The following is a 115,343-nucleotide window of genomic DNA, read 5'->3' as shown; positions in this document are numbered from 1 at the left end:
GAACTTGCGGATATTAGAGAAAATTGCGCGTCCTTCTTCAACAGCCCCTACAATGGTCGCGAAATTATCATCTGCGAGCACAACATCGGAGGCTTCTTTGGAAACATCCGTTCCTGTAATGCCCATTGCTATCCCTATATCGGCAGTTTTCAAGGCGGGTGCATCGTTGACCCCGTCGCCCGTCATTGCCACAATCGACCCTGCACGTTTTAACGCTTCCACGATCCGAAGTTTATGCTCGGGATTAACGCGCGCATAAACCGACACCGTTTGAACCGTCTGGTCAAGTTTTTCCTCAGTCATCTTCTCAAGTTCGGTGCCCGTGACAGCCTGCCCGTGAACTGGAATGCCAAGTCCCTCAGCAATGACTGTAGCGGTTTTGGGATGGTCGCCTGTAATCATAATAGGACGGACCCCCGCAGCCATAGCGCGTGCAACTGCATCCTTAGCTTCCATGCGCGGGGGATCAATCATCCCAATCAGCCCCAGGAAGACGAGTTCTTTCTCGACGTCCTCATCAAGGCCCTCTTGCTCAAACGTGTCTTTTGACATCGCGCGAAAAGCAACCGCAAGTGTTCGCAGGGCTTCACCTGCCAGTTCTTCATTGCTTTTCAAAATTTCTGCACGGCGTTCCGCAGTCAGAGGTTTGATTTTGTCTCCAACAAGCTCCTGGGTACAGCGGGCAAGCAATACATCAGGTGCACCTTTGGTAAAGCTAAGGAGCCGTCCCTTCTGTTCGGTATCAGTATGGACCGTGCTCATCAGTTTGCGCTCGGAAGAGAAAGGCACTTCTCCGATACGTTCCAGCCGTGCATTGAGCGCCTCAGCTTCCAGCCCCGCTTTGCGCGCCGCTACAATCAGTGCCCCTTCGGTCGGGTCTCCATGTACAGCCCAGCGCCCGTCGCGCTCATGCAGTACGGCATTGCTGGCCCGGTCGGCGGCTGCAAGTGTACGGACGAACTCGAACTCCAGTGCGCCATCGATTTTTCCCCCTCCTTCCCTGCGCACCTCCCCTTCAGGGGAGTAACCCGTACCTTCTAAATCGACTCTCCCGCTTGCGGTGACGACTCCAAGTACTGTCATTTCATTCTTCGTCAGCGTACCCGTTTTATCGGAAGCGATGACGTTAGCCGAGCCCAGAGTTTCGACAGCTGCAAGGTGGCGTACGATGGCATTTTTCCGCGCCATGCGCTGCACACCAAGAGAGAGCACAACTGTTACCACCGCGGGCAGGCTTTCCGGTACCGCCGCGACCGCAAGCGCCACACCTAATATGAGCACGTCAAAAAGGGCTGAGAAACCTCTAACATCTTCGATCAGGATGATTGTTGTGATTATTACTACTGCAATGGCGATAACGACGATCCCGAGCAGTTTGCCGACGCGGTGGAGTTCCTCCTGTAGAGGGGTAGTTTCTATCGGCGTTTCTTTGAGCATTCCGGCAATTCGCCCCATTTCGGTCTGCATTCCAGTTGCTGTTACCACCGCACGCCCGTGCCCGTAAACAGCCACAGTGCCGCTAAAGATCATATTGTCCCGGTCGCCGACTCCAACCTCTTCCGTAATCGTGAGATTGTCTTTCAAAACAGGCAGGCTTTCACCTGTCAGTGCTGCTTCGGCTGTTTGCAGTGCAGTTGACTGGATCACTCGAGCGTCTGCCGGGACAGTATTGCCTTCTTCGATAACTATAATGTCACCGGGTACGACATCAGTCGCTTGAATGCTCTGCCGTGTCCCGTCCCGAATGACGTTTGCGTGTGCCGCCGTCATCTGACGCAATGCAGCCATCGCTTCTTCAGCCCGTGACTGCTGAACATAACCCATAACCGCATTGAGCAGTACGACAGCGAAGATAGCAATCGCTTCGTAAGGCAGTGCCGAATCACGCTCATAAAGCCACAGTCCTGCCGAAATCAGTGTTGCGATAAGCAGCAGGATAACAAGCACATCCTGAAACTGTGCCAGGAACTTTCTCCACGCAGGCACGGGCTTTTCTGCCGTCAGTTCATTCCTGCCGTACCTGTCTAGCCGCGCCTGTGCCTCATTTTCGCTCAAACCAGTGTGCGCATCCGTGCCTAGTGCAGTTAATACTTCATTAGTTGACTGTTGATAAGGAATAATCTGATCCTGCTCAATGGTCATGGTGCTTCCCCTGATTATTTTTCATTTGTCCTGAATATTACAGGAATGCCGGATAGAATCCCATCGAAAGAAGAGGCTGGGTAAGACTAACAACTTCAATGCGTTTTTTGCCTTCGAAGCGTAAGTTGAAAGAAAACTGGAGAATTAGTATCTCCGAATGTACTGTTCACTGAAGTAAGCTTCCTGCACAGAAGTTTCATTTTTTCTCTGCGGTACTGATTCCTAGAATTGCATAAGGAGTGCAGTGCCTGAGGATTGAGCTGTAGAGCCCTGTAAAAGCTATAGCTGCAACAATCCACTTCCAGGGAGACCTTTTCACAACTCCTGTTGCCAGTGCGAGAGTTGCAAGTATTCCATATATGGTTCGGAACAGGAGATCAAAGCCCCCTACATTTTCCTCCAGAAATAATTTTCTAATATTCATCGGACAAAACCCCCTTATAAGCCCTCTTACATACTTATAGAGCCTTCAATATATAGCATTATTCTGTTTATACTCTGTTTATATTATGTTCGCAGTATGTTTGTATTATGTTCGCAGTATGTTTGTATTATATTTGCAGTATGTGTGTATTGTGTTTGTATTAGTCTATAATTGTCAAAAAGTCTTCAGAGAAATTATGTAAGAACCCTGAAAAGTTTCGATACCCGAAAAATCGCATTATATATAACAAGAGATAGAAGGTTTCTAACTATGCCTGAAATAAAAATTGACAGATCGATCTCATATCTCGAAGGCACGCAGCGAGTATATGACGAAGCCACAACCCTGGAAAACACTAAAGATGAGATAAAAAAAATAGGCGTTACCCGAATTGCTGATATTACGAACCTGGACAGGCTTGGAATCCCTATTTTCTCGGCAATCCGCCCCAGTGCAGCAAAGGGAGCTATCAGTATTTACTCAGGCAAAGGTTCAACCGAGCAGAGAGCCCGAATCTCGGCAATAATGGAAAGTTTTGAGCGCTGTCTGGCAGAAAGGCCTGGCCTGAACGCAAATATAAAAAGCGAGATTTCAGCCCCTGCGCTTGTGGAATCCTATAACACCTCCAGAGAAAGCTGTACAGTTCTCGACCCGGCAACTCTACTTCTGCCCCAGCCCCATCTTCCCCAGTCCCTGTGTGAGTGGGTTGGTGCATATGATATAATTAACAGCGAAGAGGTGTTCGTAAGCGCCAATGCGGTTTACCATCCGTATAACTCGCCAGGGCAGTGCCAGAAACTTTTCCTTAGCAATACCAATGGGCTTGCTTCCGGAAACATTATTGAGGAAGCTATTCTCCACGGGTTGCTTGAGGTTATAGAAAGGGATGTAATTAGCATAGGGCAGTTTTCCCGCAACCTGGGAAAAGAAATCGTGCTGACTGAAGAAGACGGATACCTGTACGAACTTGCCAGCAAGTTCAAAGATGCAGGAATAGAACTCAAGGTCTGGCTGGTTCCGACCGATACCGGCATTCCGACAGTAATTGCGGTAACTGACGACTTAAAACTCAAAGATCCGGCTCTTCTTGTTATGGGGGCAGGCTCTCACCTGAAACCCGAAATTGCAGTTGCCAGGGCGATAACCGAAGCTGCCCAATCACGGGTAGTCCAGATTCAGGGTGCAAGGGAAGATACGGATAGGGAAGATTTCATACGAAGTGTAGGGTATGACCGCATGAAACGTTTGAACGGGTTCTGGTTCGAAGAAGGAGAAAAAATTTCACTTTCTCAAGTGCAGGATCTGTCAAGGAAAAGCCCTGCAGAAAATATTGATGTTATACTCGAAAAACTTAAGGGACTTGCTGAGAGGGTGCTTGTAGTAGACCTCTCAAGAGAAGAGGTTAAAGTGCCGGTTGTCAGGGTGATAATCCCTGGGTTTGAACTTTTCACTATTGACCGGGACCGAAAGGGAAAAAGAATTGGCTCCCAGAGGAAGAGAGAATTTTCCAGAGATAAAAATGAAAAGCCGTGGAAGAGACGATGAAAGCAAGGGCGGTAATCTTCACAGGCAACAGCATCAGCCATGAGGACGCAAGAAAAATCCTGAGGGCAAATTACCAGCCCCCCGTACGCAGGTTCCAGCTTGAAAAATTTGTCCAGCAAGGGTACAGGGTAATAGGAATAATTGACGGAATCTTTTTTGATAGGGCTGCTGTAGGGCACAGGGAGATTCTCTCTGCGCTTGATGCAGGCGTAAAAGTCGTAGGCGGCGCCAGTATGGGAGCTCTACGGGCTTCGGAACTGGATACCCACGGGATGATAGGCGCAGGAAGAGTTTACGAATGGTATAGGGACGGTGTAATCGAGTCCGATGATGAGGTCGCAGTAAGCACAAACCCTGACACTTTCGAACCCATTTCCGTGCCTCTTGTCAATATAAGGGAAACCTTGAAAGCCGCATTCATTTCGGGATTTGTGAGCGAGGAGGAATATAAAGGACTCCTGAAGCTTGCAATTGATACCTACTACCCTGACCGGAGCTATCTCGGGCTTGTGAAAGAAGGGGCGAAAAAAGGGCTGATTCCGGAAGAAAAGAAAAAAGCCATTCTGGATTTTTGCACAGGCAGTCAAGTTGACATAAAAAGAGAAGATGCAATCCTTGTGCTCAAAACCGTAAAAAAGCTGATTGAAGAGGCCTGAAACTTCAAGCCCCTCAGATCAGCACTTTCCCATTTTCAGATTTTTTCAAAGTTTTACAATGTAAAGTTTGATTCCCGGTTTTCTCAAAATCTGCCCTCCAAAAAATAAATTATATTTCAAAGTGTATGTTTTTTACCTTCAGGAACACCTTTTACTTTCCCCGGGAAACAATTGGATGAAAATTATTAATATGAACACATCAATATTCAGATAAGGAGTAAAATGATGTGGTCAGAGCATAGAGCGCAATCCTGAAGAAATCTAACTGCGACCTTTGGCTCTGAAGTTACTGGAAAAGCACAAGCCTGTAAAAAGATGAAAATCCGGAATACGGGAACACGATACAGGGATAGCAAACAAAAATATGAGGGGTAATTATGGAAGGAAATATTGATGTCATATCTAGACCGCGAAGACAGATACTGATCGCTACAGACGGCTCAGAGACCGCAAACGAAGCCGCAGATTTCGCAATGGAAATGATTGGGTGCAGTGGGGCAAAAGTATATGCCGTGTATGTAATTGATACAACTCCCTATCGCTCAGTTTCGCTGGATAAGATATGGTCAAAAGAGACACTTGACGAATTTGAGAGAGCGGGGCATGAAGCGACCTCTTATATAGAGAAAATCGCAAAAGATGCAGGGGTAGAGGCTGAATCCAGGATCCTGAGGGGGCACCCGGCAGAAAAAATTGTGACTTTTGCAGAAGACAATAATATTGATATGATTATAGTGGGGTCGCTTGGAAAAGGCGGATACGAGAAAGTCGTACTTGGGAGCGTATCCGAAAAAGTCGTAAGGCATGCAAAGGTTCCGGTGCTGGTTGTCCGGGAAAGGCACAAAAGCGATAAAAAACTGATACAGGCATAATTCTGTTATAGGCATAAACGGCTCCCTGAAAGAATAAATAAGACAAGCTGGTTCTGTATAGAAAAATCTACTCAGAATCAGCCATTAAATTAAGAATGAGCTTAAAATGGGGAAGTGGGGAGGAGAGAGGTTCTTACAAAAAGATCCTTATCGCTACTGACGGCTCGGAAAGCAGTACACACGCAATAAATGCCGGGATGGAGATTGCAAGGCTAAGCGAGGGAAATCGATGCCGATAGTTTCCTTCCTGAAAGCGTATCTGAAAAAGTAGTCAGGAATGCAAAGGTTCCGATGCTTGTTGCGCATGGGAAGTAACACTGAAAAGCACGGAAATATGGAATATGTACATTAGTTGACAATTAAGACTTTTATTGGCTTAAAATTTAATTACGAATATTGGGGGGTAGGTATGGAGGAGAGTAGTGAACTTAAATCTAAACCGCAAAGACGAATTCTTATCGCTACTGACGGCTCAAAAGCCTGTGAAAACGTAGCAGATCTCGGGGTAGAGATTGCGAAGTGGAATGGGGCAAAAATATATGCTTTATACGTCATCGATATAACTTTTTTTGATTCAATTCTGATGGATGAATCGTGGGTAAAAAATGCCTACGAGCAGTTTGAGAAAGTTGGTCGTGCAGCGATATGCTGCATAGAAGAAAGTGCAGGAGCTGCAGGAATAGAAGCTGCACCCGTATTGCTTAAAGGAAATCCGGCTGAAAAAATCCTGGATTTTGCGGAAAATCAGAAAGTTGACATGATCGTTGTGGGCTCTACTGGAAAAAGCGGAATTGGACGCTTTATGCTTGGGAGCGTATCCGAGAAAGTCGTGAGGAACTCAAAAATCCCTGTACTTGTCGTACGTGAAAAGATTAAACCTGAGAGGTTTGTCACTTGTGGTCAAGAGAGCGAAAGAGCCTCAGCCACTGTCATGCATGAAGAGATGCAGTGAAAAGCACAGTTTAGCATCAAGAAGGCTGGACCGGGAGGGCACTCTATGAAACGAAAACCTTACAGAAAAATTCTGCTCGCAGTTGACCAAAAAGATAGATTCTGCATCAAACATATTCTGAAAGGGGAATCGTAGAATATATCTGCCAGCATGCGAATTTAAGAATGGGGGAAACTAATGCTGAAGGAAAAGATGCAAGAAGCACTGAATGAACAGATCAATAAAGAAATGTATTCGTCCTATCTGTACCTTGCTATGTCGGCATACAGTTCGTCGGCAGGGCTTCCGGGTTTTGCTCACTGGTTTAGAGTACAGGCAGAGGAAGAAAATATGCACGCAATGAGGCTTTTTGATTACATAAACGATCAGGATGGAAGGGTGAAACTGAAGGAAATTAAAGAGCCGCCTATGGATTTCGGGACAGCTGTGGAAATGTTTCAGCAGACCCTGGAGCATGAACAGTTCATCACCCGCTCGATTAATGAACTGGTAGAGCTTGCTAACGCTGAGAAGGATGACACTACAGCTTCTTTTCTGCAGTGGTACGTTGAAGAGCAGGAGGAAGAGGAAGAAAATGATAAAGAAATTATTGCCAAACTGAGAGGCGTCGATAAAAACGAATATGTAATTCCTTCAGTTGATCAGGAACTGGCAAAAAGACCTTCTCTGAGATAATCTATAGTAGAAAGGGTGAAACAAAACAAATCCCGAGTTTTGGAAAAACAGTTACAGAAGAGGATAACACTTTCAGTAAGGTGTTCGGTCAGGTTTTAATATATGGAATCTGAAAAGCACAGTGAAATGTTAAACGACCTGGAACTTGATATTGTGAAAAAAAGTTTTGAATGGCTCTCTGCACAGCAAATTAGGTCAGTAAAGGAACTTTCAAGTACTTTATCCGCACATGCCCTCTGGGCGCTCCCGAACCCTTATATAACCCGCCTGATCGTTGAACAGGAAAATGATGGTTCCTGGAACTTTTCAATAAGGGATACCGCAAGGGCCTGTTCAGCCCTTTCAACGGAAGGAATTGTATTCATGTCCGCAGCAAAATGGCTGCTTGCCGAAAAAAGCAAAAATTCCTGGAACAGGGATGTTTACGATACAGCCTATGCCCTTGGGGCTCTTGCAGATACTGGAACTCAGGACAAAAGCGGATGTAACTGGCTATATGAACATTACTGCCCTGCCTGGGAACAGGTAGGCACTACATCCCTCATCATTACTGCTCTCAAAAAACAGGATAACCTGGCAAAAACCAGAACCTTTGAACCCTTTATCCGGGAAAAAGCTGAATGGATCCTTTCAAAGAGAGATACTGATGGAGGCTGGGAACACATTTCCACAAGCAACCTGGCGATTCAAGCCCTGCTTCTTGCAGGCTTTAAAGAAAAACTTGAAGCCTCAATCCACTGGCTCCTGAACAATGTCCACGAAAGCGGTGCCTGGGGAAATAAAAACGATGACATAAACGCCACCGCATTGACTCTAAGCACTCTTGGTCTCTACAAGAAGATTTGAGAAGAGAAGAACTTATCTTCTTTATCTTTTTCCCTTCTTTTATTTTCAGCATATCCACTCAATATTCTTTAATCTGATACTGCTTTTTTTGCAGATATCGCTTTTGGCACTTATATAGGACTTACTTGCTATTTTCATACTGCCTTCCATTTCAGCAATACTCATATTAAAAGTTCGAGCGTAATTTAAGACGTTTCTATCGAATTCACTTTCTATAGAAATTTTATTACCGATTTTGACAACCTTTCGGTAATGCTTTTTCAAGAAGTTTTCATTGAAGTTAGAAGTGCCGTTAGATTCCTTTCTCATTTGTTTCCAGCTGGAGGCCCACATAGGAGTCAGGTATATCATACCCGTACCATTCCCACTCTGCATAACTTCAGCATAATTATCGTTGCCCCCAAGAGCTACACTGATACAATCATCTACAATCTCTCCTTTTTCATCTTTGAGAAAATAAAGAGAGCAGGGGAGATCTTTAAAGTCTTCTTTCGTGTTCCTCAGAGAGTGCCCACAATTTCCATAGAAAATAAGAATGCCATCTGAAAAAGCTGCCATTTTCTTAATATGCTGGTAGATCTCAGACCTTAAGAGTTCACGATCTGCATGTAGACCAAGCTTCAGAGTGTCTACAACGACAATAGGCTTTTCTTTGTTCTTTTCTTTACTCTTTCCTCTGATATTATGAGGTATTTTCTTAAAAAACGGAAATTTTAATAAAAGTTTCGAAATATTCAAAGGTATAGAGTTATTTGCCTCTTTTAAAAAAATAGGTACCTTGTCCAAAGGAAAAAATCTGAGATGGCAATTTTTGGATTTAAGCTTTCGAACAAACCTGAAACTCTGCCTGTTTTCAACTACAATCAGTTGATTTAAGTCACGGTCTTCTGAGAGGACATATGCCAGTTCGTCTTCAAGCATTTCACAGGCAATTATGCTAAGTACAGGCATCCGCTCACCACTCATTTACAAATACAAAATTTTGTCAACACTTTGATTTTTCCTAAAGCTCCATTTTGAGTTCGTGATAACAATCTTTAAAGATTTCTTGATTACCATCATCGAATTCCAAAATTTCGAAACCAAACAAATCTGCAAATTCTCGAATAGAAGCGTCGAAATTTTCAGTGTATTTAAGGCCAGTATTAATCTTAGCAACTCTTTTATAACCAATCATTTCGTGAGTCTTCTTCATTAATTTCAATGCTTTGGCGGGGTCTTTATTTAGCCTATTCATGTCAAATAGTTCCTTCCAGCCCTTGCTATACATGGGAGTAAAGAGGTATGTTCCGGCATCACTAACACTTTTAAGTATCCTTAGATAGTTCTTGACTCCTCCCACAGTAGCCCCTATGCAGTCATCGACAATCCTGTGATCTTTGTCTTTAAGAATCCGAACCGGACATGAGATTGAACTACGTTGAAAATCTTTTTCAACATCTCCAAGTACATTCCCACATAAACCGTAGAAGAGTAAAATTCCCGACGAAAAAGGAGTCAGAGTCTTTATGGTCTCATATACCTTAATTTTCAACTCTTTAGGACTTCTATGAAGGCCCAATTCCATCAAATGGACCAAAACCGTATATTTCTTGCATTCGATTTTAATTTCTGGAAGTGAAGAAATATCTTCCAGAGAGAGCACTTTATACTGGAGATTTACTTTGTCCAGTTTTTCTACGAATTCCCGGATATTTTCATTATCAACTACAATGATCTCATCAATGGAAGAGTCACTTTCAAGAATCCAGATGATTTCGTCCTGCATTATCTTGCATGAAATAATACTCATGATGGGCATTGAGATATTCTCCTCAGGAATTATGCCAGAAAACCTAATTTTTTTCGAGCAATATATTTTGACTATATTAAGACAAGATACTTACTTACATACAAGTAGGTAATGGTTAGGAAAAAATTAATCCTTCCACCCAAGATCGGATTTAATGAGAGAAATGGATCTAACGAGTCTTTTCCGTCCCTTGATACTGGATAATTGTCTGGCACCCATTAAGGCTTCAACTACTAATTCTGCACGTGCTTCTACAGAACCAGAGAAATTAAACTCCCCTTGTTCCAGACCTATTTTAAGAACTCTGGAAATCCAGGTTAGAATGTCATCCAGCAACAAAAGGTTTTGTTTTTTAACCTTTTCAGGAAGTTCTTCAAAATCGAGAATTACCGAACCTGGAGGACAGATACATTTGCCTTCATCGAACTCTTTCAATGCGTAATCGAAGTAGGACTGAAGCTGATCACGAGCTGATCCCCCGGATTCCACTATTTGAGCAGTATTTGCAGCTAAACTCTTTCTGCTGTCCTCGAGCAATGCTGCAACCAGATCTTCTTTTTTGGGATAGTAGTTATGAATTGCTGCATTCTTTATTCCCAGTTTTTGAGAAATATCTTTGTAGCTAAATCCATTATAGCCCCTACATTGCAAAAAATTCCTTGCATAGTGAAGTATTTTTTGATTAGTCTGGTTTATATCTTTCATAACAACACTTGTATTCTTTAATGAGTTAATTGATATTGCTCACTCATATAAACTTAGTTTTTTGATTTATTAAATGAGAAACATCTTACATTTCATATTATATATTCACAGTATTACACCCATCCGGTTATATCTCCTGGTTTAGCTGTCATAATCATCGCTCTTGCAAGGTATCCCTCTAAAAAAGCCAAACATTCAAACTCCAGAAAGCGTGAAGCATTTTTATCAAACAGAATCTGAACTTCATAAGGAAATTCATCGCTCCATCATAATAAACGATTTAGAGGAGGATCTTAGGCAATGCTTTCAGAAGCCATGAATAACCGCCCAGTTGAAGTGACAGACCAAGCCGTTGTGATGAAACCATTGACCCGAAACCGTTGACCCGAAACCGTTGACCCGAAACCGTTGCGCCGGTTTATCACGCCGTTGCCTGGGGATTTTCGCTCAAGCCTTTTTTGAAAAGGCTTGCGTTGAAACCGTTGCGCCGGTTTATCACGCTCCGGTTAAGCCGGTTTAGATAAAGCATGCGTTTTTGATCAAACTTTTTTTGAAAAAGTTTGCGCTCAAGCCTTTTTTGAAGAGGCTTGCGGTCAAGGATTTTTTGAAAAGGCTTGCAGTTAAACGCTTTACTCAAAAAGTTTACGAGGCTCGGGTTTTATAGCACAGAGTACAGCATTGATGCCGTTCCTATTCCCAGGGGTTCCATTATGAGTTCCACATTGTACTTCTCTTGAAGCTCCTCGGAGATTGCGCAGGGAATTCCGGGGGTGGAAAGTACGCAATTTTTCGAGATTACGGCTTCAGGAACTGTATTTGCACAGGGGGTCGCCTCGAAAATAATGGAAAACTTTTTTGGGTTTTCAAGGTTGAAAGGGGCAATTCCGAGACTTGAGACCGCCTTCTTGAGGAGTACGCTATCAGCATCATACCCGTAAACCTTGAAACCTTTATTCATAAGGTGCGCTGCTCCCGGAAAACCTACCTTCCCCAGCCCCACAACAAGTACCTCCTTTGAATCGGCTTTCAGGTGCCTGGAGGCGATTTCAGCATAGATGACGCCTGTGCATGGCTGGTTGTTGGCTATTTTTCCATTTTTAAGGTTATGCGCAAGAAAGGTGTGGTCGTCTGCCATAAGGATGATTTCAGCTCCATTCCTTACAGCCTCGTAATAGCCGCTGACATCCGGCATATCCGTGACAAAACTATCAAATCCGAAATATTTTGTAATCGCATGCAGAGAAGCCGAGAAGTTTCCTATTATCCCGTTTCCCGAGGTTATAGGCACAATACCGACTTTCTCGGAGTTCCGGGGGACGCCGTAGAGGGCTTTGCAAACACCTTTTATGTCAAGTCCTGTTACTTTCCGTACATTAGAATCAGCTTTCTGAAGTTGCATATTAATATTTATCAAATCATCCTGGGTTAAAAGTGCCATTTTTGTCTCCATTTCCTGCTTCTGGAAAATCCTGATTTCCCTAACTCTTTACTTAACCTTCCTCTTCTCTATTCCTTCACACCGCAGCTCCGAAACGGTCTTTGAGAATCGAGAGCCCTTTGCATTTTTTTGCCTCAGCTTCTTCCCTATCCTTACCCCAGAAAATCAGGGTGAATACCGGGTTTTCTGCTTTGCAAAGTAAAATCTCAATTCCGGGTTCTTCATGGAATTTCCCATATTCGCTGCCCATGGAAAGTACCTGTTCTCCTGCAGGAACGAGGATTCCGTTTTCTCCGAGAATGCGATGCTCATAAATGCAATATTTATCTTCAGGAAGAGCTTCGTTTTCTTCGATGCCACCAGTGAAGGCCCTGAAAAGAAGTTCTATCAGGTTGATTCCGGAAGAATAGTAAACGGCTGTTGGGGTCTGGCTCGGAAAACGGGCATCGATTTCGATCACCCTGAGCCCTTTTGGACCGGAGATTGCTTCTACGTCCATAATTCCCCTCAAGGGAAGATTTGCTGCGAGAGCATGGGAGATCTGCCTGAAGGAAGGATCAGCAGGAAGTGGAGTTACCATATGGCAGTCGTAAGTTTCGTCTATATGGATTAGAGTTTCTTTTACCACTGCAAAATTACTTCCATCCCCGATTACCTCGAGAGAAACGACTTCGCCCTCAACGTATTCTTCAACCAGCATGCCAGGTTCAAGGGCTTCAAGTTCATCTTTATTATAAACTATCCTGGCTCCTACACTGCTGCTTTCGCAGGGAGGTTTTACAAAATAAGGCGGTTCTGAGGGGTTATCCCGGGGAGTCGGAATTCCTATGGACTTAAAGTAGTCTTTTGAACTTTTCTTATCCCTGCTGATCTGATAAGCTTCAAAATCAAAAAGTACCGGGCAGGAGAATTTCTCCTTAATTGAATTCAGAAATTCGATACAGGCGAGGTTTTCATTTACAGGAAGTAAAGCGTCAATACTCTTTGAGAGTTCCAGAAGTTTGTCAGGCTCCTTTATTACGTCAAAACAGTGGAATTCATCCACATAATTTCGGATCAGAGCCTGCGGGTTCTTATCTATCAGAACTACCTTCATTCCGGCTTTTTTAGACAGGTACGCAGCTTCGAAGCCCTGGAGTTTCCCGCCCACAAGGCAGATCGTTTTCATGCTAGCACCCCAGGACTGCTTCAAATTCAGCCTGCCTTGCAGGTTCCATACCCATAGTTTCGAGCCTGCGAACTACGCTATTTATATCCCGATCCCGTTCTTCAAGATCGCGGTCGTAGTTTGCAACACCTTCCAGTCTGGAATCCGGAGGAAGAATTGAAGTAACAATGTTTGCCCCTGCATTTAAGCGGTGAACCATGCCGTCAATGCCTTCCAGGTCAAGGGAGGCAGGGATAAGGCGTTTCGGAAACAGTAACCTGAGAACCGATATAATTTTCAGCTCCGAGAGATTTGATTTGTCCCTGAAACCCTCAAGCGGAGTTCCTTCCTGGGGCAGGAAGGTCATAACCCGGACCATATCAGGATCGTTCGTGCTCATTCCTCTTAAGGAAAGGATGGTAGATTCGATATCGTTTCCAACGCCTGTGAGTATGCCGTCTTCTACACAGTATCCCTGTTCCTTCGCAAAAAGGCGTGCATTGACACGTCCATTGAATGACTGCCCAACCCGGAGTTTCTGATAGAGTTCAGTATCATAGGTTTCCTGGTAAAGAGCCAGGAAGTTTGCTCCTTTCTCCCTGGCTTTGAGAAGAGTGGTATTATCCATTAAGCCTGGAGAAATCATTATAGGAAGCCCCAGCTCCTCTTTTACTATATGGACAAGCTCAACGAACCGGTCAGGGTCTTCATGGTAATAGGGATCTTCTCCCATGGTCAGGTCAATCATATGGAAACCTGCGCCTTTCAGGGATTTGCAGGTTTCTTTTATTTCATCTATGGTCAAACGATACCTATTGATCTCGTTTCTACAGTTATAGTAGCAAAAAGAGCATTGATTTTTACAGTAAGTGGAGAAATAGATGAAACAATTAAGGAATACTCTGTTGCCAAAATAATGATCTCTTACTCTTCGCGCTGCGGAATAGAGTCTTTCCAGGTCTTCTTCGGATTCAAGGGAAAGAAGAGCCCTCAGGTCCTCATCCGACAACTGATAACCTTCAATGATTCTTTCTCCTAGCCTGCCAAATTCGTCAAGTGCCATTTTTTGGATCAAAATTTCACCCTCTCATAAATTTCCTGATATTTATTCCGGCTTTATTGAGACCGAATTGCCATTTCAATCTCGTTACTTAGCCTTTTTTGACATTTCGAGTTTTTACCATCCAGATTTGCCATTTAATATTGCCATTGAAATTGCTATTCTAGATTTCATTCTACTTTTTGCCATTCAATACTGCTATTCTATTTTGCGGTTCAATATTGCCATTCTTTTTGCCATTCAAATGTTGCCGTTCTAATATCTCAATCTGTTTTTAGCCGCTCAAGGTTACCTTAGCGAATTTTCCAGCTTACAGGCTGGTCGAAATCCCGTTATAATAAGATTCGGATCTTGCTGCTCTTTTAATATTTTTAAAGCCATGCATGACCTTGAGCAGGCGCTCAAGCCCGAAACCTGCGCCTATCCAGGGCTTATCAATGCCCCATTCGCGGTCCAGAGGGATTGGGCCGACAACCGCCGATGAGAGCTCCAGATTCCCATGCATTACGTCCAGGGTATCCCCATAAACCATACAGGAATCTCCTACGATTTCGAAATCGATTTCCAGGTATTCCAGAAACTCCCTTATCAGGGCTTCAAGATTTTCCCGAGTACAGCCCGAGCCCATCTGACAGAAATTCAGCATGGTGAATTCCTCCAGGTGCTCTTTGCCGTCAGATTCTTTTCGATAACAGGGCCCGATCTCAAAAATCTTTACAGGATCAGGCAAAACCTTATCAAGCTTCCTCAGATAGTTGTAAAGGTTTGGGGCAAGCATTGGCCTCAAGCAGAGGTTCTTGTCTACCCGAAACACCTGCTTTGAAAGCTCACTATCGCTGTCAATGCCCATTCTCTCGACATATTCTGCCGGGATAAGGATAGGCGACTTGACTTCCAGAAATCCCCTGTCCACGAAAAATTTCGTAATATCGCGTTCGAGTTTTCCCAGATAATTTTCCCTCTCATCGGAATAGATCCGCTGCAAGTCACTTTTTCTTCTTACCAGTAGTTCGGATTCAAGTTCCCTGAAAGACTTTGCCGCATTCAGAGAAATTTGATCTTCCGGACTTGAGAGAGTCTCAACCCTATCAAGCTGGCTTCGCGTAAGTGCAGAAGCAGACGAATTTGAAACTGGTTTCACAGGCGCGGATGCACTCGTCGATGCCTGTACCGAAGCAGGATTCTCCAGAGGTTTGGGAGCCCTTGAGACTGATTTCGGCAGGGCTTTTCTGGTTTTCGTAGCAGGAACCACCTTAACTTTCACACTGGTTTTACTCTCAGTTGATTTTGTGAGGAAATTGGTAATATCCTCGTCCGAAACCTTACAATGCTTGCAGGTTTTCCTGTACTTGTGATGCCTGAAGGCTCTGGCTGTTCGACAACTCTTCGAATTATTAACAACAAGTCGGTCTCCACACGCCATTTCAATGTATATTTTTCTCTTTGAGACCTCATGATGTCTGATTTTATGGAGCGTGCCAGTTCTGGACATCCAGAGCCCGGTAGCAGATATTAGAACATCTAATGGTTTTTTATCCATAGTGTCACCCCTGGTGAATTAAAAGCCCGGATGATCTCCAAGAAACAGTATTTCAGAATCCCGGCTTATTGAATATAAGCAAGGAGTCAGGAATTTGCTGACAGCTACCCGGAAAATAAAAGCGATCCCAAGTAATAGAAACAATTTATAAGTGCTGGAAGAAATCTCCAGATTTTATAAAACATTTCAATGGAATGTTATGAATGCCATTCCGGGATTCAGAAATATGGCGGAAACCCCGGGAATCTAACCCGGCTGAACGGATTTAGAGTCCATTCGATCTACATGATCAGGTTTCCTCCTAGACAAAATAGGTTTAACAAAGCGTTTTGCTTCCTGTATATTTATGTTTATTAGTTATATAAAATAATGTTGTTTGATATATATGTTTATTGGTCAAAACTTTAAGAAAAAACATACTCTTATTTATAATTGTTGAACCTGAGTTCCGTCCCAGGAGGATGGGCCCTTTCCACTTCGCTCAAGAGAGCTTATTTATGAGAAAGACTCAGCGGCATGGTCACAAGCCTTTTCAAAAAATCCTTGACCGCAAACCTTTTCAAAAAAGGCTTGAGCGAAAACCCTCTCTTGTGGGTGATAAACCGGCGCAAACTTTTTTAAAAAGGTTTAATCAAAAACTAATGCTTTATCTAAACCGACAAAGCGGCGTGATTAGCGTAAAATTGTGCTTTGCTTTCATGCACGCAGGGTGGAGAAAACAAAAATTGGTGGGAATTAATTTCCACCAGGGGTTATTTTGCTGTAATTTTCAGTTTCGTTATGTCAATAGCATTTTCGGGACAGATAGCAATACATCGGCGGCAGCTTGTACCGAGGCATTTCTGGCTGTCGTATTTTGCGATCCTTTGGCCATCTATTTCTACGATTTCCAAGGCTTTTTCAGGGCATTCTTTTACGCATTTTTTACAATAAATGCATTTTTCCACAAGGACTTCAAGGATTATGCCTATTTCTTTGAGGATGGAAAGCCCACCTGGTCCTACCTGTTCGATATCTTTGCGAACCCGCTTTTCGATGCTAGCATGCTCAAGAGTCTTAGGGAGGGAAGGCAGGCCGTAGAGCTCAAGCATCTGGTTGTACATCTCAAGGGGCATTCCCATGGTCCAGTAGGAAAGCTCACAGAGGTAAAAATTGTTGAAGGTATCGCTGGTCGCCATCATGAGATGATCGGCAGTAATTTTCCTTGCGATCCTCACTACATCATCCAGCCTTGATTTATCCATCACAAGTTCACGGGCAAGCGCAAGCGACGTATTCCCGAACTGGACGATTCTTTTTGCAAATCCCGGCACAGCGCCGAGCCTGCGGGCGTCTTCAGCATCTACATAAGCTCCAGAGGCTCCTGACATATATGCATACTCCAGATCCTCATACTTAATCCCGGATTCGATGATAAGGGTCATATGGGCAGCCCGGATTGCACCGATAGCTTTTCCGGCTTCTTCTACATCCTTCTCAGTGATCTCAATTCCTGGGCCGAGAATCAACTTTCCGTTAGGGAGGTTTGGAGGTTTTTCGATGAGCCCGCTTTTAAGTGCAAGGGCAAAGGCCGAGATAACGCCTGTGCCGGTGATTCCTGCTGCCTCGTAACCATAGGACTCTTTTATCTCCCCTGTGACCGGGTGAATGAGGTAAGCGTTTTGTTTTTCCATTTCCCTATCAAGTACCATAATTCGCCAGTGCTGCCCTTCAGCAGGCTTTACATCGCAAATCGCGCCCGGGCTTGCAAGCATGCCTGAACTTATGCCCTGACCCTCAATTGCAGGTCCTGCTGCCGCACTTGCCGTGATAATCCTGTCCCCGATCTTCAGAGCCATTTCGGCATTTGTACCATAGTCCGTTACAAGTGAAGGTTCGGGCTGGGTAAGGAAGTCGGTTTCAAGCATCATAGCCAGGGCGTCAGCTCCGATCTCATGTTTGATTGCAGGGGGCACAATAACTTCACAGTTGGGCAGATCTTTTTCCCCGAAGATCTCGGAGGCAGGAAAGACACGGGCATCCCTTTTTACATTCTGGACCCCAAGCATTCTCTGCTTGTTTTCTCCTGCATAAGCCAGATCCCTTATTTCGATATTCTGGAAAAGGGATAATTGAATAGGGTTTCCACAGACTGCCAGCCGTTTCACCCCGGAAAGATCAATATCGAACCGCAGGAACATCCTCCTGATGGTTTCAAGAATTACTGCATGAGCTACGTCCTCGCCTGTTGTAATTGCAAAATCCAGATGGTCCATAACATTTCCCCCAGGGAGGGGGTGTCCCATAGTTATGACCGTCTTTAAGGTTTCTTTCGTTTCAAGATTGATAAGCTGGGCTCTAAAACCACTGGTGCCCAGATCAAGTGCTATTCCATACATTTTTCAGTTCCTCCGGGAAAGTATGACGTTTTGAGGCGTCCGGCAGCCTGGACTGCCCCATAAAAGGCTGGGATATGACAATTTTAATTTTGCTGTAATCTAATTCAACAGCAATAGGGAAAAGAATGTAATAATTTTAGAACTTATGAATTATATAAACTATTACTAATCGTTGCTAGAAGATACTGATAACTGGTTATCAAACAACTGACAAATATCAGACTACTGTTATTTGCCAAAACTGCTATTTGCCGAACATATCATTTTCTGCAAAGATAACCTGCCATAAACCCATCATAATTAACAGATTCAATGTAAAACCCAGCACTTTTAAGAAGGCCCTCCATAATCCAATCCAGCGTTGAAAATTCTTCTCTTATGTGGGTTTCTGTTTCTTCGGCGAGCTCATTCCCTGCAGTTTCCCTGAGGTTAGTTATAATTTTATTAAAATAACTGTCATAATCCCGGATCTGTGAAGGAAACACAACATCAAGCAAATAGAATTTCCCACCTTCTCTCAACATTCCATAGACTCTTCTTAATGCTATCAGCTTCCAGTAGTCTGGGAGATGGTGTAAAGCTAGCTGAGTAATAATCACGTCAAAAGGTTCGGTGCAGTGTTCATATGTTAAAAAGCCGGCCGTATAAAACTGTATACTTTTTTTGTTCTGGCTTTCAGCTTTCATCTTTGCAAACTCTACCATAGTTTTTGAAACATCAATAGCTACAATCTTTTTACAGTGTTCTGAAAGCTTGAGTGCCAGCTCTCCTGTTCCTGTCCCAATTTCAAGAATTCGATCCGTATTCTTGATTCCGAGAAGCTCTCGAAGATTGTTAGCTTCATTTTCAGTATCTCTTAATGCCTGCATACGTAGATCATAAGCCTGTGCTTCTTCGAGATCTGTATAATCCACCCCTATCTGTTTGAATTCATCATAATACCATTGCGGATACTGGCTCATATAGGTCCCTTTCTTTAGTCTGTCAGCCGATAATACTGGCTTTCCTGCCATCAGGCATTCCACTGCCTGCTTTATCAAAGACAAAAAGTAATAAAACTGATTCTCTTTTGCGTTCCTTAGTTTCCAGGCAACAATCGGTTTCAGCTCTAGACAATTGATAAAAACATCGTAAAATAGGAAATCACAAGCTATTTTAAGTTTATTGTCCGGCAGGTGAAAATAAAACAAATTTACTTGTCTTGAGAAAATTTTCAGCTTATCCCGGCTATTTAATTAACAGCTTTTTATAATGTATTCTTTAATTAAAAAATAAAAATACATATTTATTTATAGTATGGATTTTTGAATTTAGTTCTGTCTATATAACTTAGAGAGGGATTATAGATGACACAATATACCCCAAAAGAAAGATTATACCGTGCATTAAGGAAACAACAGGTGGACCGGATGCCAGCTGTCTGTTTCACTCAGACTGCAACTGTTGAACAGATGGAAGCTTGCGGAGCCTACTGGCCAGAAGCCCATGCCGACGCAGAGAAAATGGCAACTCTTGCGGAAGCAGCGCACACTGTAGTAGGTTTTGAAGCTGTCAGAGTTCCCTTTGACATAACGGCTGAAGCCGAACTTTTTGGCTGCGGAATCAAGGCTGGCGACCTGAAACAGCAGCCGTCAGTGATCAAGCACAGCGTTAAAAACATGGAAGATCTGGAGAAGATAAGGAATTACAACCTGAAAGAAGGTAGAATCGGTTTAATCCTGGAAGCGATTAAGATTCTTTCCGACAAATATGGAAAAGAGCTCCCTGTGATAGGGTCCATGATAGGGCCTTTCTCGCTAGCCCAGCACATTAACGGAGATGCCTGGTTCGGAAATATATTCACAGGAGAGGAAATTGTCCCCGCGCTTCTGGATTTCTGCGCAGACTTCAATGTGGCATATGCAAAAGCAATGGTTGAGAACGGGGCAGATACCATAGCCATTATTGACCCAACCGCAAGCTATGAGCTGATCGGCGGGGAATTCTATGAGAAATATGCCCTTCCTTACCAGAAGAAAATTGTTGACGCAATGAAAGAACTCGATGTAGCTACTGTCCTTCATATCTGCGGAAACACAACCAACGGCCTCGGAATCATGGATAAAACCGGAGTTAACGCCATCAGTGTCGACCAGAGAGTAGACATCAAGACCGCAACAGGGAATGTGGAAAATGCCATCATTGTCGGAAACCTTGACCCTGTAGCCGTGCTCTGGAACGGGACTCCTGAGGATGTCGCAGAAGCTTCAAAGAAGGTACTCGACGCAGGTGTCGGGATACTCACAGTTGGTTGCGGAATTGTCAGTATGACTCCTACAGCCAACCTTCAGAAAATGGTTGAGTGCGCAAAAAGCCACACGTACTGAAAATACTATTGAACATATCCAGATACTGAGAGTATTCGTATACTGGCAGTGTACTGGATTAAAAGAGACATATCGCCGGCCTCAAAGCCGGTCTAATTTTTTTAGCAATTTTTCAGAAAGTTGCTTCGTGTCCGGCTTGTTCTCACTCGTCCAATCCTGCATTTTCCGGAGAAATCCGATATCCTGCCCACATCAAGTCTGCTACTTAAAGATTTACTCTTAGAAAGATTTGCAGCACCTGAATTTCAAAGCCGGAGTCTACATATATTGAAGTAAATCGCAGTAATTAAAAATTCTAGTATTTATACTTTTTGCTTTCATGCCCTGATCTGAGACTTCGAGGAAAGGAATAGGGAAAAAACCTCAGTTCTTGAAGTATAAATTTCCGAAATATCTTATTCAGAGCTTTTTACAGTTATATATTGTCAATAAATATAGTATCTGTTTATATACTAGAATTTCAATCTTTACTTAGGAATTGAGTCTGGACATTCAGGGCAATTCCAGCAGTCCCATCAGGTATACTGTTGGGAAATTTGGGATATGAGTCTAATTCGACTGGGAAACAGATTTGCAGTTCAGCAAATAAATTCCCCCGTAACAATGTCAGGAGAGTAGAAGTTATTCACAAAAAATCCGAGCCTTATCGGATAAAATGGCAAATGGCAGTGGATAATTTCAGCTAAAGACAATTCTAAAATTCGTGAAGGTGTTTCCCCGCGCCTAATGGCTGAAAAATATAAGGCAGCAGGGATCTGACCATAAATTGAGAACCCCATGCAAATGCTCTTTTTAGTTAGCGGAGCTTGGGTCTGTACTCAAGTATAAAGCCTTTACGAGAAGAGTTGTCTGAAGACATTGTACAACCCAAAGCTACTGCGCAAAACAGCGAATCTCAGTGGAGGTTTACAAAAATGGCAGACCAAGAGATGTTTGATAAGTTACGCGACGCAATCGTAAATCAGAACGTCGCAGGCGTTGCACAATTAACCCAGGAAGCCCTTGATGCAGGAATTCCAGCTATTGATATTATTACAAAGGGTCTTTCTGTTGGAATGAAGATTATCGGTGACAAGTTCGAAGCAGCCGAGGTTTTTCTGCCCCAGATTATGATGTCTGGAAAAGCTATGAGCAATGCGATGGAAATCCTTACCCCTGAACTTGAAAAGAACAAGCAGGAAGGAGATGAAGTAGGACTTGCAATCACTTTCGTTGCAGAAGGAGATATCCACGACATCGGACACAGACTTGTTAGCACCATGCTCGGAGCAAACGGCTTTAAAATCCTCGACCTTGGAGTTGACGTCCTTAATGAAGCCGTTGTAGAAGAGGCTGCAAAGCACAAAGGGCAGAAAATTATTCTTGTTGGCTCAGCCCTTATGACCACCTCCATGCTCGGCCAGAAAGACCTGATGGACATGCTCAGGGAAGAAAACCTCAGGGACAGCGTAAAGTGCATGTTCGGAGGAGCGCCTGTATCCAAGAAATGGATTGACGAGATTGGTGCAGACGCTACTGCAGAGAACGCTGCCGAGGCGGCAAAAGTAGCACTTGAAGTAATGAAATAATCCTGGGAGGCAAAAGAATATGACATTTAGAAAATCATTTGACTGCTTTGACTTTTATGACAGGGCGAAAGTAGGCGAGAAGTGTACCCAGGATGATTGGGATCTTATGAGGATTCCGATGAAGGCAATGGAACTCAAGCAGAAGTATGGGCTTGACTTCAAGGGAGAGTTTGTCCCAACAGACAAGGACATGATGGAAAAACTCTTCCACGCAGGCTTTGACATGCTGCTTGAATGCGGTATCTACTGTACCGACACAAAAAGAGTCGTAAAATACACCGAAGACGAAATCTGGGATGCAATTAACAATGTGCAGAAGGAATTCGTGCTAGGTACAGGCAGGGATTCCGTAAATGTAAAAAAGAGAAATGTTGCGGACAAGAGAAAACCCATAATCCAGGGAGGTCCTACAGGTTCTCCGATTTCAGAAGACGTATTTATGCCTGTTCATATGAGCTATGCCCTGGAAAGGGAAGTCGACACAATTGTAGATGGTGTCATGACTTCTGTCCGCGGCAAATCTCCTATCCCTGGCAGCCCCTATGAAGTCCTTGCCGCAAAGACAGAGACCCGACTGATTAAGCAGGCATGCGCAATCGCAGGCCGCCCAGGTATGGGCATATAGGGCCCAGAGACTTCCCTGTCCGCTCAGGGAAATATCGCATCTGACTGCTATGGCGGCCAGGTTTCCTCAGACAGCCACGAAGTCTCGCAACTCAACGAACTCAAGATCGACCTGGATGCAATCGCCGTTATTGCCCACTACAAAGGAAACAGCGACATCATCATGGACGAACAGATGCCAATCTTCGGTGGATATGCAGGCGGCATTGAAGAAACCACAATAGTCGACATTGCAACCCACATCAACGCCGTTCTCATGAGCAGCGCAAGCTGGCACCTTGATGGTCCTGTTCACATACGCTGGGGCTCAACCAACACAAGGGAAACCCTGACGATTGCAGGCTGGGCATGTGCAACAATTTCTGAGTTTACGGATATCCTTTCAGGCAACCAGTACTACCCCTGTGCAGGTCCGTGCACAGAAATGTGCCTGCTTGAGGCCTCAGCCCAGTCCATAACTGACACGGCATCAGGCAGGGAAATCCTCTCAGGTGTAGCCGCCGCAAAGGGTGTCGTGACCGACAAGACCACAGGTATGGAAGCCAGAATGATGGGTGAAGTGGCAAGGGCAACTTCAGGCATGGAAATCTCAGAGGTTAACAAGATTCTTGACGCTCTTGTGCCGCTTTATGAGAAGAACTACGCAACTGCACCCGCAGGAAAGACCTTCCAGGAATGCTACGACGTAAAGACTGTAACCCCAACTGAAGAATACGTGCAGGTTTACGACGGAGCAAGAAAGAAGCTCGAAGAGCTCGGACTTGTATTCTGAGCCGAAAATTCAAATCTGAAGTCTTACTGACTATACTGAAGGTCAGCGAGTATCTCGCTGACTAATTTTTTTTAAAAACTCGGGCGAAACTATTATAAGGACCAATTACGATTCATATAGAATTTTTTTCCATGTATAGTGGAACGAATATAATTATTTATAATATATAAAAGGGGATATCAAAATGGATTTGTGGACTATTATAAACGGACTTATATATCTCCTGGCTTTCGCATTGATGGGCTGGGTCTTACTGGATGCCAGTAAGGTTTCAAAAGGAAGGGGCTGAGCGGGATGTCTGAACATGAATCTACCAGCTTAGTAAAGACTCTGCGACCTTTCCATATATGGGCTCTCGGAGTCGGTATTGTGCTGGTCGGAGAATACATGGGCTGGAACTTTACGGTTGCAAAGGGAGGTATTCTGGGTTCCATGCTTGCCATGCTGGTTGCAGGAACCATGTATGTTGCGATTTCCCTATGCGCAAGTGAACTCGGATCATCAACAAAACTTGCAGGAGGACCTTACGACTGGGCAAGATTATTTATCGGACCCGGAGCGGCTGCCAGTGTGGGACTTGCAGTGTATATGGAATATATAGCCCTTGAAGCGGCAGATGCTATTGTCGTCGCATTTATTGCACAGAGCATCTTTCCGGAGCTACAGGTTTTTCCTGTGACGCTGCTTGTCATAGCACTTCTGACCTTCATTAACTACCGGGGTGTAGTTGCAGCCCTGACACTGAATTTTTTCCTGACCATGATTGCTTTTATTGCAATAGTGGCTTTCTTCTTTGCAACTGCCTTTGGAACCGTTAATATCCATCCTGAATATCTATTCCAGGGTGCTCTTCCAAATGGAATGATAGGTCTCTTTGCAGCCTTGCAGTTTGGACCCTGGTTCTACCTCGGGATAGAAGGAGCGGCAATGTGCGCTGAAGAGTGCAAGCATCCCTCAAGAGCGGTGCCTCTTGGACAGCAGGCAGGTATGATCACCCTGCTGATTGGAGCAGCAATGACTCTCTACCTCTGTGCAGTGCTGATTCCTACAGACCTTCTGGGAGTTTCCGTGTATCCGCTTTTTGAAGCGGCTCAGAACAGCGAAGTGTTTATATTTATTGCTCTGCTTGGACTTGGGACATTTCTAACCTGCGTTGCCAGTGCAAACGGTTGCGTGTGTGACTCCTCACGCTCGTGGTTCGCTCTGTCAAGGGATAAGTATGTGTCCTCGTGGTTTTCGGCAGTACATCCAAGATATAACACCCCATACCGGGCTGTAATCTTCACGATGCCTGTAGCGATCGGATTTGCCTTTAGCGGTTTTCTGGATCAGGTTATTACCTTCTCCATTATCTCGGGACTGCTCTGTTACGTATTGATTCCTTTCTCATTAATCCGCTTCAGGAACCTCTTCCCTGAGACCACAAGCAAGGTCAGACCTTTCGTGGGCCCTCTCCAGCCGTATATTGCATACTTTGCAATCGCAATCGCAATAACAATTCTCTCAACGCTGTTCTGGGGCTACAAGTATAACCTGATCTTTGCCTTTGTGTTCTATGGTATCGCGTATTTCTACTTCAGCCACAGGCACAGGAGTTCAAATGCAGAAAATAACTGGGCTGAAATGGGATGGCCCCTGCCCAGAGGTTCGGAGAATGCAAGGATAGGAAAGGAGGCGATGAGTGTTGGAGACGAGTAACCAGGCAATGGAAAGTAAGTATTATAGCAAGCTCAACGGGGATACAGGCTTAATTATAGGTATGCTTCTCCTGCTTGTAGGCGTAGAAGGGTTTGTCCTTTACAAGGTACTTTCAGAAACCTGGGAAATTTCCGGGAACTTCTTCTATCTCTACATAATCTTCGTAGGTCTTGTGATAGGAATTGAAACAGTTGGCTGCCTGAGTGTACGCCAATCGATAAAGAACCATATGTTTGAGTTCAAGTACTATGACTGAGAGGAGGCTGAAGAAATGGCAGAAAAAGGCATTATTACAGAGATCTTTGATATTGTGTTTATTTTCGTGCTTGCCTTCGCCTGTGTGGTTATTCCCACAGTGCTCCAGGGAGCCGTGCTGGTTTCCTGGGAAGAAGGAGGGGCAGGAATAGGCTTTCTCTGGGACCCGGTTGGTTTCTTCAGTTTCTTGCTGGTAATAGTTGCTTTCTTTGTTGTGATTCTCTATCACTCGGTAAAGCACTACAAGTACTGAGAAATAAATTGAAAAACACATTAAAACAAATGCCTGCCTGAAGAGGAAGTTCAGGCAGACAATCTTTTTTAAATTAAAGCAGAATGTTCCCCTTTTCGAGCGCATATCAGGATTCTATTCTGCCTATAAATGTGGCTTCCCTGAAAGAGGGAGCTATTCAGGGAGCAATGGAGGGATTTGTGGATTTGTCTGACAGACCCGATTCGGCTTCTGCTCGAGGGAATCCGGGCTCGATACCATCTCAGAAAGTACGGTATACCACTCGGGATATCTGAAACTGGATCCGTACATTCCTTAAGAAGTATAGTGGAGCCCCTTAACTCCTGAGAAACCTGAGTTTCTGGCCTATCTACAATAAAAGATAAAAGCTAATAGTATATATATTTTACTACGCCGATTTTAATTAAAGAAGTTTGATATATATAATTTTCGGTTTGTAAAGAACTCTAGACGGAAGCATATATATAGGAGATTTTGAAAACGAGTGTTGAAGAGTGGGTAGAAGGGAAATGGCCTGAGCCTGTAAAAATTGAGAGAAATTAGAGTTGTAAAAATTAAGAGAAATTAGAAATGAGTTTTTCTAGCTGGATTCTATCATTGGCTGCGTCTTTAAGGCGAGCGTCGGTTTCGGAGATTTTCACAATAAGGCGAGCAACATCTTCATCCGTTTCTCCCGAATCTGCGAGAGCTTCGGAAAGCCCTTCGAGAATTTCAATTCCTGACAACCCCTTTTCGACTATCATCTCGTCGATAAGCTGCCGCCCTCTGGAGAAATCTCCTCCAAGAGCCGCAGAAAGCAGATTATCGAGATTTTCGTCTCTGCTTTTAGTAGCTTCAAATACTATCTCATCAGTAACGACTGAGCCGGGCGCAAGCATGGAGACAAGCTGCAGGGTCTGCACAGCTTTTGCAACGTTTCCCTGCGCAGAATAAAGAATTGCATCTAATGCGCCTTCCGAAAGCTGTAACTTTTCAGCACACCCGATGTTCTCAAGATGGGCTTTCAACACGGAATCAGGAACATATGTGAAAAAAATTTGGAGACCTCTTGAGCGGAGCGGAGCAATAAGTTTGGAAGGCTTGGTAGTGGAAAGGATAAACCTGCATGTTGCACTGTACTTCTCCATAATTCGCCTGAGGGCATGCTGTGCATCCGAATTAAGAGACTCGGCATTATCGATATAGATTAACTTATAATCAGCATCAATTGAAGCCATTCCTGCATACTCATTGATAACTTGCTTAAAAATATCAATTACGCTTTTATAGATTTTTTTGGGGTCATCAGTGCCCAGCATACGCACGAAACGCTTATCCCGGACAAGATAACGCTTCCCCTGGTCAAAGAAGTCCGAAGCATTAAAATATGCAAAATTATTTTTCCAGGTACTTCCATAGAGCTGCCTGGCTAGAGCAAGAGAAGCTGTCGTTTTTCCGGAGTTTTCAGGACCGTATAAAATGAGGTGGGGCAGAGTTCCTGACTGTGTCAGTTCGGAAAGCGTGGCAACGGCATGTTCGTTTCCAAGCATTTCCTTCAGGGTGCCTGCCCTGTATTTCAAAGTCCAGAGATCCTGCATACCTTCCACCTTGTTTTTCAGTTTTTGAATATTACTTTGAGGGTCTTTATTTTTCCTCAATACTTACTCGGTTATATTTCCGTTTCCTCTCTCATCTACATGGAGAAGCTCCTTGATTATTACACCGTAGACCGGCCTTGCAATAATCACACCAATCAAGACACCAATGATGGTTGTGATGGCAAAACCTTTCAAAGAGCCGAAGCCCATTATGACCAGAGGGGACATGGCGATAATAACTGTAGCGGCTGCTCCTAAAATGATTGAGAAAGCCTTTCCTAACCTGGAAGCGAAAACCTTCGTTGGAGGAAGCTTGCCTTCGTAGAGTACCTCGTCCGTAATAATTACAAGGTGGTCAATCCCTGTACCTATGGCAGCGATAATACCTGCAATTGATGCCAGGTCAAGCTGCCAGCCTATAAGTGATGCAACTCCAAGGATCATAATGACTTCACTGACAGAGGTCCCTACCATGGGCACCAGGATTTCAGGTCTCTTGTACCTGAAATAGACCACGGCTGCTACTGCAATCAAGGACATGATACCTGTAATTACGGCTGCGGTTTTGAACTGGGACCCGAGCCCTGCGTCTACATGCCCTGAACCTACAAGCACCACATTTACCGGAAGAGCCCCTGCTCTGAGGTGAATCTGAAGGGCTTCAGCCTCGGTTTTGGCAGCCTCATCCGTGCCTGTGGAAGCTTCCCAGGAATATATTGGACCCTCTCTCAATTTCTCGGCTGCTTCCGGACTCAGAGGAGCCCCATAAATCTGAACCTCATCCAGATACATGTTCAGGTAATGTTCCTCCGGATTGTCGATTGCCCCCGTTTCGAGTGCGACTTTCTGGAGTGTCCGGGCTCCGTCTTCTTTAAGGGTAAAGGGAGTGTGCCACTGCCCGTCATGGAAACTCGGAATTCCCACACTTGCGATAGAATCGCCATAAAGCACGTGTTGAGTTTCATTTCCTGTTGTCTGGATCCGGATCTCAAACTTTCCTGGTTTTTCGGCGATTTCCTTGGCAGTTGCCAGATCAATGCCTGCAAAATCGATGAGAATATAGTCTTCTCCTACAGTCCTGACAGGGATATCTTTCAGGCCAAGCGAGTTGAGTTTGTCATTAAGAATGTCTCTTGTCAGATCCCTTGTCTCGCTGGTAACTCCTTCTTTATAAGTTGTAGCTCCATTTTCGTCATTGACAATCGAGCCCCCGACTTCCTGCATAAGAGCCTCAAGCTGTTGTTGGGAAACTGCAGTCCTGATCTCATAAACTATTCCACTCTCAGTATCGAATGGGACTACCTCGGCATCAAGGGATTTTGAGAGATAGGCCTTAATCAATGATTCCTTACTGGTGTCAGAGATAGTTACCTGAGTCTGGGTATCGCTCAGTTTGTCCACGCTTACAGTACCCAGTTCCAGAGACTCAAGTTGGGGTGAGCTAACCGGAGCAGATGTAGTAAAAGTTATAGATTTACCTGTAGCATCTGAGCCGCCCATATTAAGGTTATTACTTGTGACCTCAATAGGTGCTCCAATTATAGGCCCGACCATCTCACTCACAAGCTCTCCGGCGTCTGCATCTACCTGGGCAACCGCTCCTTCCAGTTTAATCTGAAGCCAGGATCCGCCTTCCAGATCAAGCCCGAAGTTAAGGTTAGTAGTTATCCCTTCTCCGGGAGTATAGCTTGGATGGATAGCCACTATAGAACCAAGCAGGAGAAGGGTGAAGATGATAACTCTTGTATTTTTAAAAAGGGCTTTTTTATCACTCATCTATTATACCTCCCTCTGAATTCGGGCTTCGTTACGTACCAGCGTAAAATTCCCGTGTTCAGGAGCCAGGTATTCATCATATCTGCAATAAGCCCTGCAATCAGCACTATTGAGATCTGCGAAAGCAGAGTAATCTGTGTGAATGAGGGAATTACAAGGTAGGAGAAAGTCGAGACTAAGTACATGACCGCAAGTGCTGCAAGGGTTGTAGTGGTCATGGTAATACCTGTGTGCATAGCTCGGGAAATTTTCTCATCTATTGTGCCCCGGCGTTTAATTACTCTGTTTGTGAGCAGAATGTCACTATCTACAGAATAACCTATAAGCATGAGCAGGGCGGCAAGTGTTCCCAGGGAGAGGTCTATCCCTGCAATGTTCATGAAAGCAGCAGCAATCATGATATCGGAAAATGCCGATAGTATCACTGCAAAGGAAGGTATCAGGGTTCGAAAGATCAGGAATACTACAATAGACATCCCTATAAAGGAAATAATCATAGCCTGAACAGCCTGAACCTGCAGGTCACGGCCGTAGATTGGTCCAACCTGCCGGATCTCGACATGCTGATAACTGCCCATAATATCATTTTCGAGTTCTTGCTGCTGTTCATTGTCCATAACCCCGAACTGCATGATAACCCTGCTTCCGGCCTGTCGGGCGTCTGTCAAGGGATAAGAAGAATATGTTTCTTCAAGCATTGCAGGAGAGTCAGCTGTTTCTACCGAAATCTGGGTACCGCCCTGGAATTCCATTCCCAGGTTTACCGGCGTCCCACTGCTTACAAAGGAAACCAGCAGTATTAATAAGGAAACTGCAAGTACTGCCAGGGGTAATGCCAGCAACTGGCGATTATCGTGACTCTTCACGAAATTATCTAAAAATTCGGTCAACCCTGTTGCCATAATTTAATACTCCGGATGCATGCATCTATTATTTCATTAGATCTGTCCGAATAGCTCATCACACCCGGATATATAGTCCGGATGTATAATCCAGAACACGAAATTTGTATATAGATTTATAATCAGGTTTACAATCAGAGTTATAATCAGATTGTTTGATGATCTTGAACTTATCCTGGCTATTCGGATTCAGGTAAGGGGGACAACGTTCTGGATGTTTCAATAATATAAATACGTTAATATTATTAATAAGTTAATTTGTTTTAATCCTGTATTCTCACAGATTATATTAATTCTTCCCCGTAAACCAATTTTTTTCTATACACCGTTAATTCATTCCACTTAAAATTAACTGTTAAAAATGGCACATGTTCTAACGTCACAGCTATATATACCAGTTACTGTTCATTAAAAATAATGATAGAAAGACCTTCCCTTGACGAATACTTCCTTGAAATAGCCTTTGTCGTAGGCAAACGGGCTACCTGCCTCCGAAATAATGTGGGAGCTGTGATCGTCCGGGATAAACGGATTCTCTCAACCGGATATAATGGTGCACCAAGCGGCATGGAACACTGCCTTGAAGTCGGATGTATCCGGGATCTGGAAAATATCCCTTCAGGCACGAGGCACGAAAAGTGCAGGGCAGTACATGCGGAACAGAATGCAATTATCCAGGCTGCAATCCATGGGGTAAGTATAGCAGGAGCAACTATCTACTGTACACACCAGCCATGTATTCTTTGCACGAAAATGATTATCAACTCAAACATCAAAAGAGTTGTATATGCAACTCTCTATCCTGACACCGATTCACTAAAGTTTTTCAGGGATGCGGGTGTGGAAGTGGAATATATATCTTTTGAGTTGAAACATGAGATTTCAGGCGGAAAATAACTTACAGGATTCAGCAGCCTCATGTACTCATTATCCAGAACAATGAAAGAAACAGTATGGAACCGGGAATTATTGCACTTCACTCCCTGAGAACATCGTCAGGTGACTGGATAGGCTATATGAACTAAGGAGTAAGGATAAGAGGTGAACCGATGTCTCAAGAATTAAAGGCCAGGCCGATAAGGGTAGAAGATTTAATTGAGTATCAGAACGGAGCCGTTGTAAGCAAAGAGATTATCCGTAAGGGCACCGGGACAGTGACCATATTTGCTTTCGATAAAGGAGAAGGACTGAGTGAGCATACTGCCCCCTTCGACGCTATGGTTCAGGTAATAGATGGGAAGGCAGAAATTACCATATCCGGGAATAAGAATGTTCTGGAGAAAGGAGATATGATTATAATGCCTGCCAGTGAACCCCATTCACTCCAAGCCCCGGAAAGGTTCAAAATGATTCTAACCATGATCCGGTCTTAATATTATTGAATTATTACTATTGAGCCTCATAGCCTGCAGCAAATTGTTTCAGAAAAGAGTCGAATCATATAATACTGCTGAACTCTTTAAAGCAGAAGTTCTCATATCTTTGAAACCGGTACCTGAGTTCTGAAGCTTTTCCCTTCTCAATTCAACTCTTTTTTTTGCAGACAGCGAAGCCCTTTTTTAATTACGTCATATTCTTCAGGGCGATATATTTCTTTTATAGAAGTCTCCTCCTCACAATAATGATCAAGCCCGCGAATAACAACCACAGGAATCCCACCCGCCCCTTCGCCCATCAGAAGGTTTGCAGCGCCTGCAAGTTCATCGGCAATCGCTTCTTCTGTGATTTCGAGAAGTTTTCCAAAAAGGTCTTTTTCCCCTATCCAGCGCTTTACAGGTTTTACTTTATAAATTCCTATGGCAGCGCCGGTCTGTCCTATCTTGAAAGCCCTCCCGTTTGTGTCCGTGACAATGACACTTAACTTTCTTCCGCTAAGCTTTTCGAGCTCCTGACCTAGCACTGAAGCACTGACATCCGGATTTTTCGGTGGATAGAGCAAAAATCCGCCCTCAATATTCGAATCATCAATTCCTGCGTTTACACAGGTATGCCCTGCGAGAGTCGTCACAAGCATAAAGGGCTTTTCCACAAGAACTTCCCTGCTTCGGGAAAGTACAGCCTGAATGAACCTCGCATCTTTTCCGGTCCGGGCTGCGACCTCAAATGCCGTCTTCCCTGGGGTAATATCCTCAAGCTTGAAGATCTCCCCTTCAGCTTTAGCAACAACGGTCGAGGCAGCGATAACAATGTCCCTGTCTTGAAGTTCGATATTCTCGCAAATAATCGAGGGCAGGTTGTCCCCGGCATGTATTAGGGGAATATTCTCAACGGCTATGGCTTCGAATTTCAAGTGTCTTCCTCAAGATCTTTAAATAAATAAAAGCAATTGAATGTTGTTCCGTCAGATACAGGAAATAATCCATTAAATCAATAATTTGCAGCAGTAAAGGCAGTAACCATAAATAAGACCACCGATATACTGGTTCTTGCGGCGATGATGAGAGTTACCCCAGCTGAGCAAAAGATGATGAGAACAATTTCCTGATGCCGCGCTTTTCACTTATTCTGAATTCTTATTTTTTCAGTTTACAGTGAATTCTAGTTTACACAACTTTCTAATTTTTACATAAATTTTTACTTACCTTACTTACCAATAATATCTTTTTCCGGACGCTTTAAGAGCCTTTATCTGTTTTCAAATCAAATTCTATAGGAGTGTTAAACATGAGCCAGTATGACCTGAACGAGATTATAAAAAAGATAAAGGATAAAAGTCCTTTTGACCTGAAAGATAACGAACTAAGTCGACTTCGGAGTTTAAGAGTCATTATAAGCAAACTGTACTACTCCCTGGACTATGAAAACGAACCTCAAGCTACCAGGCAAAAAGTAACTCAGCTTCTTCTTTACCATGGGCAGTTCAGCAGGGACGAGATAGATAAAACATTTCAATCGGCAGCAAAGGGACTTACTGAATATTCAACTGAATTTCTGAAACAGCACCCTGAGATTGCGCAGGCTGAAGCCCTGAAAAGTAAAGAATTTCCTGACGAAGTTGGAGAAAAAGAAGGAGAAGAGAGAGTCAAGGAAATAAAGTACAGATTCCCACACTATAGCTGAAAATCCAGATGGGCTGTTCGCCTGGATGCGGAAATAAAAAAGTGACTGGAAAGGGATAATCAGATAAATAAATTTATGTAACACTGTAAATTTCGGCCTCCAACTGGCAAAGAGACTAGCTTAAGAGATATACAGGTATAATTTTTTTTAACATAGTAACATTTATGGAGGTCTGTAAGAAGTTACCAATTCATAAAGTAAGCATTATTTTTTACAAGATTTCTTTAATATTGGAGTCATATTTGTCTGTAAAAAGCAATAGGAAGCCTTGTAAACTTCTTAATCGTTGAAAGATAAACTTATATCTAATGATCGCTAATTTTTATGCTCTCGTCAAATAGTATAGAATACATATTGAAATATAATATCTCAAATCTGTTCAAATAATCAAGATGATATGAGAAATTATGGAAGACACTGGCAATATAAGTAAAGACAGTTTTTTTGATTATGAGGAGAATGAGAATACCAGATATTCCAGGGCAGCTTACGTAACAAAAGCTACTATTGCAGTCAATTTTTTATTGACAGGTTTTAAATTTGTGGCAGGAATTGCGGGAAACAGCTCGGCAATGATTGCTGATGCAGTTCATTCTCTATCCGACTTCGTGACTGACATTGCGGTAATAGTGGGTTTAAGGGTTGCTACAAAACCCGGGGACAGTACGCATAACTACGGGCACGGAAAAATTGAGACTCTGGCTGCTGTATTCATCGGGCTCGTCCTTGCTGTGGTGGCATTTGGAATTTTTTGGGGCGGGCTTGATAAGATTCTTGCATTTTTCCGGGGAGAAACGTTGCCCGCTCCAAGTTTGATTGCGCTTCTTGCGGCAATTCTCTCAATTGTGTTAAAAGAATGGCTCTACCGTTATACTATGGTATCTGCCAGGGAACTCAAGAGCGACGCCCTTATAGCAAACGCCTGGCACCACCGTTCGGATGCCTTCTCTTCTATAGGAACTATGATCGGAATAGGTGGTGCTATTCTTCTGGGAGGGAAGTGGGTTGTGCTCGATCCGATAGCCGCAGTAGTATTGAGTTTCTTTATCTTAAAAGTGGCATTTGATATATCCTATAAAAACCTGAACGAACTGTTAGAAGCTTCGCTCGACTCGGAAACTTATAAAAACATTGAAGAGATTCTGATTTCTACTGAAGGCGTTCTAGGTTTCCATGAGCTAAAAACCCGAAAAATAGGGAATGCCATGGCCGCAGATGTCCATATTGAGGTTGACCGGGATTTGAGTATCGTGGATGCACATGAAATCTCAACGCGGATAGAAGATCGATTAAAGGAGACCTGTGGAAAAAACGGTCACTTCTCAATTCATGTGGAGCCGTGCTCTGATTTCGAAAATTATAGTAAGGATATGTCCAGAAAAAATAATAGAATGAGATCATGAGATGAAAATTGAGAATCAGATTGAGAACCTCTTGCATTGAGCTATTAAGAAAAAACAGGCGGATACTCAGTGAATTATCCTGCATAAGAATCAAAAATTGAATTCTGGGCTGGGATAAACCTGACAATTTAATATGATAGTTGAAAAAAGTAAGAATTGTAGGTAAAACCTGCAATTTCACCCTGTATTCAGGATTGTTTTCATTCTGAAAGATTACTCGATAGCTATTTTCTTTGCCGGCTCTTCCAGTTGCAGTTTTGGCAGCGTTATTGTCAGGACGCCATTTTCCATTTTCGCGGTGCTTCCCTCTTCCTTAACGCTTGCAGGCAGACGGATTGCCCTGTAAAATTGCGTGTATGCCCTTTCCCGGCGCAGATATCCTTCTTCTTCAGTCTCTTTTTCCTTCCCGGTCTTTGCACTGATCTCAAGCATATCTTCTCTGAGATTAATTTGGACATCCTCTTTATCAATACCAGGCAGGTCGGTGGTGACTACAAGTTTGTCTTCTTCTTCCTGAATGTCGACAGCAGGCGTGTAGACTCTTCCGCCTCCCCATTCTTCCATTGGCATAAAATCTTCAAACAACTGGTTGAGGCGTTCCTGCGTCCTTCTTATCTCTTCAAATGGATCCCAGCGTGCAGGTCCTGAAAATGTTCTTCTCATAGGCCATCTCATATTAAAATACCCCCTAAATTAAAATGATAACACAGACTTTTATGTGCTATTCTGAATATATTGAGAAAGGATATATACATTTTCCTGAACAATTTAACAAAAGCGTAGTACAAAAAGAACCTGAATGATAAAAGAAAAAATCCGAAAACCCGAAGCAGGGATTTCCGGTAAATTTATAGAAAGCTGGACAAATAGGAACACTAAATAAAGAATAATGGAATGTCAGTTATTTTGCCGTTACAAGCATTTTTACCAGGTCCGATGCTTTCACAAGTCCCAAAGAACCTTTTTTAGCCGAGTCCTCATCAAAGGTCTGTATCCCATCAATCCCATCAGAATCCGTGTTGTCAGTTCTGTAGACTGCAAAGGGAATGGGGTCTCGAGTGTGGGTCTTTACGGAAATCGGAGTTGGATGATCGGGCAGTATGAGAATTGTAAAAGGTTCGTCTGAAGCCTGAGCATGCTTAAGGATTGGAGCCACTATTCGGTTATCGAAATCCTCGACAGCTTTTAATTTTTTGTCAATACTTCCTTCATGACCGGCTTCATCCGGAGCCTCTACATGGACGAAAACAAGGTCCCTGGCTTTCAGGATTTCGATCGCAGCGCTGGTTTTTCCTTCATAATTAGTGTCCAGATAACCTGTTGCTCCCTCAACCTCAATTACATCCAGACCTGCATAAACTCCAATGCCTTTCAGGAGATCGACTGCCGAAATAATCGCCCCGGTTTTCCCATACAGTTCCTGAAACGGAGTAAACTTTGGAGCATACCCCTGACCCCAGACCCATATAGAGTTTGCAGGATTTTTACCTTCTTCAATCCTTTTCAGATTAACCGGATGCATCTCAAGAACAATCATAGATTTTTTTATAATGTCGGAAAAGAAATCACCATCCTTTCCTTCGGGCAGATATTCTTCAATCTTCTTTCCCGTAATATCATGCGGTGGAGTACATTCCGTGTCAGCTCCCAAATTCTTTCTGGCAACCATCAAGTGCCTGTAGCTGATTCCCGGATAAAAGCTCAGTTCTTCGGTACTGAGTTCCGCATCAAGGGTTTCAATGAGAATCCTGGCTTCCTCACTGCTAATATGCCCTGCGCTGTAATCTTTTATTCTTCCGTGCTCAATAGTTATAAGATTGCATCTGAAAGCCACATCATCAGGTGCAAGAGCAACCCCCATGCTGCCAGCTTCCAGAGGGGCCCGACCGGAATAATACACTGCCGGATCGTACCCGAGAATGGACATATTTGCAACATCGCTTCCGGGAGAGAATTCTTCAGGTATGGTTTTTGCAAGCCCGACTTTTCCGTGGGCTGCTATATAATCCATAGCAGGGGTTCGGGCTGCCTGCAGAATGGTCTTTCCACCAAGTTCCTCTATCGGGTAATCAGCCATTCCGTCTCCTATAAGTACAGCGTATTTCATTGCTTCACCTGTCTCCAACTGTTTTAGTCATTGATCTCGGGAATAAAATATATTATTTTCTACCCTATACCTTTACCTTGATTTATCGGTATTTGCCAGCAGGTCTTTCTGCTTATCCGGAAATTTTAATTGCTACACCAATTTTACACAAACATTATAATATAGTATCCATATCCTATACAGAACAGGTTCTCAGCATAATATATAAATGATAAAAGAGCTGGCATATAGCTGTCTCTACAAAGAATTATTTTGTAAAGAAATACTCTGTAAACCTGCAGAATTCCCGGAACATTCATTCCATTCCGGAACATTTAATGGAAATAACTAAAATTAGATCAACAGTTTAAGTAAATGGTGTAAGAATAACCAGTTAATGCCAAAACGTGATCCGATCATGAAAATTGTAATGAAATTTGGAGGAACTTCCGTTGGGGACGGGAAAAAAATCCGTCATGTTGCCCAGCTTCTGAAAAGATATCGTGAAGAAGGCAACCAGATCGTGGTAGTAACCTCGGCACTCGGTGGAGTAACCGATGGGCTTCTGGAAAATGCACTGTTTGCCTCAACAAAAGGCAAAGTCGCCCTTGTGAAGGAGTTTAAAACCGAAATCACAAACAAACACCATGAAGCCGTAAAGGATGCCATTGATGATCCCACAGTCGCAAAAGAAGTTATCCAGACTCTTGACCTCCGCATTGACGAGCTTGAAAAAGCCCTGATCGGGATTTGCTATCTCGGTGAGCTTACACCAAGATCAATTGACTATATTTGCTCTTATGGAGAACGCCTGGCTGCTCCGATCGTATCAGGAGCTATCCGTTCCCTTGGAATTTCGTCAATAGAATTCACAGGTGGAGAAGCAGGAATTATAACCTCATCGGATTACGGAAATGCCAGGCCCCTTGAAAAAACTTATGATCTTGTAAAAAAGAGGCTTGAATGCAGACTCGGATCCCAGGTTATAGTGGTTACGGGATTCATAGGAGAAAATGAAGACGGGATTATTACCACCCTAGGAAGGAGTGGGTCTGATTTCTCAGCCTCTATCCTGGGTGCAGCCCTGAAAGCCGATGAGATCTGGCTCTGGAAAGAAGTAAGCGGAATTATGACAACTGACCCGAGAATTGTGCCAGAAGCAAAAACAATCCCCCAAATTTCTTACGCCGAAGCCATGGAACTTTCTTATTTCGGAGCAAACGTACTGCATCCGCGTACTATAGAGCCCGCCATGCGCGAACATATTCCTGTGCGGGTTAAGAATACTTTTGAGCCGGAATTACCCGGCACACTCGTGGTTGCGGAAAAATTCCAGTGCAGGCACGTTGTAAAAGCCGTAAGTCTGATTAAAAATGTGGCTCTCATCAATATCTCAGGCGCAGAGATGGCAGGAACAGTCGGGACTGTAGCGAGGCTCTTTACAGCACTTGCGAAGGCAGGCGTTAACGTTGTTATGATCAGCCAGGGTTCCTCCGAGTCCAATATTTCTTTCGTGGTCAGTGAGACGCACGTTGAGTCTGCTTTAAAAGCTCTCCATGAGGAATTCAACCGGGAAATCGTAAAAGAAATCACTTCGGACAGAAACGTTTGCGTAGTCGCAGTCGTGGGTGCGGGTATGGCAGGGACGCCAGGTGTGGCAAAAAGGGTCTTCGGAGCACTCGGAAACTCCATGACTAATATTATCATGATCAGTCAGGGCTCTTCTCAGTACAATATTTCGTTCGTAGTGAGAGAAGACGATGCATTTGCCGCAGTCAAGACCCTGCATGATGAATTTGAATTATATAATGGAAATGGAACTGGAAAACAGCTGTAAAGCAGGCAGAGTGAGGGGCAGAAATGAGCGAAAAGCACCTAACGTACGCAGATTCAGGCGTGGATATCGCAAAGGAAGAGAAAACCGTCAAAACCCTTATCGAAAAGCTCAGTTACGTTCGAAAGGGCATCGGAGCTCCCCTGACAGGAATAGGGCATTATGCAGGGCTCCTGGACTTCGGAGAGTATGCCCTTGCCCTGACAACGGATGGGGTAGGCTCAAAAGTTCTTATTGCAAACGAGATGCAGCGGTGGAACACAGTAGGTATAGACTGTATCGCCATGAACGTTAACGACCTTCTGGCTATAGGAGCCGAACCTGTAGCATTTGTAGATTACCTTGCCGTGGAAAAGCATGAGGAAGGCTTTGCCGCCCAGATCGGAGAAGGGCTGGTAAAAGGTGCGGAAATCTCCAGGATGTCAATTGTCGGCGGAGAGACTGCAACCCTTCCCGGAATAATTAGAGGTTTTGACCTTGCAGGGACATGCCTTGGAATTGTCAAAAAGGATCAGGTTGTCGAGGGAGAAAAAGTCAGAGTAGGTGACGTGATAGTAGGTATCCCGAGCTCAGGCATTCACAGCAACGGGTACACACTTGTAAGGAAGATCGTAGAGGAATCCGGATATTCTTATCACGACTCCTGCCCCTACGACAGTTCAAAGACTATAGGAGACGAGCTCCTTGTTCCAACAAGGATTTACATTGAGATTCTTGATGTCCTGAAGGCATGCGAAGTCCATGGGCTTGCCCATATAACGGGCAGCGGGCTTTTGAAACTGAGAAGAGTAACAAAACTCGGCTTCGATTTTTATGATCCACTTGAGCCCCAGGAGGTATTTAAATTCCTTCAGGAAGAGGGCGGAGTGGAAGAGCTCGAAATGTACAGAACCTTCAATATGGGTATGGGCTTCCTCGTCATCCTGCCGGAAAAAGATGCTGCAAAAGCTGCAGAAATTACCGGTGGGAAAATTGTAGGGAAAATCGTAGAAAGCGGAATCAGGGTCAAAGACCTGGTAATAGAGTAACAACAAGCACAAAATATAATATAAAGCGGAGGGAAATGAGAGAAAATTTTTCCCTGAAGTTTTCCCTCCATAATTAGATCTTCCAGTCTTTTCCTGATATTGGGATTCTACTCTCCCCCTTATTTTAGAAAATCTTTTCTCTTACCCTGTTATCCTGATTACAGCCAGTTTCTAAGATTTCATTCTTTCCACATATCCTGATAACTGGTTGCGGAGACCCTGGGGCTTTCATAAGGTTTACTTTTTTTCGATGAGTCCGTTTCCTTCTCCTTTCCCGTCTCCCTGAGCCGGGTTATCTCCTTTATGCTGTCCTCGTTTTCTATGCTCAGGACAAAGCTTCCATGACAGGGTTTCGTATAGGGGAAAATCAGAGCATTGCCCTTCGCGCCCACTGCAATGGGCGGTACTCCTATTATATAGTAATCTTTAAAGATTTTGTAGCCAGGAGATACATAATAAACCTCATCAGAGTTTTTCTCAATATACTCTCTAGCTTCCTTGAAGCTTATCCTTTGCAGAAGGATTTCATACTTCATCTGCTCAATACAGCTCATTTAACTATCTCCTCAATTACCTTATCCAGCCTATTCTTCAGCCGGGTAGGATTATGAACATCGCTTGCGACTATTTTAACACAGTCGAACTCAATGGCTTCTTCGAGAGCCTCCGCGTTCTTGCCAAAGATTATAGAGTACATTTTGGCCTGAGAAATGGCGCTCATTGTTGCTGCAAAGGTCAATCCGGAATCGTTGTGCATAAAGGCAAAGCAGATATCGAAATCCAATCTTTTCTCAATTATATCCTCCAGGGTTTTGTCGAGATTAACCATTTTTTTTACATAATAACCATCGAAATCTGAAACTTTTACAAGCTTGATTACGGCATCATTCCCAGCAACAGTTACATCAAATCCTGACTTATTGAGCTTGTGGGAAAGATACAGGGCAATACTGGTTTGAATCGGGACCTCAGGACATCCCATCATAAGAAGCACTTTTGAGTCGGTCATAATTTTATCTCTAACGTATTTTATCTGTAAGAATGTAAGGTTAATCCTGATTTCAACCTTTGCAATTAACACATCGGATGAAATTCTTGAAACCTGGACAGCATCTTTTAATTTTACTTTATTCTGTATTTCCCTGTCTTAATATCTCCAGGTCTAATTCTAAATTTTTTATTTTCTGAAGCGCTTTGGTAGATTATTCCCTATTTTTCAAAGTTTCCTGTAAAACCTTCTGATCCTTTTTTTCAGAATGAAATATCTCATATACTATTTCCTCATATTTTAATTTATAAATTTAATTGGCAGTCGGCTGCGATACTAACAGTTGTTAGAATACTCTGAAATTGATATAAAGAAAAACATTACAGGTACGGAAATGGTGTGCTTAAGAGAATACAGGTATGAGATTCTCCTGAAAAACACAACTCCCAGAGAATGTGAAAATTACATTAAAGAGCATTCTGAGAGCGTATACCTTGTACCTGGAGGGTATAAGGTAAAAGGCATCACCTTGCTCGGCATGACTTCTCCTGTTGGCTTTTCAGGAAATGAGATTATATTCCAGTTCATAAAGCCCTGCTTCGGATTCTTCGTAATTAAACTCGAGAACGAAGTTGAAGAAATACAGAGACTCCGAAATCAGTATAAAAAGGACAAAAATGTAAAAAAAATAAAGTGAGATTAATAAACCGGTTATCGGCTGTAACTGCTTATTGCATGTAATGTATATCTTCCTGAAGTTTGCTTTATGCTCATTCTGGTCTTATCTTTTTTCAGGCTTTCACTTTTTTCGTACAAGCGACCCTGCACTCAAAGAATCCGGCTGCAGGGAGTTCATGTATCGTAGTCGCAACAATCAGACCTTCTCCGAGCTCTTTTACAACCATTATTGGCCTTCCCCTGTCATCCTTGAGCACGACATCGGCATCGGTTTCAGAAAAGTAACCGTCGCATCCTGCAGGGAGGACAAGGTTTTCCACAAGCTTCTGGGCATCGTGCTTACCCACAGGCTGAGGTGTACATGGGTTCTCTTCCATTATATATTTCAGAGAGAAAGGAAGCCATTCATATTCGTATTCCGGAACCAGAGGGCTGAAAACAAGAAGAGTTCCTCCTTTTTTCACAAACTTCTCAAGGCAGTGCCTGCCGCGTGCGAGTCCTGCACCTGTTTTTGTATATTGTTTATTTGCAAAACCTGTCGGTAGGATCAAAACCTTGCAGGCGGGAAGGTAAGGAGTACCAAGAGATGTTGAGAGCGCACGGCTGCATTCAAGCCCATATTCCACAAACAGTTTTTCAAAAAGGAGAGGGCAGTCCCATAGCAAAATTACGTCACTCATGAAGGAGGATAGGAAACTCCCACATATGAATTTATCTATCTTACTGAATATTAGAGAATTGACAAAGTCAAGATTCCAGACCCGTTATTTCGGGGAAACATGCAGAACCAGGTCTTTTCCCGAATTCGAACAATATCATGTGAGGGCTAACAGTGGCTGTAAAAGGGTAGCCAATCGACTTGAAAATAGTAGAATAATATTTTGTAATAGTTTCGCACATTTTTCGGTCAGAATAGTCGTGGATAAGTTTTACGTACTCTCTGCCTATTTCAGTGCAAATCTCAATGTCACTCCCGATGCTGTCTGTCAGGTAAATTTCTTTGAAAATCATGATATGCTCGGAAAGCGTGAAAGCTGAGGGGGGCTTGCCTGTAGCTAACTCAAAGTTTCTTGTAACTTCAGCCATGGATGGAAGATTTCCTGAAACAAAAGCTTCAAAAGTCTTTCTATTCATACTGAGCCGCTGGTAATTTTGCTGCCTGTAGGTTTTGATAAGATTTTTCCAGAATTCCGGCTTTTTCTGAATTTCCCGGAACGCCCTTTCCATCGGCCCGAAATATTTCTCAAGCCCCTTAGGAACCTTTTGATAGTCAAGAAACTCGAATCTTTTAAAATAAACTTTTGTTATGTTTGATCTGCAGAAAATACCCTGAACATCCAGTTTCATCTGTTTTGCCAGATAAATAGCCAGGCTATGAGCCATAATTCCCCTGAAGTAGGAATTCCCGTTTGAGAGGATAAGACTTGCAGCTTCCGGCTCCGGATCCTGACTATATTCCGCCTCAACCTTAACTTTCCAGCCCATTTTCTCATTGAGTGAATTTATGTAACTGATAACATCAGGGATCCGTTTAACTTTATAGGGATTGATTACCTCATATACAATTGACTCGTCAATCATTAATCCTGAAGTCTTTTTTACAAGCCATTCGAATAGTGTATGATGAACAAGCAGGAATTCTTCTTCCTCAATTAATTTATTACGGAATTCTGCGTTCTGTGAGACCTTACCTGGATCATTTTCTTCACTTTCACCGGTGTTTCCAGCCAGAGCGAGAGAGGCAGTTTCGATAGCATCCCTTATTGCCGCACTTAAGTTTCCGTTATTTTTTTCCAGAAAGGGCTTTAATTTATCCACATAACACTGGTCAATAGAGATATTTTTTCGAACTATCAAGGGAATTCCCTCTTCTGCCTTTTTGAGACCACAAGCAGCTTAAATTTCCTGGCATATGCACATTCTCATTTTCGTAAACCAGTTAATAAATTAGTGCTCATACTTCTTAATATTTTTGCTATAATCAAGAGCAAAAAAACGTATGTTAAAAGAAAGTAAACAAAATGAATTGAAAGAAAAACAACATTGTCAGAGTAGGGGATAAACATCGAGAGCAAAATTCAATATCCTGAGTGAAAGGATAAGTTGCTAAAAATATATTTTATGTTGGCGATAGGAGGGAGAGTTTTGCAGGAAAATCTTTGGGCAGCCTGAAGTGTGTATTAACACGCCCCTGCAAACTCGAAGATGATCAGATTCGATATGGTTCTGACCTCGAATATGTGACCTGCTGCCCGGAATACTTTTGAGAAAAGTTCGACCAACTTTAGAACAGCCCTTTCGTCAGAAAAACTGTGCCTGATCTTTAAATGCATTTTCCCGCCTTCACTGGTCCTTTCAATCTCACTTACAAGCTGGGTAACTGAGATTACTTTTTTGCAGATGATAAATAGCTCGGAGAGAGGAATCTCACGAATGGGTTTGCCTGCAAATGTTTCAAGAAAGCTTGTTATATCCGGAATTTCTCCCGAGAGGAAGACTTCGAATACGTCTCTATTAAAGTTTACTCTTTCATATCTATGCAGCATATACCTTTCTACAAGCGTTGTCCAGAAATCGGGCTTGTTTTTTATTTCTTTAAATGTATAATCCAGAGTTCCAAAGTTTTTCCTGATACCAGGTGGAATCTCAGTATCAGACTTGTATTCTTTAAGGAAAATCAGGATAGAGTTGGACTTGCGATGAACAAATGAAACATCAAAATTCAAATAACGGCCAAGGAAAATAGAGAACGCCTCAGCAAGGAAAGCCCTTAAACTGGGGTCTCCGTGTTCGATTACTATTACCTCGGTCTTGTCTTCTTCCCAGTTGATAATGGAGGCTTCGATTCCCCAACCGTGGTTCTTGCTGCGTTTGTTCAGGTATTCCAGAAGGTCGGAGGTGCTTTTTATCTGATAGGGATTAAAAAGCTCACTTACGAGTTCATCAGCAACAAGAATTCCGTCAGTGTTTTCAATAAACCATCTGAAGGAAAGCTGGCTTATAAGTATACATTCCCCACTTTCAATCAAGTTATTTCTTATCCCAGGGTATTTCGCAGAACCTTCTGTAAAATACCCCAATGCATCCTCTACGGACTCGTATCCCTCAAGAGCTGCATCTGCAAGCTCTATAGCATCTCGAATTGCAGCACTTAGATTTCCGTTGTTTTTATCCAGGAAGGGCTGCAACTTCCGAAGGTGTATATCTTCCATGGAAACGTTTTTACGAACCACAAATTGTTCCCGCCTTTTCAATATAGTTCATTTTTGAAAACAGCCTCACAGTAAAGGAGGTGCGGCTGAACTTAAAACTTATACGTTTTAGTAGATCGGTACTTATATATAAATTGTTATTTTTAATTAAAAGCCCTGATCCAGATAAATTTAGTCGGTTTTTTCGTTTGAAATATCAGAAGAAGAAAAATTAAAGATTATAAGTTCCGATACCGAACTAAGGTTGAATTTATGCCAGCCAGCTTCGAATACACTGGAAAATAGCTGTATCATTTTTTCAATAACTCTTTCATCGGAATAATCATGCCTGATTTTTATATATTCCTTTCCTTTTTCTGTACAGATCTCCACATCATTAACTAGCTGAGATGTCGTCACAAGATACTTGAAAAGTGGAAGGAGTTCCGAAAGCGGGATTTCACGGAGGGAGCGGTCCGCTTTGATCTCAAAATATTTTGTAATATCCGGAACTTCACCTGCTATAAGAGCTTTAAAAAGGTCCTTATCAAGATTTACTCTCCTATAATTGAACTTCGCATAAAGCTCAGCAAGTGTAATCCAGAACTGAGGTCTTTTCTCAAGCTCTCTGTAAAAGAAGTCTCTGGAACCGAAGTGTTTCCTGACCCCAGTGGCTGCTTCTTCCGGTTCCTGCCTGAGAAAAGGTTGCAGGTAGACAGTAACTGAGTTAGACTTTCTATGCAGGGCCTCTACATCCAGGTTCATCCAGCGTGAAAGGAAGATGCAAACTGCCTCTAGAAGAAACTCACGAAAATCCCGATCTCCGCCAGTAAAATCCATGATAGCTGGCCCATTTTCAGCATCTTCTCTACGCGGGCCGGAAACCTCAATCTTCCAGTCCATTTTTTTACTACTGCGGTTAAGATGTTCTTCCAGTTCGGGAAGTGTGGTGATAATGTAAGGATTTATAAACCCATGAATAACATCTTCATCCATAAGTTTGCCAGCACAATTTCTGACAAGCCATTTCATCATTTGCTGGTTCATAGTTACGGATTCTTCGCTCCTGAAAAGTTCTTCCTTTGCCGCTTGAGATTTTCTCTCTTTTATCAGTTTCTTATCCGTTTCCTCAGGAGTTCCGTAATTTTCAAGGTCAGGGCTAACCAGGTCAATAGCTTCCCTTATTGCTGCGCTCAAATTCCCTTTATGTTTTTCCAGAAGAGGCTGAAGCTTCTGAAGGTGAGTTTCATCAAGGGAAACGTTTTTTCGAATCAACACGACCCTCATTGTGTTTTTCTAAAAATGCGATTAATTCTCTGGAGAGATTAAGGTCTGCTTGGTTCAGCACCTGAAGTTTCTCCGGAAATTAACGAAAATTATTGAGATTCAATACGACTATTTATTTTTAGAGTTCTATTAAACAGGTTCAACACCATATGTTTTTTTATACTAATGCCTTTTCTGGCACTTATCTTACAGATATTGTTTAAAATATATCAAATATAAATATTTTAGTATTTCCTTCGAAAAATTAAATTTTAGAGGTTTTCTTGCGATACGGCTCTGGAAGTTCGGTGCAACCGGAATGGCTTTAAGGTCTGCATATATTACCTAGTCTCATGAGTAGTGATACCGAAAGGCTTACCAGAGTCCGCATGATTGCGGATTACCAGTTTGGGAAGGGCATCGGCAAAGAGCTATTTCCTGAAGGCTCAACGTTCCAGTTATCCCGGACAAAAAGAGTACGCCAGGTCCTTCATTCAGGAAAGCGTATAGCTACGGCAAGAGCAAAGGATGGTTTTTTTACCCTGAGTATTGAAGGGGCTTCCGTTGTACACAGGCTTTTGCCAGAAAAAAAGTTCAGGGTCGTTATCTCAGAGGAAGCTGCCCCTTTTGTGGAGAAGGGTAAAACAGCTTTTATAAAGCATGTAGTTGAGATTGATCCTGAACTGAGGGCAGGAGAAGAGGTACTCGTAACAGACGAAGCGGATAAACTGCTCGCAACAGGGCAACTGCTTCTCTCTCCTGCAGAAATTCTGGCTCTTAACAGTGGCGCAGCCGTAGATGTAAGAGTCGGAGTTGCTTCGAAAAAAGAAAAATGAATCAAGGCTTTCGGAGATCCTTGAAAAGATAAAAGATACGCAAGAAAGGGAAAATTGGTGTTAAATTTTATGCTAAGAAATTAGCTTTCTAAGTTATACACAAATTTACATATAGTTAAATAGAGTATATAAGACGCTACTTATATTGCTGAAATATTCTTATAATGAAAGGATAAAATGAATAAGAATATATGATAGATAGTAACTTTTGAATGAATACCATTAAGGAAAAAGCTCTTTAAAAGAGCAGCCTCAACCCTGAAATCCAGAGATTAAAGAGATAACAGTTTCCCGGAGAGTGAGCATATTCCAGAGCCAGAACAGATTCTAAAATATTTCCTGGTTCCAGATAACACCAGAATCGAAGCAAACAGGATTACAGTCGAGGGAGACGTTATTGTCGGCAATCACTCTAATATTGAATACGGTATACTCGGCGATACAGTTATTATGGGAGAAGGAGTGAGCGTTTCCGGGGATATCGCGGCAAGTTCCGATATCAGGATTGATATGTGGTCAAAAATGGGGAGCAGGGTAGAGGTCGGAAGGAATGCCTATCTGGGAGAATTTGTAACCATTGACGGAAAGCTACTCGTAGAAGGAGATCTTGACGTAGGAAAAGAGGTTAAAATCCGGGGAGGTTTCGAAGCCAAAGGATGGATAGTGGTAAGGAATCCAGTCCCTGTAATTATATTTCTATTTCTTTACATACGGGAAATGATGCGTCTAGGCAAAGGCGAGGAAATTGAAAAGGCTGTAGAAGAACTTTTTGATGATTCCGAGGAAATCCAGGGTTTCGAAGGAAAAGAACCGGGAGAAAATATATTGATCATACCTGCCGGGGCAAAGCTTTCTCCCGAAACTATTGAGGTTACCGGGGGAGCCGTTATAGGGAACAACTGCCTGTTAATAGGAAATATCCGGGCACAGGCTGTCGAGACAGGGAAAAAACTGACCCTCAAAGGAAGCATCTACTCTGAGAGTAAGATCGATATCGGAGAAAATGGCACTGTCTATGGAAATCTTTATTCAAAAGGGCAGGTGCAGATTGGCCGGAACAGCCGGGTCTTTGGGGGAATAAAAGCCGATTCAGTATTACTGCATGAAAATGCAAGGGTAGACGGTACAATAAAAGCGCCTTCGGGAGTGTCCTTTTTACGGGACGCCGCAGAAAAGCCTGTTCTTGCAGAGGTTAATGCTTTAGGGAAAGTAATCATGCGTGAAACGCATGAATTGCCCGAATATGCATCTCAGGATGAACCCGTTAAAGCCCTGAATTCCGTGGAAATAGATTCGCCCGTCAAGCAGGGTGCAAAAGCCGGAAATACTTTTGTGCCTGGTAGAAAACGAAAAACTGCCAGAACCCGGGCTCTGGAAAGATCCAGGCGCTTCACAGGAGCCAGGGCTTACAGAAAAGAGCAGAAATCCGGAGAGTAACCGGGAGTAACTACTTCGATTCGAGCCCGTCCGCAAACTTTTGACGTCCCAAAGAATCCGGAATTTCCCCTGACCTGAATCCTTCTCTGGATTTTATCCTAACACAGTAAATTTCATCCCTGCAGAGTATGAGTTCATGCCCAGGGCTGAAGAATTGAGGTAAAATTACTTTTTTGAGAAGGACCAGTAACATTCTTAGGCAATCAGGGAATTATCTGGATTCCGGAGAAAAAAGAGAATAATTAAGTTGGGAAATTCAATTGTTAAATAATTGACTGTGAGGCTCAACTGTAAACTCCTTAAATCCCCAGAGTGAATATTTTCAAAATTTAATCAATGCTCATTTCGAGCTGTGAGGCTTCTGGAATGAGATATAAATTCAGAATAATCCAGGCTAAATTCGTTAAACTTTCCGATCGATTTAAAGGAACAAATTTCAGGAAGGAATCCAATTGACAGAGAATATTACAGAAACTGATAATGTTATAGAGCCTGAGAGTCTACAGGCAAAATATGATTCAATTATAGAAAAAGATTCAAAATACGTAATGCAGACCTACGGGCGCCAGCCCCTTGTACTCTCCGAAGGCAGGGGGGCAGTTGTCAGGGATATTTACGGCAAAGAGTATATTGATTGTGTGGCAGGGATTGCAGTAAACAATATCGGGCACTGCCATCCAGCTGTTGTCAGGGCAATCCAGGCTCAGGCTGAGAAGCTGATGCATGTCTCCAATCTTTATTATACCGAAATCCAGGCCGAACTAGCAGAAGCCCTTGCCCTGGTTACGGGTATGGAGCGTGTATTTTTCTGTAATTCCGGAGCTGAAGCAGTTGAGGCTGCAATGAAACTAGCCCGCGTGGCTTCGGGAAAAACCGCTTTTGTAGCAGCTGAGCACTCATTTCACGGCAGGACTATAGGAGCACTCAGCGTAACCCATAAGAGCATTTACAGGGACCCTTTTATGCCTCCTGTGAGTTCTGAGACTACTTTCGTCCCGTACTCCGATACTGAGGCACTCAGGAAGGCTATTTCGGAAAACACGGCAGCCGTTGTTCTTGAGCCCATTCAGGGTGAAGGCGGAGTAAATATACCAGATCCCGAATACCTCAAAGAAGTCAGGGAAATCTGTGATGAGACGGGAACTTTCCTTATCTTTGACGAAGTACAGACAGGCTTTGGAAGGACAGGTACCTGGTTCTGTAAAGAGCAGTTCGGCGCGGAACCCGATATCATAAGTATGGCAAAGGCAATAGGCGGAGGCTTTCCAATGGGCGCTATCGCAGCCAGGGAGGGGCTCAGCTTTGCTCGCGGACAGCATGCTTCTACTTTCGGTGGCGGGCCGCTTGCCTGTGCAGCTGCACTTGCTTCAATCGAAACAATCAGGAAAGAAGGGCTCCTCAAACGCTCAAAAGAGAACGGAGCTTATTTCATGGGGAAGCTGAGGAACATGGACAGGGAAGATGTTGTAGAAGTCCGTGGGAAAGGTCTCATGATAGGAGTCGAGATAAAATATCCCTGCAGCAAATTTGTGGATTTTGCAAGGGAGTACGGCGTGCTCGTAAATTGTACCTCGGATTCTGTGCTTCGTCTGGTTCCTCCACTCGTGATTACTAAAGAACAGATTGATACGGTAGTTGATGTTCTTGAGCAGGCCTGAACTGATAAAGAAGGAAATCTCTGATATCGCAGAATACGTTCCGGGAACATCAATTGAAGAAATAGCTTCTGCCTACGGGCTTGACCCGGCTTCAATTATCAAACTCGGTTCAAATGAAAATCCGCTCGGCCCCTCGTCGAAAGCTGTTCAGGCTCTGGTGGACACAGCTCCCTGCGCAAATATTTATCCCTCAGCCGATGCGATAGAGCTCAGGGAAGCTCTCTCGAAATACACAGGCTTTCCGGTCTCAAACCTTATAGCCTCGGGACCGGGAATGGACGGACTTCTTGACGGGCTTTGCAGGCTTATTATTGAAAAAGGGGACGAGGTTATAGTTCCTACTCCGACATTTGCCTATTATGAGCTGCCAGCACGGGCATGCGGGGGAAAGCCGGTTTTTGTCAGGAGAAATAAGGATTTCTCAATTGATCCGGAGAAGCTTCTGGAAGCCGAGTCCGTAAGAGCAAAAATAATCTTTCTCTGCTCTCCCAATAATCCTTCGGGGAATCTCCTTCCAGAAAACGATTTGAGGAAAGTCCTTGAAAATACCAGGGCTCTCGTGTTCGTTGATGAAGCGTATGTCGAGTTTGCGGACAACACCCTTGCGGGGCTTGTACGGGAATACGATAATCTTGTTGTCGGCAGGACTTTTTCCAAGGTATTCGGGCTTGCAGGCCTGCGCCTGGGTTATGGGATCATGCCCGAATGGCTGGCAAAAGAGTACATAAGAGCAGCAACTCCGTTTTCAGTAAGCCTCCCGGCTTTAAAAGCAGGAATAGCTGCCCTTTCGGATTCCGAACATCTGAGAAAAAGCATAGAAATCGCAAGAGAAGGCAGAGAATATCTGAAAGAGAAGATTCCTTTTACGGTTTATCCTTCCCAGGCAAATTTCGTACTTGTAGATGTTGCCCCTTTTAAAGCAAACGCCGTTACACAGAATCTCATGAGAAGGGGAATTATTGTACGTTCCTGTGACTCCTTCAGGGAGGCGGGAGATACTTTTATAAGGGTAACCGTCGGGACTCCGGAACAGAACGAAAAAGTTGTCAGGGCTTTTGAGATCGTAAAAAATGAGGCTTAAAAGCCTCTATTTCCTTACTTTAAGCTGTATTGGTTATTTTATCTATTTTAAGGTTTTTTTGCAGGGTCGCCTGTATCAAACGTTTATCTCTTCAATTTCTAAAATTTTCATCAGCGGATAATTCAGTTCAGGGTCATATCCCATTCCGACTTTTATCTTTGAGGAGCCGTATTTTACGGTTATTTTTACTTTAAGCATGGGTCCCTGAAGTTCAGAGTAACCGAATTCGTTGTTCAGTTTGCTTTTTAACATATCCCTATCGATTTTTACGGAGATTTCTTCTACATAGGGCTGGACTGAAATGCTTTCCTGAATGGCCCTCTCAAGGCTTGAAGCCGTATTCAGATTCACAGGAGAGCCTGTGAATTGATGGTAAAGGGCTCCGAGTTTTATTCCTGCTTCAAAGAGTGCGTTATCTCTGTCAATTACTTTTTCTTGGACCAAATAAATCTCTCCCTATGGAAATTCATTGTTAAGTGTCTCAAAATAAATAGATTTACTGTTTTTCTTTCCTGGTGCTCAGCCCTTTATTCCGATATTCCTTGCTCCCCAGATTATTTAATAGGGGGACTTTGAAGAAAGGAGAAAAGATGTATGTTAGCATGAGGATAAAAGGCAAAATCGAGAAGGCCCTCATATACTCGACATTATACAGGTAGAGCAGCATAGTTATCCCGAAAATGGAAGCTACGAAGACCAGAATTCTGACATTCCTGATCTTCGGATAATTTACCGAGCTTACCATAAGAATAGAGAGACCAAGGGTAAGCGCTAAAAGGAAGTCTATCTTGACAAGACTTTCACCGAGCAACATGTATGTAACAAGCATTACGCAGCCTGCAGTTATGGGAAGGCCTTCAAATCCTGTTTTACGGGAAGCCATGGAATTGAAACGTGCAAGCCTGAGTACGCCGCAAACAGCGTAAAACGCAGGAAATACCGCCACAAGAGGGTCCGGTTCCCCGACAATCGGGTTTATTCGTCCGAACTGCAGGTATATGAGAAGAGCAGGAGCTACCCCGAAAGAGACTGCATCTGCCAGGGAGTCAAGTTGTTCCCCAAGTTCCCCTCCTTTAAATCGCCTTGCAATATATCCATCCGCTCCATCTGCAATTGCTGCAACAAGAAGTAAGATCAAAGCCAGAGCAAAACTGTCCTGGGCCGCCGCAGTTTGAAGTGTGGCAACCTGGACTGCAGCCTGGGCAGCTACCGCAATTGAGCTAATTCCGCAGATAAGGTTCAAAAGAGAGACCAGGTCCGGGAGTCTTAACATTTGAAATACGTTCATGCTCAAAAATCCCTGTCATTTTTTATTGTTGCTATAATGGTCTTGCCTGCAAGTACCCGCTCTCCTTTCCGTACTATGATTTCAAAGTCATGAGGAATCGTCACATCAACTCTTGATCCGAAACGAATCATTCCGATACGCTGTCCCTGTTCGATGATATCATTTACCCGAGAATAGGGGACAATTCGCCTGGCAATCGTGCCTGCAATCTGCGTGACACTGACATCCCCATACTTGCTGTGAATAATAAACTCATTTCTTTCGTTTCTTTCAGAGTCTTTACAGAAAGCAGGAAGATATCCTCCTTTCCTGTAAGTTATTTCCCTGATCTTTCCCGAAATCGGAGCCCTATTTACGTGTACATTCTGCAGAAACATGAAAATACAGACTTTCCGGCCTCGAATGTCTATGATAGTGCCATCGGCCGGGGAAATCATATAAGTGTCCGAAACTTCCACCTTTCTTTCAGGATCTCTGAAAAAAAGAACCATAAAGAAAGTCAGTGCCATTGCTATGTAAGCAGCGTGGGTTAGATGGGAGCTGTTCATTGCCCTGGAGAGCACTGCAAACATTGTGGTTACAAGCGCAGCAGTAAAAAGCCAGGGTTCCGAGCCCTTTGCAAGCATTAGCCTTAATCCCCCCCGGATCTGTGCAGAAGGGACCTCAATTGCTGAGAAAATATTACCCAGAGCCCATCAATCATTCCGAATAGTTCGGGCAGAATCCTGAGCACTACATATGAAATTATAAAAAGGGCAATGCCTGAGCCAGCCTTTGCAATATAATTATGTGCAATTATAAAACTGTCAGCTCCAAACCATTGCTCCCCGTAGGCAACTACCACGAAAATATCCCTGATAAGATTAAGTATATAAATAACTGGCACGGACGCGATAAAAGCCATAGCCAGGCGGTTGAGGGGAGCTCTTACCGCACCTATAAGCCCCATAAAAAGGGCAATGCTTTCAATTGCCGTACAGGCCAGGATAATCTCAACTGTATAGCCGTTAAGTGTTATCATATTCCAGGCTTTCATGTACGCAGGAATCTCGAAATACTGGAGAACCCAGAGAACCTGGGAAGTAACCCCTCCTATAATCCAGGTATTTAGAGCAGGGAGATTCGCAAATGGGAAATAGACAAGAGCTCCTAGTGCACTGGCACTGGTAAGCATCGAGGTTATATCAAGGGAACCGGCTTCACCCTGACTTGAAAATTTAGAATGCAGCACTTCTCTATTATTTCTTATATGGAGAGGGCCTTCCCTGTACTCCTGAAACATTATATACGCTACAAGTAGACAAAACAGGGTTACTACTATTGTGAGGAGCACATTAGCATAGTCCTGAATCTCGAGATAATGGAGAGGCTGATAACTCCAGTGGATGGAAAATACACCCCACCCAATCCCTCCGACCAGTTTACGACCCCTGAGGGTTCTGGGGATGGCGGATGACGCAACCATTAACCCGACTGCGAGCCAGAGTATACTTTCTATCATTTTTCACGCACCTTTTTTGCCAGAGGTAAAGTTTAGTCCTAGATTTTATTCTCTGCTCCTGAGAGTTCAGGAAGGCTCGGGCAAGTTATGAAGTTTCCGGAAAGTGACATATGAAATCATTTAAAATAATTAATAGATTACCATAGAAGTTTCTAATAAGTTCAGTAGTTTATATCATTAGTACTAAGGAATTCAAAGGTTATGGATTTTGCTTTATTTACCAGTGATGTGTAGAATTATTACCTCCGTCTAGATAGAGATGCCGAGTAATTGAGCCTGCAAATAAGATAATAGATTCCTATTATAGAAGAATAACGTTACAAACATGTCCTCATTTATATAAAAATGTGAGAATCAAAAGTTTGAGGAATAAAAGGAGACGTCTGGTTTCGACAAAAGAGAAACATTTAAGAGAAGCTACTGCATAAGGGATTTTTCTGCTTGACAGAAACTTGACTTATAATGTCAAAATTGAAATACCATGACGAGTTTCTACGTTATGCACAATAATAATATTATTTTATTCTGGCGTTCCTGCCGGAAAAGCTAATTCAGAAAGAGATTGGTGGCGGAAAATAGATCTCCCGGAAAATAAACGTGAAGGCGTTTTATGAAACCTCAGACTCCCAGTTTAACCGTCGATACCCTAATCCTCTTTAAAAACAAGCTTGTGCTTGTAAAGAGAAAAAATCCCCCATATCAGGGAAAATTCGCCCTTCCTGGCGGCTTTGTGGAAATCGGGGAAACTACAGAAAAAGCAGCAGCCAGGGAAGCTTTTGAAGAAACAGGCCTTTCGGTAGAGATCATCAAACTTGTAGGGGTCTATTCCGATCCTCACCGCGACCCCAGAGGGCATACGGTTTCGATATGCTATCTTGCAAAGGGATCCGGGGAGCTAAAGTCAGGTTCTGATGCTGATTCCGTCGAGCTTTTTGAGCTTGATTGGGTTCCTGATCTGGCTTTTGACCACAACAAAATTATAAATGACGCAAAAAGTGATATTAATGCAATTCTGTACCAAATGCAAAAGTATGATGTTTCCTAAAAACGGCAATTTCGAATGTAGAAAATGCGGAAACATAATACCTATAAAAGGTAACGCAAAAAATTTTGTCTCCAAAGCCAAGATTGATGACCATGAAGTAGTGGTTCTGGAAGGTGAACAGACTTCAGGTCTGCCGACAACAAGCGCAAAATGCCCAGAGTGTGGAAATAATACTGCAGCCTGGTGGCTCAGACAGCTCAGGTCTGCCGACGAATCCGAAACACGCTTCTTTAAGTGTACCAAGTGCGGATTTACCTGGAGAGAATACGACTGAGATTTAATTGCTCTTCTATCCACCCTTGAAAAGCAAATTTCCCGGAGAAAAAGATTTATCAGGCTACAGCTTCCTTTCTGCTTTTGCAGAGCCTGAAGCCGCCCTGTTTTCTGACCAAGGTTTATATAGTTGCCGGGAGTTTGAATCTAATAATTTTTCCGATTCCAGAAACCCATTAGACCTTATTCGGAGAGTTCGTTCCTCAAATAGAGTGAAGACTTCCGAATCTGTAAAGAAATTTATATATCTCAAGGGTAATAGAGAGTTTAAGATTTAAATATATTTATTGGAGAAAAATTATGTTCAAGGCAGCAATTAATGCAGAGCTTCTGAGAGACGCAATTGCCGCACTGGCTGTAATTGTAGATGAGGTCAGATTTAAGATAAAGCCGGAAGGTATTTCGGTAAAAGCAGTTGATCCTGCGAATGTTGCAATGGGAATTTTTGAGCTAGGATCATCTGCTTTTGAGGAATATAGCGCGGATGAATCTGAAATAGGAGTCGACCTTAACAAGATTATGGACCTGCTGGGAATTGCGGATAAAAGCGACACAGTCCGGATGGAACTTGAAGAAAGTAATCACAAACTCCTGATTGATGTCGGAGGGCTGTCTTACACACTTTCTCTTCTCGATCCTTCTACAATTCGGGCAGAGCCAAGAGTTCCCCAGTTAGAATTACCTGCAAAAGTTGTCCTGAACGGTGCGGATCTAAGGCGCGCTGTCAAGGCTGCAGAGAAAATAAGCGACCATCTGCTCATGGGAGTTTCCGAAGATACTTTCTATATGGAAGCAAAAGGTGATACCGACCAGGTTCGTCTGGAAATGGGCAGGGACCAGTTAATTGATCTGAAAGCAGGTGAAGCCTGTTCGCTTTTCTCTCTGGACTATCTGACCGACATAGTCAAGCCCACTAATAAAGTCAATGAGGTTACTCTTTCCCTTGGAAAAGATTTCCCGATCTTCATAGATTTTGAAATTGCAAACGGTGCAGGAAGAATTTCTTATCTCCTGGCTCCGAGAATTGAGTCGGACTAATCCTATGCAGGCTGACGAACTTGCGTACTACCCGTTTATTTCAGAAGCATCTACCCATGTTGAAAATCTGGGTATTTCCCTGGATAGTCTGCTTAATTCCCGGGCCTACCGGGCGGCAAGAGTCAGGGGGATAGAAAGGGTAAAGGAAGCTCTGGAAGGGGAAATTAGAAAACCCCCTGTCTCTGGAGAGGCCCAGATCCTATCTGAACTTCTTTCCTATCCTTTTGCGAGAATGCTAGTTGCCTGTGTGGACGACCAGCTCTTTACCAGGCGTTATGCTCTGGCAGAGGCAAAAGCCGCCTACACTCTTCTTAGAAACGAAAATCCGGCTTTTTTACTTAAAATAGGGGAAGATTTCGGGATCTCAGCCGACTTTAAAACTTCTTATTTCAATATGCATTTTACGGACTATATCCGCTTTTCGAATTCCCTGAAAGACCCTGCCTGGAAACTGACAAACCGCCAGTTCAGGGCTGGAGAAGTAAAAATTACCAGGGAAGAATTTGCAAGGCTGCTCGAAGAAGCGGTTAGAGAGCATATTGAACAGTCCTTTCCAATTCCTGAAATCCCGGCAGAGGTGACAAGTTTCTGCGCTCCTTATGTTGCCGAAATAAAAGACCAGTTTGAAATCCAGAAGAAAAAATTCGGAGCAACGGACTTTGGGACAGTGGAACCTGAACTCTTTCCTCCCTGCATATCCCATGCCCTTGCAAACGCACAGGGTGGGGTGAATCTAGCTCATTCTATGCGGTTTGCCATGACTTCCTTCCTGCTCAGTGTAGGTATGTCGGTGGATGAAATACTTAATCTCTTCAATATCTCCCCAGATTTTGACGCGGAAAAGACCCTTTACCAGATAGAACATATTGCAGGTGCCACCGGAAACGTATACAAGCCTCCTGCGTGCGATACCATGAGAACCTATGGCAACTGCGTAGGAAAAGACAGGTTATGTGAAAAGATAAATCATCCTCTGGCTTATTACGAGAAGAAAATCTATCTGAAAAACAGAGAAAGGGAAAAGGAAGAAGAGAAGGAGACAGAAAAGAAAAAAGAGGCCGGAAAGGAAGAAAAGAAGAAAAGTGGAAAAGAAAAGGAAAAGGAGAGTTAAAATTCAAAAAAATTAAAAGAGAAGTAGTTTTTCAATCTAAAGCTTATACACCTGTAGATAGAATGTCAAGTTTTGTCTATAAAAATTCTCCGATTTTGTTTACGAAAACTGTCTGACAAACTCTTCTGGCATTAAGGTGCGGTTTACGGTTTCTTCAATAGATAAGCCTTTACCCAGGAACCTTTTTACAACGCTTTCCATGGGTTCACCAACCTCAATGATATGCATATCAGGATCGTAAAACCTTATTACCCGCTGCCCCCAGGGCTGTTCCCTCATTTCATGCACATATTCAATGGAATCCATACCTTTCAGCTTTTGAAGGAAACTATCTAAATCTTCTTCTTCAAAATATAGTTCGGAATTATTCGATTTTTGAATGATATTATCTTTGTTTATAGCTATTAAATCCGAAAAATGTGATTTCAAATGTATGGCAAAGCCGCCCTCAAATGATACGTTCTCACCGAAATCGCACTGTACTTTTTGATTAAGGACTTTTTCATAAAAGTTTCTGGAAGCTTCTATGTTGTTAACGACAATAAGCGGACATATAAATCTCATTTTATTCCCTCCTGTGAGTAAACATAAAGTTGAACACAAACTATTACTCAAGCTGTTTATGAAAAATTATCGAATATATTCAACAATTCTTCAGGATCCTTTTTGCAGTATATTCCGTTTAGCTTATTTTTCCAGTGTTTCGCCACTGTCCCGAAAAAACTGCTCTGGAAGATTTCTCTGATCTCTATAAATTTACTTCGGTTTTTATTAATCAAAACCTAGCAGACTGAAACTATTTTCAGAAAATTCAGGTAAAGATACAAACCTGAGCCGGAATTCCAAACTACACAGTATTGAAGCTGAAAATCTACAGGGAATTACAATAGTCCAGGAATAAGTTCAGACAGGTTTCTGCAAAATGGAAAAGGATAAAAAAAGTAAAATCAGAAGTAATTTTCACTGATAGCGGGTACGAGAAGAAACCAGTAAAAATCCTGCTACCTCCAGCGTATATTTCAGGAAATATAAAATTTAAAAGCTACTTGCAAAGCAAGCAACTTTATGATCCGGAATCTCTACATAACCTGGATTCCTACTTCGTAGCTAATCTTTATTCTATAATGATTTACCTTCTTTTATATTCCCTGCATTTTTCCACGAAACTCTTCACCGGGAAAGTAACGGGGTGAGAATGCATATAGCCTGCCAGGGTGTTGTGCTCAATAAGGCCGTCATATCCATCCTGTATACCTTTTCCACGGAGCATTTCATATGCGAATTTTGCATCGCGGTCGCATTCTGTAAGCGAGTAGTGGAATTCATGACCCCGAACATTATTAGAAGAAAAATTTTTGTCCAGAGGGCGAGCTTCAGTATATCCGAGGGCTTTAAGCCGGTTTGTCATGCGTGTATTTGCAGGCACGACATCTGCAAGTTTATAGATCCTGTCCTCTACCTCATATCTCCCGCAGAGGTAAAGCAGACCGCCGCATTCCGCGTAAATGGGCAAACCGTCAGCTGCAAGACCCTTAAGTCTTCGGGTCGTTTCGGATTTCTCAAGGATTTCTGCGTAGAGTTCGGGATAACCCCCTCCGAGGTAAATTCCATCGACGTCCGGAACATCTCCTGCCATCGGGCTGAAAAATTCGACTTCAGCCCCGTGGTCCCTGAAAGCGTCAAACATATCCTGATAATAGAAACAGAAAGCCGGGTCCCTGGCAATTCCTATTCTGAGATCTGCTTCGGGTCTCTGGATCTCCCTGATCTCCGGTACTGAAAAGGGTTCGGCAAGTTCAAGCACGGCATCGAGGTCAACATTTTCCTCGATGAAAGCCGCCATTTCTTCAGTATTGTAGTCCTTTTCATGTGCCATATACAGCCCGAGATGTCTGGAGGGAACCTCGATATCTTTTCTTCTCGGGATCGTCCCTACAATAGGAATGTTCCCGGAAAGCGAATTCCTAACGAGCTCGGCATGCCTTGGGCTGCCTACCTGATTCAGGATGATACCTGCAACCCTGACTCCGGGGTCGAACTCAGAGTACCCCTTCAGGAGGGCTGCCGTGCTTCTGGACATGCCGTGCACATTAATTACCAGGATTACCGGCAGGTCAAGGGTTTTTGCAACATGTGCGGAGCTTGCAATTTCCGTAGAGTCGATTCCGTCAAAGAGTCCCATAACTCCTTCCACTACCACAATATCCGCATCTTCAGCCGTCCGGGCTACCGTCTGTCCAACTCCATCGGTGCCCATCATGTATGTGTCCAGATTCCGTGAGGGACGCCCGCAAATTGCAGTATGGTGAGAAGGGTCGATATAGTCAGGCCCTACCTTGTAAGGCTGGACTTTTAGCTGCCTGTGTTTGAGGGCAGCCATGATACCCATAGAGACTGTCGTTTTTCCGACCCCGCTGTGGGTTCCTGCAATAACTATTCCTTTTGTCATCTGCTGGATATTGTTGCCGTTAAAATATATTAAAGCTATTAACGCTGCTGCCTTAAACAGTGTGTAATTGTATTAAAGAGAAAAGGACCAAGGGATCAAAAGGAAAAAATTCTGAGGCTTCGAGGTAAATAATATGGAAGTGCTAAACTCTTAAGGACAGGTGTGGGTATAACGGAGTTAGATGATTTAAACATTTAGCAAAGGGCTTAAATTAAATCAATTAAATTTATTTTAATACATTCGAAATAATTATAAAATTAAATAAAGCATTATAAAGCTTTAAATCTATTTTTACCGTATTATTCCGGCTTATAAAGTTTTAGATGCATTTCTGAAATTTTCATTTCACGCTGTGAATGTAAGTATTGTTATATATATAATTGAATGGATAGTTTTTAGTTCCAGGTCTTCTCGAGTTATATGAGCAAGATCACATGAAATCAGAGGAACAATCGGAGGAATAAAGATGAATTCAAGTAAAAAATCAATTATAAAAATCCTGGGATCTATTTTTGCTATGTTAATGATCTCAAGTTTAATCACTGCAGGAGCAGTTGCCTGTGATAATCTTACAAAGCCTGCAGAAGATTCTGCAACTTCCTGTGACGCCTTTGCTGATTGTGATAGTGAATGTACCTCATGTGATTGCGAATCTGTTACAGACTGTGAGCAAGCAAACTGTGACTGCGAACTATGCGATTGCAATTCCATTATAGACAGTGAAAAGGATAACTGTGAGCAGGAAAGTTCTGAAGACCTTGCAGACTGCAACGAAGGAAATTGCGATTTTTGTAACTGCGAATCTGTTGCAGAGTGCGATCAGGCAAAATGTGACTGCAAATCCTGTAGCTGTAAATCCATCGTAAACTGTGAAGGAGACGCCTCCGAGCTTGTTGTAGAAGCTCCAGAAGACTGTAATGATACTGTAGAGGCCCCAGAAGAATGTGAAGAAGAGATTGAAGAAGTCCCGGTAGTATGTAATATTGAAGAAACTCCAGTTGAATGTGAAAATACTGAAAAAGCTCCGGAAAAAGTTTGTGGAGAAACGCCGGTGTGCGAGACTCCCGAGGAAGTAAAAGAAGCTCCAGTATGTGTAACTCCAGAAGAAGTAGAGGAAGCTCCAGTATGTGTAACTCCAGAAGAAGTAGAGGAAGCTCCAGTATGCGAAACTCCAGAAGAAGTAGATGTTCCAAAAGAATGTAATAATGTTGCAGAAGCTTCAGAAGAATGTGACGATATTGGAGAAGTTCCAGAAGAGTGTAAAGAAGAAATTATTGAAGAAGCACCGGTAGAAGATATCTGTGAAGAGGTTGAAGAAGCACCGGTGTGCGAGACTCCCGAGGAAGTAAAGGAAGCTCCAGTATGTGTAACTCCAGAAGAAGTAGAGGAAGCTCCAGTATGTGAAACTCCAGAAGAAGTAGAGGAAGCTCCAGTATGCGAAACTCCAGAAGAAGTAGAGGAAGCTCCAGTATGTGAAGCTCCAGAGGAAGTAGAAAACGTTCCCGAAGACTGCGAAGAGGAAGTTGTTGAAGAAGAACCAGTATGTGACGGCGCTGAAGAAGTAGAAGATGTCTGTGAGGAAGCTCCAGAAGAAATAGTAGACTTTCCAGAAGAATGCAATGATGTTGTCGAAGCTCCAGAAGAGGAGTTTGAAGAGGAAACTGTTGACATTCCAGAAGACACTGTAGATGAAGTAGTAGACGTTCCGGAAGAATGTGATGATGTTGTAACAGCCCCAGAGGAATTTGAAGAAGACGTTGTTGATACTCCAGTAGAAGAGGAAGAATGTGTTGACACTCCTGAAGAAGTAATTGAAGAAGACGTTGTTGATACTCCAGTAGAAGAGGAAGAATGTGTTGACACTCCTGAAGAAGTAATTGAAGAAGAATGTGTTGATACTCCAGTAGAAGAGGAAGAGTGTGTCGACATTCCAGTAGAATGCAAATAAATTAGGATGGGAAAATAACACATGTGCTGGAGAGTATACCCAACTCTCCACACAATGTTAAGATTTAACATTAGATTCAACTAGTTTTCGATCATTTTTTCAGGATTGTAGATCTTTAAATTTTATTTTTGCCCAGATGCTTATAAAAATACATTGCACATTAACTCTTAATTTGTGAGAACAATGTATAAAAAGAGAATAACTGGATCTTGATAGGATTGCTAATTTTACTACCCTTTAAGAGTTTTACTTAAGAGTCTTATATTTTTAAGCCGATTTTTCTACGGTATTGACTGCGACAGGAGCATTCTGGAAATAAAACTTTTATAAATTTACTATAAGAAAGATTCTTGCACAATTTAATTTAGCAGTTGCAGCCTCCTGTGGATTAAAAATCTTTAAAAACGCGTTGAATTTTCAGCTTTTGTAGAGTTATTAATCAAAAGCTCATGGTACTTCTGCTACTACAAATGCAACTTTTTGTAAGGATTTAAATTAAATTATTTGCGAATAATTATAGAAATAATATGAATAAATCATATTTTCAAAGATAAATTTTGACTGGCACAGGATTAATAAATGCTAACATTTATTATACATTAATTAATTTTTATTCAATATTTTTTTGGTTCCTGATCTTCTCGAACTAGTTGGGTAAGATCAAAAAAACACGGAGGAACGGAATGAACTTAAGTGGAAAGTCTATTATAAAAATTCTGGCATTTGTTTCTATTGTACTTATGCTATCAACTTTAATTACGGCAGGAGCAATTGCCTGTGATGCTCTTGTCAATTCTGTTGAAACAAATTCCGAACAGGTATGTCCAGATAATCTTACAAACCCTGAGCAAACGGATGAGCAGGCAAGTTGCGATTCGTTTGAAAATTCTGATTTTACAGAATGTGATTTATCTTCAGGTTATGGTCAATCAAGCTGTAACTCTTTTGCAGGCTCCGAGTCGTTTGCAGGTTATGGACAGGAAGATTTCGAGCAGTCGGATGAAAGTATTGAAGGCTGCGAGCTGACAAACTATGATATAAACTACGGACAGACGAACTATACAGATGCATGCAATCAAACAAATTTTGTTACAGATTGTGGACAGGCAAATTATACAGATGCATGCAATCAAACAAATTTTGTTACGGATTGTGGACAGACCAACTGTACCGAAAATTATAATCAGACTGGGTGCCCTGGAGATTACATAGAGTCAAATTGTACTGTGGGCGGCAGCCAGACAGACTGTGCAGGATACTGTGAGCCTGCAGGATGTACAGCAAGCTCGGATCAGGAAACTTGCACTACAGACTTCGAACAGTCATGTTCTGAAGATGTAAGTTGTGACCTGTCTTCAGGCTGTGCGCAGGAGAATTCAGAACAGACAACTTCAGGGAACTTCGTAGGTTGTACACAGGAAAGCTCTGTTGAAAATTTTGAAGATAACGGACTCATAGGAGAATCTTCAGGCTGTACACAGGACAATTTGGGGCAGGCAGATTCCGGGAGTACTGAAGGTTATACCCAGGAAAGTTCTGCTGGAAACTATGATGAAGAAACCGGCTGTGCCGGAGACTGCGGCTTAACGGACTGTAACGGTGACTGTAAACCGACAGGTTGCAACAGCAACTGCGACTTAACGGACTGTGACGATAACTGCACTGAAGAATATGACCAGCCAGACTCTAAACAGGTAGCTCCTGAGCAGGTGAACCCCGTACAGGCAACTTCTGAGCAGGCAGAACCAGAACAGGTAAACGTCAAACAGACAATACCTCAGCAGGTAGTCCCTCAGCAGACGAATCCTGAGCAGGCAATACCTCAGCAGGCGAATCCCGAGCAGGTAATCCCTCAGCAGGCGAATCCCGAGCAGGTAATCCCTCAGCAGGCAAATCCTGAGCAGGCAAATCCTGAGCAGCAAAACTCAGAAAATCCAGAACCTGTAAACCTTACAAACCTTGAAAAGGTAAATCCAGAAAAGGTAACATCAGAACAGATAAAACCTGAACAGAGAAACTTTGAAAAGGCAAACCCTCAACAGAAAAATTCTGGACAAATAAACCCAGAACAGGTAAGCGTTGATCAAATAAAAGCTGAACAGGTAAACAATGAACAGGTAAACAATGAACAGATTAAAACTGAGCAAATTAAAACTGAACAGGCAGAATTCCAGCAAACCGTCTCTGAACAGGCAAAAGCAGATCAGGTGAGCCTTGAACCGACAGAATCTCAAGAGGCAGAGCTTGAACAGACAAACTCTGAGGGGGCAAACCCTGAACAGGCAAACCCTGAACAGGCAAACCCTGAACAGGCAAACCCTGAACAGACAGAATCTGAGAAAGCGAGCCCTGAGCAGATGAGTTCTGAAGATCTTACAAGCTCGGAATAAATATATCGGACCATTTCAGAAGTAGAGTTAACAGCAAAAAATATAATCACGATGCCGGAGAGGATACACTGCTCTCCGACAAAATATTAGCATTGATAGTTTTGCAGATAACTCTTCTGATTGGTTATAAAAGAGGAATTCGCCGGAGTTCCGGGAGTACTGAATTCAGATATCTGAATTTCTACGACACGGTTCTGTTTATTAAAAATATACCTCTATGCTGAACTTCCGGCTTTAATGGCATGTAATCTGTAAATGAAACTATATGTGATATACCTGTATGCTTAATGATTACTTTTTTGAAAAATCTAACCGTCTTAAAGTCTTAATATCTGCATCTGTGCACATTAACCTTAAGTAAAAGGTTATACCTACTTTGAGGTAAGAACAGCCAGATTTTCAGGAAATCGCGGGAGAAGAGACCCTGCTGAATAAGTGGATAAACTCTCCAGTTTGTTACATTACTTATATAATAATTTCTGATATAATTGGTTCCCGGCTCCTGTAATCATACGTTCATATCATCACGTTAAATTAACATCCTCATACAGCACTAGTTCGCTTCATATTAAAAGTTCAATTAACCTCACCATAAACAATAAATTAATATTACTATAAACATTCACTCCATACTGTATACTCATTCAATTCAAACCATTGCCCCAGTCCGGGCTTTTCTAAGAAGTGTCAGTTAATTTGAAGTAAGGGTTATTGTGGACGAGACCGTTCCAGGTACGAAACATTGTCTCGCAAAGTGATACAAAAGGGCTATCGTGGGATAAGTTAGCCTGGAGTGGCGATTGAGAACTGCATGCCAAATACTCAACAGGGGATTTTAACCAGCCATGAAGCAGAGAAATCCAAAAAGGACTCCTGAAGTTATGAAAGAAAGCCCAGGTAAAATTCTGGAGGATCCTTATGGGCGAAGGGTAACCGGGCTTCGGATATCCATAACTGATAGGTGTAACCTTTCATGTATATACTGCCATAATGAAGGTGCCGACTGCTGCACCTGCGGTCCGGTAGGAAATGAAATGAAACCGGAATTAATCTGCGGGATTGTCAGGGAAGCTGCAAAATTCGGGATTAGCAAAGTAAAATTCTCCGGAGGCGAACCATTATTCAGGAAAGATTTCGAGGAAATTCTTTCCTGCCTTCCTCCATTAAAAGAAGTTTCTGCGACGACAAACGGCATCCTGCTTGAAAAACGCGCAAAAGCTCTGAAAGCTGCAGGGCTTGACAGAGTAAACATAAGCCTGGATTCCTTTGTACCTGAAAAATACGAAGCGATTACCGGAGCGCCCGCGGGCTCGCTTGAGAAGGTTATCAGGGGTATTGACAGTGCAGTTGAAGCTGGACTGACTCCTGTAAAGCTTAATATGGTACTCCTGAAAGGTATAAACGATAACGAAATCAGTTCTATGATGGATTTTGTCCGGCTGTACAAAGGGAAAGTAATTCTGCAACTCATTGAGCTTATGGACATAGATCCAGGGCTTTCAAAGTACATGATTGATTCGAAGACCCTCGAAAGCAGTCTGGCTGAAAGGGCGAGCGAAGTCCGGGTACGGCACCTGCACCACCGGAAAAAATATATTATCGACGGGGTGGAAGTTGAATTTGTTCGTCCTATGGACAACTCGGAGTTCTGTGCCCACTGCAGCAGGCTCAGGGTTACAGCCGACGGGAGATTCAAGCCATGCCTGCTGGTAAACGACAACCTTGTGGATGTCAGTGAGGCAAAAACCCCCGAAGAGATCGAAAAATTGCTCAGGCTTGCTGTAAGCCGAAGGAAACCGTACTGCCTTCCTGTCAGTGTACCAGAGCAAAGGAAAAAGGTTTAAAAAGGAAAACCAGGTCCAGGAATTAATACCATAATAAGGAGGGTAAAAGGTGAAGATTGAACTTTTAGTTGATGGAAGAAAGATCCCTATGAATGACTTTGTCCAGAACATCGTGGTAAACGTCATTAAAGCAATGGTAGAAACGTTGCATACTATCGGCAGCGGATGGAAGGAAATTTCCATTCATATTGAAAAAGATGAAATAAAAGAATAAAAATAAAAGAGTCTTACTGGATAAAGAAGATCGGCTTTTTCAGGTACCGAAATCTTTTCTTTTGAATAGTTCAGTTTCTTCGTCGTTCTGGAATCTCCAGCAGTTTTACAATTCTCGGAAATTTTGCATTACGATGTCTGAGATTCTTAGAGGTACTTTTCTATTTCCGAAAACTCGATCCTGGCAGTTGAATCCAGGGAAATCGGGGTTATTGAGACATATCCTTTCTGCATGATAGCATGTACATCGGTCCCTTCCTCTTCTTCCCGAATCAGGTCCCCTGCAATCCAGTAATATGGCCTGCCCCTGGGATCGCGCCTTTCCTCGACATCCGTTTTAAAGATTTTTCTTGCAAGGCGAGTTATCTCTACAGGGGTGTCCTCTTCAGCATGATAAGGAATATTTATGTTAAGGAGATCCACGTTTTCCGGCATACCGTGCCTGAGGACATTTCGGGCGACCCTGTTCACTACTTTTATCCCGACTTCGAACCGTTCTCTATGGTAATCCCTGGGATCGTCGAATTTCTGGCCTTCGTCAAGCACCTGCATGGAAGCGGCAATTGCAGGCACGCCATAACTTGCAGCTTCAAGGGCTCCTCCGATGGTTCCTGAGGTAGTGATAGTATCCGTGCTTATATTCTCCCCAATATTGAAACCTGAAAGTACCAGGTCAGGCATTTCTTTGAGGATTGTGAAGATGCCCAGAATTACGGCATCGGTAGGAGTACCTCCCACAGAGTAAGCAGGTATGCCCCCTGCATTCGTTTTCGTGATTCGGAGAGGCTCAAAGATAGAGATAGAGCGCCCGACACCGCTCTGCTGGACAGCAGGAGCTGAAATTGTAACTTCCCCAAGATCCGAAACGCTGTCAAAAGCAGCTTTCAACCCTGTGGAGTAAACACCGTCATCATTGGTAACAAGAATTTTTGGGACCATCTGCTTTCCCATAAGTTGTCGGATAATTTAAAATTAATGGAATGGCCGCATGAAGTGAAAATTCAGATAAGTCAATTTATTTCAAATATTAATATACAAACAAGAATAATATATAAGAAGCAATATAATTATTAATAAAGGTAGATCTTCGGGGTGGAAATAAACAGGGATCAAAAACTGGAATGAGAATAGGCTTTATAAAAAATAATTTAGATTCTAGAAATATGGGGAGTGGTATTAATGGCGGAAACAAGGGAAATAGTAACAGATGTGCATGTAATGGACAGGACCGCAAACCCGACACCTCTGGGATTTACTGGTCTTGGCCTGTCAGCAGTTCTCCTGAGTCTTAGCTATATAGGCTTATACCCTGTGGACTCGATGATCGTTTCCATGGCAATATTCCTTGGGGGCTTTGCCCAGGTATTCGCAGGCCTTATGGCCTGGAAAAAAGGGAGCGTTTTTGGAGGCACGGCATTTTGTGCTTTCGGGCTTTTCTGGTTCTCTCTCGCAGGCCTTATTCTTCTGCCGACGGCGGGCCTGATTGAAGCCCCGAATCCGATATCTACCGCAGCCTATCTCTTCCTCTGGGGAGTGTACACTTTCATAATGCTTATAGCAACGCTGAAGCTGGGCACTAAATCAATAATGTTTATCTTCTTGACGCTATTCCTGCTATTCATACTTCTGGCTGTTGTAAACGCTACAGGAAATACCGGCCTGCTCGTGGTCGCAGGCTATGTTGGTCTCATCATGGGTCTTTCAGCCCTGTATACCGCCCTTGCAATAGTACTGAATGATGCATTCGGAAGAACGGTCGCTCCAATATGAGAAAAAGAGCAGAAATAAAGTACAAAAAGCTAAACGCAAGCAGGAATCATACATAAACAGCAAGCAAATACAAAAATAAATGTAATACAGGCAACAGGCGGATAAAGGTAGTAAACCGTAAAAATAAAGTGGCAAAAATAAATAAAAAATGCCACAAAAAGAAAAGTCAATTAAGGGCTGCTTTCTAGCAGTTCCGAGCCCTATTTTGAACTTGAAAAGGATTCCCTATAACGTGTTTTGTCTGCAGACGATATTATTAAAGGGTTCCTTTATGATTTGAGAGTAATTTTTTAACCCGATGGCATTTGAAACTGGTGAAGCATTAAATAAGGGCACTTAGTCAGTCATCAGGTATTTGCTGGGACATGAAGGATCTATGAAACCAATCCTTCTTCTTTTATGATATGATTATGCAGCTAAGAACCAAACCGGGTAATCCAGATTTCCCGAACTTCGGGAAAGCTCTATGCCTTCACAATATGGAGCTCAGGTTTGCAGTTCCCGGTTCGGCTGTATAAAAGCTGCATAAATCCCGATAGTACTACGCGCTGGCAATCTTCTCCTGGTTTTAAACTGATCCCTGCCACCTTCCCCATTGAACTCCCCTGGTTTGACCCGGATTTCTGGTGGCAAAAAGATTCTTCGTGCAGGAAAGGAAACAGATCTGCTTGCGCTGCAGGCTGAGTTCAGATTCCAGACTCAGAACACGGTTTTTACGGTGTACACATAGAGGTGGTGAACACCTATGGCAAACATCATCAATCTTACAACCAAAAACTCCAGGTTATGGAGCCAGTGAGTCGTTTCTATAAGCTTGTCTGAATGTAAAATTTTTTTTCCTTTTACGGTTCTTAAGATTTCTTTTAAACTCTTTAACATCATTCTATCAAAACCCCACTCATAATGTATTCTATCTGGTATTTTCTCAAAGCATCTCTTGTTAGAAAACGCTCTGAATACGTACCCTATAAAATCCAACGATATCTCAAACAGGCACTCTATGTTCGAAAATGTCCTGCATAGTATACACTATCCGACGTTATCTCAAAGAAGCATCTTCATAGCGAAAATGCATTATTTACCCCACCGACTCTAGCTTTACAAGCTCGTCATATTAAAAGCTGTTGACCCTGTATAAGAGAATTTTATATGAACGCGTAGATAATAATCGAATGCTTCGATAAATGTCATAGTTGTTAGGATAGAGAGGGAATCTGAGTATTGATAATAAAAGGCAGTAAATCATCAGCTCACAGTAGAGTATATAAGCCACAGGTCGAAAACAAAAGGCAATAAAAAGAGTTCTTCAGTTAATTTCCTGTGCCCTGCAAGACGAATAAAAGTACAGATACCCCGAAGAAGAGAAAAAGAATGGACCGTCGTTTCCATGATCAATATCGAATTTCAATCAGATTATATAGCTTATTGTTTATCCTTTCAAGATATTTCGGAAGATTGATCTTCGTAACCTTTCTCTTTATTAAGAGCCTGCCTGATTTCTGCTTCCAATAGGTCAAGTCTGTTTTGTATTATATCCCATACAATTTCAATGTCAATTCCAGAGTAATCATGAATCAGGATGTTTCTCAAGCCCACAATCTTTTTCCATTCGATTTCCGAATATTTAACACAAATCTCAGGGGAAATATGTGCGGCAGCTTCACCTATTATCTCAAGATTTCTGATTACTGCATCTATTAACATTTCATTTTCAAGAAATTCATCAAAAGAAGCTTTGCCCAGATATCTTCGAATTTTCTCAATCGATTCGAGGATGTCCTCAAAATAAAAAGTAGAAATTTTCTCAGGCATAAACGACATCCTTCATAATGATGTCTTTTAATTGTGGCTTGAGTGCCTTTTCGGTAACAAGGTCAACTTCCCGTCCAAACAAATCTTCGAGGTAAAATTTGAGGTCCATGTAATTATCAAAAGTTTTCTGCCCCTCTTCGAACACCACAAGCACATCAAGATCGCTACTTTCTTTTTCCTCTCCCCTCGCAAAAGAACCAAATATTCCAATTCTTTTGACCCCGAATTTGTGACGGATAAATTTTTCATGCTCCTTCAAAGTCAAGATGGTATCCATAATAAATACTCGGCTTCAATCTTTAAATATCTGTCTTGAAACCGGAATAGGGTATAAAAGATTAAGAAATCAAAAACAGGGCAGCACTAGTAGTCGTCTCAAACCTGTTTTGTCCCGCGCCTGGCGTGGCTGGAACGCAAAGACCCTGATAAAGCGAAGAAAACTCCAACGGCATCTTTTAAAGCTAAGTGAATTTCAGTCGATTTTGCAACTTCGTTTTTATTTTTCTACCGGACTCCCCAGAAGACCAAATTCAACCCTTTCAACAATCCGCCTGCAAATTTCGTCCATTAGTTTACAGGAATCTGCAACTTACACGGAGCAGTGCAAATTTAATATAATGATACCGTTATCCATCTAGTATTTCCTATAGATCAAAAATTTACAATTATCTGATATCCCCCAATCAATTTCACGAGGATTATATAAAATGGACAAATACGAGAAAGTATTCGAGCTGGCTAAACGCCGGGGGTTTTTGTGGAACTCCTTTGAGCTGTATGGCGGAAGCCGGGGATTTTATGATTATGGGCCTCTTGGAAGCACGCTGAAGAGGCGGATAGAGCAGACCTGGAGAGAGTTTTACGTTATCCAGGAAGGGTTTATGGAGATTGAGTGCCCGACAATCGGGATCGAGGAAGTATTTGTTGCGTCCGGGCACGTAGGAGGCTTTTCCGATCCTCTATGTGAGTGCATGAACTGTAAAGAAGCGTTCCGGGCTGACCACCTTGTAGAAGATGTAACGGATGCGGCAGGAACTCTGAGTGCAGAGGATCTTACTAAGGTTATAAGGGAGAAAGGAATCTGCTGCCCGGAGTGCGGCGGCGAGTTCGGGGAAGCTTACGAATTTAACCTGATGTTTAAAACGACAATCGGGCCCGGTACAGGACGGCAGGGGTATCTCAGGCCGGAAACGGCGCAGGGGATGTTTGTCGATTTCCAGAGGCTGTCCCGCTTTTACAGGGATAAGCTGCCTTTCGGGGCGGTGCAGATCGGGAAGTCCTACAGGAACGAGATTGCACCGAGGCAGGGCGTAATAAGGCTCAGGGAATTCACGCAGGCAGAATGTGAAATTTTCGTTGACCCGCGGAACAAGAAACATCCCAACTTCGAGCGCTTTGCAGATAAAGAACTTGTACTCTATTCCCAGAAGGGACAGATAAAGGGAGAATCCTTCAGGATGACGGTTCGGGAAGCTGTGGAGACTGGAGTTATTGCACACGAGACCCTGGGCTACAATATCGCACTTACCAACGAGTTCCTGACAAAGGTAGGGATTGATCCTGCAAAACTCAGGTTCAGGCAGCATCTGACCGACGAAATGGCACACTATGCAATCGACTGCTGGGATGCCGAGATCGAGACCGACCGGTTCGGCTGGGTTGAGATTGTAGGAATAGCCGACAGGACGGATTACGACCTTAAAGCCCATGCAAGAGTGAGCAAGACCGAACTTTATGTGTATGTAGAATATGAGGAGCCGAAAATGGTGACTCGCTTTGCTGTAAAGCCGAACATGGGCAAGCTCGGGCCTGTTTTTAAGGGCAAGGCAAAAGCCGTTGCAGACGCCTTAAAACAGCTCTCCGAAGAGGAACTCTCAAAAGAGGAGATAAAAGTTACCGTGGACGGGGAAGAATTGACAGTCAGCTCGGACGCTGTGGAGTTTGCAGAAGAAATCGTAAAGGTCAGCGGAGAAAATGTCATTCCTCACGTAATCGAACCTTCTTATGGGATCGACAGGATTTTCTACGGCGTCATGGAACACGCTTATGATGAGGAGAACGTAGCTCAGAAGGCTGCCGAGTCAGGGCTTAAAGGCACGGAAGAGGCCGGGAAGGAGGAGGGTGAAACCGAAGGAGAAGAGGAAGCCCGCCTTGTTATGCACTTCGCAAGCGCCGTTGCCCCGGTACAGGTTGCGGTTCTTCCGCTCCTTACCCGTAAAGAGCTTGCAGATCCTGCAAAGGATATCATTGCAAAACTCAGGGAAAAAACCTTGCTTGCAAATTATGATGATTCGGGGACTATCGGGCGCCGTTACAGGAGAAACGACGAAATCGGAACGCCTTACTGCGTTACTGTAGACTATGATACCCTTGAAGACGGAACCGTAACTATCAGGGGCAGGGATTCCATGCGCCAGATCCGGGCTCCGATAAATGGGCTTGAAAACGTGCTCTACGAACTTATTTACCGGAACAGGGCTTTTGAATCCGCAGGCAAGCCCTTTAACTTCTAAAACCGAAAAACTGACAGATTCTTAGCTGTGGGCTAAAACCTGCAGCAAAATTTTAATTCTTTATATTTTTATAGTAGAATTAAGACTTTGAAACCAGATAATCTTGATATAATTAATCCGAAATAAATGATCCTGAAACAGAATGAACGACAGTTTTTTTCCTGAGAAGCCAGCTTTTATGAAGCACCCGCTGATAAAATCCGATACTGTTGAGCAGAGGCTCTATCAGTTGAATCTTGCAGGAAAGGCTCTCGAAGGCTCCAGTCTTGTAGTGCTTCCTACGGGACTCGGGAAAACTATTATAGCTCTTTTTGTAATTGCCTCAAGGCTTCAGCGTTTCGGGGGAAAAGCCCTGATTCTCTCCCCAACAAAACCGCTTGTAGAACAACATGCACTTTTTTTTAAAAGGGTTATGGCGCTTCCCGAGGAAGAAGTCCTGGCTTTTACGGGCAGTATTGCCCCTGCGGAACGGGAAAAACTCTGGGCGCAGGGTAAACTTATAGTATCCACTCCTCAGGTGATTGAGAATGACCTTCTTACAAAAAGGATCAGTCTTGAGAATGTATGCCACATAACCTTTGACGAAGCCCACAGGGCAGTCGGGAATTACGCTTATACTTTTATTGCGGAAAAGTACTTCGAGAGCGCAAAAAATCCTCATGTACTCGGAATTACTGCAAGCCCTGGCAGTTCGGACGAGAAAATCTCCGAGGTCTGTCAGGCTTTACATGTTGAAAAAGTCTCGGTAAAGACTGAAAAAGATAGGGATGTCCGCCCTTATGTGCAGGAAAAAGAGATAGAATGGCTTCAGGTCCAGCTCCCTGCCGAGATGGCTGAAATCCGGGGCTATCTGGAAAAAATCTTTGACGATCGGCTCGGAATCATAAGGGGTCTGGGTTTCTCGGTAGGCAACGGTAAATATGTTTCAAGAAAAGATCTTTTGCTTCTCCAGAAAAAGCTCCAGGGCGAGATTCGGATGGGAGGCGATCCTGCAGTTTTTACTGCCCTGTCCGTGCTTGCTGAAATGATGAAGGTAAACCATGCTGTGGAAATGGTTGAAACCCAGGGGCTTGAAACCCTCAGGAAATACCTGGAAAAACTGGACGCAGAAGCCTCTTCAAATAATGCAAGCAAGGCTGCAAAAAGATTAATGGACGATCTCTTTATGAGAAAAGCCCTTCACCGGGTAAAGGAGTGTGAAGTCGAGCATCCTAAACTCGAGTTCGCGCGGAAAATCGTATCCGAGCAGCTGACAGGAAGCCCTGATTCCAGAGTAATTGTTTTTACGAATTACAGGGATACGGCAGAGATAGTAGTAAATGCGCTATCCGGAGTTCCGGAAATTGTCCCTACCCGGTTTGTGGGACAGGCTTCGCGCCATAAGGACAAAGGGCTTACACAAAAACAGCAGGTTGGAATCCTAGATAAGTTCAGGGCAGGAGAATACAACGTACTTGTAGCAACCTCAGTCGCTGAAGAAGGGCTTGATATTCCTTCAACGGACCTGGTGCTCTTTTACGAACCCATTCCCTCGGAAATTCGGAGCATCCAGCGTAAGGGAAGGACAGGCAGGCAGCATAAAGGCAGAGTCATTGTACTCGTAACAAAGGGCACGCGTGATGAAGCCTATTACTGGAGCAGCAAGAACAAAGAAAAAAAGATGTTAAACAGCATGCAGGGGCTTGAAGCCCTGCTGATTCCTAAAAATTCAAAGCAAGGTTTGAAACTTTCGGATTTTGAATCTGAAACTTTAATTTCAGATTACGAGGGGGATGAAACTGGAAGCCAAGGTAAAACAGCTAATAGGTCGAAGATTGAAGATTTAATGCAGGAGAATGAGAACTCAGTGCAGAAGCCTCAAGCTCCACTACAGGAAATTGATGATTTGCCTGTAGACAGCAGGGATAGGACTGCAGACAGCAGTGATTTACCTGTAACCAGGAGTACGGCAGCAAACTCCGATTGCGGCAGGATGAATGAAGAATTAAGAGACTGGGACTGCAGGGCCGGCAGTGGAGAAAGGAAAGAAGACGGAAGTGAAGACGGAACCGGAAAAGGAAAAGAACAAAAAAATCAGGGAAAAATAAGAGAAGAAAACCTGAAAGAAAAACAGAGGACTCTTGTAGATTTCGAAACCCTTTTCGGAAAGAAAACCGAATCTGCACCTCAACCAGTCTCAGGAGAATCCGGGGTAGAACCCAGGGCTGAATCCCTGAAAATAGTAATCGACTATAGGGAAACAAAAAGCGGAGTTGCAAATGTTCTTGATAAGCTTGGAATGGAAATTGTTTTTGCAACGCTTGAGATCGGAGACTACGTTGTAAGCGACCGCCTTGCCGTGGAAAGAAAGCGCACGGATGACTTTGTAAATTCTCTTATTGATGGAAAACGCAATCTTTTTGCTCAGTTGTCCGATCTTACGAGAGTTTATGAGAAACCTGTTCTCATAATTGAAGGAACGGAACTTTTCACTTCAAGGCGAATCAACCCGAATGCCATCTACGGTTCCCTGATATCCATTGCTATTGACTTTGGAGTATCCATCCTTTACTCAAGAGACGAAGAAGAGACCGCTGCAATTTTAAAAATGCTTGCAAAGCGTGAGCAGACGGACAATAAGCGTGAGGTCAACCCTCACGGGAAAAAGTTAATCAGTACACTTCCTGAGCAGCAGGAATACCTGATCTCTGCGATCGCAGACATAGGGCCGAAAGCCGCAAGAAATCTTCTTTTGCATTTCGGCTCGGTAGAGGCTTTTATGAAGGCTGATATTAAAGAGCTCAAGAAGGTTAAACTGATAGGGTCAAAAAAAGCAGCCAGGATCAGAGAGATCCTTGAAACTCCCTATAGAGGGTAAGTGGAAAATCAGTTAGAGAGTCAATAGAAAAAGCTAAATTTCTCCGGGCTTCTTCTTTTTCTTTCCTTCGATATTTTCTTCTATTCCCTATCCTTTCCCTTTTTTAATTTATTCTATTTTTATCCTTTGCTTTTGTCCTTTTCTTTAATTTATTCTATTTTTATCCTTTGCTTTTGTCTTCTTCCTTAATTTATTCAATTTTTATCCTTGCTTTTGTTTTCTTTCTTGATTTTCTCGTTCTTTATCCTTGCCTTCTGTCTCTCTTCCTTATTCTCCTAATCTTCCGTTTACCCTACCTTTATAACTGCCTCAGCCGCTCTATAAGCCCGAGCCCTTTTTCAATTAATTCCAGATTTTCGGCAATACTGCGGGGATCTATCTCATCCTGAAGGGAATCTGCAATATTGACCATCTTTTTAAAGAGAAGGTCTTCCAGTATTTTCCGTTCTCCGTGAATTCCGGATACCTTCGATGCAGCCACAGGTCTTTCTACTCTGCCTGCAAGGGCAGCCCGGATTGCAGGGGCTTCAGAGGCTTCAGAAGCTGCAGGGGCAGCCTTTCCAGTTTCTTCTTTCTCGGGGAATCTTCCGGAAATTTCCTCTTCTATCGGCTCGACAGCTTTTTCTCCTTCATCGGTAGCTTCTGAGGCCCTCAGCCCGAAGCGTGGTTTTTGCCTGTGTGTCTGGACTCTTTTTTTGGTCTCAAAAGAAAATCTGTCTTTTTCTGTATGCTGCCTGGGCTCAGGAGCCTGGACTTCTGCGGCTGGTTCCTGTGCTTCTTCCTCTTCCTGAACGTCACATACAGGGCAAATTACTGTACCCTGATAACGAAACTTTGGGGCACCGCAGACTTTACAGTGCTCGGCAAGCATTGTGCCCCCTAGTTCAAGGAAACGTGCTATTCGCTTTACTTTTCTATCTTTTTCAGAATCCATATACCTGACCTTCCTTTATTCACAGCTTATAATGCATTTGCTTCTCATTTATTTTATAAAATTTTTCCTGTAGCTCACCGGTATGAGGCTAATTTAACCCTCTGCAACTCGAAAAGATCAATAAATCCTGAACCATAACGGGGAGACTCTAAGGCAGGTAACCTTGAGAATCACCGATAATATTTTATATACAAAGCCTGTCTTAGACTAATCTATTAGCTCTAATTTTTACATCCTAATTGACTGCGAAGGTGATTCGAGTGTCATCAAATGATTCAGCAGAAGTTATCAGACAATGTCTTCAGGTCTTAGAAAGTATAACAAGTGACTCTTCAGTTCCAAGAAATATCAGGCGTTCCGTGAATGAAATTATGGACATACTGAACAACGAATCCGAACCTCTCTTTCTTAGAGCTGCATCAAGCATCTCTATCCTTGAGGATATAAGCAACGATCCGAACCTTCCTCTGCACACAAGAACTTTGATATGGAATCTTTCAAGCCAGCTTGAGACTATTCCTGTAGACGAGTGACCCATAAAGATAGATTAAACAATATAAAAACGAAACTTACCCGGAGCACAGGCTGAGAACGGATGGGCTCCAGAAAAATAAGCAAGCTCAGGTGCGTTTCTTGAGACGACCCTGCTAAAGAATCCCGGACTCCAACTAATTCTAAAAAAAGACCCGAAAGGAAACAATCTTTCTATTCTGCTGGCTATTACGAGCCAGTTTTGGGATTTTCTCTGGAGTTTAGAGGATATCGACAAGGAAAAACTATTTTCCTTCTTTTTTATATATTTTCCTGGATCAAATTAAAGCCCTGAATCTTAAACCATAGTAGATTAATTCAGGAATTTTGCTCAGGAATATAAAAGTATCAGGATTGGAAAATATAGATAGGCGGAAAGATAGATCTAATATATTTAAAGAGAGTTTCTTAAATGAAACGGAGTATTCTGAAAATATATAAAGTATATAAAGTATATTACTTTTAGGCAGAAAAGCTATACTTTATAAAAAGCTGAGAAGAATAAGAGGGGGTATGAAAACTGTGTTTGAAGAAGTTTCAGCCCGTATAAGGGAAAATTTTGAGGCTAAGGACAGTATAAGGGAAGAGGGATTGAAGGTTTCCCGAGAAGTTGTAAGGGAGTGCAGGACAGCGTCATTCGCCTTACATGGGCAGGACTTTGAGAAGGCAGACAAAAGCATCAAAACCGCTGGAAAAGCGCTTGAGAAACTTGAAGTTCTTTTCAAAGGGCATGCTGACATTTATCACGCAGGTTTCGTAGAACATGCGCAGCAGGAATATTCAGAGGTTTCAGTCCTCAGTAGCCTGCTGAAGGGAGAAGGAAAAGTTCCCTCCCCGGAAGATTTGAGAGTTGAATACGCGGCTTACCTTAATGGGCTCGGAGACGTTGTAGGAGAGCTTAGAAGGCATGTTCTGGACCTCATAAGAAAAGAATCATTTGAAAAAGCCGAAGTGTTTTTAGGTGTTATGGAAAATATCCATGCAATGCTTATGGACTTTGATTATCCTGATGCCATAACCAGGGGATTGAGAAGAAAAACCGACGTGTCACGCTCCATAATAGAAAAGACGCGAGGCGATGTTGTTAATGCAATAGGCCAAAAGAGACTTGAAACTGCAATGAGGAATCTGGAATCCAGACTTTAGACAGGTTAGATAGAAAAATGTTTAAACAATGAGCAGGTCAGCGTTTTTTGAATAATAGAAGTTACAATCAAGCTTAAACTGCAACCTACTAATATACAGCTTATCCGATAACTATTAAACCGCCTATTATTTTAACAATAATCCAGCTGTTTGGCAGTTAAACTGTATAAAGTTTATAAGGCAGAATTGCGAAATTAAATGATTTAGAATTAAAGTAAGATTAGTTTCGAACTCCAGTAAGACGTAGAATTCCAATAATCTATTACAAGAGGATATACATGAAATTTGATCCTGAAAAAATAAAAAAGGACGCAAGAGAGAACTTCGACCATACCTGGAACGAGGGTAAAAAACTGGTCAGGACCCCTACCCTGAACGAACGTTATCCCAGGACTACTCTGAGATATGGAAAAACTCATCCCGTTTACGATACCATCCAGAAACTCAGAGAAGCCTATCTAAGAATGGGTTTTGAAGAGATGATGAACCCCCTGATTGTGGACGATAAAGAGGTACACAAACAGTTCGGAAGCGAAGCTCTTGCAGTTCTGGATCGCTGTTTTTATCTTGCAGGCCTGCCAAGACCGAATGTTGGAATTTCTGATGAGCGCATCGCACAGGTAAAAGAGATTCTCGGGGACATAGACGATGAAGGGATAGACAGAATCAGGCAGGTTCTCCATTCGTATAAAAAAGGAAAGCTTGAAGGAGATGACCTTGTGCCCGAGATTTCAGCGTTGCTTGGAGTTTCGGATGCCCTTGTTGCAGATATGATTGACAGGGTCTTCCCGGAGTTTAAAGAACTTGTGCCCCAGGCAAGTACAAAGACACTCCGCAGCCACATGACCAGTGGCTGGTTTATTTCCCTCGGTGCCCTTCTTGAAAGGCAGGAGCCTCCTTTCCACTTCTTCTCCATAGACCGCTGTTTCAGGCGAGAACAGCAGGAGGATGCTTCAAGGCTCATGACCTATTATTCGGCTTCCTGCGTGATAATGGATGAGGAGGTGACTGTCGACCACGGAAAAGCCGTCGCTGAAGGTCTACTCTCGCAGTTTGGTTTTGAAAAATTCCTTTTCAGACCCGATGAAAAACGCAGTAAATACTATATTCCTGACACTCAGACCGAGGTGTTTGCTTTCCATCCGAAACTTGTGGGCTCTAACTCAAAGTATTCGGACGGCTGGATCGAGGTTGCGACTTTCGGAATTTATTCTCCAACAGCCCTCGCAGAATATGAGATTCCGTATCCTGTCATGAACCTGGGGCTTGGGGTGGAAAGGCTGGCAATGATCCTGCATGATGCTCCCGACGTCCGGGCTCTTACCTACCCGCAGATCCCGCAGTATACTGAATGGGAGATGTCAGATAGTGAACTCGCAAAGCAGGTTTTTGTAGATAGGGTACCTGAAACTCCGGAAGGGCTTGCAATTGCAACTGCAATTGTTTCCCAGTGCGAATTGCATGGGGAAGAGCCCAGCCCATGTGAATTCCCTGCCTGGGAGGGAGAAGTCTGCGGCAGAAAGGTAAAAGTTTCCGTAGTCGAGCCCGAGGAGAATACAAAGCTCTGTGGACCTGCTGCTTTCAACGAGGTTGTAGCCTATCAGGGAGATCTCTTAGGAATTCCGAATACCAAAAAATGGCAAAAAGCCTTTGAAAACCACTCTGCAAGAGCAGGAATCCGTTTCATAGAAGCGTTTGCAGCCCAGGCTGCAAGGGAAATCGAAGAGGCTGCAATGTCAGGAGCAAACGAACATATAGTCAGGGTACGAATCGCCAAAGTTCCTTCGGAAGTTAACCTGAGGATAGGCTCAATAGCCCAGCGCTATATCACGGGCAAAAAGAAAAAAATTGATATGAGAGGCCCGATTTTCACATCCGTAAAAGCGGAATTCATGTAAAGGCCGGGGAAAAACGGGAGCAGACTAAATGTACTCCGAGCAAATGCCTTTCTCAAAATACCCTGAGCTCAGCCGCCTGATAGAAATCGGTGAACCTGTGTGCGTAACCTTCGAAAAAGGGCACGAATTCGGCAATGAAGCAGGGAACGAAAGCGAGCACGAAATCAAAAAAAGCATCGAAGGGGAAGCCGCCGAGAATGCAGCCGACACAGGAAATGAAAAGTTTCCTGAAAACTCCTGCCTTCTTTTTTGCGAACTTGTGCAGAAAGCCCGTATGGGAGAAAAATTCCTTGTCTCGGGGCAGAGTTGCTCTCCTGGAGATTATGTGCTGGGCTTCTCGGAGGAAAGTCCTGCAGCATATTACGCGAATTCCGGAAGATATAAGGATTTTCAGGCTGCGGAAAATGCAGCTTTATCGCTTCCGAGATTGAAAGTAAGGTTTCGCTTCATACGAGTTGAGCCCCTGTCCCTGAATAAAGGTAGTTTCGATGTGATGATTCTTTTCCTGAAGCCCGAAAAAGCCATGCGTATTGTTCAGGCCAGTGCGTATTCGAAAGGGGAAAGGGTAGCACTGGATACAATGGGCGCAGCTTCAATCTGTGGGGACTGTACCGTACTTGCATACAGGCAGGGCATGGGTTTGTCTTTCGGATGCAAGGGCTCAAGAAAGCACAGCGGATATGGAGATTTTGAGGTCCCGCTTGGGCTTTCTTTTGAGAAAATGAAGGAAGTAGAAAAGGTTCTTTCAAAACTTCCGGCGACAAGGAAGTAAAAGCTGATGTAGGCGCTCCAGAGTCTCCGGGATGAAGAACTTGAAACAATTAGCATCACTAAAAACTATGTCTTACTAAATTATCTGTGCTATAGCTGTGCTATATCTGTGTGTGTTTATATACTCGACAGTCTTTCCGAAATTAGAAAGAGGCTGCATGTCGGAACAGGTGAGTATCCTATTTTTTGTAGCTCACTTTTTTTGAAAAATCCGCAATCATATAGTGCGGTTTTCCGTGAAAAGGCCGGATGAGACTGGTTTACCCTGCCTCCTATTTGAGAGAAGCCGTAAACGAAATCCCTATTATTCTGAACTGACAACGGGATGAGTTTATATAGAAGTACAAACATGTAAAATGCGATTTTAATTCAAGAGCTATTTCAAACTCACACTAATGGAGGATTAAATCATGGCAGGACAGCCAATATTCATTTTAAAAGAAGGAAGTAAGCGAACCAGAGGCAGGGATGCCCAGAGTAACAATATTATGGCTGCAAAGGCAGTAGCCGAAGCCGTCAGAACCACCCTCGGACCCAAGGGCATGGACAAAATGCTCGTGGACTCTATGGGTGATGTAGTTATTACAAACGACGGGGCAACCATTCTTAAAGAGATGGACATCGAACACCCTGCAGCAAAGATGGTAGTGGAAGTAGCCAAGACCCAGGATGAAGAAGTAGGGGACGGCACTACCAGTGCAGCTGTGGTCGCAGGCCAGCTCTTAAGCAAAGCTGAGGATTTAATTGAGCAGGAAATCCACCCGACAATTATTGCATCAGGGTACAGGCTTGCAGCCGAAAAAGCCGTAGAAGTCCTTAACTCCCTGGCAATGACAGTAGAAATGTCCGATCGTGACCTGTTAGTCAGCATCGCTGAAACCGCAATGACCGGAAAGGGTGCAGAGTCCTCCAAAAAACTTCTCTCCGGAATCGCCGTAGATGCCGTCACAAGCGTTGTGGACACAAACGGAAAGGCAAGCGTTGACAGAGACAATATCAATGTTGTGAAGAAGGTAGGCGGCAGGGTAGAGGATTCCGAGCTCATCAGGGGCATGATCATTGATAAGGAAAGAATCCATCCCAATATGCCTGAAAAAATTAAGGACGCAAAAATCATTCTCCTCAACGCCGCAATCGAACTCAAGGATACCGAAGTCGACGCGGAAATCTCCATAACCTCTCCTGACCAGCTCCAGTCTTTCCTTGACCAGGAAGAGCAGATGCTGAAGAAGATAGTCCAGAAGGTTATCGGCAGTGGAGCAAACGTTGTCTTCTGCCAGAAGGGAATTGAAGACCTTGCCCAGCACTACCTTGCAAAAGCAGGTATCTTTGCCGTGCGCAGAGTTAAAAAGAGCGACATGGAAAAGCTTGCCAGAGCAACGGGCGGCAAACTCATTACCAACATGGACGAGATCACTCCCGAAGACCTCGGATATGCAGGACTTGTGGAAGAGAAGAGAGTTGGCGGCGACAATATGACCTTTGTCACAGGCTGCAACAACCCGAAAGCTGTAACCATCCTTCTGCGCGGCGGCACAGAGCATGTAGTTGACAGCATTGACAGCGCTCTTGAGGATGCCCTGCGTGTTGTTGGCGTTGCAATCGAGGATGAGAAGCTTGTTGCAGGCGGCGGTTCCCCTGAAGTTGAGGTTGCACTCAGGCTCCAGGAATACGCAGCAACCCTCGAAGGCAGAGAACAGCTTGCAGTAAAAGCCTATGCCGAAGCTCTTGAAATCATTCCGAGAACTCTTGCAGAAAATGCAGGGCTCGACCCCATCGACATGCTCATGGAGTTGCGCTCCCAGCACGAGAAAGGCATAAAAACCGCAGGACTCAACGTTTTTGAAGGGAAAGTCGTTGACATGTGGAAAGACTTTGTAGTCGAGCCTCTCAGAGTCAAGACCCAGGTAATCAATGCAGCTACAGAGTCTGCTGTTATGATCCTGAGGATCGACGATATTATAGCTTCTACCCGTGCAGCCCCAGGCCCAGAAGAAATGGGCGGAATGCCTCCAGGAATGGGTGGAATGGGCGGAATGGGCGGAATGCCTCCAATGATGTAATCTGGAAAAAGAAATCACAAACCATTCTGGGATAAAGAGGAAAAGGCACGGTTTTCAGACCGTGTCCTTCTTTTATCCCTGCAAATTGAAGTCTGAAATCTCTCTTCCGGCCTCTCACCGGAAATCCATGTGAATCTCCTTTTTTCAGACTTTTTAATTTTCTAAAATCCAGAGGCTTCTTTTAGAATTCTGCGCTCACTTCTTTTCAAGGCAATTAAGAATATCCTCAGCTTCGAATTTTGTTTTTATAATTCTCGTCCTGCCTCTCTGACCCTTGCCTGTGAAATCCGCATCTATGTAGTTAAACACCTGGAGCCTGTTGACAATTCCGTAAAAGCGAGTATATCCGAGCCGGGTCAGTTCATGGAAGGATTTATAAAGCTCGCCTGCCTGGATTTCTCGCTTTCTGGCTATTAGTTCGAGCAGGCGTTTCTCAGGATCGGACAGAAGACTTATACCCCTGCAGAGATGAAGCAGTTTGGATGCTTCGTAAGCTTTCTCCACATCTTCGGAAGAGATTGTGCGGCTCCCCCTGCGTTCGGCATTAAAACCGGAACGTTTGAGAAGGTCAATTCCAACCCTGAGGTCTCCGGTCCTTTCTACATAAGAGACAATAAGCTCCAGCAGTTCGTCAGAAATTACCTTCGGATAAAAGCCATACTTTACACGGTCTTTGAGAATATCAAGAATCTCAGCGCTTCCATATCTCGGGAAAGGGATATCCTCAGGCAGGAAAACCGAATTAACCCTGGAATCAAGACAGTAGAGATCCGACGCATCGTTTACTATCCCTATTATTCCTATCTTTGCTCCGGGATACTGCTCATGTGCCCTTAAAAGCGAATACATCACTTCATTGGCATGCCCTTCATAACAGAGATAATTGAGGTCATCCAGAGCAACAAGCAGAATTTTTTCAGAAGAGACAAGGAAATTAACAACCGTTTCAAAGATCTTCCTGAATGCAATTCCCGAGTTGGGAGGAGAGATGCCAAAAAGCTTTCTGTAAATCCTGGACATTACCGCAAAGCGTGTGGAGTCAATCTGGCAGTTGACTTTGACAGTAACGACGCCGGATGAGTGGGCTTCAACTTCCCTGAATATTTTCATAACCGCACTGGTCTTTCCTGTTCCGGGAGGGCCTACCAGCAAACAATTTAAAGGCCGCATACCGCGCAGGGCTGGCTTGAGCGCGAACTTCAGCGAATTCAATTGTGACTCCCTGTGAGGAAAATAATCGGGAAGATAATCAGGCTCAAGCACGGAGGGGTCCTTAAATAGGGTCTCATCCCAGAGTAGTATGTCATTACCTGTCAAGGGAAGTTACTCCATAGATTATTGATCTGCTATTATTGATAATATGAAAGCTCGGATTGTAAAATTATTTCTGGCTGGAGCGGAGCTTAATGGGTTACAGAGGCAGAAATAAGGTTATCCTGCACTTTGAATGGATAACCTTTAGTGATTTCAATTTTAATGGTGTCAAGCATTAATCTCTAGATATTCAGACCAGATATTATATGATGAAATCTAATTAATAAGAAAATCCCGGATTTACTATGAGTAAACTAAATTTCCAGAGAGTTAGATTTTTATAAATATATCAGCCGTTTTTTCTAAATTTTTAGTAGATATGTTTTACTGCATTTAGCTTTTTTGAATTTTCACTCATTCCTTCCATCACAAAACAAGAGCCAGAAGTCTTAACTGGAAAATATCAGGCATTGATTAATCCTGACAGGCTAAAAGAATAATATTAGATTTATTTATAAAGAGTCAGGCGGTAATTACAGAAAAAACGACTCCGTAAATACTGAAATTTATAGTACTTCAACCAATATAACTGTGATCTTAAACGTATATCTGTATGTTCAGTTTAATCATAGCCATGCAGCCATGGTGATGTTATATTTCGGAAAACACTAACCTGGTAAACTGATATTTACAACCATAAAAACATGGAAAGAGGCGGTACTCGAATTTGTAAACCAGCACTCTTAACCACATAATAATCACATATAATATCTTTAATTATAAATTACTCTACTTGAGCGCAACCGCTGACCCGAAACCGTTGACCCGAAACCGTTGACCCGCGACCGTTGCGCCGGTCGATCACGCCGTTACGTTGTTTTCGATAAAACCTTTTCTCAAAAGGTTTTCGCTCAAGCCTTTCCTCAAAAGGCTTGCGTTGCGCCGGTTTATCACGCCGTTGCCTGGGGATTTTCGCTCAAGCCTTTTCTCAAAAGGCTTGCGTTGCGCCGGTTTATCACGCTCCGGTTATGTTGGTTTAGATGAAGCATGGGTTTTCGCTCAAGCCTTTTCTCAAAAGGCTTGCGATCAAGGATTTTTGTAAAAGGCTTGCAATCAAGGATTTTTTTGAAAAGGCTTGTGGAGAGAAAAGTATGGAGATAGAGTCTAAGTTTCTTGTAACAGAAGAGGTGGATTTTCAGGCCCTTGAAAGCCTTTCGGAGCTTGCTTCATACGCTCTCTCCGGGGCAAAAATTCAGTTAAATGAGGATATTTTCTTTGATACTGAGAACCGGGCTATTATGGCATCGGGCTATTACCTGAGGGTCAGGAAATCGCATGGCGAAGAGGGAAGCTGGGTAACCGTTAAAAGCCTGGGAGGTTTTGAAGGAGGAACTCACAGGCGAGAGGAGTATGTAAGTTTCCTGCCTGAAGGAAAATCTGTGCTTGAGTGCCCTGACCCTCGTATCAGAGATCTGATTTTCGAACTTACGGCAGGGCTTGACCTTTTCCCGCTCCTGTCCCTCAAACAGAAAAGAATGATACGCCAGGTAAAGATGGGAGAAAGACTTGTAGCCGAGACTTACCTGGATAGGGTAAACCTGAAGAGCGGAGGCAGAGAAAAGCACTATAATGAATTTGAAATTGAGCTTAAAAGTGAAGGAAGCCAGGAAGATCTGGAAATTATGCGGGTCTTCCTGCTCAGGCACTATAACCTGGCAGAAAGCCATTTTTCCAAGTTCGAGAGAGCCTATCTTTTCATGGAGAAACTTCCAGAGAACACTTTCCTCAGCCTGAGAGAAAGAGCTTTTTGCGCACAGCTTGCCAGCCAGAAAAATATGTATGGAAAGCAGGCTCAAATTTTAATAGGACTTGACAGGGGACAGACCTGTGAGGAGCTCAGTCAGCTTCTGAAAGTCCCTCAAACCGGAATCAAAGCCCTGCGCTCAAAGTTTAAGGAAAAAAGGCTTTCTATTTTTCCTTTTACAACATATAAAGAAAAAGACTGTGAGTTTCATCTCCTGGTCGGAAAAAACCATATTTTGAAAAAGGGAAAGAAAGAGGCAGGATTTAAGCGATGGGACCCCGAAAGCCTGCTTGAATACTATGAAGCAAATACAAACAGAGCAGAAAAAACCCGGGAATATGCTCTTACGCTTTTTGACGAGCTGTTTATATTTCATGGAATGGGCCAGGAAGAGAGAAAACTCCTGGGGCTTGCAGCCTTACTGAAGGATACCGGGAATTTTATCTTTCCCGAGGAGAGTAACCGTATGAGCAGGGAAATCCTTCTGACCCACTCCATAAAAGGGCTCAGGCTCCACGAAACTTTGATGCTTGCCCTGATAACGGAACTTCATGATCCGTATGTAAACGAAAAAGGTGTAATCTCAATCTTTAAGGGTCTCAATACGAGGCTACCTCCCGGCCTCCAGAATAAAGCCCTGATGCTTGCAGCCATTACGTCGATTGCAGACCTTTTCGAAGCTTCCGGTACCAGGCCCGGGAAGATAAAGCAGCTTGAGGATGCTCTGGAAATAGAGATAATAGGAGCTCTAAATGAAAAAGCTGCAAAAAAATTTGAGACAAAGAGTAAGCTCTGGAAAACTCTTTCTGAAAGCAAACTCCTGTTTTCCCGGGCTGAAGAAGAAAAAGACCTGACCGAAGATAAATCCGAAATAAATGAAGCAGGAATAAAGAAACAGGCAGGGAAAGATAAGAAACCAGAAAAGAAGCAAGCCGGAGAAGAGAAGAAACGAGAAGAGAAAAAGGCTGAAAGGGAAGAAAAAATAGAGAAAAAAAATTTCAGACAACGTAAGGAAGTAACTGTTAGACCTGCTGACTCTATGGCAGGGCTTGCCTGCAGGATTCTTTCCTATCAATTTTCTAGCATGCTTTCCCACGAAAGAGGAACCGTAAAAGGAGAAGAGATTGAAGAGCTCCATGATATGCGGGTTGCAGTCCGGAGGATGAGAGCGGCTACAAAAATTTTCGAGGCTTATCTTGATTCCAGACAGCTTGAACCTTATCTTAAAGGGCTAAAGATAACACTTGGTTCGCTCGGGGAAGTAAGGGATCTGGACGTTTTTCGCGAAAAGGCCGAAAAGTACCTGAAAACCCTGCCTACGGGGCATGAACATGATCTGGACTCCCTTTTTGCAATGCTAACGCTGGAGCGAGAAGAAGCCAGGAAAGATATGCTTGCTTATCTGGACAGCGAGAAATACCAGGCTTTTAAAAGAGAATTTTCCGATGTGCTTGCCTCTCCCGAAAATCTGGGCCTTCCTGCAATTAACAGGAAACATGATGCTTTGCCCCACAGGGTAAGAGAAGTTCTCCCTTCAATCCTTTATGCACGTTTAGCAGATATCAACGCGTATTCCGAATGGGTAGATGGACCTTATCTTCCTGTGGAACGTCTGCACAGGCTAAGGATTGCAGCCAAAGGAATGCGTTATACCCTTGAATTCTTTGAGAGCGTGCTTGGGGAAGATGCAAAAGTCCTGGTCAAGGAGCTTAAAACCTTACAGGAACACCTTGGAGATATGCACGATGCAGTAATTGCAGTTGATCGGCTGGGCTCTTACCTGAAAACCGGAGAATGGGGTTCTGCCGGAAGTGAAAAAGCTTCCGAAAAGAAAAAGTTCCCGACAGGCGCAGAGGGAATCGAAGCCTATCTCGCGTACAGGGAAGAGGAACTCCAGACACTGCTCAATACTTTTCCCGAGGCCTGGGAAAGGATAAGGAACAGGAATTTCAGGGAAAGAATTGAAAGTGCAATAAAAAATCTGTATTAATGAGCTTTACTTAAACTCATTTTATTTTCAATAAAGCCTGTTAATTTAGCTTTTGTATGAAACCTCAACACCCGGAATTTCCTCAAGTTCAGCACTGCCTTCAAGGACTAAGGGAACTCCAGCATCCTGCATTATAAGAACTTTGGATTGGAGATTATATCCGAACATTTTCTTGAAGTATTTTTTCTGTTTCTCTACCTCCCAGATCTCGAGCTGGCATTCCCGCTGAGCGTGCATTTCAAGCACCAGGTTGTCGGTAGAGGCGATATAAAACCGAACATGGGAAATAATTCCGTTATGAGAGCGGTCCAGCCCTTCGGCAATGCGGAGCAGGGCGCTCAGAACCCTGATGCTTTTTACTACTTCTTTATTAAGCCCTACAAGATTGGGATGCTTCTTCTTAGGGGTATTTTTCCTGTGGAAATAGGCAAGGTTCGCTATGGTTTCGATTTCTTCAGGCTGAAAGCCCGGAAGACTGCTCTCCCTTATAAGATGATAGGCATAGGCCTGATGGGTATCATATGACAGGAAAGTCCCTATGTCATGCAGGGTTGAACCGTACTCCAGAAGTTCCCTTTCCCCTACCCCGAACTCGTAAATTCCAAGCGCCTGAATGCTATCAAAAAGTTCAAGGGCAAGCCTTGTGACGGTATGGGCATGTTCCTCATCGAAATTGCAGGTAAGTCCGAGCTGCATGATGCTGCGTTTTCTTACCGACATCTGTGTAATCATGTAAGAAAACTCACTCTTTGAGATGTAATCTACAAGCAGCCCTTCTCGAAGCCCGCGTTTACTTACCCTGACCTCGGAAAGCCCGAACTCTTCCATGAATGTTTCGATAATTGCAGCCCCTGCGATAATAATATCGGCTCTTTGTGAGTTGATTCCGGGGAATTTGCGCCGTTCTTCAAGAGGCATGGCACACATTGCCCTGACTATTTCCTTCAGGTCTTCGTATTCAAGTTTCTCAAAGCTTTCATGGGATGTTTTGTGCAGGTAGACAAAAGCGACCCTGGCAAGGTTTTCAATTGTTCCCGAGCTTCCGATCGAACAGTTTACGCTGTACCTGGAAAGGTCTTTTGTTATATCCGCAAGTTTGCGACGGATGTGTTCTTTAATCTGCTCATACTGTTCCTCGGAAACAGGCCCGGTCTCGTCAGGCAGGAACATGTTTGTCAGCCGGATGGACCCAAGGTTGAGGGAGTAGAGAGAATAACACTGGGTCTGGTCCCCAACCGATACTTCAGTGCTCCCACCTCCGATATCTATGAAAAGAGCTTTTGAGCTTCCGAGCCGAATCCCGCTTGAAACCCCAAGGTAAATAAGACGAGCTTCTTCGGTTCCGGAAATTGTGCAGACTTCCAGATTTGCCTCCTTTTTCAACATTTCGAGAAGCTGAACCTTATTGCTTGCATCCCGTGTTGCCGAGGTAGCCACGGCTATAACCTCTTCTGCCCTGTAAGCCCTGGCAAGTTCCATGAACTTTTTGCAGACAACAACTGCGCGTTCTATCGCTTTAGGCTGCAAAATCCGGTCTATGAATTCCCTATCCCCAAGCCGGACAGTTTCCTTCTGCTTGGTCAGGGGAAGGTAAGACCCATTGGGATTTATCCGGACCAGAAGAAGCCGGACCGAGTTAGTCCCTATATCTATAAACGCAACAACTCTGCCTTCGGAAGTTTTCTCGGGTTCCATTATTATCACCTGAAAGCCCTGTCTTTCGTTTTTCTCGAAGGAGTCGAGAAACTCAAAATAAGCTTCACACTACTAGTTCATATTTTTATTCTATTTGAGATTATTTGGTAGTGTATTGGAAGTTTGTAGTTGTTATTGTTTCCGCACATATTCTTTCTATGTATTGGATATATTGCTTATGTATGCGCTTAATAGAGAAAAGGTATTAAGAAAGCTCTCTTTTCAGGTTTTTTCTGTATGTTTGTTATAGGGAGAAATTAAGCTCTATCTAATGGAAAAAAGTATCCTGTTTGCATTTAAAATATTTTTTTATGCCGCAGTTATCGGTCAAATATCCTGTACTCCCGTATCATATGAAATAGCAAAATTCAGCGGAAAAACCTGAGTTCGAAACTTAGAACAGTAATTTTATCCGGCTGTCTTCTTACATATTACCAATGTGCAGGAAATTTTTACAGGAATCTCTTGAAAGGAAAGGTGTAACCCCTCAGAAACTCTACGTTTTTAATAGCGAAGGCGTTATTCAGGTTACTTTTCAGAGTGCTTTCCAGAGAAAGCCAGATGTGTGGGCGTTAAAATCAGAATTAAGATCAGAAATGGAATAGAATATTTTGACAGAGTGTGAATTAAATTTATATTTAAAATATTGTCTGATAAAATAACATTTTAAATGTGAATATTATTTGTTCACAGCCAATTTTTCATATAATTTATTTTAAATAAGTTTGGGAATTATTATAGATTACAACCCCACAAAAATAAGAGAGGAGACCCAAAAGAATGAACCAAAGCGGATGCACAGACCGCTAAAAAAGGATGGATCAACACAAATGGGGAAGTGACCGGTAGGGTATGTGAATAAGAGTTGCCTGGAAGACGTTCTAATCTAAAAAATATATTGAGTGTTTATTTTTTGGATTAGTTTGCCGAAATAGGTAATAGGAACAGCAGATCTTCCAGGCTCTCTCTAATCTTTTCAAAGTCGTATATATTTTAAAATTGATTAATTGATGTTTTATCAGTAAAAGGAGGGATGGAAAAAACTATCAACGTATCTAAGAACAGAATTTTCGGGATCCAAAGATTAATTATTGCAAAATAAAAGAACCACGCAGAATACTACTTACTAACTGCTAAAGGATATAAATCCTTCTCTAGTCCCAGTAAAAAGAGAAGTTGACAGAAGTAATAGGAACACGACGTAAAATTAGGAATTCCATGAAGGTTAGTAGGACATTTGAGCAAAAGGGAAAACCTAAGAAAATTGCTTAAAAATTTAATTGATCCAGGAGTTGAATCTATGACCCACCATAACGAAGAAAAAAAAGAAGAACCAAAGGAAGAAAAAGCTAAAGTTGAACCAATACACCCCTCTGAAAGCAGGGGAGGTAAAAAGAAAGGTCTGCTTGACACCTGTAAGTAAATAAACTCTTATCTGCTATTGGGATGAGTCTTTGATAAAATAGGAAAATAAGCACATTCAATGTTTAAGAAGAAAATAAAAAGATATCAGTGCTTAGTTTTTGCTAATTTTTCCTACGACAAATATATTTTAAGGTCTCATCCCATAGCGAAATTAATTTTTTTCCATTAAGAATTTTCAAGAAGAAATAAAAGGGACAGGAATCTTTTCACCCAAAAGGGACAGGAATCCCCTTTTTCACCCTTTCTGAGAGCCTAAATCCCAGCTTCCACAGTTTTCAAGCATCCACAATTGAGAATCCAGTTCTTCTTCTTCGGGCTGCGGGTGGATTCTTTCAGTCCTGCCATTAGGGAGCAGCAGGCGGGCTTTTACGTTATCTTTGAGGTGAGTGCCAAGGATCACATCTCTCAGGATGGGGATGTAGTCGGCAGATGCAGGAAAGAGCACTTCTACCCTGTTGTCCAGGTTGCGGGGCATAAGGTCGGCACTTCCCATAAAGACCTCTTCTTTTCCTCCGTTTCTGAAATAGTAGATCCGGGAGTGTTCAAGGAAGCGGCCGACTATCGAAGTAACCCTGATATTTTCACTGAGCCCGAAAATGCCTGGCCTGAGGCAGCAAATTCCCCGGACAATAAGGTCTACTTTTACTCCGGCGCGGGAAGCCCTGTAAAGTTCCCGGGTGCACTGGTAGTCCACAAGGGAATTCATCTTGAAGATCAGATGCCCGCCCCCGTATTTTTCATGCAGGTCGATCTCACGCCTGATGCGCTCCAGAATCTGATGCCTGAGAGTCTGGGGGGCTACGAGGAGTTTGATATAATGGTCCTTTCTCGAATATCCTGTAAGGGCATTGAAAAGGTCAGAGATGTCTTTGCCTATGAATGAGTCGCTTGTCAGGTAACCCATGTCGGTATAGAGCTTTCCTGTGACAGCGTTATAGTTTCCTGTGCTCATGTGCACATAATACCTGATGCCTTCCTTTTCAGCCCTCACCACAAGGCACATCTTGGCATGCGTTTTACGCCCCGGGAAGCCGTAAGCTACATGAACTCCTTTGCGCTCAAGTTCTTTTGCCCAGCCAATATTGTTTTCCTCATCAAAACGGGCTTTAAGCTCCACCAGAACCGCTACCTGCTTCTTCCGGTCAGCAGCTTTCATAAGAGCCTGGATAATCCTGGAATTGTCATCCACCCTGTAAAGAGTCATTTTAATTGCCAGAACGTCAGAATCATCGGCAGCCTCTTCCACGAAATCAATTACCGATTCGAAACTGTCATAGGGATGATGAAGAAGAACGTCTCGCTTTTTCAGGACCGCAAAAATTTTCCCAGTTTTTGCCAGTTGAGAATGTTTTTTCGGCTCAAAGGGCTCGTATTTAAGTTCAGGACAGTTAATCTGTGCAAGCTTAATAAGACTCGAAAGCCCCAGAGGAGCTGCAGACCTGAACATAAGGGAAGCATTAAGTTCCAGATTTTTAAGCAGAATATCGGAAACTCTTGAAGGCATTGTATAATCGGTTTCAAGTCTGACAACCGACCCGAAATAGTTCCTGCCAACTCTCTGTTTTACAGCAGTCAGAAGATCTTTATCCCCATCTTCATCAAATCCGAGGTCTGCATCGCGTGTGATCCTGAATGGATAGGCTCCAAGGATGCGCTGTCCAGGAAAAAGAAGGTCGAGATTTGCAGCAATAAGCTGTTCGAGCCAGACAAAACGCCCTGTTTTCAGCTCCTCCAGGCTGGAGGTTATTCTCTCCTGGTCTTCTTCAGGAACAACTATGAGTCTCGTGAACATTGGAGGGATCTTGACCCTTGCAAAACGTTCCCCGTAATCAGGGTCATCAATTAAGACTGCAAGGTTGAGACTGAGATTGGAAATATGAGGGAAAGGGTGCCCCGAATCAAAACCCAGAGGAGTGAGTAAGGGAAAAATATTTCTCTCGAAATAATCCCTCAGCTTTTCCCTTTCCCTCCCGGAAAGCTCAAAATAGTTAAGAACTTTAATTCCTTTTTCCCTGAGAGCAGGTTCAAGGATCTCATTCCAGCAACTGTCATTAAGAGGAAGCTGCCTGAGAAGCTCTTCCCGGATTATACGAAGCTGTTCCTGAGCCAGCTCATCTGTCCTGTCATCTTTTAGAGCTTCCGCTATTCTTCTCTGGACGCCTGAAACCCTGACCATGAAAAACTCATCAAGATTACTTCCAAAAATCGAAAGGAACTTGACTCTTTCAAGCAGGGGGTTGCGCTCGTCAAAAGCTTCTTCAAGTACCCTGTCATTGAATTGAAGCCAGCTATATTCCCGGTCCGTATATAAGCACGGGTCACTGAGGTCAGGCATGCCGGAAACTTCTGCCCGAGCTCCTTTAACATTATCCATAACCAGCCTATCAAAATCTGCACACTGAATGGGGAAGTTCCGCTCCATTACTATCACGCGTGGCCTGGGTTCTGCACTTTTTCAAATCCGTCTTTAAAAATCATGGAAGACCTGAAGATAAAATTTCTACGTTTCATAATTTGATTTCATTACCTTATTGTCACCCGGTTTTACTGGGTTGAAAAGGAGATAGCCCCCGGGTGTACTTAAATAACCTGAGATAGTAGCCTCAGGCAAATTTTTCCTTAATCATCCAACCCTTTAGCCGATTGGAGTTTTGAATTCTCTGCATAGTGGAAGTCAATCTCCTTATTAAGTTATCGGAGATGCATTGACACCAACGCCTATATAAATTTTTGTATCGGCTGGATTTTCAGGACTCTACGGAATCTCCGCCAACTCACTACTATTTATTAATATATAGAACTAAAGATTTATAACGTTATCTCTTAAGATCGATTATTTACAAAGACAAAACAAAGAGACTTTGAGTTAAAAGGAAAAAAATTACTGGAAGATTGCCAGAGAAGGTTTAGAAGCTTTCAGGTAAATTCTTTATTAATATATTTTAAGAATGGTGTCCAAATTATTTCAAGAGTCTACTTTTGCGCCGGTTTTAAATTTATCCTTTAAATGGGAATAAAACTCCTGCTCCTTTCCGGTGGTTTTTCTGAGCAGCCGTTCCACAATTAGCTCGGGAGTGCTTCGGGCAATGCGATTGTATACAGGGTTACGGTTCACTATCAGTTCCAGATTGGAATCCAGACCATCAGCTTCAATTCCATCTACTCTTACCTCTGCCCCGGTGTTTTCCAGGATGAGTTCCGACAGGTGGGAAACAAAAATCCCTAAACTCTGTTCATTTATTGAAAGGTATTCCAGAATTCCTGCTATAATCCGTGCAGAAGCTCCAGGTTCAGTAATTGATTCCAGTTCGTCCGCAAGCACCAGTTTTCCTGAGGCTTCGGAAAGTACCGAGAACTGTTTGAGGGTAGTTTCAAAAGCTCCTGCATCCAGGGTTCCTTTTGATTTTCCGAAATAGTAGAATTCCTCAACAGGTCCTAGTTCAAGTTCTTTTGCAGGAACCGGAAACCCCATATATCCAAGGATTACACACTGGGCAAGGAGTTCGAGCAAGGAAGTCTTGCCCCCGGAGTTCACCCCGCTCAGAAGCACAACCCTGCTTTCGAGACCAGCGGGAGAGAAGCCGGTTTTTCCGATGGAATAACTGACAGGATCGATTTCTCCGTGGCGGGCTTTTAAAAAGAGGTTTTCTCCGGCTTCAAAACCTATTCCGGTCTCAGAGATCAGTTTCGGTAGCTTCAATTGGAATTTTGCCGAAAAACAGGCTATTGAGAAACCCAGGTCGAAATCCAGAATTTCCCTGACAAGTTTTTCTACAGGCTTGTGAAAGGCTGAGAGCGTTTTTGCAAGCTCCCTTTTTCGGGCAAGCCTTGTTTTTTCAAGGCTATTATTCAACTTTTGCCTCAAAAGCTGTAGCTGGGACTGGTCTGCACTCAGAGGATAGGAAATCTCATCAGGAAAAAGACTCTCAAGCATTAGCTTTTCCTGCTTCTGGAGCCCGAGCTTTTCGCCAAGCTCCTGCTTCACGGCTTCAATTTCAGTTTTATAGATCCGGCTGAGTTCCTTTGCAAGCAGGTCTTTAATCTCCATTCCCCCGCTTACAAGCTTGATAAGCTCCTGCCCGCTCAGGGTAAGCGAACTTGCCTCAAGGGTTCGGTTCATGCGCTGGTTAGCTTCGTTAAGGGTTGAGGCCAGCTCTGAGTCAAGGTTTTGCAGGGCTGCCTCAAGCCTGTCAAGTTCAGGGTCAAAACCTTCAACAGGCTTTCCATCTTCTCCGAGCTTCGAAAGAGCTGCCTCGAGTATACTAAGTTTTTCTTCCGGGAACTCTTCAAAGAACCCGAATTTTCGGGAACGCAGAGCCGAGAGTATATTCAGGCAGGCGAGGATGCAGTCAAGATTGCGTGCAAAAAATGCCAGTTCCTTTTCAGGTAAAATCTGCCAGAACTCAGCTCTGGAGATATCCTGGAAATATTCAGGTTCGAGATCTTCAGGCAGGTCAAAGCCAAGATAGGTATCATCAAAAACAACCACACTTGAATAACCCCTTGCAAGATCCACAAATTCCGAGAGGTCTTCCACTCCCTGCACAGGCAAGAAAGCCTGGAACCTTTCTCTGGCTGCTTCAAGGATTTTTGAATCTCCGCAGAGGATTATCCGGTCTCTGACCCTGAGGTTTGCTGGAACCGGTTTAAGTTTCCTTACCCTCGCAAGCAAGTCCAGAAATTCGGAATCCTCTGAAAAGGCATAACCCAGTTCCAGATATTCTCCTACAAAAGCCAGTCTCTCCTGAATCAGGTCCATACGCGAGGCGGGCAGGGGGTAAAAAAGGTTCAGCTTATCCCTAGCATGTGAGGTATGGGCAAAACTTTTTATCAGCTCAAGCAGGCGGGAATAAAGCTCAGTTGCTTCTTTTGTCCTGAGAAAATCGGAAATTGAGCACCCTTCAGCCCTGGACCTGGCATCCCTGGCAAGGGAAAGGGCAAAACTATGGCTGATTCCATTGATTTCGGAAAGCGAAGCTATATCTCCCTCGCAAATAACCTGAAGAGCTGCGTCTTCAGTTCCGAAGTGTTCAATCAGCCTGTCAGCTACCCGTTCACCAATTCCATGAATTTCCCGCAGGCTGGAGAGAGGTTGAGAAGTTTTCATACGCAAAATACTTTTCATATGCAAGACACTTTTGTTTCAATAAATTCAGCTGGGCATAAGAAGCCCATATCTTTACTTCAAAAGAAGAGCAAGTTCTTTTTCAAGATAGGGGCGCATTGACTCTGTATATCCGTGTGTTTCTTCAGTAACGTTATACATTGCTTTTGGCTCTTTTGCAAGGGCAAAGGTTCGGAGTGCCTGGTCGTGGGAGATTATAGTATCATTAAAGGAATGAATCTGCACGAATTTAGCAGGCGGCAGGGTTGCAAGATAGGTATCCGGATCAACTGAGCGAGAAAAGTGGTAAGCTTCGGGATCGTCTGCAAGTGCAGGACCGGGGTTCTCAGTGCCGTAGCCTGCAGTGCTGATCACGATAACTCCTTTAAGGGAGGGGTTAAGGGCGCAGGCAAGAACTGCAAATCTTCCGCCATTACTTTCCCCGAGGATTGCAAGCCTTTCAGGATCGACTTCCGGCTGGGCTGCAAGCACGTCTGAGGCTTTAAGGGCATCATAAACCATGGAATATTCAGGAGGCTCAAGGCCGGCTTTGAAAAGTTCAAGGTCTCTTTCTATGTTTATGCCGCCGAGATTACGCTGGTCGGGAGTGAGAGTCGCATACCCCATTTTAGAGAGTTCCACAGCCAGACCCTGCTCGGCTTCTTTGCTGACCCCTGCTCCAGGCAACAGTACTACGCCCGGACAAGAGGAAGATTGTGCAGGAATTCTTAAGAGAGCCTGGATTTCTTCCCCCCGGCTTTCAAAGGACAGCAGTTTTAAAGTATCCGAATTTTCATGGGCGTACGCATCTTCGATTTCCTGAACTGCAAAAACTGGCTCCTCTCGATCCGGAAAAATTAGAGTGCCTGCTTCCGATATATCCCAGGAAGCTCCAGCGCCTGCTGAGCCCGACGGGTTATGTAGGATTCCAAAAACACCCACAAGTACAAGAAGAAAACCCAGAAGAAGAACTGAGGGTTTAGAGGCTCTGGTCCCTGAAGAAGCCCTGTATTTGCTTGCCTTTTTCCCTGAATCCTGCCTGCTCAAGGGAACCCTGCCAAAGAAATTGTAGTTACGGCCAGAAACCGTTTGCAGCACTTAAGAATAATACTGCTATGCCGGTAATGGCGCCGACAATCAGCACTGTTTTGGGCTGGATGTGAACTGCATTTTTATCTGCTTCGTAATAGCGCATGAGCCCTGCAGAAGACTGGAGCCCGGTACCTGATTTTTTAGCCATGTGTTAACACCTGTGAATGCATTTTATTAGAATATGAGTCTCATTTAATTAGAATAAGTTACGCTGCTATATCTGCCTGTAAATTAATTGTTCTGGTATATGATAAAATAATTATCTGGAAATTGGCAGTTGAAATTTAGAAAATTTAACATAACTGTTAAATTTCCTGTTAATTTGGTAATCATCACATAATTTACATTTCTGATATATAAATCCAGCAGAGAAATTTCTTTGCAGCCAGAACTCGGAAGGGTTGAAAGAGTCTATCACGCTCTTTAAGCGAGCAACCTCAAACAAGCACTTCGTCCAGCAGGAAGGGCGGGTAAAATACTCCTTTTTCAGTAATAACCGCAGTTACGTTTTCCATTGGAGTTGCGTCAAAGGCAGGATTGTAGACTTCCACGTCTTCCGGGGCTAGTTGTTCTGAGCCGAAGAAACGCAATTCATCCGGGTTTCGCATTTCGATTTTTACACTGCCTTCCCAGCCATTGAAATCGAAAGTGGATATAGGGGCTGCAACATAAAAGGGAATTTCATGCTCTTTTGCAAGAATAGAGAGGGAGTAAGTGCCTATTTTGTTGAAAATTACATCCTGGGTAATCCTGTCAGCTCCCACGAGCACACTGTCCACGAGCCCCTGCTGCATTGCCCATCCAGCCATGGAGTCCGAGATAAGAGTAACCGGTATCTTATCCTGCATCAGTTCCCATGTAGTGATCCTGCTTCCCTGGTTCAGAGGCCTGGTCTCACACGCAATAACCTTGATTTCTTTGCCTTCAGCAACAGCCGAACGCACAACCCCAAGAGCTGTGCCCCAGTCAACACAGGCGAGCCTGCCTGCATTGCAGTGTGTTAGTACGGTATCCCCATCTTTCAGGAACTTTGCCCCGGATTTGCCTATCAACTTGTTGGTAGCTACATCTTCTTCCGCAATATCCCTGGCTTCCTGAAGAGCAATATCCCGGACTCCCTGAGCATCAAAGGCGTCCGCGATTGCTCTCAGGACTCTGTCCACACCCCAGCTAAGGTTTACAGCTGTAGGGCGAGTTGACTTAAGAGTTTTTCCGACAACCTCAAGCTCTCTTGTTAATGTTTCGAGATCTCTGGCTCCGCTCAGGAAAGCTGCAAGCGCAATCCCGAAACCTCCTGCTGCACCGAGAGCAGGCGCACCTCTTATCCTGAGAGATTTGATAGCCTCGCAGAGAGAACTCAGGGTTTTGCATTCTATTATCCTGTACTCTTTCGGGAGCAGGGTCTGGTCCACCAGCACCACGGAATTCGACTCTTCCTTCCAGTCAATTGTCCTCATTAGATCACTTTCCAATGTAAGCATCAGGTTCTGCCGGAAAAATTTCCGGTTTTCCTTTCAAGCTTCCCATCCGATAAAAACCTATTCAACTGACAGGGCTTTGTTAACCTCCCTCATTCGCATTATCCGTACAATCTGGAAAATTTGAAAATAAATGGTGCCAATTGAAATAAAACTACGCTAACTAAAATAATTTTATGATAATTAAAATGGAATTAAGTTAATTAAAGTGAAGCTACGTTAATTAAGTGAAATTATGTTTAAAAATCTGCCTTAGACCTCAGAATGGCTTGAAAAATTGTAGCAGGTAAAGCAGCCCGTGACCAGCTTTCAGAAGAAAAATTTTATTTGAGAGATAAATAACACGTATTAAGTATATATAAATAAACGTTATATATTTCCCCGGAAAGGCAAACTTACATATAATAGATTTATAGAGTAACAGAGCAAATAAGACAAGATTTAAAATTCATAGTTGAGATACGGAAAGTCGTAATTTCAGGAATATAAACTTCTGAATTTCAGGGACCTTGAATCCGTAAATCCTTGAATCTGTAGATTTCAGAAATCGTAAAATATCTGTCATTTCATTGATGCGGTTTATGAGAATCTGGGTATTCAGCGGAGAGTAAGCGCTTATGACAAAAATAAAAATAGCAATTGCAGGAATCGGGAACTGTGCAAGCTCTTTGGTACAGGGAATTGAGTACTATAAAATCGAAGGTAAAGAGCCCATAGGACTGATGCACAGGGAAATTGGAGGGTACAAGCCCGGCGATATCAAAGTTGTTGCTGCCTTTGATATCGATGCCAGGAAAGTGGGAAAAGACGTTTCCGAGGCTATCTTTGCCCCCCCGAACTGCACAGCGGTTTTTTGTCCTGATTTGCCATCCACAGGTGTAAAGGTTAAGATGGGCAGAATCCTTGATGGGGTCTCTGACCATATGGAAAATTATGAGGAATGTTATACTTTTGTTATCAGCAAGGAACCGGAAGCCACAAAAGCTGATATTGTAAATGAGCTTAAGAGCTCGGGCGCCGAGATGCTTCTCAATTACCTGCCTGTAGGTTCTGAAGAAGCAGTCCGTTTTTATGCCGAATGTGCCCTTGAAGCAGGTGTGGCTTTCATAAACAATATGCCTGTTTTTATCGCAAGCAATCCTGAGTGGGCAAAAAAGTTTGAGGAAAAGAATATCCCTATCATTGGCGACGATATCAAAGCCCAGCTTGGGGCTACAATCACGCACAGAGTTCTTGCAGACCTGTTCGAGAAACGGGGAGTAAAACTCGAGAGAACTTACCAGCTCAATACCGGGGGAAATACGGATTTCTTGAACATGCTCAACCGGCACAGACTTGCTTCCAAACGGGAATCGAAAACCGAAGCTGTCCAGTCCGTGCTTTCTCAAAAGCTTGCGGACGAGAATATTCATATCGGCCCCAGTGACTATGTAGCCTGGCAAAAGGACAATAAGGTATGTTTCCTGAGAATGGAAGGAAAACTCTTCGGGGATGTGCCCATGAACCTCGAACTCCGGCTGTCGGTAGAAGATTCCCCTAACTCGGGCGGTGTGGTAATCGATGCCATTCGCTGCTGCAGACTGGCTCTTGACCGCGGGATAGGAGGAGTGCTGTATTCTCCGGCTTCCTATTTCATGAAACATCCGGCGATTCAGTACCCTGACGATGAAGCTTACAGGCGGACTGAAGAGTTCATAGCCGGAACCCGGGAACGTTAAGTTCAGGAAGAGATAGCTGTAAAAGCAAACTCCGAAGAGTCCCGGAAGCTCCTGGGAATCTTAAGTTATTTCTATCAAGAATTAAGCTTTTTCTATCTCTATCCGGAATTTAATCTTTTTATCCTGAGTGATTTGCAGAAAATTTTTCCAAAAATTTTTTCTAATTTTTTTGCAGATTTAACAAATTCCTTCAGCTATAATTCTAAACTCCGCACTTGCGCCTTCCGGGCGGGAGCGGTGTTTGTACAGAATAGCACGCCTTGTTCCTTCGCCTGTTTTTTCCAGTTGGATAATTGTTTTTGAGATATGTTCCAGGGAACTGCCGCCAAGAGGGCGCACCCCCCCTGAGACAATGTCGGAATATACCTGGTTGGTTATAACTGCAGCAAAACCGTATTTGCGGGCAAGTGCATGTAAAAATCCTATCTGGCTGGCAAGTTCTCTGCGGCTTTTCATGCCTGTCTCATTGTCCTCAAGCTCAAATCTGTAGTATGAGGTTGCAGAATCCAGAATCACGAGCCCGATATTCTCACCGGCTATTTTCTCCACCTCCCTGACAGCAGCATACTGCTCTTCAAAATTCATAGGTTCGTAGATAATGATACTTCTGGCTATTTCTTTCGCATTTTCCCCTGCAATTTGCTTGAAACGAGTAGGAGAAAGCCCTTCGGTATCTATGAAGATAACTCTCTGTCCCTGCTTTACGCATTCCACTGCAAGCTGGATACAGATATTTGTTTTCCCGGTTCCTGCAGGTCCGAAGATTTGAGTTACGATGCCTTTCTCAAAACCTCCTCCCAGAAATTCATCAAGGGAATTGCAGCCGGAAGATAGTAATTTCTCTATGAAGTGACACCTCTTTTTATGCTTGATAATATAACTGGCCCATGATATAACGTTTTTTTGTAATTTTCAACCTTTTTATGAAGATAAAGATTTTCTAAAATGAATAAAAAAGGTAAAGTGAGCAGGGAAGAAATGCTCAGGTAGGAATTCTCAGCCTCAGGCAGAAGAGAAAAAGATTTTGAAATAGTATGCTGGGAATTAAATCGGTCTCTTAGCTATATTTTAAAGGGTTTCAAGGAATAATGCCTTATACATGTTAGCCATACGTGTATCCGGCAAAACGGTCAGAGATATCCGTTGAAGCCTTCTGTACTTGAAATTGATTTCTTAACGAAGGCAGTTTCTCAAAAACAGGAATCCTTGAATATATTATCAGATCTGGTAACAAAGAGACGATCTTTGCATACAAAACAAAAGTGTTATTGTATCCAGATCTGAGGTGAAAAACCATTATTAAGTGATAGGGCATTTAGAATATTTACCTTAAAATAAAGGTGATCTCCACTCAATAGAGTGGAAAAAACGCTTCATAGGGGCACTTATTAGAATCTGCGCCCTTTTCCGAGATTGCTGACTGATACTTAAGAATCATGCATTTATAGGGATTACAGGGTTAGCTGAGGAATGGTAACCCTTGTGGGGTTTTGTTTTATTGCTAGAATGCGCTCTGTACCTGCGCGCTCATCCCGCAAACAACAAAAATAAACATAAAATGTAAGGCAGAAGCAAAAACACGCAAAAAACGGTAACTAAAAATCGGATTAAGAATTAGAGTAAAAATCAGAGGGACGTAAAGCATGGCAAAAATAATAATATACACAACGGAACGCTGTCCGAAATGCAATAAGTTAAAAAATTTCCTGGAAGCACACTCAATTGCTTTCGAGGTAGCAGATATGTCTACTCCCGAAGCTCTAACGGAACTGCGTTTCAACGGGGTTTTCACAGTGACAGCGCCTGTTTTACAGATCGATGATACTTTCCTTACGCATGAAGAGATCTTCCTTGGGGGAGAAGTAAGCCCTGAGAAAATCCAGGGAATCCTGTGATGAAAGCGATCTGAAAATCAGAATAAATCAGAATAAATGAATAATTCTGCAAATTCAATTCTTAAAACAGTTAATGAAGATGAGAAAATGACAGGCGAGATTCTCTTACCCGATGACCAGTTATCTGACAGCCACTCAGCGCAAATGCCGCTTGAAGAGTTGTCCGTCTCTCCTATCCACAGTGATGTCGAGTTATCTGATAACCAGCCAGTGCAAAAGACCCTTGACGGACTGTCCGTTTCACCCCTCCCCAGGGTAAGGACAACCGAAGGCTTCATTCTTAACTGGGACAGGAACATCATTGTAAACCAGCTCCTGAAAGAAACAAAGCTAAGCGAAATCTTCTATAACAAACCTTCAATTACAAAAGAAGAAGCCGTTGAGATTGCAAAGGACGCGGAAAAGATCATTAAAAAGATGAATATCAAGTTCCTCTCTGGCCCTCTTATCCGGGAAATCGTGAACAACATCCTGCTTGACAGGGGGCATGTCGAATGGAGAAACATCATGACCAGAGTCGGGGCTTCGGTCTACGATGCCTATGAAATCGACTCCGGATACGGCTTTGAAGCGAATGATAATGCAAACCAGCTGAATAATGCCGAGACCTCACATAAAAGAAAAGCTGACAAGATGTCCAAGGAGCAGAATCTCCTTTTGATGCCAAAGGAGCTTGCAGATTTACATCTGAATGGGGATTTTCATATCCATGATCTTGAATACATGGGCACAAGACCCTTCTGCCAGGACTGGGACCTACGTTATTTCTTTTATTACGGCCTTATGCCTGATGGAGTGGGAACCCAGTCCAGCGTGGCAAAACCCGCAAAAAATGCCGAGGTAGCTTTCCTTCATGCGGTAAAAGCTATGGGCTCGGCTCAGACAAATTTCGCAGGCGGGCAGGGTTTTTACAATTTTCTGACTTTTATGTCCCCTTATCTGGAAGGCAAGTCCGAAACCGAAATAAAACAACTTATGCAAATGTTCGTCTATGAAATGATGCAGATGATGTGCGCAAGAGGCGGGCAAACAGTCTTTTCATCCGTGCAGCTCTCGCCGGGGGTTCCGAAGCTCTGGAGAAACATTCCTATTGTTGCTATGGGGAAAGTTTGGGACGGCAAGCAGGCTCCGCTCAGAACTTACGGAGAATTCGAAAAAGAGGTCCGTCTCGGATTTAAAGCTTTGATGGATGTTATGCTTGAAGGAGATGCCTGGGGCAAGCCTTTCAGTTTCCCAAAGCCTGAAATCTCTATAGAACCTGATTTTATGGAAGAAGACGAAGAATTCAACAGGGTTTACCCTGAGCTTCCGACTTACAAAGGGCTGTACAGGATGACTTTCGAGCTGGCTGCCAAATTCGGAACTCCTTATTTTGATAACCAGCTTCCTGAGTACAGGGGCGCAGGAGAGGGGATTTCATGCTATCAATGTTGTGCTTATCAATTTTCTGCAAATCCTACAGATGACATCGAATTCAATGATAAACTTCATTTCAAGGACGGAAAGCATTTCTCAATGGGCTCCTGGATGGTTCTGTCTTTAAACTGCCCGAGGGCAGCATACAGAGCTGAACATAGTGATGAAAAACTCTTTAATGAGCTCAAAACCCTGATGAACAGGGGTGTGGAAGTCTTCAAAATCAAGCGAAAATGGATGAACAGCCTGATCAAGAAAAACCGGATTCCGTTTGCAGCCCAGTGTCCCAAAGATCCGAATACCGGAGAAACAGGGGCAATGGCTGTGGGTTTTGAAAGCCTGGTATATACCATAGGAATTGTCGGGATTAACGAGATGGTTCAGTACCATACTGGCTACCAGATCCATGAGTCTCCGGATGCATATAAGCTTGCAATCAGGGCTATGTTTGAGATGAAAATGTATGCTCAGAAACTTTCGCGAGAAACCGGGATGGAAATTGCTCTTGCAAGAACGCCAGCAGAAACGACTGCCCAGAGATTTGCAGTTTCGGACCTTCTGCATAAGCAATATACCGATAAAGCCGAGCTCACGATCAAAGGGAATGTAAAAGCCGCAAAACGGGACTTGAGCCAGACGCATGACCTGCCGATTTACTACACCAACGGGACTCACCTTCCTCCCGGTGCGGACGTGTCTCTGCCTGAGAGGATAAAGTACGAACATACTTTCTTCCCGATTGTGGACGGTGGAAATATAATGCATATCTGGCTTGGGGAAGGGAAGCCGGACCCTGACGGCCTGCAGGAGCTTGCCATGCATATAGCAAAGAATACCCAGACCGGTTACTTTGCCTTTACCCGGGACATGACTGTTTGCACTGACGAGGGATATGTAGCCGACGGCTTGCTGGACAGGTGCCCGAAGTGCAAGTCCGAAAACGTGCAGCACCTCTCAAGGATTACAGGATACCTTCAGTCTGTAGAAGGCTGGAACAAAGGCAAGCGCCAGGAACTTCTGGACAGAAAACGGTACAGTATACAGGAACTCAGGTAAGAGTTCCTTCTTTTTACATAAATCTAAGAAACGGTAAGCCATGAAAGTAAACTATGCGGGCACTGTCCCGCTTTCGACCCTGGATTGGAGAGGGAAAGCAGCGGTTACTATCTTTTTTCGGGGATGTTCCCTTCGCTGCCCCTACTGTCAGAACCATCCCTACCTGGAGGGGGCGAATCCTGTAGAACTGGACTTTGTGAAAGAACAGATTAAGAAATCCAAGCCCTTTGTGAGTGCCGTCGTATTTTCAGGCGGAGAACCTCTGATGCAGAATGCAATTATCCCTCTTGCAGAATTTGCAAGAGAAAACGGGCTCGCCATTGGAATTCATACTAATGGCTGCCATCCTGAAAGAGCAGGGGAACTGGTTAAGCGGAAACTCGTTGACAGGTTTTTTGTTGATATAAAAGCTTCTCCGGATAATCCTGAACTTTACGGAAAGGTTGCAGGCTGCGGACTATATAAAGCCGTGAAAAAAACGCCTGAACAGGTTATTGTGTCTGTAAGAGAAACGCTCGAAATTGCAGATTCCTGCGTCCCTGGTCTGGAACTCAGGACAACGGTGATCAGGGATTTTATTGGTAGTAAGGAAGAAATTGCCAGCATATCTGCCTGGATTTCGGAACACATTAAGAACAGAGAAGTTAAATATGTATTGCAGCAGGGAATTCCGGAATACAGCTTGCAGGAAAATCTGAGAGAAATACAGGTTCTGGAAAGGGAAGAACTGTACGATCTCGGAAGAGTCGCAAAAAACTTTCTGGCAAATGTGAGTATAAGGACAAAAGAAAATGGAGAAGAAGTTATTTCTGATTCTATATGATATTTTCCAATTAGATGATATTTTCCAATTAGATGATATTTTCCAATTAGATGATATTTTCCAATTAGATGATATTTTCCGATTTTTCTTTTTAAGCTATTATTTTTCAACCCAGATAAAATTTTTAATAATTTTATCTGAGAGATTTATTCCTCCAATGCTCGTGGAGGGGCGTTGGATTTCTGAAATAATGCCCTCTCATGATGTCGAAAATGTCTCTGTTGATTACTAAATTTTTGTGTAACGCATAAAGTTACACAAATTAAATAAAGGAGAGGAACTCAGTGCATCTTGGCTCACAGAGGATGTGCATTTATTGAAAAGAAAGCAAAGCTATCGTTTTCAAAAAAGACCATGAAAGACACAAGAGTATCTTCAATCGGAGAGCGTGCTTTAATCTCCGTTTTATCTAAGATTTTTAAAGCTCCTGATGGCGAGGAAAAAGGAGATGAAGGAATCCTTATAGGCGCAGGCTCAGATGACTGCGCTGTCCTTGACCTGAAAGGTGAAGACTGCCTGGTTGTTACTACCGATATGCTGCACAGGACCACGGATTTTCCGGAGGGAATGACCCCCTGGCAAATGGGCTGGATGTCAGCAGCTGTAAACCTCAGTGATGTTGCAGCCATGGGTGCAGAACCCACAGGGCTTGTTATGGCAATCGGAATGCCTGCAGATACCGAGATTGCTTTTGTTGAAGAACTTGCAAAAGGTATGCAGGCGTGTGCCGAGTTCTGCGGAACTGCGATTATCGGAGGCGACCTTGACACCCACGCAGAACTGACGATTACTGGAACTGCACTGGGCAGGGTAAAGAAAAGCCAGCTCCTTCTTCGGCGCGGGGCAAGACCAGGAGATCTGGTCTGTGTTACGGGATATACGGGGTCGGCAGGAGCAGCTCTGGAAGCCCTCCAGTCGAAAAAACCAGTAAGTGAAACCGTCCTGAAGGCGCTTTTTGAGCCAGTCCCGCGCACGAAAGAAGCCAGACAACTGGCCAGCTCCGGAGCAGTCACGTCCATGATGGATACGAGTGACGGCCTAGCAATGTCCCTTTACGACCTTTCCAGACAGAGCCGCGTGGGCTTCAGGATCCGGGAAGACGCCCTTCCTATCCTCAGGGAAGTCCGGGAATTTGCTTCAAGTCCAGAAGAATTGACAGAACTTGCGCTTTATACGGGCGGAGATTTTGAACTTCTTATTACAATTGACCCGGAAAAGCTGAAAAAAGTACAAAATATATGTAACTTAACTGTTATAGGAGAATGCACGAAGTATGAAGCGGGCATTGTACTCGAATCCCCCGAGTGCGAGCTTACAATTATAGCACAGCGAGGATACCAGCAGCTAAAAGCCTAAACAGTTGACAGATCCTCCTGATTAAAAAATTAACTTACCCCCATAAATCAGAAGCCCGGACTGAAAGAGACTAAAATTAAGAATTCCTGATTGACAAGCCCTCCAAAGATCACAAAAACTGAGTAAATCTCGGGCTAAACTGACTAAATTCACAATAATATAATTTATGCACAAGGTTCAGAAGGATAGACTATGAAAAAAGCTAGTTTACAAATATTTACAGCAATTCTGGTGCTGGGGCTATTTTGCGGAACTGTAACAGCAGCTCCGGGAATAATAGCGCCTGCAGAGAATTCGACTGTCAATAAGATAGTCGGTGATATTGAAAGTTTTAACATTCAAACAAACGAATCAGCAACTATTGACTGGTTAGTTAATGGAGTTGCTGATACCACAGCATCATACGATACCGGGACAAATACTTCTACTCTGCAGCACACTGTTGAGCCAGGTACATATGAAGTCAAAGCAACTGTTCAATCAACTGGGGAGAGCAGGAAATGGGATGTAACCGGTGGATCGAACGTACCAGTGATCACCCTATCTAACCCCTCATCATCAAACGTTAACGGTAATGTAGCAGAATCAAAAACATTCACTGCAACTGTTAGCCAGCCTTCGAATATGACCTGGTCTTTTGATGGCACTTCTCTTTACACAAATACAACCGTAACTGAGTCGTCCTATACAAGCGCCCCTGCAATCCAGGGCACGCATACAATCACGGTAGCTGCACAAAATGAAAACGGTACTGCAGACCCGAAATCCTGGACGTGGACAGTATCAGCAAATGCAGTGCCCGTTAATTTTGCCCCCTCTGAGAGAACGGTTAATGTAGAGAAGGGGAAATCCCAGACTTTCAGCATCAGTTCCACAAATGGACAGAATATTAATGTCGAATGGTTTGTCAATGATACAAAACAGGAGCAGGAAACCGAAACAAATGTGGCTTCCTCTTCATATGAGTTTAATGGGAACAATGCAACCGAATATACACTCAAGGCAGTAGCCAGTGACCCCAACAACGTGTATAGTCCATCGACACAGACCTGGACTGTAAAGGTTGAAGCTCCCTCAAGTGGGAACAGAATATGGGAAGAAGGGATGTCCACCACCTACACCTGGAATGCACAGAGTTATTCAGGCTTCTATTATGACCTTGATTCAGGGGTCTCCTCAGAAGAAATGAAGATTGAGGGTATAGAAAGAAGTATAGATGCAGGAAATATTAAGTATATAACAAGGCCTACTGAGACTGATTTTGAATATAATAAGTGGGGTTCCTACCAGGTAATAGGGTTTATGGCAGAGAAATACTTTGCAGGTTACAGCAGTGAAAACTCCCGGGTTATAGGGGACGATGTTAGCCTGATTTCTGACGGTATTCTTTCCAAGATCCTTATCGACAGTGATGATAAAAAATCCGCATATGCCGGAGACTCTCTTGTCCTTGAAGAGGGCTACTCCCTGAATGTAGTGGAAGTTGACGTTAACGGGAACACCGTCTGGATACAGCTTGAGAAAGACGGAGACGTTGTGGATGACGCCTTCATCGCCTCAGGGCAGGACTACGTTTATGAGACTAAACTTGGTGAAGCCGAAGACGTGCCCATAATTATCGCTCACTTCGGCACGGTTTTCTCAGGTACCGAAACCTCGGCTGCATTTGTTGAGGGAGTCTTCCAGATCTCGGACAATTATGTGGAACTCCAGAACGGAGACTCCTTCGGGGAGATGGAAGTAAAGTCCATCAGCAGCAATGAAATAAGAATGGAAAATGAGGATAATATCGGACTTGATGAAGGCGAAACTATCGACCTCATGGGTAAGATAAAGTTCCAGGTCGCTGATGATGGCGTCCTGCGCTTTGCTCCCGTTCTTGATACCTCGGAATCCGGGACTTACGAACTTCGCGGGACTGTTTACGATGAAGATAAAAACGGAAATTCTACTCCTGCGTGGAACCCTTTCAACTTCGAAGGCTTCTATTACAATATAGATGAGGGAATCGGAACTGAGGAGTTTAAGGTCGAAGAACTGAAAGGCAAGACTATTCCATCTGATAAACTGGTCTATGAATCCAAGCCTCAGAGCGTTCCGTTTGAATATAGTAACTGGGGTAATTTCATGGTTGTAGGGTTCATGGCAGACAAGTATTTTGCAGGGTATCAGGATGGAGCCGTTAACGGAGAAATCGACGATGTGAGCCTTCTCTCGGACAATATCCTTGCCAAAGTCCTTACAGACACCGATGACAGGAAATCTATGTACTCAGGTTCTGCCCTTGTGCTTGAGAATGGCTATTCCCTGAATATTATGGAAGTTGATGTTAATGGGGATACTGTCTGGGTGCAGCTCGAAAAGGATGGAGAAGTGGTAGATGATGCTTTCGTTGCCTCCAATCAGGATTATATTTACGAGGCCGACATTGGAGAAGCTGAGAATATACCCATGATCATAGTCCACTTCGGCACGGTTTTCTCAGGTACTGAAACCTCGGCTGTTTTCACACAGGGAATTTTCCAGATTTCGGATGATTACACTGAGATCAGCAATGGGGAAAGCTTCGGCGAAATGGAAATTAGCAGTATCTCCGAAAGCGGCATTAGAATGAAAAATAATGACGATATCGGGCTTGATGGAGGAGAAACAGTCGAGATCATGGGCAATATCAGCTTCAAAACGGCTGATGACAGTGTTCTCAGGTTCTATCCCGCAGTAGATATCCAGAACGAAGGCGGAGCCAGCAAAGAGCTCAAGATCAATGTACCTGATGAGATCGTTGTGGGTGATACTTTTGATATCGGAGTAACTGCAGGTGAAAGCCCGGTCGAAAGTGCCAGCATAAAAGTTAACACAACTAATGCAGGTAAAACCGATGCTAACGGAACTGTTGAATACACGGCAGAGAATGTCGGACCCCTGAAACTGACCGCACAAAAGGATGGATACACAACTGCAAACAAGAACATCAATATCATTCCTCCGAAAGAGAAGATGTCAGTTAGTGTTTCACCTGAGACGGTTTATGTCGGTGATACTCTGGATATTGAGATTGTCAGGGCAATAGGCGGCGATGCTATTGAGGGAGCAAATGTCTCGATTAATGGAAACCTTATTAACAAAACAGGATCTGACGGAAAAGCTGCTTATACGACAGACAAAAGTGGTACTCTTAAACTGAGCGTGACAAAGGAAGGATTCCTGGATAAGGAAGAAAGTATAAGGGTCAGAGACTTTGAGGCTATCTTCGAATTCTCAAACCTGGTGGTTGAGCCTCTGGAAGTAAGTGCAGGAAAAGATGCAGCAATCTCAATCAATATAGGAAATACAGGCAATGCTGCAGGTAATAAGACTGTGGAGTTGCTTGTTAACGGGAACGTAACCGACTCAAAGGAAATTTCCCTGGATATGGGGAAGAATACCACTGTAACCTTTGAGCACATAGAAGAGACGCCAGGCACTTACAGAGTAGAAGTTGGAGGAGAAAACGCAACCTACACTGTAAAAGAAAAGTCCTCCTTATTGCTTTACGCGCTTGGAGCCATTATCCTGCTAATAATAGGTGGAGCTGCTTATTTCTTTACAAAAGGCGGCGGGGATATGGCAATGATTCAAGAAAAGATAAACGAACTTAAGAAGTAAGCCGGACGCGGAAAGCAGCAGAAGATAATAATAAAGGCAAAAGGAAATTAAACTTCAAAAAATCGAATTTAAGGAAGCAAGAAGTAGAGAAATAAAATCAAGAAGATAGAATGGAATTCCCGCGTTTTAAATTAACGCGGGTCTTTTCAATTTTTTAAAATGGTTAATTTAAATTATTTCAATTTTTTAAAATGGTTAATTTAAATTATTTCAATTTTTAAAAAATTTTTTATTTAACTCTTTTCGATTTTTAAAAATAGTCTATTTAATTCATACCTGAATCAGGTTTGGTTTGAACTCAATTCAAACTCGACAAAAATAAAATTTGAATTCAATTTAAGTAATGCTACCTTATCTTATCTTCTAACGATCACTCCATCTTTTTGAGCGCAAGTTCAATCGCGTCTATGAGGCTGCTCTTGGGGATAATTGTTGTGACCGGGATATTCAGGATCTTTTCTACTGTCGGGCTCACTATGGGAGCGCAGACCAGGGCTTTTGCTCCGTCCCTTTCGGCGTTAACAGCTGCTATTATAGCTTCTTCCATTGAGGTTGCGGAGTATTCCCGGATTGTGACCAGCCTGCCAGCTATTTTTTTCTTCGTTTCCACGATATTGTCAAGCACCGAGCGAGCTGCAATTACAGCGATAAAATCTCCACTGTCCGATTCCTTAATATCACGGATAGTTTTCACGATCTGGCGGAGGGTTTTAATGTTGGGGTCCCGATTCCCTGACAGGATCTTATAAAGGGTACTCGGGGGAATATTTGCTTTCTTGGCGAAATCCACAGCAGTGAGGTTAAGGTCCTCTTTAATTACAGTGGAAAGCGTTTTTTGAAAAACCTCATCGGATTCAAATGCGGATTTGATAACCTTGTCTGCAACATTCATAAAATTCAACCTTTTAAATCCAGTAAGAAACATCTAATTTTAAGAAATAATTTACGTTTCACAGGAGATTTAGTCCTTAATGAGAAATATATCCAGAAGTATTAATACATTTGGGATATAATTAAGGCTTCTTTGAGAAGTTATATATAGGAAGTGTAGAAAAATATTAATACCCAATAAGGGTATTTACTTTTTATTTTTACTGGGATTCTTGTCTGGAGAAATATAAACTCTTCGCAAAGGAGTGTATGGAAAGCTGACAAAGAGAAAGCTGGAAATCAGTTAACTTTTCAGGAAGGCCCTGTTCAAAAAATGTTATTTAGAGCATGAGGTTTACCATTTATATGTATTATTATCAATTGTAAGGATAATCGAGGTGAAGCTTTGAAAAAACTAGGCATACTCACACTTACTCTATTGCTGCTGGCATCCATCTTCGTATCCGGCTGCGCATCCGATGATCTTACTGAATTAAATATTGGCTATCAGCCAAGTACCCATCAGATAGCATATATGACTGCGGCTGAAAAAGGATGGTGGCAGGAAGATCTTGAACCATATGGAATTACGAAGATCAATGAACACCCGTTTCCAACAGGAGCTCCTGAGATGCAGGCTATGATGGCTGGAGACATTGATGTCGCCTATGTTGGCGCAGCCCCTGTAATTACAGCTCTCAGCCAGGGCCTTGATGCAAAGATTGTCGAGCCTGTACAGATAAACGGCTCAAGTCTTGTTCTGCGGCCCGAATACGAATACAAAAGCCCTGAAGACTTAAAGGGTCTTAAAATCGCCACTTATCCGCCAGGGACAATTCAGGATACCTTGCTTAAGAACTGGCTCACGGAGAACGGGCTTGATGTTGAGACAGAGAATACCACTGAGACAGATGTAACAATTCTCGGAATGACCCCGGGAGATGCCGTCACTGCCATTTCAGCCAAACGGGTTGATGCTGTGTTCCTGCCCCACCCCTCTCCAACAGTTGTAGAAAGGGAAGGTAACGGGCGTACCATAGTACAATCTGGAGAGATGGAAGCAAACCACGCCTGCTGTGTACTTGTCGTAAGCGGGGAACTTATCCGGGAGCACCCGGATATTGTGGAACAGATTGTAAGGACCCATATTAAAGCAACCGAGTATAACCAGGCAAATATTGACGAAGCTGCTCAGATTTATTCAAATAAAACTACAGAGGAACTTGAGACTGTAAGGACGTCTATTGAAGAATGGGATGGTGAGTGGATTACAGATCCCGCATTGATTGAAAGTTCGGCAGTCAATTACTCAAACACTCAATATAAGCTTGGTATTATTCCAAAATCCCTGACACAGGAAGAAATCTTTGATACAAGCTTCTATGAGAAAGCAATAAGCGAAGAACAGACTCAGGAGTGATAAAGGCAAAGTTAAAATAAAGATCGGTTGCCTCTACTTCATAGGGAAGCAACCTTAACTTCTCTTTTTTCTGATTAATGAGGTCTGCCGGAAAGGTAAAAAAGTAAGAATTCTTTTAATTAGACATGAAAAATCGTTTCATAAAAACAATAGAAGAAAATAGCATTGAAGCAGTGTCTCTCATAGTCGCAGTTGCGATATGGCAGCTTATAGCAGATAGAATAGTACAGAATAAATTTCTTCTGCCTAGTTTTTATGATGTAGTAAACTCTTTCACTACTATTGTCGAAAGCGGGCTAATTTTCACGGATACATTGACAAGCTTAGTTCATTTCTCAATCGGTATTATTGCTGCGTTTGCAATAGGGATTCCGCTTGGAATAGCTATGGGCTGGTTCAGGAAAGCAAATCGAGCAATCGACCCTGTAATAGAAATCCTGCGCCCGATTCCTCCCCTTGCCTGGATTCCTTTTGCAATCATATGGTTTGGACTCGCTCGCCAGGCTGCGGGTTTTGTTGTATTTGTGGGAATGGTCTTTCCTATTATTATCAACACCTATACAGGTTTTAAAAATGTACCGAAAGTCTATGTTGAAGCAGCAAAAGTTCTTGGCTGTACCCGGAATCTGGATCTTATACGCTACATTGCAATCCCCTCAGCTATGCCTTCAATTGTTGCAGGAATCAGGATTGCCATGGGAGTGGGCTGGATGTGCCTTGTAGCTGCGGAAATGTTCGGAGTAAGCGATAGTGGACTTGGATATCAGATCTGGCACAATTACTACCTGCACAGGATGGATTTCGTACTGGTTTACATGCTCCTGCTCGGGTTCGTGGGCCTTTTAATCGACCGCTTCTTCAGGTATTATGTAGATGCAAAATTACTTAGATGGACTTCAGGAACTGTGGTATAAAATGGGCAGAGTAAGCGTAAAAAATGTTTCCCGTGTCTTTACTAAAAAAGAGGAGAACGGTGGTACGGAAGCCCTACACGATGTGAGCTTTGATGTTGAGGATGGAGAATTTATCTGCCTTCTGGGACCATCTGGTTGTGGGAAAACCACTCTGCTTCGTATCATTGCAGGACTTGAAACCCAGACTTCGGGAGAAATTACTCTCAATAAAGTCCCTATAACCGGCCCTCACCCAAAGAGGGGCATGGTTTTCCAGCAATATTCCCTGTTTCCCTGGAGAACCGTCATTGATAACGTCACTTTTGGGCTTGAGATGCAGGGAATTAATAAAGCTGAAGCCAGAAAGCATGCAGAGAAGTATATAGACCTGGTTGGCCTGGAACAGTTCAAAAACAGTTACCCATATGAGCTGTCTGGGGGCATGCAGCAGCGGGCTGCAATTGCAAGAGCTCTTACCAATGAACCCGAGGTTCTTCTAATGGACGAACCCTTTGGAGCGCTGGATGCCCAGACTCGAAACATTCTCCAGGACGAGCTCCTGAAGATATGGGAACAAAAGCACGTTACTTTTATTTTCGTGACTCACAGCGTGGATGAGGCAGTAGTTCTCTCGGACAGGATAGTGGTAATGACCGCAAGACCGGGAAGAATAAAAGAGATTGTAACAGTGGATCTGCCTCGCCCACGATGCAGGACAAGTCCCGAAGCTAACCGTTTAAGGGATCATGTCCTGAAACTTTTGGAGGAGGAAAGGTTCCACAAATAAACTTTTACGGCTTTGACGGAAGGTAGATAAAATCGCATTATAGAGACGCAAAGGGAATGAAAATAGGGAAAGAAGAGAAGAAAACTAGATCTTGATGAAAAATCCGGATTACTCTTCAGCCCGGATAATCACCTTGGTTAACGGCTCTACCTTCCTGACAATAACTTTTCCAACAAGCTCAAGTGTACCGTCTGCTTTTACGGAATTGAGAGTGCATCCCGGCCTGGCGCGAATATCTCCCTGGCAAGCTGCGATATTTATTTTAGCTCTATCAAGAAGAATAAGTTCAGAAGTCGTTTCGATATTGCCCAGAACTTTTGCCCCGGAACAGACAAGGGCACTTCTGGCTTTTACATCGCCCCGTACAATCGAACCTTTTCCCAGTTCGAGCCTGCCAGTTACCGTGAGGTTCTTCCAGAATTTCGCTTCCTGCCCGACAATTACATTGCCGTCCAGAATAAGGTCCTCCTCAAAAAAAGCTCGTTTTTCGATCACATAAGTATTGGACCTGGGGTGGTACTTGATAAAACGAATCATTAGAAATCACTCCGGGCTACTTTCCCGGCTATAGATGTAAGACGAATATTTATTCTCTAAAGCATTTGCAAAAATCTTGTCAATCGAGTTCTCAAAATATGATTGAATATCTATTATATAATAGCATCGAATGTTCACTATCAGATGCCACGAATAAGCAATTAAAAGAGAAATAATTGTTGAAAAGTAAACAAAAAAGCAATCCGTTTAAAATAAGTTGAAAAAACATAATCAGATTAAATGGACTGAAACAAGAGAATCAAAATAAAGAATTGATTAAAGAAAATTAATTCCCGCAATGAAAGGTCCGAAAGTTAGTTTAATTTATCTGAATAGAAAAGAAACTGAAGAATTATACAGATATGATTCTTCAGTCTTGCATTTTTCATTTGAAATATCCTGTTTATTCAACAAGGCTGGCAAAACCGTATTTGGGAAGAACCCTTTCGATTTTAATCCGGACTTCATCGCCAACTTTGGTACCAGGAACAAAGACAACAAAACCTTCGATACGGGCGATGCCGTCTCCCTGGCGGGCGAGATCCTCGATTGTTACATCGTAGACTTCGCCTTCTTCAACAGGAACAGAGCTGCTTTCGTCTCTGAACATAAAACCATTCCCAATAACTTAATTAAAGTTAATATGGTTTATTTCCCTGCATTTACTCGACAACGCTTGCAAATGCGAACTTGGGAAGTACTCTTTCGACTTTAATCCGGACTTCATCGCCAACTTTGGTGCCCGGGACAAAGATAACAAAACCTTCAATACGAGCGATGCCGTCTCCCTGACGAGCAATGTCCTGAATTGTTACATCGTAAACTTCGCCCTCTTCGACAGGGACTGAGCGACTTTCTTCTCTGAACATGAAAACCATTCCTTTAATTTACTTAATTTAACGTGATTATTTTATTTCCCTGCATTTACTCGACAACGCTTGCAAATGCGAACTTGGGAAGTACTCTTTCGACTTTAATCCGAACCTCGTCACCAACTTTGGTGCCCGGGACAAAGACCACAAAACCCTCAATACGAGCGATGCCGTCTCCCTGACGAGCAATGTCCTGAATTGTTACATCGTAAACTTCGCCCTCTTCGACAGGGACTGAGCGACTTTCTTCTCTGAACATGAAAACCATTCCTTTAATTTACTTAATTTAACGTGATTATTTTATTTCCC

98 protein-coding genes and 2 pseudogenes (1 of these 100 running past the window's edge) are annotated in these 115,343 nt (G+C 43.3%); 51 read left to right on the top strand and 49 right to left on the bottom strand.

The genetic code is table 11. The features are described from left to right. Both EQO05_RS02170 and EQO05_RS02165 read right to left on the bottom strand, forming a co-directional pair. Window positions 1–2,142, bottom strand: partial view of a cation-translocating P-type ATPase gene (locus tag EQO05_RS02170; protein ID WP_128503348.1) — the 5' portion only. 678 nt of this gene lie to the left of the window's left edge; 2,142 of the gene's 2,820 nt are visible here — the first part of the coding sequence; the start codon lies at window positions 2,140–2,142; its stop codon lies beyond the left edge, outside the window. A gap of 196 nt (window positions 2,143–2,338) precedes the next feature. After that, the gene (locus tag EQO05_RS02165; RefSeq protein WP_128503347.1) at window positions 2,339–2,566 is read right to left on the bottom strand and encodes a DUF2892 domain-containing protein; all 228 of its coding nucleotides are present in this window, start codon (window positions 2,564–2,566) and stop codon (window positions 2,339–2,341) included. 270 nt (window positions 2,567–2,836) lie between these two features. Here EQO05_RS02165 and EQO05_RS02160 point away from each other — a divergent pair, with 270 nt between their 5' ends. From EQO05_RS02160 to EQO05_RS02135, 7 genes are all read left to right on the top strand, one after another. Further along, complete coding sequence (locus EQO05_RS02160) at window positions 2,837–4,111, top strand: YcaO-related McrA-glycine thioamidation protein (protein WP_128503345.1); 1,275 nt, start codon at window positions 2,837–2,839, stop codon at window positions 4,109–4,111. Continuing rightward, window positions 4,108–4,767, top strand: coding sequence for a TfuA-related McrA-glycine thioamidation protein (locus EQO05_RS02155; protein ID WP_240664283.1), 660 nt, complete (start codon window positions 4,108–4,110; stop codon window positions 4,765–4,767). The genes EQO05_RS02160 and EQO05_RS02155 overlap by 4 nt, the downstream gene beginning before the upstream one ends. A 377-nt stretch (window positions 4,768–5,144) precedes the next feature. Continuing rightward, on the top strand, window positions 5,145–5,639 hold the full coding sequence (locus EQO05_RS02150) for a universal stress protein (RefSeq protein ID WP_128503341.1): 495 nt from the start codon (window positions 5,145–5,147) through the stop codon (window positions 5,637–5,639). Between the two features lie 95 nt (window positions 5,640–5,734). Further along, window positions 5,735–5,878 (top strand): universal stress protein, encoded by a 144-nt coding sequence (locus tag EQO05_RS15360; protein WP_164888441.1) that lies wholly within the window; start codon window positions 5,735–5,737, stop codon window positions 5,876–5,878. Window positions 5,879–6,048: 170 nt separating this feature from the next. Then, window positions 6,049–6,591: a universal stress protein gene (locus EQO05_RS02145; RefSeq protein ID WP_128503339.1), complete on the top strand. Its 543-nt coding sequence runs from the start codon at window positions 6,049–6,051 to the stop codon at window positions 6,589–6,591. 177 nt (window positions 6,592–6,768) lie between these two features. Beyond that, the gene (locus EQO05_RS02140) at window positions 6,769–7,266 is read left to right on the top strand and encodes a ferritin (RefSeq protein WP_128503337.1); all 498 of its coding nucleotides are present in this window, start codon (window positions 6,769–6,771) and stop codon (window positions 7,264–7,266) included. 102 nt (window positions 7,267–7,368) lie between these two features. After that, complete coding sequence (locus tag EQO05_RS02135; protein WP_128503335.1) at window positions 7,369–8,112, top strand: hypothetical protein; 744 nt, start codon at window positions 7,369–7,371, stop codon at window positions 8,110–8,112. A gap of 45 nt (window positions 8,113–8,157) precedes the next feature. On the opposite strand, the gene EQO05_RS02130 is transcribed toward EQO05_RS02135, so the two are convergent. The 11 genes and pseudogenes from EQO05_RS02130 to EQO05_RS02080 form a co-directional block, all read right to left on the bottom strand. Beyond that, entirely contained in the window at window positions 8,158–9,063 is a 906-nt protein-coding gene (locus EQO05_RS02130; protein WP_128503333.1) for a DUF1638 domain-containing protein, read from the bottom strand. Window positions 9,064–9,115: 52 nt separating this feature from the next. Continuing rightward, window positions 9,116–9,913, bottom strand: coding sequence for a DUF1638 domain-containing protein (locus EQO05_RS02125; protein WP_128503331.1), 798 nt, complete (start codon window positions 9,911–9,913; stop codon window positions 9,116–9,118). 117 nt (window positions 9,914–10,030) lie between these two features. Continuing rightward, a complete protein-coding gene (locus tag EQO05_RS02120) occupies window positions 10,031–10,609 on the bottom strand; it encodes a TetR/AcrR family transcriptional regulator (RefSeq protein ID WP_128503329.1) in 579 nt (192 codons plus the stop codon). A gap of 113 nt (window positions 10,610–10,722) precedes the next feature. After that, window positions 10,723–10,857: pseudogene (locus EQO05_RS16190) on the bottom strand (DUF3786 domain-containing protein); the annotation flags it as partial. A gap of 173 nt (window positions 10,858–11,030) precedes the next feature. After that, window positions 11,031–11,246, bottom strand: a complete 216-nt coding sequence (locus EQO05_RS02110) for a hypothetical protein (RefSeq protein WP_128503327.1) — start codon at window positions 11,244–11,246, stop codon at window positions 11,031–11,033. A gap of 21 nt (window positions 11,247–11,267) precedes the next feature. Beyond that, the gene (pylD, locus tag EQO05_RS02105) at window positions 11,268–12,047 is read right to left on the bottom strand and encodes a 3-methylornithyl-N6-L-lysine dehydrogenase PylD (protein WP_305035932.1); all 780 of its coding nucleotides are present in this window, start codon (window positions 12,045–12,047) and stop codon (window positions 11,268–11,270) included. A gap of 76 nt (window positions 12,048–12,123) precedes the next feature. Next, entirely contained in the window at window positions 12,124–13,215 is a 1,092-nt protein-coding gene (gene pylC / locus EQO05_RS02100; RefSeq protein WP_205793660.1) for a 3-methylornithine--L-lysine ligase PylC, read from the bottom strand. Window position 13,216: 1 nt separating this feature from the next. Continuing rightward, a complete protein-coding gene (pylB, locus tag EQO05_RS02095) occupies window positions 13,217–14,269 on the bottom strand; it encodes a methylornithine synthase PylB (protein WP_128503321.1) in 1,053 nt (350 codons plus the stop codon). 295 nt (window positions 14,270–14,564) lie between these two features. Further along, entirely contained in the window at window positions 14,565–15,794 is a 1,230-nt protein-coding gene (pylS, locus tag EQO05_RS02090; protein ID WP_128503320.1) for a pyrrolysine--tRNA(Pyl) ligase, read from the bottom strand. A 752-nt stretch (window positions 15,795–16,546) separates the two neighbouring features. Continuing rightward, complete coding sequence (locus EQO05_RS02085) at window positions 16,547–18,172, bottom strand: methylamine methyltransferase corrinoid protein reductive activase (protein ID WP_128503318.1); 1,626 nt, start codon at window positions 18,170–18,172, stop codon at window positions 16,547–16,549. A 260-nt stretch (window positions 18,173–18,432) separates the two neighbouring features. Then, on the bottom strand, window positions 18,433–19,185 hold the full coding sequence (locus EQO05_RS02080) for a class I SAM-dependent methyltransferase (RefSeq protein ID WP_240664282.1): 753 nt from the start codon (window positions 19,183–19,185) through the stop codon (window positions 18,433–18,435). Window positions 19,186–19,518: 333 nt separating this feature from the next. Here EQO05_RS02080 and mtbA point away from each other — a divergent pair, with 333 nt between their 5' ends. The 6 genes and pseudogenes from mtbA to EQO05_RS02050 all read left to right on the top strand — a co-directional run bounded on the left by mtbA (window position 19,519) and on the right by EQO05_RS02050 (window position 25,708). Continuing rightward, a complete protein-coding gene (gene mtbA, locus EQO05_RS02075) occupies window positions 19,519–20,538 on the top strand; it encodes a methylcobamide:CoM methyltransferase MtbA (protein ID WP_128503316.1) in 1,020 nt (339 codons plus the stop codon). A 914-nt stretch (window positions 20,539–21,452) separates the two neighbouring features. Continuing rightward, a complete protein-coding gene (locus tag EQO05_RS02070) occupies window positions 21,453–22,106 on the top strand; it encodes a methyltransferase cognate corrinoid protein (protein WP_128503314.1) in 654 nt (217 codons plus the stop codon). 19 nt (window positions 22,107–22,125) lie between these two features. Then, window positions 22,126–23,502: pseudogene (locus EQO05_RS02065) on the top strand (monomethylamine:corrinoid methyltransferase). Between the two features lie 294 nt (window positions 23,503–23,796). Beyond that, entirely contained in the window at window positions 23,797–25,200 is a 1,404-nt protein-coding gene (locus EQO05_RS02060; protein ID WP_128503312.1) for an APC family permease, read from the top strand. Next, window positions 25,187–25,456, top strand: coding sequence for a monomethylamine permease (locus tag EQO05_RS02055; protein ID WP_128503310.1), 270 nt, complete (start codon window positions 25,187–25,189; stop codon window positions 25,454–25,456). Before EQO05_RS02060 ends, EQO05_RS02055 begins: the two co-directional genes overlap by 14 nt. A 15-nt stretch (window positions 25,457–25,471) precedes the next feature. Further along, the gene (locus tag EQO05_RS02050; RefSeq protein WP_128503309.1) at window positions 25,472–25,708 is read left to right on the top strand and encodes an efflux RND transporter permease subunit; all 237 of its coding nucleotides are present in this window, start codon (window positions 25,472–25,474) and stop codon (window positions 25,706–25,708) included. A 554-nt stretch (window positions 25,709–26,262) separates the two neighbouring features. Here EQO05_RS02050 and EQO05_RS02040 read toward each other — a convergent pair. The 3 genes from EQO05_RS02040 to EQO05_RS02030 all read right to left on the bottom strand — a co-directional run bounded on the left by EQO05_RS02040 (window position 26,263) and on the right by EQO05_RS02030 (window position 29,963). Next, window positions 26,263–27,285 (bottom strand): AAA family ATPase, encoded by a 1,023-nt coding sequence (locus EQO05_RS02040; RefSeq protein ID WP_128503305.1) that lies wholly within the window; start codon window positions 27,283–27,285, stop codon window positions 26,263–26,265. 63 nt (window positions 27,286–27,348) lie between these two features. Next, a complete protein-coding gene (locus EQO05_RS02035; protein ID WP_128503303.1) occupies window positions 27,349–29,061 on the bottom strand; it encodes a preprotein translocase subunit SecD in 1,713 nt (570 codons plus the stop codon). Next, a complete protein-coding gene (locus EQO05_RS02030) occupies window positions 29,058–29,963 on the bottom strand; it encodes a protein translocase subunit SecF (RefSeq protein WP_128503301.1) in 906 nt (301 codons plus the stop codon). The genes EQO05_RS02035 and EQO05_RS02030 overlap by 4 nt, the downstream gene beginning before the upstream one ends. A 417-nt stretch (window positions 29,964–30,380) precedes the next feature. Here EQO05_RS02030 and EQO05_RS02025 point away from each other — a divergent pair, with 417 nt between their 5' ends. Next, a complete protein-coding gene (locus EQO05_RS02025; RefSeq protein WP_128503299.1) occupies window positions 30,381–30,860 on the top strand; it encodes a cytidine/deoxycytidylate deaminase family protein in 480 nt (159 codons plus the stop codon). A 152-nt stretch (window positions 30,861–31,012) separates the two neighbouring features. After that, window positions 31,013–31,336 carry a cupin domain-containing protein gene (locus EQO05_RS02020; protein ID WP_128503298.1) on the top strand — a complete coding sequence of 108 codons (324 nt, stop codon included), beginning with the start codon at window positions 31,013–31,015 and terminating at the stop codon, window positions 31,334–31,336. Between the two features lie 146 nt (window positions 31,337–31,482). Here the strand turns inward: EQO05_RS02020 and EQO05_RS02015 are convergent, their stop codons facing one another. Continuing rightward, entirely contained in the window at window positions 31,483–32,253 is a 771-nt protein-coding gene (locus tag EQO05_RS02015) for a coenzyme F420-0:L-glutamate ligase (protein ID WP_128503296.1), read from the bottom strand. 374 nt (window positions 32,254–32,627) lie between these two features. Here EQO05_RS02015 and EQO05_RS02010 point away from each other — a divergent pair, with 374 nt between their 5' ends. Beyond that, window positions 32,628–33,023, top strand: coding sequence for a hypothetical protein (locus tag EQO05_RS02010; RefSeq protein ID WP_128503294.1), 396 nt, complete (start codon window positions 32,628–32,630; stop codon window positions 33,021–33,023). A gap of 407 nt (window positions 33,024–33,430) precedes the next feature. Further along, the gene (locus tag EQO05_RS02005; protein ID WP_128503292.1) at window positions 33,431–34,426 is read left to right on the top strand and encodes a cation diffusion facilitator family transporter; all 996 of its coding nucleotides are present in this window, start codon (window positions 33,431–33,433) and stop codon (window positions 34,424–34,426) included. A gap of 213 nt (window positions 34,427–34,639) precedes the next feature. On the opposite strand, the gene EQO05_RS02000 is transcribed toward EQO05_RS02005, so the two are convergent. Both EQO05_RS02000 and EQO05_RS01995 read right to left on the bottom strand, forming a co-directional pair. After that, on the bottom strand, window positions 34,640–35,101 hold the full coding sequence (locus tag EQO05_RS02000; protein WP_128503290.1) for an Hsp20/alpha crystallin family protein: 462 nt from the start codon (window positions 35,099–35,101) through the stop codon (window positions 34,640–34,642). 226 nt (window positions 35,102–35,327) lie between these two features. After that, the gene (locus EQO05_RS01995; protein WP_128503289.1) at window positions 35,328–36,533 is read right to left on the bottom strand and encodes a cofactor-independent phosphoglycerate mutase; all 1,206 of its coding nucleotides are present in this window, start codon (window positions 36,531–36,533) and stop codon (window positions 35,328–35,330) included. A gap of 397 nt (window positions 36,534–36,930) precedes the next feature. Between EQO05_RS01995 and EQO05_RS01990 the strand changes: the two genes are divergently transcribed. Both EQO05_RS01990 and purM read left to right on the top strand, forming a co-directional pair. Next, complete coding sequence (locus EQO05_RS01990) at window positions 36,931–38,349, top strand: aspartate kinase (protein ID WP_128503287.1); 1,419 nt, start codon at window positions 36,931–36,933, stop codon at window positions 38,347–38,349. A gap of 23 nt (window positions 38,350–38,372) precedes the next feature. Then, complete coding sequence (purM, locus tag EQO05_RS01985; protein WP_128503285.1) at window positions 38,373–39,374, top strand: phosphoribosylformylglycinamidine cyclo-ligase; 1,002 nt, start codon at window positions 38,373–38,375, stop codon at window positions 39,372–39,374. A 179-nt stretch (window positions 39,375–39,553) separates the two neighbouring features. On the opposite strand, the gene EQO05_RS01980 is transcribed toward purM, so the two are convergent. Both EQO05_RS01980 and EQO05_RS01975 read right to left on the bottom strand, forming a co-directional pair. Beyond that, window positions 39,554–39,928, bottom strand: a complete 375-nt coding sequence (locus tag EQO05_RS01980; RefSeq protein ID WP_128503283.1) for a DUF1894 domain-containing protein — start codon at window positions 39,926–39,928, stop codon at window positions 39,554–39,556. Next, window positions 39,925–40,383, bottom strand: a complete 459-nt coding sequence (locus EQO05_RS01975; RefSeq protein WP_128503281.1) for a DUF1890 domain-containing protein — start codon at window positions 40,381–40,383, stop codon at window positions 39,925–39,927. Before EQO05_RS01975 ends, EQO05_RS01980 begins: the two co-directional genes overlap by 4 nt. A gap of 373 nt (window positions 40,384–40,756) precedes the next feature. On the opposite strand from EQO05_RS01975, the gene EQO05_RS01970 reads away from it, so the two are divergent. Beyond that, window positions 40,757–41,059 (top strand): DUF1894 domain-containing protein, encoded by a 303-nt coding sequence (locus tag EQO05_RS01970; RefSeq protein WP_128503279.1) that lies wholly within the window; start codon window positions 40,757–40,759, stop codon window positions 41,057–41,059. A gap of 94 nt (window positions 41,060–41,153) precedes the next feature. On the opposite strand, the gene EQO05_RS01965 is transcribed toward EQO05_RS01970, so the two are convergent. From EQO05_RS01965 to EQO05_RS01950, 4 genes are all read right to left on the bottom strand, one after another. Then, complete coding sequence (locus tag EQO05_RS01965) at window positions 41,154–41,720, bottom strand: hypothetical protein (RefSeq protein WP_128503277.1); 567 nt, start codon at window positions 41,718–41,720, stop codon at window positions 41,154–41,156. Window positions 41,721–41,787: 67 nt separating this feature from the next. Further along, entirely contained in the window at window positions 41,788–42,897 is a 1,110-nt protein-coding gene (locus EQO05_RS01960) for a hypothetical protein (RefSeq protein ID WP_128503275.1), read from the bottom strand. A gap of 323 nt (window positions 42,898–43,220) precedes the next feature. Beyond that, on the bottom strand, window positions 43,221–44,273 hold the full coding sequence (locus tag EQO05_RS01955; protein WP_128503274.1) for a hypothetical protein: 1,053 nt from the start codon (window positions 44,271–44,273) through the stop codon (window positions 43,221–43,223). 150 nt (window positions 44,274–44,423) lie between these two features. Next, window positions 44,424–45,509 carry a hypothetical protein gene (locus tag EQO05_RS01950; protein WP_128503699.1) on the bottom strand — a complete coding sequence of 362 codons (1,086 nt, stop codon included), beginning with the start codon at window positions 45,507–45,509 and terminating at the stop codon, window positions 44,424–44,426. 341 nt (window positions 45,510–45,850) lie between these two features. Between EQO05_RS01950 and EQO05_RS01945 the strand changes: the two genes are divergently transcribed. From EQO05_RS01945 to hisC, 4 genes are all read left to right on the top strand, one after another. Then, window positions 45,851–46,333, top strand: coding sequence for a PUA domain-containing protein (locus tag EQO05_RS01945; RefSeq protein WP_128503272.1), 483 nt, complete (start codon window positions 45,851–45,853; stop codon window positions 46,331–46,333). Window positions 46,334–46,783: 450 nt separating this feature from the next. Then, window positions 46,784–47,770 carry a polymer-forming cytoskeletal protein gene (locus tag EQO05_RS01940; protein ID WP_240664281.1) on the top strand — a complete coding sequence of 329 codons (987 nt, stop codon included), beginning with the start codon at window positions 46,784–46,786 and terminating at the stop codon, window positions 47,768–47,770. Window positions 47,771–48,318: 548 nt separating this feature from the next. Then, on the top strand, window positions 48,319–49,428 hold the full coding sequence (locus EQO05_RS01935; RefSeq protein WP_240664306.1) for an acetylornithine transaminase: 1,110 nt from the start codon (window positions 48,319–48,321) through the stop codon (window positions 49,426–49,428). After that, window positions 49,409–50,509: a histidinol-phosphate transaminase gene (gene hisC / locus EQO05_RS01930; protein ID WP_128503269.1), complete on the top strand. Its 1,101-nt coding sequence runs from the start codon at window positions 49,409–49,411 to the stop codon at window positions 50,507–50,509. The genes EQO05_RS01935 and hisC overlap by 20 nt, the downstream gene beginning before the upstream one ends. Before the next feature lie 75 nt (window positions 50,510–50,584). On the opposite strand, the gene EQO05_RS01925 is transcribed toward hisC, so the two are convergent. Genes EQO05_RS01925 through artA form a run of 4 tightly spaced genes read right to left on the bottom strand, consistent with a single transcriptional unit; the run spans window position 50,585 to window position 53,298 of the window. Beyond that, window positions 50,585–50,953 carry a dihydroneopterin aldolase family protein gene (locus EQO05_RS01925; protein WP_128503267.1) on the bottom strand — a complete coding sequence of 123 codons (369 nt, stop codon included), beginning with the start codon at window positions 50,951–50,953 and terminating at the stop codon, window positions 50,585–50,587. Window positions 50,954–51,005: 52 nt separating this feature from the next. Further along, entirely contained in the window at window positions 51,006–51,797 is a 792-nt protein-coding gene (locus EQO05_RS01920) for an archaetidylserine synthase (RefSeq protein WP_128503265.1), read from the bottom strand. 2 nt (window positions 51,798–51,799) lie between these two features. Next, complete coding sequence (locus EQO05_RS01915; protein ID WP_128503263.1) at window positions 51,800–52,423, bottom strand: phosphatidylserine decarboxylase; 624 nt, start codon at window positions 52,421–52,423, stop codon at window positions 51,800–51,802. Window positions 52,424–52,428: 5 nt separating this feature from the next. After that, window positions 52,429–53,298 (bottom strand): archaeosortase A, encoded by an 870-nt coding sequence (gene artA / locus EQO05_RS01910; protein WP_128503261.1) that lies wholly within the window; start codon window positions 53,296–53,298, stop codon window positions 52,429–52,431. A 610-nt stretch (window positions 53,299–53,908) separates the two neighbouring features. On the opposite strand from artA, the gene EQO05_RS01905 reads away from it, so the two are divergent. From EQO05_RS01905 to priL, 4 genes are all read left to right on the top strand, one after another. After that, entirely contained in the window at window positions 53,909–54,343 is a 435-nt protein-coding gene (locus tag EQO05_RS01905) for an NUDIX hydrolase (RefSeq protein WP_128503259.1), read from the top strand. Continuing rightward, complete coding sequence (locus EQO05_RS01900; protein ID WP_128503257.1) at window positions 54,303–54,617, top strand: transcription factor S; 315 nt, start codon at window positions 54,303–54,305, stop codon at window positions 54,615–54,617. The genes EQO05_RS01905 and EQO05_RS01900 overlap by 41 nt, the downstream gene beginning before the upstream one ends. 299 nt (window positions 54,618–54,916) lie before the next feature. Further along, on the top strand, window positions 54,917–55,654 hold the full coding sequence (locus EQO05_RS01895; RefSeq protein ID WP_128503255.1) for a DNA polymerase sliding clamp: 738 nt from the start codon (window positions 54,917–54,919) through the stop codon (window positions 55,652–55,654). Window positions 55,655–55,658: 4 nt separating this feature from the next. Next, window positions 55,659–56,765 carry a DNA primase regulatory subunit PriL gene (priL, locus tag EQO05_RS01890; RefSeq protein WP_128503695.1) on the top strand — a complete coding sequence of 369 codons (1,107 nt, stop codon included), beginning with the start codon at window positions 55,659–55,661 and terminating at the stop codon, window positions 56,763–56,765. A 99-nt stretch (window positions 56,766–56,864) separates the two neighbouring features. Here priL and EQO05_RS01885 read toward each other — a convergent pair whose 3' ends face one another. Both EQO05_RS01885 and EQO05_RS01880 read right to left on the bottom strand, forming a co-directional pair. Then, a complete protein-coding gene (locus EQO05_RS01885) occupies window positions 56,865–57,329 on the bottom strand; it encodes a glyoxalase/bleomycin resistance/dioxygenase family protein (RefSeq protein WP_128503253.1) in 465 nt (154 codons plus the stop codon). Window positions 57,330–57,894: 565 nt separating this feature from the next. After that, window positions 57,895–59,214, bottom strand: coding sequence for a cobyrinate a,c-diamide synthase (locus EQO05_RS01880; RefSeq protein WP_128503251.1), 1,320 nt, complete (start codon window positions 59,212–59,214; stop codon window positions 57,895–57,897). 466 nt (window positions 59,215–59,680) lie between these two features. On the opposite strand from EQO05_RS01880, the gene EQO05_RS01875 reads away from it, so the two are divergent. The 4 genes from EQO05_RS01875 to EQO05_RS15355 all read left to right on the top strand — a co-directional run bounded on the left by EQO05_RS01875 (window position 59,681) and on the right by EQO05_RS15355 (window position 65,610). Then, entirely contained in the window at window positions 59,681–61,162 is a 1,482-nt protein-coding gene (locus EQO05_RS01875; RefSeq protein WP_128503249.1) for a hypothetical protein, read from the top strand. Window positions 61,163–61,845: 683 nt separating this feature from the next. Next, a complete protein-coding gene (locus EQO05_RS15890; RefSeq protein ID WP_240664280.1) occupies window positions 61,846–63,552 on the top strand; it encodes a hypothetical protein in 1,707 nt (568 codons plus the stop codon). 845 nt (window positions 63,553–64,397) lie between these two features. Beyond that, window positions 64,398–65,396 carry a GTP 3',8-cyclase MoaA gene (gene moaA / locus EQO05_RS01865; protein WP_128503247.1) on the top strand — a complete coding sequence of 333 codons (999 nt, stop codon included), beginning with the start codon at window positions 64,398–64,400 and terminating at the stop codon, window positions 65,394–65,396. Window positions 65,397–65,445: 49 nt separating this feature from the next. After that, the gene (locus EQO05_RS15355) at window positions 65,446–65,610 is read left to right on the top strand and encodes a hypothetical protein (RefSeq protein ID WP_164888442.1); all 165 of its coding nucleotides are present in this window, start codon (window positions 65,446–65,448) and stop codon (window positions 65,608–65,610) included. Window positions 65,611–65,756: 146 nt separating this feature from the next. Here the strand turns inward: EQO05_RS15355 and surE are convergent, their stop codons facing one another. Then, the gene (gene surE / locus EQO05_RS01860; RefSeq protein WP_128503245.1) at window positions 65,757–66,560 is read right to left on the bottom strand and encodes a 5'/3'-nucleotidase SurE; all 804 of its coding nucleotides are present in this window, start codon (window positions 66,558–66,560) and stop codon (window positions 65,757–65,759) included. 228 nt (window positions 66,561–66,788) lie between these two features. Between surE and EQO05_RS01855 the strand changes: the two genes are divergently transcribed. Continuing rightward, window positions 66,789–67,379, top strand: a complete 591-nt coding sequence (locus EQO05_RS01855) for an acetate uptake transporter (protein ID WP_128503243.1) — start codon at window positions 66,789–66,791, stop codon at window positions 67,377–67,379. Between the two features lie 699 nt (window positions 67,380–68,078). Here the strand turns inward: EQO05_RS01855 and EQO05_RS01850 are convergent. From EQO05_RS01850 to EQO05_RS01840, 3 genes are all read right to left on the bottom strand, one after another. Then, the gene (locus EQO05_RS01850; RefSeq protein ID WP_128503241.1) at window positions 68,079–68,357 is read right to left on the bottom strand and encodes a hypothetical protein; all 279 of its coding nucleotides are present in this window, start codon (window positions 68,355–68,357) and stop codon (window positions 68,079–68,081) included. A gap of 459 nt (window positions 68,358–68,816) precedes the next feature. After that, a complete protein-coding gene (locus tag EQO05_RS01845; protein WP_128503239.1) occupies window positions 68,817–69,191 on the bottom strand; it encodes a DUF86 domain-containing protein in 375 nt (124 codons plus the stop codon). Next, on the bottom strand, window positions 69,184–69,468 hold the full coding sequence (locus EQO05_RS01840; protein ID WP_128503237.1) for a nucleotidyltransferase family protein: 285 nt from the start codon (window positions 69,466–69,468) through the stop codon (window positions 69,184–69,186). The genes EQO05_RS01845 and EQO05_RS01840 overlap by 8 nt, the downstream gene beginning before the upstream one ends. A 430-nt stretch (window positions 69,469–69,898) precedes the next feature. Here EQO05_RS01840 and glyS point away from each other — a divergent pair, with 430 nt between their 5' ends. Together glyS and EQO05_RS01830 are read left to right on the top strand one after the other, a co-directional pair. After that, window positions 69,899–71,704 carry a glycine--tRNA ligase gene (gene glyS / locus EQO05_RS01835; RefSeq protein WP_128503235.1) on the top strand — a complete coding sequence of 602 codons (1,806 nt, stop codon included), beginning with the start codon at window positions 69,899–69,901 and terminating at the stop codon, window positions 71,702–71,704. Between the two features lie 142 nt (window positions 71,705–71,846). After that, window positions 71,847–74,561 carry a DEAD/DEAH box helicase gene (locus EQO05_RS01830; RefSeq protein ID WP_240664279.1) on the top strand — a complete coding sequence of 905 codons (2,715 nt, stop codon included), beginning with the start codon at window positions 71,847–71,849 and terminating at the stop codon, window positions 74,559–74,561. 298 nt (window positions 74,562–74,859) lie between these two features. Here the strand turns inward: EQO05_RS01830 and EQO05_RS01825 are convergent, their stop codons facing one another. Then, window positions 74,860–75,495 carry an Sjogren's syndrome/scleroderma autoantigen 1 family protein gene (locus EQO05_RS01825; RefSeq protein ID WP_128503233.1) on the bottom strand — a complete coding sequence of 212 codons (636 nt, stop codon included), beginning with the start codon at window positions 75,493–75,495 and terminating at the stop codon, window positions 74,860–74,862. A 251-nt stretch (window positions 75,496–75,746) separates the two neighbouring features. Between EQO05_RS01825 and EQO05_RS01820 the strand changes: the two genes are divergently transcribed. The 5 genes from EQO05_RS01820 (at window position 75,747) to thsB (ending at window position 81,904) form a co-directional block, all read left to right on the top strand. Beyond that, on the top strand, window positions 75,747–76,028 hold the full coding sequence (locus EQO05_RS01820) for a UPF0147 family protein (protein ID WP_240664278.1): 282 nt from the start codon (window positions 75,747–75,749) through the stop codon (window positions 76,026–76,028). Between the two features lie 511 nt (window positions 76,029–76,539). After that, window positions 76,540–77,172 carry a haloacid dehalogenase gene (locus tag EQO05_RS01815; protein ID WP_240664277.1) on the top strand — a complete coding sequence of 211 codons (633 nt, stop codon included), beginning with the start codon at window positions 76,540–76,542 and terminating at the stop codon, window positions 77,170–77,172. Window positions 77,173–77,450: 278 nt separating this feature from the next. Continuing rightward, complete coding sequence (sepS, locus tag EQO05_RS01810; RefSeq protein WP_128503229.1) at window positions 77,451–79,070, top strand: O-phosphoserine--tRNA ligase; 1,620 nt, start codon at window positions 77,451–77,453, stop codon at window positions 79,068–79,070. Between the two features lie 28 nt (window positions 79,071–79,098). Next, a complete protein-coding gene (locus EQO05_RS01805) occupies window positions 79,099–79,842 on the top strand; it encodes a DUF169 domain-containing protein (RefSeq protein ID WP_128503227.1) in 744 nt (247 codons plus the stop codon). Window positions 79,843–80,251: 409 nt separating this feature from the next. Next, window positions 80,252–81,904 (top strand): thermosome subunit beta, encoded by a 1,653-nt coding sequence (gene thsB, locus EQO05_RS01800; protein ID WP_128503225.1) that lies wholly within the window; start codon window positions 80,252–80,254, stop codon window positions 81,902–81,904. 195 nt (window positions 81,905–82,099) lie between these two features. On the opposite strand, the gene EQO05_RS01795 is transcribed toward thsB, so the two are convergent. Continuing rightward, window positions 82,100–83,221 (bottom strand): ORC1-type DNA replication protein, encoded by a 1,122-nt coding sequence (locus EQO05_RS01795; protein WP_128503223.1) that lies wholly within the window; start codon window positions 83,219–83,221, stop codon window positions 82,100–82,102. A 1,088-nt stretch (window positions 83,222–84,309) separates the two neighbouring features. Here EQO05_RS01795 and EQO05_RS01790 point away from each other — a divergent pair. Then, window positions 84,310–86,952, top strand: a complete 2,643-nt coding sequence (locus EQO05_RS01790; protein WP_128503221.1) for a CHAD domain-containing protein — start codon at window positions 84,310–84,312, stop codon at window positions 86,950–86,952. 45 nt (window positions 86,953–86,997) lie between these two features. Here the strand turns inward: EQO05_RS01790 and EQO05_RS01785 are convergent, their stop codons facing one another. Beyond that, window positions 86,998–88,647: a Ppx/GppA phosphatase family protein gene (locus EQO05_RS01785; protein WP_128503219.1), complete on the bottom strand. Its 1,650-nt coding sequence runs from the start codon at window positions 88,645–88,647 to the stop codon at window positions 86,998–87,000. Between the two features lie 1,237 nt (window positions 88,648–89,884). Between EQO05_RS01785 and EQO05_RS01780 the strand changes: the two genes are divergently transcribed. Then, window positions 89,885–90,070 (top strand): hypothetical protein, encoded by a 186-nt coding sequence (locus EQO05_RS01780; protein ID WP_128503217.1) that lies wholly within the window; start codon window positions 89,885–89,887, stop codon window positions 90,068–90,070. 237 nt (window positions 90,071–90,307) lie between these two features. On the opposite strand, the gene ppk1 is transcribed toward EQO05_RS01780, so the two are convergent. The 5 genes from ppk1 to EQO05_RS01755 form a co-directional block, all read right to left on the bottom strand. Next, the gene (ppk1, locus tag EQO05_RS01775; protein ID WP_128503687.1) at window positions 90,308–92,494 is read right to left on the bottom strand and encodes a polyphosphate kinase 1; all 2,187 of its coding nucleotides are present in this window, start codon (window positions 92,492–92,494) and stop codon (window positions 90,308–90,310) included. 543 nt (window positions 92,495–93,037) lie between these two features. Next, window positions 93,038–95,197, bottom strand: coding sequence for an endonuclease MutS2 (locus EQO05_RS01770; RefSeq protein WP_128503215.1), 2,160 nt, complete (start codon window positions 95,195–95,197; stop codon window positions 93,038–93,040). Window positions 95,198–95,251: 54 nt separating this feature from the next. Then, entirely contained in the window at window positions 95,252–96,223 is a 972-nt protein-coding gene (locus EQO05_RS01765; RefSeq protein ID WP_240664276.1) for a S9 family peptidase, read from the bottom strand. Window positions 96,224–96,248: 25 nt separating this feature from the next. After that, window positions 96,249–96,416: a preprotein translocase subunit Sec61beta gene (locus tag EQO05_RS01760; protein WP_128503213.1), complete on the bottom strand. Its 168-nt coding sequence runs from the start codon at window positions 96,414–96,416 to the stop codon at window positions 96,249–96,251. A 289-nt stretch (window positions 96,417–96,705) separates the two neighbouring features. Then, on the bottom strand, window positions 96,706–97,725 hold the full coding sequence (locus EQO05_RS01755; RefSeq protein ID WP_164888449.1) for an S-methyl-5-thioribose-1-phosphate isomerase: 1,020 nt from the start codon (window positions 97,723–97,725) through the stop codon (window positions 96,706–96,708). Window positions 97,726–98,363: 638 nt separating this feature from the next. On the opposite strand from EQO05_RS01755, the gene EQO05_RS01750 reads away from it, so the two are divergent. Beyond that, on the top strand, window positions 98,364–99,464 hold the full coding sequence (locus EQO05_RS01750) for an inositol-3-phosphate synthase (RefSeq protein ID WP_128503209.1): 1,101 nt from the start codon (window positions 98,364–98,366) through the stop codon (window positions 99,462–99,464). Window positions 99,465–99,641: 177 nt separating this feature from the next. Here EQO05_RS01750 and radB read toward each other — a convergent pair whose 3' ends face one another. Beyond that, window positions 99,642–100,337 (bottom strand): DNA repair and recombination protein RadB, encoded by a 696-nt coding sequence (radB, locus tag EQO05_RS01745; protein WP_128503208.1) that lies wholly within the window; start codon window positions 100,335–100,337, stop codon window positions 99,642–99,644. A 770-nt stretch (window positions 100,338–101,107) separates the two neighbouring features. Between radB and EQO05_RS01740 the strand changes: the two genes are divergently transcribed. The 5 genes from EQO05_RS01740 (at window position 101,108) to EQO05_RS01715 (ending at window position 109,655) form a co-directional block, all read left to right on the top strand. Beyond that, window positions 101,108–101,359, top strand: a complete 252-nt coding sequence (locus EQO05_RS01740; protein WP_128503206.1) for a glutaredoxin family protein — start codon at window positions 101,108–101,110, stop codon at window positions 101,357–101,359. 87 nt (window positions 101,360–101,446) lie between these two features. Then, complete coding sequence (nrdD, locus tag EQO05_RS01735; protein ID WP_128503683.1) at window positions 101,447–103,831, top strand: anaerobic ribonucleoside-triphosphate reductase; 2,385 nt, start codon at window positions 101,447–101,449, stop codon at window positions 103,829–103,831. Window positions 103,832–103,871: 40 nt separating this feature from the next. After that, entirely contained in the window at window positions 103,872–104,654 is a 783-nt protein-coding gene (locus EQO05_RS01730) for an anaerobic ribonucleoside-triphosphate reductase activating protein (RefSeq protein WP_128503204.1), read from the top strand. Between the two features lie 354 nt (window positions 104,655–105,008). Continuing rightward, window positions 105,009–106,010, top strand: coding sequence for a thiamine-phosphate kinase (gene thiL, locus EQO05_RS01720; RefSeq protein WP_128503200.1), 1,002 nt, complete (start codon window positions 105,009–105,011; stop codon window positions 106,008–106,010). 192 nt (window positions 106,011–106,202) lie between these two features. Continuing rightward, window positions 106,203–109,655 (top strand): S-layer protein domain-containing protein, encoded by a 3,453-nt coding sequence (locus EQO05_RS01715; protein WP_128503198.1) that lies wholly within the window; start codon window positions 106,203–106,205, stop codon window positions 109,653–109,655. A gap of 370 nt (window positions 109,656–110,025) precedes the next feature. Here EQO05_RS01715 and EQO05_RS01710 read toward each other — a convergent pair whose 3' ends face one another. Further along, window positions 110,026–110,547, bottom strand: a complete 522-nt coding sequence (locus EQO05_RS01710; RefSeq protein ID WP_128503196.1) for a helix-turn-helix domain-containing protein — start codon at window positions 110,545–110,547, stop codon at window positions 110,026–110,028. Between the two features lie 384 nt (window positions 110,548–110,931). Between EQO05_RS01710 and EQO05_RS01705 the strand changes: the two genes are divergently transcribed. The 3 genes from EQO05_RS01705 to EQO05_RS01695 all read left to right on the top strand — a co-directional run bounded on the left by EQO05_RS01705 (window position 110,932) and on the right by EQO05_RS01695 (window position 113,625). Next, on the top strand, window positions 110,932–111,945 hold the full coding sequence (locus EQO05_RS01705; RefSeq protein WP_128503194.1) for an ABC transporter substrate-binding protein: 1,014 nt from the start codon (window positions 110,932–110,934) through the stop codon (window positions 111,943–111,945). Window positions 111,946–112,070: 125 nt separating this feature from the next. Next, window positions 112,071–112,859, top strand: a complete 789-nt coding sequence (locus EQO05_RS01700) for an ABC transporter permease (protein ID WP_128503192.1) — start codon at window positions 112,071–112,073, stop codon at window positions 112,857–112,859. Between the two features lies 1 nt (window position 112,860). After that, the gene (locus tag EQO05_RS01695) at window positions 112,861–113,625 is read left to right on the top strand and encodes an ABC transporter ATP-binding protein (protein WP_128503190.1); all 765 of its coding nucleotides are present in this window, start codon (window positions 112,861–112,863) and stop codon (window positions 113,623–113,625) included. Between the two features lie 108 nt (window positions 113,626–113,733). Here the strand turns inward: EQO05_RS01695 and EQO05_RS01690 are convergent, their stop codons facing one another. From EQO05_RS01690 to EQO05_RS01675, 4 genes are all read right to left on the bottom strand, one after another. Then, complete coding sequence (locus tag EQO05_RS01690) at window positions 113,734–114,162, bottom strand: polymer-forming cytoskeletal protein (RefSeq protein WP_128503188.1); 429 nt, start codon at window positions 114,160–114,162, stop codon at window positions 113,734–113,736. A gap of 403 nt (window positions 114,163–114,565) precedes the next feature. Then, complete coding sequence (locus EQO05_RS01685; RefSeq protein WP_128503186.1) at window positions 114,566–114,772, bottom strand: TRAM domain-containing protein; 207 nt, start codon at window positions 114,770–114,772, stop codon at window positions 114,566–114,568. A 52-nt stretch (window positions 114,773–114,824) separates the two neighbouring features. Next, complete coding sequence (locus EQO05_RS01680) at window positions 114,825–115,031, bottom strand: TRAM domain-containing protein (protein WP_011033303.1); 207 nt, start codon at window positions 115,029–115,031, stop codon at window positions 114,825–114,827. Window positions 115,032–115,086: 55 nt separating this feature from the next. Next, window positions 115,087–115,293, bottom strand: a complete 207-nt coding sequence (locus EQO05_RS01675; protein WP_011306043.1) for a TRAM domain-containing protein — start codon at window positions 115,291–115,293, stop codon at window positions 115,087–115,089. Window positions 115,294–115,343: the final 50 nt, after the last annotated feature.

This window comes from Methanosarcina sp. MSH10X1, assembly GCF_004099695.1.
Lineage (GTDB): Archaea > Halobacteriota > Methanosarcinia > Methanosarcinales > Methanosarcinaceae > Methanosarcina.
The sequence above is the reverse complement of the archived record's forward strand: the minus strand, read 5'-3'. Positions and strand labels throughout refer to the sequence as shown.

Coding starts and splice junctions, on each gene's coding strand:
- EQO05_RS01740 (WP_128503206.1), top strand. CDS start 101,108: ATGGCAAAAATAATAATATACACAACGGAACGCTGTCCGAAATGCAAT.
- EQO05_RS02035 (WP_128503303.1), bottom strand. CDS start 29,061: ATGAGTGATAAAAAAGCCCTTTTTAAAAATACAAGAGTTATCATCTTC.
- EQO05_RS01915 (WP_128503263.1), bottom strand. CDS start 52,423: ATGCTTGCAAAGGGCTCGGAACCCTGGCTTTTTACTGCTGCGCTTGTA.
- EQO05_RS01945 (WP_128503272.1), top strand. CDS start 45,851: ATGAGTAGTGATACCGAAAGGCTTACCAGAGTCCGCATGATTGCGGAT.
- EQO05_RS02010 (WP_128503294.1), top strand. CDS start 32,628: ATGAGCCAGTATGACCTGAACGAGATTATAAAAAAGATAAAGGATAAA.
- EQO05_RS01895 (WP_128503255.1), top strand. CDS start 54,917: ATGTTCAAGGCAGCAATTAATGCAGAGCTTCTGAGAGACGCAATTGCC.
- pylD (WP_305035932.1), bottom strand. CDS start 12,047: ATGGCACTTTTAACCCAGGATGATTTGATAAATATTAATATGCAACTT.
- ppk1 (WP_128503687.1), bottom strand. CDS start 92,494: ATGGAGCGGAACTTCCCCATTCAGTGTGCAGATTTTGATAGGCTGGTT.
- EQO05_RS02030 (WP_128503301.1), bottom strand. CDS start 29,963: ATGGCAACAGGGTTGACCGAATTTTTAGATAATTTCGTGAAGAGTCAC.
- EQO05_RS02125 (WP_128503331.1), bottom strand. CDS start 9,913: ATGCCCATCATGAGTATTATTTCATGCAAGATAATGCAGGACGAAATC.
- EQO05_RS01770 (WP_128503215.1), bottom strand. CDS start 95,197: ATGAAAAGTATTTTGCGTATGAAAACTTCTCAACCTCTCTCCAGCCTG.
- pylC (WP_205793660.1), bottom strand. CDS start 13,215: ATGAAAACGATCTGCCTTGTGGGCGGGAAACTCCAGGGCTTCGAAGCT.
- EQO05_RS01980 (WP_128503283.1), bottom strand. CDS start 39,928: ATGAGCTGTATTGAGCAGATGAAGTATGAAATCCTTCTGCAAAGGATA.
- EQO05_RS01760 (WP_128503213.1), bottom strand. CDS start 96,416: ATGGCTAAAAAATCAGGTACCGGGCTCCAGTCTTCTGCAGGGCTCATG.
- nrdD (WP_128503683.1), top strand. CDS start 101,447: ATGACAGGCGAGATTCTCTTACCCGATGACCAGTTATCTGACAGCCAC.
- EQO05_RS01900 (WP_128503257.1), top strand. CDS start 54,303: ATGCAATTCTGTACCAAATGCAAAAGTATGATGTTTCCTAAAAACGGC.
- EQO05_RS01965 (WP_128503277.1), bottom strand. CDS start 41,720: ATGAGTGACGTAATTTTGCTATGGGACTGCCCTCTCCTTTTTGAAAAA.
- EQO05_RS01685 (WP_128503186.1), bottom strand. CDS start 114,772: ATGTTCAGAGACGAAAGCAGCTCTGTTCCTGTTGAAGAAGGCGAAGTC.
- EQO05_RS15890 (WP_240664280.1), top strand. CDS start 61,846: ATGAACTTAAGTGGAAAGTCTATTATAAAAATTCTGGCATTTGTTTCT.
- EQO05_RS01935 (WP_240664306.1), top strand. CDS start 48,319: ATGCAGACCTACGGGCGCCAGCCCCTTGTACTCTCCGAAGGCAGGGGG.
- EQO05_RS01750 (WP_128503209.1), top strand. CDS start 98,364: ATGACAAAAATAAAAATAGCAATTGCAGGAATCGGGAACTGTGCAAGC.
- priL (WP_128503695.1), top strand. CDS start 55,659: ATGCAGGCTGACGAACTTGCGTACTACCCGTTTATTTCAGAAGCATCT.
- EQO05_RS01785 (WP_128503219.1), bottom strand. CDS start 88,647: ATGGAACCCGAGAAAACTTCCGAAGGCAGAGTTGTTGCGTTTATAGAT.
- EQO05_RS02020 (WP_128503298.1), top strand. CDS start 31,013: ATGTCTCAAGAATTAAAGGCCAGGCCGATAAGGGTAGAAGATTTAATT.
- EQO05_RS01730 (WP_128503204.1), top strand. CDS start 103,872: ATGAAAGTAAACTATGCGGGCACTGTCCCGCTTTCGACCCTGGATTGG.
- EQO05_RS01995 (WP_128503289.1), bottom strand. CDS start 36,533: ATGAAATACGCTGTACTTATAGGAGACGGAATGGCTGATTACCCGATA.
- EQO05_RS01815 (WP_240664277.1), top strand. CDS start 76,540: ATGAAAACTGTGTTTGAAGAAGTTTCAGCCCGTATAAGGGAAAATTTT.
- hisC (WP_128503269.1), top strand. CDS start 49,409: ATGTTCTTGAGCAGGCCTGAACTGATAAAGAAGGAAATCTCTGATATC.
- EQO05_RS01805 (WP_128503227.1), top strand. CDS start 79,099: ATGTACTCCGAGCAAATGCCTTTCTCAAAATACCCTGAGCTCAGCCGC.
- EQO05_RS01940 (WP_240664281.1), top strand. CDS start 46,784: ATGGGAGAAGGAGTGAGCGTTTCCGGGGATATCGCGGCAAGTTCCGAT.
- EQO05_RS01840 (WP_128503237.1), bottom strand. CDS start 69,468: ATGGATACCATCTTGACTTTGAAGGAGCATGAAAAATTTATCCGTCAC.
- EQO05_RS02120 (WP_128503329.1), bottom strand. CDS start 10,609: ATGAAAGATATAAACCAGACTAATCAAAAAATACTTCACTATGCAAGG.
- EQO05_RS02130 (WP_128503333.1), bottom strand. CDS start 9,063: ATGCCTGTACTTAGCATAATTGCCTGTGAAATGCTTGAAGACGAACTG.
- EQO05_RS02040 (WP_128503305.1), bottom strand. CDS start 27,285: ATGCAGGATCTCTGGACTTTGAAATACAGGGCAGGCACCCTGAAGGAA.
- EQO05_RS01755 (WP_164888449.1), bottom strand. CDS start 97,725: ATGAGGACAATTGACTGGAAGGAAGAGTCGAATTCCGTGGTGCTGGTG.
- EQO05_RS01880 (WP_128503251.1), bottom strand. CDS start 59,214: ATGACAAAAGGAATAGTTATTGCAGGAACCCACAGCGGGGTCGGAAAA.
- EQO05_RS01790 (WP_128503221.1), top strand. CDS start 84,310: ATGGAGATAGAGTCTAAGTTTCTTGTAACAGAAGAGGTGGATTTTCAG.
- mtbA (WP_128503316.1), top strand. CDS start 19,519: ATGACACAATATACCCCAAAAGAAAGATTATACCGTGCATTAAGGAAA.
- purM (WP_128503285.1), top strand. CDS start 38,373: ATGAGCGAAAAGCACCTAACGTACGCAGATTCAGGCGTGGATATCGCA.
- EQO05_RS01825 (WP_128503233.1), bottom strand. CDS start 75,495: ATGGATTCTGAAAAAGATAGAAAAGTAAAGCGAATAGCACGTTTCCTT.
- EQO05_RS02165 (WP_128503347.1), bottom strand. CDS start 2,566: ATGAATATTAGAAAATTATTTCTGGAGGAAAATGTAGGGGGCTTTGAT.
- artA (WP_128503261.1), bottom strand. CDS start 53,298: ATGATAGAAAGTATACTCTGGCTCGCAGTCGGGTTAATGGTTGCGTCA.
- EQO05_RS01885 (WP_128503253.1), bottom strand. CDS start 57,329: ATGAGATTTATATGTCCGCTTATTGTCGTTAACAACATAGAAGCTTCC.
- thiL (WP_128503200.1), top strand. CDS start 105,009: ATGAAAGACACAAGAGTATCTTCAATCGGAGAGCGTGCTTTAATCTCC.
- EQO05_RS02070 (WP_128503314.1), top strand. CDS start 21,453: ATGGCAGACCAAGAGATGTTTGATAAGTTACGCGACGCAATCGTAAAT.
- EQO05_RS01905 (WP_128503259.1), top strand. CDS start 53,909: ATGAAACCTCAGACTCCCAGTTTAACCGTCGATACCCTAATCCTCTTT.
- EQO05_RS01845 (WP_128503239.1), bottom strand. CDS start 69,191: ATGCCTGAGAAAATTTCTACTTTTTATTTTGAGGACATCCTCGAATCG.
- EQO05_RS02005 (WP_128503292.1), top strand. CDS start 33,431: ATGGAAGACACTGGCAATATAAGTAAAGACAGTTTTTTTGATTATGAG.
- EQO05_RS01675 (WP_011306043.1), bottom strand. CDS start 115,293: ATGTTCAGAGAAGAAAGTCGCTCAGTCCCTGTCGAAGAGGGCGAAGTT.
- EQO05_RS01975 (WP_128503281.1), bottom strand. CDS start 40,383: ATGACCGACTCAAAAGTGCTTCTTATGATGGGATGTCCTGAGGTCCCG.
- surE (WP_128503245.1), bottom strand. CDS start 66,560: ATGGGAAAGCAGATGGTCCCAAAAATTCTTGTTACCAATGATGACGGT.
- EQO05_RS01690 (WP_128503188.1), bottom strand. CDS start 114,162: ATGATTCGTTTTATCAAGTACCACCCCAGGTCCAATACTTATGTGATC.
- EQO05_RS01695 (WP_128503190.1), top strand. CDS start 112,861: ATGGGCAGAGTAAGCGTAAAAAATGTTTCCCGTGTCTTTACTAAAAAA.
- EQO05_RS02135 (WP_128503335.1), top strand. CDS start 7,369: ATGGAATCTGAAAAGCACAGTGAAATGTTAAACGACCTGGAACTTGAT.
- EQO05_RS01830 (WP_240664279.1), top strand. CDS start 71,847: ATGAACGACAGTTTTTTTCCTGAGAAGCCAGCTTTTATGAAGCACCCG.
- EQO05_RS01970 (WP_128503279.1), top strand. CDS start 40,757: ATGGTGTGCTTAAGAGAATACAGGTATGAGATTCTCCTGAAAAACACA.
- thsB (WP_128503225.1), top strand. CDS start 80,252: ATGGCAGGACAGCCAATATTCATTTTAAAAGAAGGAAGTAAGCGAACC.
- EQO05_RS02155 (WP_240664283.1), top strand. CDS start 4,108: ATGAAAGCAAGGGCGGTAATCTTCACAGGCAACAGCATCAGCCATGAG.
- EQO05_RS02085 (WP_128503318.1), bottom strand. CDS start 18,172: ATGTATGGAATAGCACTTGATCTGGGCACCAGTGGTTTTAGAGCCCAG.
- EQO05_RS01875 (WP_128503249.1), top strand. CDS start 59,681: ATGAATTCAAGTAAAAAATCAATTATAAAAATCCTGGGATCTATTTTT.
- EQO05_RS02145 (WP_128503339.1), top strand. CDS start 6,049: ATGGAGGAGAGTAGTGAACTTAAATCTAAACCGCAAAGACGAATTCTT.
- EQO05_RS01990 (WP_128503287.1), top strand. CDS start 36,931: ATGAAAATTGTAATGAAATTTGGAGGAACTTCCGTTGGGGACGGGAAA.
- EQO05_RS01715 (WP_128503198.1), top strand. CDS start 106,203: ATGAAAAAAGCTAGTTTACAAATATTTACAGCAATTCTGGTGCTGGGG.
- EQO05_RS02050 (WP_128503309.1), top strand. CDS start 25,472: ATGGCAGAAAAAGGCATTATTACAGAGATCTTTGATATTGTGTTTATT.
- sepS (WP_128503229.1), top strand. CDS start 77,451: ATGAAATTTGATCCTGAAAAAATAAAAAAGGACGCAAGAGAGAACTTC.
- EQO05_RS02080 (WP_240664282.1), bottom strand. CDS start 19,185: ATGGCAGGAAAGCCAGTATTATCGGCTGACAGACTAAAGAAAGGGACC.
- EQO05_RS15360 (WP_164888441.1), top strand. CDS start 5,735: ATGAGCTTAAAATGGGGAAGTGGGGAGGAGAGAGGTTCTTACAAAAAG.
- glyS (WP_128503235.1), top strand. CDS start 69,899: ATGGACAAATACGAGAAAGTATTCGAGCTGGCTAAACGCCGGGGGTTT.
- EQO05_RS01855 (WP_128503243.1), top strand. CDS start 66,789: ATGGCGGAAACAAGGGAAATAGTAACAGATGTGCATGTAATGGACAGG.
- moaA (WP_128503247.1), top strand. CDS start 64,398: ATGAAGCAGAGAAATCCAAAAAGGACTCCTGAAGTTATGAAAGAAAGC.
- EQO05_RS02150 (WP_128503341.1), top strand. CDS start 5,145: ATGGAAGGAAATATTGATGTCATATCTAGACCGCGAAGACAGATACTG.
- EQO05_RS02160 (WP_128503345.1), top strand. CDS start 2,837: ATGCCTGAAATAAAAATTGACAGATCGATCTCATATCTCGAAGGCACG.
- pylS (WP_128503320.1), bottom strand. CDS start 15,794: ATGGATAAAAAACCATTAGATGTTCTAATATCTGCTACCGGGCTCTGG.
- EQO05_RS02140 (WP_128503337.1), top strand. CDS start 6,769: ATGCTGAAGGAAAAGATGCAAGAAGCACTGAATGAACAGATCAATAAA.
- EQO05_RS02025 (WP_128503299.1), top strand. CDS start 30,381: ATGATAGAAAGACCTTCCCTTGACGAATACTTCCTTGAAATAGCCTTT.
- EQO05_RS02000 (WP_128503290.1), bottom strand. CDS start 35,101: ATGAGATGGCCTATGAGAAGAACATTTTCAGGACCTGCACGCTGGGAT.
- EQO05_RS01680 (WP_011033303.1), bottom strand. CDS start 115,031: ATGTTCAGAGAAGAAAGTCGCTCAGTCCCTGTCGAAGAGGGCGAAGTT.
- EQO05_RS01710 (WP_128503196.1), bottom strand. CDS start 110,547: ATGAATGTTGCAGACAAGGTTATCAAATCCGCATTTGAATCCGATGAG.
- EQO05_RS01920 (WP_128503265.1), bottom strand. CDS start 51,797: ATGAACGTATTTCAAATGTTAAGACTCCCGGACCTGGTCTCTCTTTTG.
- EQO05_RS02060 (WP_128503312.1), top strand. CDS start 23,797: ATGTCTGAACATGAATCTACCAGCTTAGTAAAGACTCTGCGACCTTTC.
- EQO05_RS01700 (WP_128503192.1), top strand. CDS start 112,071: ATGAAAAATCGTTTCATAAAAACAATAGAAGAAAATAGCATTGAAGCA.